The 113,598-nt window shown below is 70.5% G+C and carries 106 protein-coding genes and 6 tRNA genes (2 of these 112 cut by a window edge); 77 read left to right on the forward strand and 35 right to left on the reverse strand.

What is annotated here, in order from left to right; genetic code table 11:
* Positions 1–1,917 carry the 5' portion of an aminopeptidase N gene (gene pepN / locus OB08_RS07270; RefSeq protein WP_461473619.1) on the reverse strand. Its footprint begins 630 nt before the window's first position, so 1,917 of the gene's 2,547 nt are visible here — the first part of the coding sequence; it begins with the start codon at positions 1,915–1,917; the stop codon falls past the left edge of the window.
* 153 nt (positions 1,918–2,070) lie between these two features.
* On the opposite strand from pepN, the gene OB08_RS07275 reads away from it, so the two are divergent.
* From OB08_RS07275 to OB08_RS07310, 8 genes are all read left to right on the forward strand, one after another.
* Positions 2,071–3,297, forward strand: a complete 1,227-nt coding sequence (locus OB08_RS07275; RefSeq protein ID WP_461473621.1) for a ferrochelatase — start codon at positions 2,071–2,073, stop codon at positions 3,295–3,297.
* Between the two features lie 56 nt (positions 3,298–3,353).
* A complete protein-coding gene (locus OB08_RS07280) occupies positions 3,354–3,899 on the forward strand; it encodes a ribose-5-phosphate isomerase (protein ID WP_461473623.1) in 546 nt (181 codons plus the stop codon).
* Between the two features lie 7 nt (positions 3,900–3,906).
* The gene (locus OB08_RS07285) at positions 3,907–4,911 is read left to right on the forward strand and encodes an Fpg/Nei family DNA glycosylase (protein ID WP_461473625.1); all 1,005 of its coding nucleotides are present in this window, start codon (positions 3,907–3,909) and stop codon (positions 4,909–4,911) included.
* 38 nt (positions 4,912–4,949) lie between these two features.
* Positions 4,950–5,591, forward strand: coding sequence for an FMN-binding negative transcriptional regulator (locus OB08_RS07290; RefSeq protein WP_461473627.1), 642 nt, complete (start codon positions 4,950–4,952; stop codon positions 5,589–5,591).
* The gene (locus OB08_RS07295) at positions 5,588–7,093 is read left to right on the forward strand and encodes an amidohydrolase (RefSeq protein ID WP_461473629.1); all 1,506 of its coding nucleotides are present in this window, start codon (positions 5,588–5,590) and stop codon (positions 7,091–7,093) included. The genes OB08_RS07290 and OB08_RS07295 overlap by 4 nt, the downstream gene beginning before the upstream one ends.
* Before the next feature lie 178 nt (positions 7,094–7,271).
* Entirely contained in the window at positions 7,272–8,762 is a 1,491-nt protein-coding gene (locus OB08_RS07300; protein WP_461473631.1) for a multicopper oxidase family protein, read from the forward strand.
* A complete protein-coding gene (locus OB08_RS07305) occupies positions 8,743–10,122 on the forward strand; it encodes a sensor histidine kinase (RefSeq protein WP_461473633.1) in 1,380 nt (459 codons plus the stop codon). The genes OB08_RS07300 and OB08_RS07305 overlap by 20 nt, the downstream gene beginning before the upstream one ends.
* Before the next feature lie 20 nt (positions 10,123–10,142).
* Positions 10,143–10,811, forward strand: coding sequence for a response regulator transcription factor (locus OB08_RS07310; protein ID WP_461473635.1), 669 nt, complete (start codon positions 10,143–10,145; stop codon positions 10,809–10,811).
* A gap of 53 nt (positions 10,812–10,864) precedes the next feature.
* On the opposite strand, the gene OB08_RS07315 is transcribed toward OB08_RS07310, so the two are convergent.
* Entirely contained in the window at positions 10,865–11,347 is a 483-nt protein-coding gene (locus OB08_RS07315) for a Dps family protein (protein WP_461473637.1), read from the reverse strand.
* A 174-nt stretch (positions 11,348–11,521) separates the two neighbouring features.
* On the opposite strand from OB08_RS07315, the gene OB08_RS07320 reads away from it, so the two are divergent.
* From OB08_RS07320 to OB08_RS07330, 3 genes are read left to right on the forward strand one after another with little or no spacing between them, the layout of a single operon-like run.
* Positions 11,522–13,666 carry an acyltransferase family protein gene (locus OB08_RS07320; RefSeq protein WP_461473639.1) on the forward strand — a complete coding sequence of 715 codons (2,145 nt, stop codon included), beginning with the start codon at positions 11,522–11,524 and terminating at the stop codon, positions 13,664–13,666.
* A gap of 39 nt (positions 13,667–13,705) precedes the next feature.
* Positions 13,706–14,251 carry a gamma carbonic anhydrase family protein gene (locus tag OB08_RS07325; RefSeq protein ID WP_461473641.1) on the forward strand — a complete coding sequence of 182 codons (546 nt, stop codon included), beginning with the start codon at positions 13,706–13,708 and terminating at the stop codon, positions 14,249–14,251.
* Positions 14,248–14,622 (forward strand): A1S_2505 family phage non-structural protein, encoded by a 375-nt coding sequence (locus OB08_RS07330; RefSeq protein ID WP_461473643.1) that lies wholly within the window; start codon positions 14,248–14,250, stop codon positions 14,620–14,622. The genes OB08_RS07325 and OB08_RS07330 overlap by 4 nt, the downstream gene beginning before the upstream one ends.
* Before the next feature lie 39 nt (positions 14,623–14,661).
* Here OB08_RS07330 and OB08_RS07335 read toward each other — a convergent pair whose 3' ends face one another.
* The 3 genes from OB08_RS07335 to OB08_RS07345 form a co-directional block, all read right to left on the reverse strand.
* A complete protein-coding gene (locus OB08_RS07335; RefSeq protein WP_461473645.1) occupies positions 14,662–15,567 on the reverse strand; it encodes an alpha/beta fold hydrolase in 906 nt (301 codons plus the stop codon).
* A 161-nt stretch (positions 15,568–15,728) separates the two neighbouring features.
* Positions 15,729–15,947 (reverse strand): hypothetical protein, encoded by a 219-nt coding sequence (locus OB08_RS07340; protein WP_461473647.1) that lies wholly within the window; start codon positions 15,945–15,947, stop codon positions 15,729–15,731.
* Positions 15,948–16,061: 114 nt separating this feature from the next.
* Positions 16,062–16,132, reverse strand: a tRNA-Gly gene (locus OB08_RS07345).
* A 98-nt stretch (positions 16,133–16,230) separates the two neighbouring features.
* Here OB08_RS07345 and OB08_RS07350 point away from each other — a divergent pair.
* The 10 genes from OB08_RS07350 to OB08_RS07395 all read left to right on the forward strand — a co-directional run bounded on the left by OB08_RS07350 (position 16,231) and on the right by OB08_RS07395 (position 25,149).
* A complete protein-coding gene (locus OB08_RS07350; protein WP_461473649.1) occupies positions 16,231–16,476 on the forward strand; it encodes a nuclear transport factor 2 family protein in 246 nt (81 codons plus the stop codon).
* 216 nt (positions 16,477–16,692) lie between these two features.
* A tRNA-Pro gene (locus tag OB08_RS07355) sits at positions 16,693–16,766 on the forward strand.
* Positions 16,767–16,847: 81 nt separating this feature from the next.
* Entirely contained in the window at positions 16,848–18,269 is a 1,422-nt protein-coding gene (tig, locus tag OB08_RS07360; protein WP_461473651.1) for a trigger factor, read from the forward strand.
* A gap of 147 nt (positions 18,270–18,416) precedes the next feature.
* Entirely contained in the window at positions 18,417–19,001 is a 585-nt protein-coding gene (locus OB08_RS07365; RefSeq protein ID WP_191766880.1) for an ATP-dependent Clp protease proteolytic subunit, read from the forward strand.
* Between the two features lie 32 nt (positions 19,002–19,033).
* Complete coding sequence (locus OB08_RS07370; protein WP_461473654.1) at positions 19,034–19,708, forward strand: ATP-dependent Clp protease proteolytic subunit; 675 nt, start codon at positions 19,034–19,036, stop codon at positions 19,706–19,708.
* A gap of 201 nt (positions 19,709–19,909) precedes the next feature.
* Complete coding sequence (clpX, locus tag OB08_RS07375; protein WP_461473656.1) at positions 19,910–21,178, forward strand: ATP-dependent Clp protease ATP-binding subunit ClpX; 1,269 nt, start codon at positions 19,910–19,912, stop codon at positions 21,176–21,178.
* A gap of 40 nt (positions 21,179–21,218) precedes the next feature.
* Positions 21,219–22,334 carry an epoxide hydrolase family protein gene (locus OB08_RS07380; RefSeq protein ID WP_461473658.1) on the forward strand — a complete coding sequence of 372 codons (1,116 nt, stop codon included), beginning with the start codon at positions 21,219–21,221 and terminating at the stop codon, positions 22,332–22,334.
* 69 nt (positions 22,335–22,403) lie between these two features.
* A complete protein-coding gene (locus OB08_RS07385) occupies positions 22,404–23,138 on the forward strand; it encodes an alpha/beta fold hydrolase (RefSeq protein ID WP_461473660.1) in 735 nt (244 codons plus the stop codon).
* A gap of 86 nt (positions 23,139–23,224) precedes the next feature.
* A complete protein-coding gene (locus OB08_RS07390; RefSeq protein WP_461473662.1) occupies positions 23,225–24,070 on the forward strand; it encodes a hypothetical protein in 846 nt (281 codons plus the stop codon).
* A gap of 20 nt (positions 24,071–24,090) precedes the next feature.
* Positions 24,091–25,149: an alpha/beta fold hydrolase gene (locus tag OB08_RS07395; protein WP_461473664.1), complete on the forward strand. Its 1,059-nt coding sequence runs from the start codon at positions 24,091–24,093 to the stop codon at positions 25,147–25,149.
* A gap of 60 nt (positions 25,150–25,209) precedes the next feature.
* Here OB08_RS07395 and OB08_RS07400 read toward each other — a convergent pair whose 3' ends face one another.
* On the reverse strand, positions 25,210–27,261 hold the full coding sequence (locus OB08_RS07400; protein WP_461473666.1) for a M3 family metallopeptidase: 2,052 nt from the start codon (positions 27,259–27,261) through the stop codon (positions 25,210–25,212).
* Positions 27,262–27,403: 142 nt separating this feature from the next.
* Here OB08_RS07400 and OB08_RS07405 point away from each other — a divergent pair, with 142 nt between their 5' ends.
* The 3 genes from OB08_RS07405 to OB08_RS07415 are packed head-to-tail and all read left to right on the forward strand — an operon-like array spanning position 27,404 to position 29,579.
* Entirely contained in the window at positions 27,404–28,006 is a 603-nt protein-coding gene (locus OB08_RS07405; RefSeq protein WP_461473848.1) for an ArsR/SmtB family transcription factor, read from the forward strand.
* On the forward strand, positions 28,003–28,212 hold the full coding sequence (locus OB08_RS07410; RefSeq protein WP_461473668.1) for a hypothetical protein: 210 nt from the start codon (positions 28,003–28,005) through the stop codon (positions 28,210–28,212). Before OB08_RS07405 ends, OB08_RS07410 begins: the two co-directional genes overlap by 4 nt.
* Entirely contained in the window at positions 28,209–29,579 is a 1,371-nt protein-coding gene (locus OB08_RS07415; RefSeq protein WP_461473670.1) for an MFS transporter, read from the forward strand. The genes OB08_RS07410 and OB08_RS07415 overlap by 4 nt, the downstream gene beginning before the upstream one ends.
* 6 nt (positions 29,580–29,585) lie before the next feature.
* On the opposite strand, the gene OB08_RS07420 is transcribed toward OB08_RS07415, so the two are convergent.
* From OB08_RS07420 to OB08_RS07440, 5 genes are all read right to left on the reverse strand, one after another.
* Positions 29,586–29,834 carry a hypothetical protein gene (locus tag OB08_RS07420; RefSeq protein ID WP_461473672.1) on the reverse strand — a complete coding sequence of 83 codons (249 nt, stop codon included), beginning with the start codon at positions 29,832–29,834 and terminating at the stop codon, positions 29,586–29,588.
* Position 29,835: 1 nt separating this feature from the next.
* Positions 29,836–32,415 carry a valine--tRNA ligase gene (gene valS, locus OB08_RS07425; RefSeq protein WP_461473674.1) on the reverse strand — a complete coding sequence of 860 codons (2,580 nt, stop codon included), beginning with the start codon at positions 32,413–32,415 and terminating at the stop codon, positions 29,836–29,838.
* A gap of 97 nt (positions 32,416–32,512) precedes the next feature.
* Positions 32,513–33,835, reverse strand: coding sequence for a nuclease-related domain-containing protein (locus OB08_RS07430; protein ID WP_461473676.1), 1,323 nt, complete (start codon positions 33,833–33,835; stop codon positions 32,513–32,515).
* A gap of 40 nt (positions 33,836–33,875) precedes the next feature.
* Positions 33,876–34,535 (reverse strand): pentapeptide repeat-containing protein, encoded by a 660-nt coding sequence (locus OB08_RS07435; RefSeq protein WP_461473678.1) that lies wholly within the window; start codon positions 34,533–34,535, stop codon positions 33,876–33,878.
* Positions 34,536–34,575: 40 nt separating this feature from the next.
* Positions 34,576–35,919 carry an MFS transporter gene (locus tag OB08_RS07440; protein WP_461473680.1) on the reverse strand — a complete coding sequence of 448 codons (1,344 nt, stop codon included), beginning with the start codon at positions 35,917–35,919 and terminating at the stop codon, positions 34,576–34,578.
* Positions 35,920–36,189: 270 nt separating this feature from the next.
* Here OB08_RS07440 and ileS point away from each other — a divergent pair, with 270 nt between their 5' ends.
* From ileS to ndk, 4 genes are read left to right on the forward strand one after another with little or no spacing between them, the layout of a single operon-like run.
* Positions 36,190–39,561 carry an isoleucine--tRNA ligase gene (ileS, locus tag OB08_RS07445; RefSeq protein WP_461473682.1) on the forward strand — a complete coding sequence of 1,124 codons (3,372 nt, stop codon included), beginning with the start codon at positions 36,190–36,192 and terminating at the stop codon, positions 39,559–39,561.
* Positions 39,558–40,916 (forward strand): bifunctional folylpolyglutamate synthase/dihydrofolate synthase, encoded by a 1,359-nt coding sequence (locus OB08_RS07450; RefSeq protein WP_461473684.1) that lies wholly within the window; start codon positions 39,558–39,560, stop codon positions 40,914–40,916. Before ileS ends, OB08_RS07450 begins: the two co-directional genes overlap by 4 nt.
* Entirely contained in the window at positions 40,913–41,395 is a 483-nt protein-coding gene (locus OB08_RS07455) for a DUF4233 domain-containing protein (RefSeq protein ID WP_461473686.1), read from the forward strand. The genes OB08_RS07450 and OB08_RS07455 overlap by 4 nt, the downstream gene beginning before the upstream one ends.
* A complete protein-coding gene (ndk, locus tag OB08_RS07460) occupies positions 41,338–41,754 on the forward strand; it encodes a nucleoside-diphosphate kinase (protein WP_461473688.1) in 417 nt (138 codons plus the stop codon). Before OB08_RS07455 ends, ndk begins: the two co-directional genes overlap by 58 nt.
* A 108-nt stretch (positions 41,755–41,862) precedes the next feature.
* Here ndk and OB08_RS07465 read toward each other — a convergent pair whose 3' ends face one another.
* The gene (locus OB08_RS07465; RefSeq protein WP_461473690.1) at positions 41,863–42,471 is read right to left on the reverse strand and encodes a vitamin K epoxide reductase family protein; all 609 of its coding nucleotides are present in this window, start codon (positions 42,469–42,471) and stop codon (positions 41,863–41,865) included.
* 306 nt (positions 42,472–42,777) lie between these two features.
* On the opposite strand from OB08_RS07465, the gene OB08_RS07470 reads away from it, so the two are divergent.
* Complete coding sequence (locus OB08_RS07470; RefSeq protein ID WP_461473692.1) at positions 42,778–45,123, forward strand: Rne/Rng family ribonuclease; 2,346 nt, start codon at positions 42,778–42,780, stop codon at positions 45,121–45,123.
* A gap of 41 nt (positions 45,124–45,164) precedes the next feature.
* Here OB08_RS07470 and OB08_RS07475 read toward each other — a convergent pair whose 3' ends face one another.
* A complete protein-coding gene (locus OB08_RS07475; protein WP_461473694.1) occupies positions 45,165–45,440 on the reverse strand; it encodes a DUF4031 domain-containing protein in 276 nt (91 codons plus the stop codon).
* 240 nt (positions 45,441–45,680) lie between these two features.
* On the opposite strand from OB08_RS07475, the gene rplU reads away from it, so the two are divergent.
* The 15 genes from rplU to OB08_RS07550 all read left to right on the forward strand — a co-directional run bounded on the left by rplU (position 45,681) and on the right by OB08_RS07550 (position 58,350).
* Positions 45,681–45,989: a 50S ribosomal protein L21 gene (gene rplU / locus OB08_RS07480; RefSeq protein ID WP_461473696.1), complete on the forward strand. Its 309-nt coding sequence runs from the start codon at positions 45,681–45,683 to the stop codon at positions 45,987–45,989.
* Between the two features lie 20 nt (positions 45,990–46,009).
* Positions 46,010–46,267 carry a 50S ribosomal protein L27 gene (gene rpmA / locus OB08_RS07485; RefSeq protein ID WP_168914038.1) on the forward strand — a complete coding sequence of 86 codons (258 nt, stop codon included), beginning with the start codon at positions 46,010–46,012 and terminating at the stop codon, positions 46,265–46,267.
* A gap of 97 nt (positions 46,268–46,364) precedes the next feature.
* On the forward strand, positions 46,365–47,873 hold the full coding sequence (gene obgE, locus OB08_RS07490; RefSeq protein WP_461473698.1) for a GTPase ObgE: 1,509 nt from the start codon (positions 46,365–46,367) through the stop codon (positions 47,871–47,873).
* A complete protein-coding gene (gene proB, locus OB08_RS07495; protein WP_461473700.1) occupies positions 47,870–48,706 on the forward strand; it encodes a glutamate 5-kinase in 837 nt (278 codons plus the stop codon). Before obgE ends, proB begins: the two co-directional genes overlap by 4 nt.
* Positions 48,706–49,965, forward strand: coding sequence for a glutamate-5-semialdehyde dehydrogenase (locus OB08_RS07500; protein ID WP_461473702.1), 1,260 nt, complete (start codon positions 48,706–48,708; stop codon positions 49,963–49,965). The genes proB and OB08_RS07500 overlap by 1 nt, the downstream gene beginning before the upstream one ends.
* Positions 49,966–50,018: 53 nt before the next feature.
* Positions 50,019–50,243, forward strand: coding sequence for a hypothetical protein (locus tag OB08_RS07505; RefSeq protein ID WP_461473704.1), 225 nt, complete (start codon positions 50,019–50,021; stop codon positions 50,241–50,243).
* A 9-nt stretch (positions 50,244–50,252) separates the two neighbouring features.
* Positions 50,253–50,849, forward strand: coding sequence for a nicotinate-nucleotide adenylyltransferase (gene nadD / locus OB08_RS07510; RefSeq protein ID WP_461473706.1), 597 nt, complete (start codon positions 50,253–50,255; stop codon positions 50,847–50,849).
* Complete coding sequence (locus OB08_RS07515; RefSeq protein ID WP_461473708.1) at positions 50,846–52,033, forward strand: hypothetical protein; 1,188 nt, start codon at positions 50,846–50,848, stop codon at positions 52,031–52,033. The genes nadD and OB08_RS07515 overlap by 4 nt, the downstream gene beginning before the upstream one ends.
* On the forward strand, positions 52,033–52,410 hold the full coding sequence (gene rsfS / locus OB08_RS07520) for a ribosome silencing factor (RefSeq protein ID WP_461473710.1): 378 nt from the start codon (positions 52,033–52,035) through the stop codon (positions 52,408–52,410). Before OB08_RS07515 ends, rsfS begins: the two co-directional genes overlap by 1 nt.
* Before the next feature lie 71 nt (positions 52,411–52,481).
* Positions 52,482–52,557: transfer RNA gene (locus OB08_RS07525), tRNA-Ala, on the forward strand.
* Positions 52,558–52,665: 108 nt separating this feature from the next.
* Complete coding sequence (locus tag OB08_RS07530; protein WP_461473712.1) at positions 52,666–53,142, forward strand: VOC family protein; 477 nt, start codon at positions 52,666–52,668, stop codon at positions 53,140–53,142.
* On the forward strand, positions 53,139–54,290 hold the full coding sequence (locus tag OB08_RS07535; RefSeq protein WP_461473714.1) for a PQQ-dependent sugar dehydrogenase: 1,152 nt from the start codon (positions 53,139–53,141) through the stop codon (positions 54,288–54,290). The genes OB08_RS07530 and OB08_RS07535 overlap by 4 nt, the downstream gene beginning before the upstream one ends.
* Before the next feature lie 48 nt (positions 54,291–54,338).
* Positions 54,339–55,424, forward strand: coding sequence for a zinc-binding metallopeptidase family protein (locus OB08_RS07540; RefSeq protein ID WP_461473716.1), 1,086 nt, complete (start codon positions 54,339–54,341; stop codon positions 55,422–55,424).
* On the forward strand, positions 55,421–57,100 hold the full coding sequence (locus OB08_RS07545) for an acyl-CoA dehydrogenase family protein (RefSeq protein WP_461473718.1): 1,680 nt from the start codon (positions 55,421–55,423) through the stop codon (positions 57,098–57,100). Before OB08_RS07540 ends, OB08_RS07545 begins: the two co-directional genes overlap by 4 nt.
* 44 nt (positions 57,101–57,144) lie before the next feature.
* Entirely contained in the window at positions 57,145–58,350 is a 1,206-nt protein-coding gene (locus tag OB08_RS07550) for a glycoside hydrolase family 3 N-terminal domain-containing protein (RefSeq protein WP_461473720.1), read from the forward strand.
* Position 58,351: 1 nt separating this feature from the next.
* On the opposite strand, the gene OB08_RS07555 is transcribed toward OB08_RS07550, so the two are convergent.
* Genes OB08_RS07555 through OB08_RS07570 form a run of 4 tightly spaced genes read right to left on the reverse strand, consistent with a single transcriptional unit; the run spans position 58,352 to position 61,743 of the window.
* On the reverse strand, positions 58,352–59,227 hold the full coding sequence (locus OB08_RS07555) for a 3-methyladenine DNA glycosylase (RefSeq protein ID WP_461473722.1): 876 nt from the start codon (positions 59,225–59,227) through the stop codon (positions 58,352–58,354).
* 42 nt (positions 59,228–59,269) lie between these two features.
* A complete protein-coding gene (locus OB08_RS07560) occupies positions 59,270–59,983 on the reverse strand; it encodes an SOS response-associated peptidase (RefSeq protein WP_461473724.1) in 714 nt (237 codons plus the stop codon).
* 28 nt (positions 59,984–60,011) lie between these two features.
* The gene (locus OB08_RS07565) at positions 60,012–61,046 is read right to left on the reverse strand and encodes an App1 family protein (RefSeq protein WP_461473726.1); all 1,035 of its coding nucleotides are present in this window, start codon (positions 61,044–61,046) and stop codon (positions 60,012–60,014) included.
* Positions 61,047–61,050: 4 nt separating this feature from the next.
* Entirely contained in the window at positions 61,051–61,743 is a 693-nt protein-coding gene (locus tag OB08_RS07570) for a DedA family protein (protein WP_461473728.1), read from the reverse strand.
* 42 nt (positions 61,744–61,785) lie between these two features.
* Between OB08_RS07570 and pabB the strand changes: the two genes are divergently transcribed.
* From pabB to holA, 5 genes are all read left to right on the forward strand, one after another.
* Positions 61,786–63,090: an aminodeoxychorismate synthase component I gene (pabB, locus tag OB08_RS07575; RefSeq protein ID WP_461473730.1), complete on the forward strand. Its 1,305-nt coding sequence runs from the start codon at positions 61,786–61,788 to the stop codon at positions 63,088–63,090.
* A 70-nt stretch (positions 63,091–63,160) separates the two neighbouring features.
* The gene (leuS, locus tag OB08_RS07580) at positions 63,161–65,752 is read left to right on the forward strand and encodes a leucine--tRNA ligase (RefSeq protein WP_461473732.1); all 2,592 of its coding nucleotides are present in this window, start codon (positions 63,161–63,163) and stop codon (positions 65,750–65,752) included.
* A gap of 94 nt (positions 65,753–65,846) precedes the next feature.
* A complete protein-coding gene (locus tag OB08_RS07585) occupies positions 65,847–66,449 on the forward strand; it encodes a ComEA family DNA-binding protein (RefSeq protein ID WP_461473734.1) in 603 nt (200 codons plus the stop codon).
* 4 nt (positions 66,450–66,453) lie between these two features.
* Positions 66,454–68,790 (forward strand): ComEC/Rec2 family competence protein, encoded by a 2,337-nt coding sequence (locus OB08_RS07590; protein ID WP_461473736.1) that lies wholly within the window; start codon positions 66,454–66,456, stop codon positions 68,788–68,790.
* 27 nt (positions 68,791–68,817) lie between these two features.
* A complete protein-coding gene (gene holA / locus OB08_RS07595) occupies positions 68,818–69,855 on the forward strand; it encodes a DNA polymerase III subunit delta (RefSeq protein WP_461473738.1) in 1,038 nt (345 codons plus the stop codon).
* Positions 69,856–69,944: 89 nt separating this feature from the next.
* On the opposite strand, the gene rpsT is transcribed toward holA, so the two are convergent.
* Both rpsT and OB08_RS07605 read right to left on the reverse strand, forming a co-directional pair.
* Complete coding sequence (rpsT, locus tag OB08_RS07600; protein WP_461473740.1) at positions 69,945–70,205, reverse strand: 30S ribosomal protein S20; 261 nt, start codon at positions 70,203–70,205, stop codon at positions 69,945–69,947.
* 112 nt (positions 70,206–70,317) lie between these two features.
* Entirely contained in the window at positions 70,318–71,037 is a 720-nt protein-coding gene (locus tag OB08_RS07605; protein ID WP_461473742.1) for an alpha/beta fold hydrolase, read from the reverse strand.
* A gap of 111 nt (positions 71,038–71,148) precedes the next feature.
* Between OB08_RS07605 and lepA the strand changes: the two genes are divergently transcribed.
* The 11 genes from lepA to era all read left to right on the forward strand — a co-directional run bounded on the left by lepA (position 71,149) and on the right by era (position 82,163).
* Complete coding sequence (lepA, locus tag OB08_RS07610; RefSeq protein ID WP_461473744.1) at positions 71,149–72,999, forward strand: translation elongation factor 4; 1,851 nt, start codon at positions 71,149–71,151, stop codon at positions 72,997–72,999.
* Between the two features lie 10 nt (positions 73,000–73,009).
* On the forward strand, positions 73,010–73,660 hold the full coding sequence (locus tag OB08_RS07615) for a DUF1990 family protein (protein ID WP_461473746.1): 651 nt from the start codon (positions 73,010–73,012) through the stop codon (positions 73,658–73,660).
* Positions 73,661–73,667: 7 nt separating this feature from the next.
* The gene (hemW, locus tag OB08_RS07620; RefSeq protein ID WP_461473748.1) at positions 73,668–74,885 is read left to right on the forward strand and encodes a radical SAM family heme chaperone HemW; all 1,218 of its coding nucleotides are present in this window, start codon (positions 73,668–73,670) and stop codon (positions 74,883–74,885) included.
* A gap of 108 nt (positions 74,886–74,993) precedes the next feature.
* Positions 74,994–76,034 (forward strand): heat-inducible transcriptional repressor HrcA, encoded by a 1,041-nt coding sequence (hrcA, locus tag OB08_RS07625; RefSeq protein ID WP_461473750.1) that lies wholly within the window; start codon positions 74,994–74,996, stop codon positions 76,032–76,034.
* A 54-nt stretch (positions 76,035–76,088) separates the two neighbouring features.
* A complete protein-coding gene (dnaJ, locus tag OB08_RS07630; RefSeq protein ID WP_461473752.1) occupies positions 76,089–77,204 on the forward strand; it encodes a molecular chaperone DnaJ in 1,116 nt (371 codons plus the stop codon).
* Between the two features lie 3 nt (positions 77,205–77,207).
* Positions 77,208–77,942, forward strand: a complete 735-nt coding sequence (locus OB08_RS07635) for a 16S rRNA (uracil(1498)-N(3))-methyltransferase (protein ID WP_461473754.1) — start codon at positions 77,208–77,210, stop codon at positions 77,940–77,942.
* 71 nt (positions 77,943–78,013) lie between these two features.
* Positions 78,014–78,361 (forward strand): HIT domain-containing protein, encoded by a 348-nt coding sequence (locus tag OB08_RS07640; RefSeq protein ID WP_461473756.1) that lies wholly within the window; start codon positions 78,014–78,016, stop codon positions 78,359–78,361.
* A gap of 52 nt (positions 78,362–78,413) precedes the next feature.
* On the forward strand, positions 78,414–79,442 hold the full coding sequence (locus OB08_RS07645) for a PhoH family protein (protein WP_461473850.1): 1,029 nt from the start codon (positions 78,414–78,416) through the stop codon (positions 79,440–79,442).
* Entirely contained in the window at positions 79,439–79,909 is a 471-nt protein-coding gene (ybeY, locus tag OB08_RS07650; RefSeq protein ID WP_461473758.1) for an rRNA maturation RNase YbeY, read from the forward strand. Before OB08_RS07645 ends, ybeY begins: the two co-directional genes overlap by 4 nt.
* Positions 79,906–81,270 carry a hemolysin family protein gene (locus OB08_RS07655; RefSeq protein WP_461473760.1) on the forward strand — a complete coding sequence of 455 codons (1,365 nt, stop codon included), beginning with the start codon at positions 79,906–79,908 and terminating at the stop codon, positions 81,268–81,270. Before ybeY ends, OB08_RS07655 begins: the two co-directional genes overlap by 4 nt.
* Positions 81,267–82,163 carry a GTPase Era gene (era, locus tag OB08_RS07660; RefSeq protein WP_461473762.1) on the forward strand — a complete coding sequence of 299 codons (897 nt, stop codon included), beginning with the start codon at positions 81,267–81,269 and terminating at the stop codon, positions 82,161–82,163. The genes OB08_RS07655 and era overlap by 4 nt, the downstream gene beginning before the upstream one ends.
* A gap of 30 nt (positions 82,164–82,193) precedes the next feature.
* On the opposite strand, the gene OB08_RS07665 is transcribed toward era, so the two are convergent.
* A complete protein-coding gene (locus OB08_RS07665; RefSeq protein WP_461473764.1) occupies positions 82,194–82,841 on the reverse strand; it encodes a hypothetical protein in 648 nt (215 codons plus the stop codon).
* A gap of 205 nt (positions 82,842–83,046) precedes the next feature.
* Here OB08_RS07665 and leuA point away from each other — a divergent pair, with 205 nt between their 5' ends.
* Positions 83,047–84,807 (forward strand): 2-isopropylmalate synthase, encoded by a 1,761-nt coding sequence (gene leuA, locus OB08_RS07670; RefSeq protein ID WP_461473766.1) that lies wholly within the window; start codon positions 83,047–83,049, stop codon positions 84,805–84,807.
* A gap of 99 nt (positions 84,808–84,906) precedes the next feature.
* Here the strand turns inward: leuA and OB08_RS07675 are convergent, their stop codons facing one another.
* Genes OB08_RS07675 through OB08_RS07685 form a run of 3 tightly spaced genes read right to left on the reverse strand, consistent with a single transcriptional unit; the run spans position 84,907 to position 86,728 of the window.
* Positions 84,907–85,593, reverse strand: coding sequence for a trimeric intracellular cation channel family protein (locus OB08_RS07675; RefSeq protein WP_461473768.1), 687 nt, complete (start codon positions 85,591–85,593; stop codon positions 84,907–84,909).
* Positions 85,594–85,613: 20 nt separating this feature from the next.
* Positions 85,614–86,264 (reverse strand): hypothetical protein, encoded by a 651-nt coding sequence (locus tag OB08_RS07680; protein WP_461473770.1) that lies wholly within the window; start codon positions 86,262–86,264, stop codon positions 85,614–85,616.
* Positions 86,261–86,728 (reverse strand): MarR family winged helix-turn-helix transcriptional regulator, encoded by a 468-nt coding sequence (locus OB08_RS07685; protein WP_461473772.1) that lies wholly within the window; start codon positions 86,726–86,728, stop codon positions 86,261–86,263. The genes OB08_RS07680 and OB08_RS07685 overlap by 4 nt, the downstream gene beginning before the upstream one ends.
* 95 nt (positions 86,729–86,823) lie before the next feature.
* On the opposite strand from OB08_RS07685, the gene OB08_RS07690 reads away from it, so the two are divergent.
* The 6 genes from OB08_RS07690 (at position 86,824) to OB08_RS07715 (ending at position 92,091) form a co-directional block, all read left to right on the forward strand.
* A complete protein-coding gene (locus OB08_RS07690) occupies positions 86,824–88,011 on the forward strand; it encodes an aminotransferase class I/II-fold pyridoxal phosphate-dependent enzyme (RefSeq protein WP_461473774.1) in 1,188 nt (395 codons plus the stop codon).
* Positions 88,012–88,083: 72 nt separating this feature from the next.
* Positions 88,084–88,824, forward strand: a complete 741-nt coding sequence (recO, locus tag OB08_RS07695; protein WP_461473776.1) for a DNA repair protein RecO — start codon at positions 88,084–88,086, stop codon at positions 88,822–88,824.
* Positions 88,821–89,630: an isoprenyl transferase gene (locus OB08_RS07700; RefSeq protein ID WP_461473778.1), complete on the forward strand. Its 810-nt coding sequence runs from the start codon at positions 88,821–88,823 to the stop codon at positions 89,628–89,630. The genes recO and OB08_RS07700 overlap by 4 nt, the downstream gene beginning before the upstream one ends.
* A gap of 109 nt (positions 89,631–89,739) precedes the next feature.
* Complete coding sequence (locus OB08_RS07705) at positions 89,740–90,360, forward strand: hypothetical protein (RefSeq protein WP_461473780.1); 621 nt, start codon at positions 89,740–89,742, stop codon at positions 90,358–90,360.
* Positions 90,360–91,364: a hypothetical protein gene (locus OB08_RS07710; protein WP_461473782.1), complete on the forward strand. Its 1,005-nt coding sequence runs from the start codon at positions 90,360–90,362 to the stop codon at positions 91,362–91,364. The genes OB08_RS07705 and OB08_RS07710 overlap by 1 nt, the downstream gene beginning before the upstream one ends.
* A 46-nt stretch (positions 91,365–91,410) precedes the next feature.
* Positions 91,411–92,091, forward strand: coding sequence for a DsbA family oxidoreductase (locus OB08_RS07715; RefSeq protein WP_461473784.1), 681 nt, complete (start codon positions 91,411–91,413; stop codon positions 92,089–92,091).
* Positions 92,092–92,124: 33 nt separating this feature from the next.
* Here OB08_RS07715 and OB08_RS07720 read toward each other — a convergent pair whose 3' ends face one another.
* Positions 92,125–92,628: a glutathione peroxidase gene (locus tag OB08_RS07720; protein WP_461473786.1), complete on the reverse strand. Its 504-nt coding sequence runs from the start codon at positions 92,626–92,628 to the stop codon at positions 92,125–92,127.
* A gap of 52 nt (positions 92,629–92,680) precedes the next feature.
* Here OB08_RS07720 and dusB point away from each other — a divergent pair, with 52 nt between their 5' ends.
* The 5 genes from dusB to OB08_RS07745 all read left to right on the forward strand — a co-directional run bounded on the left by dusB (position 92,681) and on the right by OB08_RS07745 (position 98,011).
* A complete protein-coding gene (dusB, locus tag OB08_RS07725) occupies positions 92,681–93,856 on the forward strand; it encodes a tRNA dihydrouridine synthase DusB (protein WP_461473788.1) in 1,176 nt (391 codons plus the stop codon).
* Positions 93,846–95,186 (forward strand): deoxyguanosinetriphosphate triphosphohydrolase, encoded by a 1,341-nt coding sequence (locus OB08_RS07730; RefSeq protein WP_461473790.1) that lies wholly within the window; start codon positions 93,846–93,848, stop codon positions 95,184–95,186. Before dusB ends, OB08_RS07730 begins: the two co-directional genes overlap by 11 nt.
* The gene (gene dnaG / locus OB08_RS07735) at positions 95,186–97,039 is read left to right on the forward strand and encodes a DNA primase (RefSeq protein WP_461473792.1); all 1,854 of its coding nucleotides are present in this window, start codon (positions 95,186–95,188) and stop codon (positions 97,037–97,039) included. Before OB08_RS07730 ends, dnaG begins: the two co-directional genes overlap by 1 nt.
* A 47-nt stretch (positions 97,040–97,086) precedes the next feature.
* Complete coding sequence (locus tag OB08_RS07740) at positions 97,087–97,875, forward strand: ATP-binding cassette domain-containing protein (protein WP_461473794.1); 789 nt, start codon at positions 97,087–97,089, stop codon at positions 97,873–97,875.
* A gap of 63 nt (positions 97,876–97,938) precedes the next feature.
* Positions 97,939–98,011: transfer RNA gene (locus tag OB08_RS07745), tRNA-Asn, on the forward strand.
* A 66-nt stretch (positions 98,012–98,077) separates the two neighbouring features.
* Here the strand turns inward: OB08_RS07745 and def are convergent.
* Positions 98,078–98,644 carry a peptide deformylase gene (gene def / locus OB08_RS07750; RefSeq protein WP_461473796.1) on the reverse strand — a complete coding sequence of 189 codons (567 nt, stop codon included), beginning with the start codon at positions 98,642–98,644 and terminating at the stop codon, positions 98,078–98,080.
* Between the two features lie 51 nt (positions 98,645–98,695).
* On the opposite strand from def, the gene OB08_RS07755 reads away from it, so the two are divergent.
* Positions 98,696–99,766 (forward strand): DMT family transporter, encoded by a 1,071-nt coding sequence (locus OB08_RS07755; protein ID WP_461473852.1) that lies wholly within the window; start codon positions 98,696–98,698, stop codon positions 99,764–99,766.
* On the opposite strand, the gene OB08_RS07760 is transcribed toward OB08_RS07755, so the two are convergent.
* The 3 genes from OB08_RS07760 to OB08_RS07770 all read right to left on the reverse strand — a co-directional run bounded on the left by OB08_RS07760 (position 99,767) and on the right by OB08_RS07770 (position 102,222).
* Positions 99,767–100,060 (reverse strand): hypothetical protein, encoded by a 294-nt coding sequence (locus OB08_RS07760; protein ID WP_461473798.1) that lies wholly within the window; start codon positions 100,058–100,060, stop codon positions 99,767–99,769.
* 58 nt (positions 100,061–100,118) lie between these two features.
* Positions 100,119–100,192: transfer RNA gene (locus tag OB08_RS07765), tRNA-Ile, on the reverse strand.
* Between the two features lie 14 nt (positions 100,193–100,206).
* The gene (locus OB08_RS07770) at positions 100,207–102,222 is read right to left on the reverse strand and encodes a DUF262 domain-containing protein (protein ID WP_461473800.1); all 2,016 of its coding nucleotides are present in this window, start codon (positions 102,220–102,222) and stop codon (positions 100,207–100,209) included.
* A gap of 141 nt (positions 102,223–102,363) precedes the next feature.
* Here OB08_RS07770 and OB08_RS07775 point away from each other — a divergent pair, with 141 nt between their 5' ends.
* Together OB08_RS07775 and OB08_RS07780 are read left to right on the forward strand one after the other, a co-directional pair.
* The gene (locus OB08_RS07775; RefSeq protein ID WP_461473802.1) at positions 102,364–103,137 is read left to right on the forward strand and encodes a hypothetical protein; all 774 of its coding nucleotides are present in this window, start codon (positions 102,364–102,366) and stop codon (positions 103,135–103,137) included.
* Between the two features lie 190 nt (positions 103,138–103,327).
* Positions 103,328–103,831 (forward strand): DUF3145 domain-containing protein, encoded by a 504-nt coding sequence (locus tag OB08_RS07780; protein ID WP_461473804.1) that lies wholly within the window; start codon positions 103,328–103,330, stop codon positions 103,829–103,831.
* A gap of 165 nt (positions 103,832–103,996) precedes the next feature.
* On the opposite strand, the gene OB08_RS07785 is transcribed toward OB08_RS07780, so the two are convergent.
* The 6 genes from OB08_RS07785 to aceE all read right to left on the reverse strand — a co-directional run bounded on the left by OB08_RS07785 (position 103,997) and on the right by aceE (position 111,634).
* Entirely contained in the window at positions 103,997–105,235 is a 1,239-nt protein-coding gene (locus OB08_RS07785) for a beta-ketoacyl-[acyl-carrier-protein] synthase family protein (RefSeq protein WP_461473806.1), read from the reverse strand.
* A 102-nt stretch (positions 105,236–105,337) separates the two neighbouring features.
* A complete protein-coding gene (locus OB08_RS07790; RefSeq protein WP_214466933.1) occupies positions 105,338–105,586 on the reverse strand; it encodes an acyl carrier protein in 249 nt (82 codons plus the stop codon).
* A 74-nt stretch (positions 105,587–105,660) separates the two neighbouring features.
* A complete protein-coding gene (locus tag OB08_RS07795) occupies positions 105,661–106,662 on the reverse strand; it encodes a beta-ketoacyl-ACP synthase III (protein WP_461473808.1) in 1,002 nt (333 codons plus the stop codon).
* A 14-nt stretch (positions 106,663–106,676) separates the two neighbouring features.
* On the reverse strand, positions 106,677–107,594 hold the full coding sequence (locus tag OB08_RS07800; protein ID WP_461473810.1) for an ACP S-malonyltransferase: 918 nt from the start codon (positions 107,592–107,594) through the stop codon (positions 106,677–106,679).
* Positions 107,595–107,678: 84 nt separating this feature from the next.
* Complete coding sequence (locus tag OB08_RS07805; RefSeq protein ID WP_461473854.1) at positions 107,679–108,878, reverse strand: PucR family transcriptional regulator; 1,200 nt, start codon at positions 108,876–108,878, stop codon at positions 107,679–107,681.
* A 26-nt stretch (positions 108,879–108,904) separates the two neighbouring features.
* Positions 108,905–111,634, reverse strand: a complete 2,730-nt coding sequence (aceE, locus tag OB08_RS07810; protein WP_461473812.1) for a pyruvate dehydrogenase (acetyl-transferring), homodimeric type — start codon at positions 111,632–111,634, stop codon at positions 108,905–108,907.
* Between the two features lie 186 nt (positions 111,635–111,820).
* On the opposite strand from aceE, the gene OB08_RS07815 reads away from it, so the two are divergent.
* A tRNA-Val gene (locus OB08_RS07815) sits at positions 111,821–111,893 on the forward strand.
* An 8-nt stretch (positions 111,894–111,901) separates the two neighbouring features.
* Here OB08_RS07815 and OB08_RS07820 read toward each other — a convergent pair.
* The gene (locus OB08_RS07820) at positions 111,902–113,425 is read right to left on the reverse strand and encodes an amino acid permease (RefSeq protein ID WP_461473814.1); all 1,524 of its coding nucleotides are present in this window, start codon (positions 113,423–113,425) and stop codon (positions 111,902–111,904) included.
* A gap of 87 nt (positions 113,426–113,512) precedes the next feature.
* Here OB08_RS07820 and OB08_RS07825 point away from each other — a divergent pair, with 87 nt between their 5' ends.
* A protein-coding gene (locus tag OB08_RS07825; RefSeq protein ID WP_461473816.1) for a zinc ribbon domain-containing protein crosses the window boundary here: on the forward strand, positions 113,513–113,598 show its 5' end (the start). 646 nt of this gene lie beyond the right edge of the window; only the first 86 of its 732 coding nucleotides appear in the window; its start codon is at positions 113,513–113,515; its stop codon lies off the right edge, out of view.

The following is a 113,598-nucleotide window of genomic DNA, read 5'->3' on the forward strand; positions in this document are numbered from 1 at the left end:
TGCGCCCTGGGCGAGCTCCCACAGCGCGTCGGCGACCTTCTCGCGCGTGACGTCGCGCTTCTCGGGCGAGACGTACGCGTTGGCCGCGAGCTGCAGCTGGGCGAGCGTCGTGCGCACGGTCGTCGACTCGGTCTCCGAGCCGATGTTGCGCAGCACGAGGTCGACGTAATCCGAAGCGGATGCCTCGGCGTCGCGCGTCTGGTCCCACGCGGCACCCCACACCAGCGACCGGGCGAGCGGGTCGCTGATCTTGCCGAGGTGGTCGATGGCCGTCTGCAGCGAGCGCTCGTCGAGACGGATCTTCGCGTACGCCAGGTCTTCGTCGTTGAGCAGCACGAGGTCGGGGCGCTGGTGTCCCTTGAGCTCGGGCACCTCGGTGAGGTCGCCGTCGACGTCGAGCTCGATGTGGTGCACGCGCACGAGCGCGTCGCCCTCGACGTTGTAGAAGCCGACGCCGAGGCGGTGCGGGCGGATGGTCGGGTAGTCGGCGGGCGCCGTCTGCACGATCGCGAAGCGCGTGATCGTGCCGTCGACGTCGGCGACGATCTCGGGCGACAGCGTGTTCACGCCGGCGGTCTCGAGCCACTTCTTCGACCAGGTCGACAGCTCGCGGCCGCTCGTGGCCTCGAGCTCGGACAGCAGGTCGGAGAGCTCGGTGTTCGACCACTCGTGCTTCTTGAAGTACGCCGCGACACCGGCGAAGAACTGCTCGATGCCCACCCACGCGGCGAGCTGCTTGAGGACGGAGCCGCCCTTGGCGTAGGTGATGCCGTCGAAGTTGACCTGGACGTCCTCGAGGTCGTTGATCTGCGCGACCACCGGGTGGGTCGAGGGGAGCTGGTCCTGGCGGTACGCCCAGGTCTTCTCCATGGCGTTGAAAGTGGTCCACGCCTCGGTCCACTCGGTGGCCTCGGCCGTCGCGATCGTCGACGCCCACTCGGCGAAGGACTCGTTGAGCCAGAGGTCGTTCCACCACTTCATCGTGACGAGGTCGCCGAACCACATGTGGGCGAGCTCGTGGAGGATCGTGACGACGCGGCGCTCCTTGACGGCGTCGGTGACCTTCGAGCGGAACACATAGGACTCGGTGAAGGTGACCGCGCCCGCGTTCTCCATCGCGCCGGCGTTGAACTCCGGGACGAAGAGCTGGTCGTACTTGGCGAACGGGTACGCGTAGTCGAACTTGTCCTCGAAGTAGGTGAAGCCCTGGCGGGTCTTGTCGAAGATGTAGTCGGCGTCGAGGTGCTGCCACAGGCTCTTGCGGCCGTAGACGCCGAGCGGGATGACGCGGCCCGAAGCACTCGTGAGCTCGGAGAACGTCGCCTCGTAGGGTCCGGCGATGAGCGCGGTGATGTACGACGAGATGCGCGGGGTGGCCTCGAAGGTCCACGTCGCGGTGCCGTCGCCGTGCTGCTTCGGCTCGGGAGTGGGGGAGTTCGAGACGACCTTCCACGGCTCGGGGGCCGTGACCGTGAACTGGAAGGCGGCCTTGAGATCGGGCTGCTCGAACACGGCGAACATGCGACGCGAGTCGGGCACCTCGAACTGCGAGTAGAGGTACACCTCGCCGTCGACGGGGTCGACGAAGCGGTGCAGGCCCTCGCCGGTGTTCGTGTAGAGGCAGTCGGCGTCGATGACGAGCTCGTTCTCGGCTGCGAGGCCCGACAGGGCGATGCGCGAGTCCGCGAAGGCCGCCGACGCGTCGATCGTGCGGCCGTTGAGCGTGATCTCGCGTACGTCGCGCGCGATGAGGTCGATGAAGGTGTCGGCGCCCGCGGTGGCCGAGAAGCGCACGACGGTGCGCGAGGCGAACACCTCGTCGCCCTTCGTGAGGTCGAGCGCGACCTCGTACGAGTGGGTGTCGACGATCGCGCGGCGCTCCTGCGCCTCGATGCGGGTGAGGTTCTCTCCAGGCACTGCAATGCTCCCGTGGGTGAGGGTGGGGTACCGCGATCTGGCGCTGATGACACCGGCGGCAACCGTCCCAGCCTATTCCAGGCACCGCGTCCGGGACGTGCCTGTGGATGACGAGAGGTCCGCGGGGCTGCGCGGCGGTGAAAGGATGGAGGCGTGACCTCGGAAGCGCAGAACCCGTCCGACACCCCCGCCCCGCACGCCGCGGTGCCCTACGCATCGCCGGCCGCGGCATCCGGATCCCCGCACATCGAGGTGCCGGTCGCGTACGACGCGATCCTCCTCGCCGGCTTCGGCGGCCCGGAGGGGCAGGACGACGTCATCCCGTTCCTGCGCAACGTGACCCGCGGACGCGGCATCCCAGACGAGCGGCTCGAAGAGGTCGCGCACCACTATCGTCACTTCGACGGGATCAGCCCCATCAACGCCCAGAACCGGGCGCTCAAGGCCGCGCTCGAAGCGGAGCTCGCGACCCGCGGCATCGAGCTGCCGGTGTTCTGGGGCAATCGCAACTGGGCCCCGTATCTGGAGGAGGCGGTGCAGGAGGCCGCGGCATCCGGTCACTCGAATCTGATCGCCCTCGCGACCAGCGCCTATTCGTCGTTCTCAAGCTGCCGCCAGTACCGCGAGGACTTCGCACGGGTCCTCGACGCGACCGGCCTCGCCGACACCGTGTCGATCGACAAGGTGCGGCAGTTCTTCGACCACCCGGGGTTCGTCCAGCCGTTCATCGACGGCGTGCGCGACGCCGTGCGCGCGTTCCTGGGCGACGGCATCCCACCGGAGTCCGTACGCGTGCTCTTCTCCACCCACAGCATCCCGACGGCCGACGCCGAGCGGTCCGGACCGCGCGAGGGCGATCCGTCGCACCGCGACTTCGGTCCGGGGGGCGCCTATGCCGCGCAGCACCTGGCGGTCGCGGAGGTCGTCATGGACGCGGTCGCCGCAGAGATCCCGTCGGCGGCGCACGTTGGCTGGGAGCTGGTGTACCAGTCGCGGTCCGGCCCGCCCAGCCAGCCCTGGCTCGAGCCCGACGTGAACGACGTGATCGCCGATCTTCCCGGTGGGGGGATCCAGGCGGTGGCCATCGTGCCGCTGGGCTTCATGAGCGATCACATGGAGGTCCTGTGGGACCTCGACACGGAGGCGATGGATGCCGCGGCCGAGGCGGGCATCCGCGCGGTGCGCACGCCCACCCCGGGTGTGGATCCGGTGTTCGTGTCCGGGCTCGTCGACCTCGTCGCGGAGCGGCTGCGCGGCACCCCCGCGGTCGACCGCCCGCACGCCACCGATCTGGGCCCGTGGTTCGATGTGTGCCGCCCCGCGTGCTGCGAGAACGTGCGGGCCGGCTTCAAGCCCGCCGCAGCGGGCATCGCGCCCTGACCGACGAGACGACATCTGCCCGAGGCGCCCTGTCGCCGCTCCCTAGGATTGACCCCATGCGCATCCACATCGCGACCGACCACGCCGGCCTCGAGTTCTCCACCCAGCTCCAGCACCACCTCGCGGCCGCGGGGCACGACGTCGTCGACCACGGCCCGGTCGAGTACGACCCCCTCGACGACTACCCGGCGTTCTGCATCCGTGCGGCGCAGGCGGTCGTGCGCGATCAGGCCGCGGGCGTCGAGGCGCTCGGCGTCGTCTTCGGCGGATCGGGCAACGGCGAGCAGATCGCGGCGAACAAGGTCGTGGGCGTGCGCGCGGCCCTCGCCTGGAGCATCGCGACGGCCGAGCTCGCCCGCGAGCACAACGACGCGAACGTGATCGCCATCGGCGCTCGGCAGCACACGTTCGACGAGGCCGTGTCGTTCATCGACCGCTTCATCGCGACGCCGTTCTCGGGCGAGGAGCGTCACGCCCGGCGCATCGGGCAGCTTGCGGAGTTCGAGGAGGACGGTGCGCTCGAGCCCGACCCGCGCGCGACGCCCGGCCGTCCGGATGTGCTCGACGCCGACGACAGCTCGTTCGACCCCGAAGCGGGCTGACCGGCTGATGCCCGAGGGCCATTCCGTCCACCGCATCGCGCGCCAGTTCGACCGCAACGTCGTCGGGCGCCGCGTCTCCGCGTCGAGCCCGCAGGGACGGTTCGTCGAGGGTGCGGCGATCATCGACGGCCGCACCGCGGCGTCGGTGCGGGCCGTCGGCAAGCAGATGTTCCTCGAGTTCGAGGACGACCTGTGGCTCCGCGTCCACCTGGGCATGTACGGCGCGTGGGACTTCGCCGGCGAGATCCTCGTCGACCCGACGATCGCCTCCGCCAACGGACGCATGGGCCAGACCAATCAGCGCGGCACCGACCTCGATCCGGATGAGCCGATCCTCGACGACGCGGGCGAGAACTCGCTGAGCTCGATCGGGGCGCCGCGCCGGGCGCGCGTGCATGTGCGCATGTCCGAGCAGACCACCGGCCTGAGCGGCGACGAGGATTCCTGGCCGCCGCCCGTGGTCGGACAGGTCCGGCTTCGACTGCTGACGGACATCACGGCCGCGGACCTGCGCGGGCCGACCGCGTGCGAGCTGCAGACGCCCGACGAAGTCGACGCGACGATCGCCAAGCTCGGCCCCGATCCGCTCGTCGACGATGTGGCGGAGGGGGAGGAGCGGTTCACGGCCGTCGTGCGACGCAAGCCGACATCGATCGGGCTCCTCTTGATGGACCAGTCCGTCGTGAGCGGCATCGGCAACGTCTATCGGGCCGAGCTCCTCTTCCGAGCCCAGCAGAACCCGCACACGCCCGGCCGCGACGTGCCGGAGGAACTCGTCCGCGAGATCTGGCGCGACTGGGTGCGACTGCTGGCGATCGGCGTCGAGACCGGTCAGATGATGACGATGGACGACGTCGACCCCGAGGCGTACCGCCGGGCGATGGGGAGCCGCGACGACCGCCACTGGGTGTACCACCGGGCCGGTCTGCCCTGCCGCATCTGCGACACCGCGATCGTCGTCGAAGAGGTCGCGACCCGCAAGCTCTACTGGTGCCCGCACTGCCAGGCGTAAGCGCTTCCGGCGTCGCGCGGCGACCTTAGGCTGTCACCATGCGTCAGAACCCGAGCTTCGCCATGACGGACGTCGGCGAGCTGCGTCGCCTCGTCGAGCTCAACCCCTGGGTCACCCTCGTGAGCGACACCGACGAGGGTCTCGTCGCCTCCCACTACGCGGTGCTGCTCGACGAGGGTCGCGACGACCTCACCATCGTCGGGCATGTCGGCCGGCCCGATGACATGATCCACGGCCTCGGCGCGCGCGAGCTCCTCGTCGTGGTGCAGGGTCCGCACGGGTACATCTCGCCCGGCTGGTACCCGGAGGCGCCGAACGTGCCCACCTGGAACTTCGTCTCGGCGCACCTCACCGGGGTCCCCGAGATCCTCACGCCCGGCGAGAACCTCGAGGTGCTCGACCGCCTCGTGACGCGTTTCGAGAGCGGGATGCCGCAGCCCCGCCTGCTGTGGGAGCGGCCGAACGACCCCGACTACGTCACCAAGCTGGAGCGCGGCACGGTGGGCTTCCGCCTCACCCCCACGCGCGTCGTGGCCAAGCGCAAGCTGAGCCAGAACCGCCCCGACGACGTGGTCGAGACGATCATCGCCGAGCTCGACGCCGGCGCCGGGCCGTACGCCGATCCGCGCCTCGCCGACGAGATGCGGCGCGCGCTCGAGACCCGGCAGGCGGCTCGATGAGCCTCGCGCGCGGCGACCGCCCCGACGTCATCGCCGGCGCGCGCCTCTCCGGCACGGAACGCACCGACCCATTCCTGGACGAACCGGTCGATGTCCACCTGGCGGATGGATTCATCGTCGACATCGCGCCCGCAGGCGCCCTTCCGCGCCGCGGGCGCGTGCTCGACGGTGCCGGCGGATGGCTCATACCGGGGCTGTGGGACCACCACGTCCACGTCGTGCAGTGGGCGCTCGCGGCCCAGCGGGAGCCGCTCGGCGGCGCGACCTCGGCGGCTCATGCCGCTGCGATCATGGCGGGGTCCGCGCCGCTGGCCGACGGTCGCAGGGTCGGCACGGGCTTCCGCGACGCCCTGTGGCGCGACATCCCGTCGCTCGAGACGCTCGACGCGGCGACGGGCGAGGTCCCCACCTACCTGATCAACGCGGACGTCCACAGCGTGTGGCTCAACACCGCCGCGCTGCGGCGCGAGGGATTCGAGCCGGACGGCGTAGGGATCCTGCGGGAGGAACCCGCGTTCGAGATCTCACGACGGCTGAACGCCGTGGCTCCCGCGGTGGCCGATCCGCTCGTCGAGCGGATGGCACAGGATGCTGCCGCGCGGGGTGTCGTGGGTCTCGTCGACCTCGACATGGCGTGGAACGAGGAGGCCTGGGCGCGCCGCCTCACCGCCGGCTTCGACGCGCTCCGGGTCGACTTCGGCATCTACCCCGAGTTCCTCGACCGGGCGATCTCCGAAGGGCTCCAGACCGGCGACCCCGCGCGGGGCGGGGCATCCGACCTCGCGCGCGTCGGGCCGCTCAAGGTCATCACCGACGGCTCCCTCGGCACGCGCACCGCGGCGACATCTCACGCCTATCCGGGCGACCCGCACAATCACGGACTCCTCACCGTCGACGTCGCGACCCTCGTCGACCTCATGACGCGGGCGACCGCCGCGGGCATCGCCTCGGCCATCCACGCGATCGGCGATGTCGCGAACTCCCATGCGCTCGACGCCTTCGCCGCCACCGGAGCCTGGGGCACCATCGAGCACGCGCAACTGGTCGCCCACGCCGACATCCCGCGATTCGCGCGACTCGGTGTCGGCGCGAGCGTCCAGCCCGAGCACGCGATCGACGATCGCGACATGACCGACGCCATCTGGGCGGAGCAGACCGCCCAGCCGTACCCGCTCCGCTCGCTGGCCGACACGGGCGCGAACCTGCTCTTCGGCTCCGACGCCCCGGTGTCGGCGCTCGATCCGTGGGCGGCGATGGCGGCCGCCGTCTTCCGCACGCGCGACGGTCGCGGTCCGTGGCAGTCGCACCAGAGCGTCTCGGCCGCCACGGCGCTCGGCGCCTCGACGTCGCGCGGGTCGGCCGACCCCGACCGCATCGAGCCCGGAGCGCGGGCCGACCTGGCCGTGTGCGCGCACGACCCGCTGACCGCGAGCCATGAGCAGCTGCGTGGCATGGCGGTGGCGGCGACGCTCCTGCAGGGCCGCCTGACGCATCTGGCGTAGGGCGCCCGCCGTCCGATCCGGGGGGGAGAGCCCCCGTGTCGGTTCGGTAGGGGGTCGGATGCCGCGTCCCGGGCATCCTGGCGAGGCTGGAGTCATGGTCTCAGCCCTGCCCTCGCCGCCCCCGCCGCCCTCGCCGCCTTCGGCTCCGGTCGCTCCCCGTCGCCGGCGGCGTCGCCTGGTGGCGACGCTCGTCGCGGTGCCGCTCGTGCTGGTGCTCGTGCTCATCGCCGCCGGAGCGATCTGGTTCGCGTCGAACAGCGTCCGGGCGACGCCGCCCGCCGCGGGGACGCTGTCGTTCTCGCAGCCGCTGCGCATCCCGGAGCTCGCCCCGTCGCGCGTCGAGGACGGCGTGCGGATCTTCGAGCTGGAGCCCCGGGAGGGCAGCACGCCGTTCCGGCCCGGCACGCAGACGCCGACGCTCGGCTACAACGGCTCGTACCTCGGGCCGACGCTGGTCGCCCGGAGCGGCGAGCGCGTGCGCGTGGACGTGGCGAACGGACTGCCGGAGAGCACGACCGTGCACTGGCACGGCATGCACCTCCCCGCCGCGATGGACGGCGGTCCGCATTCGCCCATCACGCCGGGTGAGACGTGGCATCCCGAGTGGACGATCGACCAGCCGGCGGCTTCGCTCTGGTACCACCCGCACCTGCACGGCCGTACGCGGGAGCAGGTCGACGCCGGGCTCGCGGGCATGTTCCTCGTGCAGGACGACGAGGAGTCCGCTCTGTCGCTGCCGCGCGAGTACGGCGTCGACGATGTCCCGCTGATCGTGCAGGACCGCTCGTTCGGCCCCGATGGCGCGTTCGCCGGCGGCCTGGGCATGCAGTTCGACGGTGTGCTGGGCGACACCATCCTCGTCAACGGCACCGTCGCCCCGCACCTGGACGTGACGACGGAGCTGATCCGGCTGCGACTGCTGAACGGCTCGAGCGCACGCATGTACGACTTCACGTTCGCCGACGGCCGCGAGTTCGCGCTCATCGCCACCGACGGCGGTCTGCTCGGCGAACCCGTCGCGGCGACCTCCGTGCCGCTCTCGCCCGGCGAGCGTGCCGAGATCGTCGTCGCGCTCGACCCGGGGGAGCGCGTGGCACTGCGCTCGCAGGCCCCCGATCCGGCGCTTCACGCCGGAAGCGCAGCCTTCGACGTGCTGGAGCTGCGGGCCGCGGCATCCCTCACCCCTTCGGCCGCTCTGCCGGCGACGCTCGCCGACCTGCCCGAGGCGGACGACTCGGATGCCGCGGCCCAGCGCTCGTTCGTCATGTCGGGGCACAGCATCAACGACCGGCAGATGGACCTCGGCCGCGCGGACTTCGTGGCGACGGTCGACACCGACGAGGTCTGGACCGTCCGCAACGAGAATCCGCTGCCGCACTCGTTCCACGTGCACGACACGCAGTTCCGGGTGCTCAGCGTCGACGGGAGTGCGCCGCCGGCGCGGCTGTCGGGCTGGAAGGACACCATCGCGCTCGAGCAGGACCGCGAGTACCGGCTGCTCGTGAGCTTCGAGGACTACGCCGATGCGCAGACGCCGTACATGTACCACTGCCACCTGCTGTGGCACGAGGACCAGGGCATGATGGGACAGTTCCTGGTCGTCGAACCCGGGCAAGAGCCCGACCTGAAGCGTCCCGAGGGAGACAGCGATGACCACCTTGACCACTGACGCCGCCGTGCCGGCGACCCGCGAGGGCTTCTGGGCGGACTACGCCCGCGCGTGGACACGCACGCCCGGCAGCGCCGTCTACCTGCTCGCCGTCTTCGTGCTGGCGATGATCTCTCTGAGCGTGCTGGCATCGCTGTTCTGGACGGGCGTGGGACTGCTCGTGCTCATCGTCGGGCTCCCGATCGTCGTTGGGACGCTGTTCGCCGCGCGCGGCTTCGGGATCGCCGACCGCGGTCTGCTGTGGCTCACAGGCCTCCCGCAGATCGAGGAGCCCGAGTGGAACCGCGACAGGCCCGGCACGGGCGGGTTCTGGATGGTGCTGACGCGGCCGATCCGCAACGCGCACTACTGGATCTACCTGGTGCACGGAATGATCGTGAGCCCCATCATCAGCACCATCTCGTTCGTGCTGACGACGGTGTGGCTCAGCGTCGGGCTCGGCGGGCTCACCTACTGGATCTGGGGCGCGTTCCTCCCGCGCGGTGACGCGGGCGATTGGGGTCGCTACGTGGCCGACGCCCTGCCGTGGATGTTCGGCGGCTGGGCGTCGTGGCCGGTGGAGGTCACGCTGTACCTCGTCGCCGGGATCGTCTTCACCTTCACGATGCCGTGGGTCCTGGGCGGGCTCGCCCGCGGCCACCACGCCGTCGCCAAGGGCATGCTCGGCCGGTGGCAGTCCGACGACCTGGCCGCCGAGGTGCGCGCCGAGGCCGCAGCCCGGGGCGCGGCCGTGCACGCCGAGGACGTCGCGCTGCGCCGTCTCGAGCGCGACATCCACGACGGCCCGCAGCAGCGTCTCGTGCGGCTGCAGCTGGATCTCGCGGCGCTCGAGCGGCGCGCCGAATCCGGTGATGCGGATGCCGCGGCCGATCTGGCCCGCGAGGCGCGGGGGCACGCGAAGGCGGCGCTCGACGAGCTGCGGGCGCTGTCGAGCGGCGTCGCGCCGCCGCTGCTGCAGGACCGTGGACTCGCCGCCGCGCTGTCGGCGGTCGCCGCGGGCACCCCGCTCGTCGTTCACACCGATATCGACCCGGCGATCGATGCCGTGACGAGCCCCGAAGTGGCGCGGACGGTGTACTTCGTCGTCGCGGAGCTGTTCACCAACGTCGTCAAGCACGCCGGCGCGACAGCCGTCACGCTCAAAGCGGCGCTGCGGCCGTCCGTGACCGGAGCGCCGTCGATGCTCGACGTCTGGGTGGTCGACAACGGTCGCGGCGGCGCGGCCTACGCGACGGGTCACGGTCTGGAGGGCCTCCGCGAGCGCGTGGCGGGCCTGCGGGGCATGCTGGTCGTCGACAGCCCCGTGGGCGGGCCCACGTCGATCGGTGCGCACGTCCCGCTGGGGCCGGTCGCGCCGTGACCGATCCCTATGCTGAGGGCATGACGGCCGACAGCGGGTCGCGCCCCGTGCGCGTGGTGCTCATCGAGGACTCCGTGCTTCTGCGGGAGGGCCTCGTGAGGCTGTTCGACGAGGCGGGGTACGTGACGGCCGGCGCGTGGGGCGACGCCGACGACATCGTCGCACGGGTGCGGGAGGCTCGAGCCGACGTCGCGATCCTCGATGTGCGGCTGCCACCGGGGTTCCGCGACGAGGGCATCCGCGCGGCGCTGACGCTTCGCGCGGCATTGCCCGACGTGGGGATCCTCGTGCTGAGCCAGTACGTCGAGGGCGTGTACGCGCGGGAGCTCCTTGCGGGCGGCGACGGGGGAGTGGGCTACCTGCTCAAGGACCGCGTCACGTCGCTCGAGGAGTTCACGGATGCGGTGCGCAGGGTGCGCGAGCGGGGGACGGTGCTCGACCCCCTCGTCGTGCAGGGGCTCCTCGCCGCACGCCCCGACCCGCTGTCGAACCTCACGCCGAGGGAGCGCGACGTGCTCTCGCTGATGGCGGAGGGCCGGAGCAATGCGAGCATCGCGGAGCGCCTGTTCATCGGGGTCGGCGCCGTCGAGAAGAACATCAGCGCCATCTTCGCCAAGCTGGGGCTCGAGGAGTCCGGCACCGAGCACCGCCGAGTGCTCGCAGTGCTCGCGTTCCTCCAGCGGCCCTGACATGACGAAGCCCCCGGTGGATCACCGGGGGCTTCGTCGTGAACCGAATCGAGTCACTCGGCGAGGTGCGCGAACAGGAACCAGCGGTCCTTCTCGAGCTGCTCCTTGATGCCGATGGCGACGTCCTGGCTGGTGAGGTCGAATTCATCGAGGCCGTCGATCGCGGCCTGGGTGTCGGAGATGACGACATCCATGTCGGCGATCACGTTGCGGATGAGCGCCTCCCACTGTGTGAAGCCGGCGGGGACCGTCGTCGACGTCTTCTCGGCGATCGTGCCGACGCGGGCGTCGACGGGCAGCCCGAGGGCGACGATGCGCTCGGCCGCCTGATCGGCGCCGGCCTGCGCGTTGGCCACGAGTGTGTCGAGGAGCTCGTGGATGGCGATGAAGTTCGAGCCGCGCACGTTCCAGTGCGCCTGCTTGCCGTTGACGGCGAGAGCCTGGAGTCCGAGCACCACGGGGGTCAGGAACTGGGCGCTCGCGGCCGCCACGGTCGGGTCGGCAGCGGTTGCGGGGGTGGTGTTCGTCTTGCTCATGTCTCTCGCCTCCATCTTCGGGAGGGACGCTCCGATCGGCGTTCGTCCTCCGGTGGGTGCAACGCTACTCAGCGGTCGGCATTCCGCAAGCAAGACAAGGCTCCGCTAACCCTCATCGGGTCACCCCCGCCCTGTCGCGCCGGATTGTCAGGCGACACCGGCTAACGTCGATAGGTGCCTTCCGCAGATCACGACCTCGAGCCGCAGCATCTGCGCGACCCCGCCCGCACCGTCACGCGCGAGCCGCGTGACCGTTCGCCCGAGCACGCCGAGCCCTCGCGATTCATCCCCCACGTGCAGGGCCTGCGCGCGATCGCCGTGCTCGCCGTGGTGCTCTACCACTTCTGGCCCGGGCGCGTCACCGGCGGCTACGTCGGCGTCGACATCTTCTTCGTCATCTCCGGCTTCCTGATCACCGCGCACCTGATGCGGGAGCTCACCGCCACGGGCGGGGTGCGGCTCGGCCAGTTCTGGGCGCGCCGCGCGCGGCGCCTGCTGCCGGCATCCCTCCTGGTCCTGCTGTTCTGCGCGCTCGTCGCGATGTCGCCGTACCTCACACCGACCTCTGCGCTTCCCAACGAGATCCGCGAGATCCTGGCGTCGACGTTCTACGTCGAGAACTGGTACCTGGCGATCAACTCCGCCGACTACCTCAACCACTCGGGCGACCCGACGACCGTGCAGCACTACTGGTCGCTGTCGCTCGAGGAGCAGTTCTACGTCATGTGGCCGCTGCTCATGCTGCTGGCGGCATGGATCGGCGTGAAGTTCTTCCGCGGCGCCCGGCGCCGTGCGGTCATCACGACGCTCGCGATCGTCTCGGCCGTGTCGTTCGTGTTCTGCGTCGTCTTCACGATCACCGACCCGGCGCCGGCGTACTTCGTGACCTTCGGCCGCATGTGGCAGTTCGGGGTGGGCGCGCTCATCGCCCTGGTCCCCATGCTGCGCGTGCGCCATGCGGTCGGGAGCTTCGTGCTCGGCTGGGCGGGCATCCTGCTGCTCATCTCCGTCATCTTCACGTTCGACGGCCAGACGCCGTTCCCGGGGTACATGGCGCTGCTCCCGACCCTCGGAGCCGCGGCGGTGCTCGCCGCGTCGAACACGGAACGCTGGTGGTACCCGACACGGATCCTCGCCGTGCGCCCCGCGCAGTTCGTCGGCGACATCTCGTACTCGCTGTATCTGTGGCACTGGCCGCTCATCATCATCGCCCCCTCGGTGCCGTTCTGGGGCCTGACGATCTACCATCGCGTCGCCCTGCTCGTGCTGTGCTTCGTGCTGGCGTGGCTCACCAAGCGCTTCGTCGAGGATCCCGCGCGGGGATGGAAGGTGCTGACGTCGCGCCCGGCACGCGCGACCCTGTGGAGCTCCCTCGCGGCGATGCTGATCGTCGCGAGCGTCGCGGCGGCCGCGTGGTTCGTCAACGCCCCGGCCTACAGCGCCGGTGTGCGCGACATCCAGCAGCTCCAGGAGAACCCGCCGGAGTGCTTCGGTGCCGCATCCGTCCTCGACCCGTCGTGCGCGGACGCCGACTTCGGCGACACGGTCCTGCCTGCGCCGGGCTTCGCCGGGATCGACCGCCCCGCAGACGAGCAGTGCTTCGTGCAGCTCACCGACTCGCGGCCCGTCTCCTGCACGTTCGGCTCGGACGATCCGGACGCGACGCGCGTCGCCCTGGTCGGCGACAGCCATGCGTATCAGCTCCTGTCGACGTTCGAGCGGATCGCCGATGAGCAGGGCTGGCAGCTCATCACGTGGTTCAAGGGCGCATGCCCGTGGAACACCACGCCGCTGTCGACGCCGGGGGCGTTCGGCGCGGCGTGCGCGGAGTGGCGCGAGGGCGTGACGGCGGCGATGGCCGATGCCGACCTCGACGCCGTGTTCACGGCGGCGATCGCGACCACGCCGTACTCGTCCGCGGGCTACGACTCGTCCTACGACGCGGCGGTCGCGGGCTACGTCGACGCGTGGGACGCCATGCTCGACCAGGGCGTCCCCGTCATCACGGTCGTCGACAACCCCGTGTGGGAGACCGACCCGAACAAGTGCCTCCGCACCCGCGACACGGCCGAGTGCGACGGCCTGCGTGCCGAGGTCCTGGTGGCGGACGACCCGCTCCGGGCGGCCGCCGACCAGCGCGATGGCGTCACGCTCCTCGACTTCACCGAGGTGTTCTGCGGCGCTGAGACGTGCGCGCCGGTCGTGGGCGGCGCGAACGTCTACCGCGATCAGGACCACCTCACCGTCACCTTCGCCGACACGCTGGCGCCGTGGTACACGGAGGCCATCCAGGAGAGCCTCGCGCGAGCCGGACGCTGACCGCACCGGGTCCTCGCGCACCGGGCGTAGGGTCGTCGCATGACGATCTCCGAAGACGCCGCCGTCCTCTCCGTCGCCGGGCGGTCGCCCTCGATCGATGCGTCGGCCTTCGTGGCGGCCGGCGCGCGCGTGATCGGAGCGGTCACCCTGGGCGAGGGCGCGAGCGTCTGGTACAACGCGGTGCTCCGCGGCGACAGCGACTCGATCTCCGTCGGGGCGGGCAGCAACCTCCAGGACAACGTCTCGGTCCATGTGGACGCCGCGCATCCGGTCGTCATCGGGCGCGACGTGTCGGTGGGCCACAACGCCGTGGTGCACGGCTGCACGATCGGCGACGGATCGCTCATCGGGATGGGGAGTGTCGTGCTGTCGGGTGCCGAGATCGGCGACGGATGCCTCGTGGCCGCGGGTGCGGTCGTCCTCGAGGGCACCGTGGTGCCACCCGGTTCGCTCGTCGCGGGCGTCCCGGCGAAGGTGCGCCGAGAACTCACGGCGGATGAGCGCGAGAGCATCCTGCGCAATGCGCAGACCTACCGCGCGCACCTCTCCGCTCACGAATCCGCCGCACCGGCACGAGGCGCGTGAGCGGCCCGATGCGCATCGAAGGGCTCGAGCCGCACGAGGTGTTCGTCTTCGGGTCGAACGGGTCCGGTGCGCACGGCGGCGGAGCGGCGAAGTTCGCCCTCGACTGCTTCGGCGCGGTGTGGGGGCGATCCGATGGTCTGCAGGGCCAGTCGTACGGCATCGACACGATGTCGGGGCTCGAGGTGTTCGAAGAGCAGGCCCGCCGGTTCGTGGCGTTCGCCCGTGAGCACCCCGAGCTGAGGTTCCTCGTCACCGAGGTGGGCTGCGGCATCGCCGGCTACAGGCCTTCGCAGGTGGCGCGCTTCTTCGCGGGGGCGCCCGACAACGTCGTGCTGCCGGACTCGTTCACCGCCGAGCTCGGCGCCCCGTAGCGATTCCGGCGACGGGATGCCGCGCCCCGCTGGTCCGGCTCAGTCGGCCTTCGGCTCGGGGTGGTGCTTGCCGCGGTGCACCTCGTAGAGGCGCACGTGGCCGGGCCAGGTGGGGTCGTTCTCGATCGGCTTGTCGTTCATGAACAGCGTGATCACGTGGGCGAGCTGACCGGGGTGACTGAAGTTGATCGCGTGTGCGGCGCCCTCCAGCAGTACGACGAGCACATGGCTGTCGGTCTGGCTGGCGATCTCGTCGACCCGGTGGGCGTGGGGGAGCAGGGGGTCCCGTTCACCCAGCACCACGAGCGTGGGGATCTTCATCTCGAGGAGACGCTTCAGCGACGGGTACTGGGTCAGCGCCTTGAACATGCGCATCGTGCTCGGCACCCCGAATCGCACGTAGTCGGGCACGGCGACGCGTGCCATGCGCGTCGGCTCGCGCGGGGCGTCCTTCGACAGCTGTGAGATCGCGCGGCGCAGCGGCTGGTTGTAGAGGCCGCCGGCGGGCGAGACGAGCACGGCCCGATCGATGCGCTCCGGGTAGTGGTGTGCGAACTCGATGATGACGGGGCAGCCCATCGAGTTGCCGACCAGGGTGGCCTTCCCGACGCCGCGGTCGTCGAGGAAGTCGGCCGTCGCGTGCGCCAGATCGGGGATGTCGAGCATGTCACGGCGCTTGCCGCTGCGGCCGAACCCGGGAAGGTCGGGCACGAACGTGTGGAACTCGTCGGCGAGCCGCTCGGCCGTCGGCAGCAGGTACCTTCCCGACAGTCCGAAGCCGTGCACGTGCACCATGACACGGGCATCCGCGGGCGGGTGCGGCGACTCCCGGTAGAAGACATCGACGCCGTCGATGTTCGTCCACTTCTCGGACAGGCGAGAGGCGGGCCTGCGCGGCAGCTTGCGTGGCTTCGACGCCCCGGACGGCGTGGACGGCGCGCTCATCGATCTTCCCCCTCTGCCTTCGGACCTACAGCGGAATTCTGCCGCGCAGGCCGGACGAGGGGTAGCCGCCGACCGCGAAATCACCCGGAGGAGACGAGGGGCGGGCCCGCTGCGACAGCAGGCCCGCCCCCCTCTCGGTGCGGTTCGTGGTGCAGGACGGCTCAGTCGCCGCAGATGCCGCGCGCCGTGTCGTTCTTGGCCTGTCCGCCGATGGCCTTGACCACGTCGCCGACATTCGTGAACCCGAGGGCGCCCTCGGTGTTGATGGTCTTGTGCACCTGGCCGAAGCAGGCGGCATCGGACGGCGCCGCATGCGCTGTTCCGGCGGATCCGAAGACGGCCAGGGCCACGATGGCTCCGGTGGTGAGAATGCGCTTCATTGGACTTTCCCCTCCTCATGGCGGGTGGGAGTTCACCCGACAGGAGAGGGTTCCGCCGCCGGCGCGCGTTTGGATGCACTTCGCGTCGAAGTCGCGCGGCAGGAACCGATTCGGAGGGGATGACGGGAATCGAACCCGCACCATCAGTTTGGAAGACTGAGGCTCTACCATTGAGCTACATCCCCGTGCGCCCGCTGACGGGCACCGACCAATCGTAGTACATGGTGGCCGTCCTCCCGCTCCCCACTCAGCCCGACGCGCGGAACAGCGAAGGGAGCGGGTCATGGCACGTTCGGGCAGGGAAGTGGTTGAGGCGCTCATCGCCACGCTGAACGCCGGGGACGTTCCCGGCATGGACGACGTCTTCCACGAGGACGCCGAGATGGTGTGGCCGCAATCGGGCGAGCGCATCGTCGGCGGCGACAACCGCCGCGCGGTGTACAGCAGGTTCCCGCAGCTGCCGAAGATCGACCTGCGACGGCTCACGGGCGACGGCGACCTGTGGGTCGCCGAGGCCGACCTCGACTAAGGCGACGGCGATCCGTACCGGTCGATCTTCATCTTCGAGCTGCGCGACGGGCGGATCGCCCGCGAGACCGCGTACTGGACCAAGCCGTTCCCCGCGCCAGACTGGCGCGCCGAGTGGGTCGAGCGCGTCTGACTGCATGCACCGCGCAGGCGACGCCCGGGCGGGTCGGCTAGACTTCTCGGGGCCGAAAGGCGCACGCGTGCGTGCGAACCCGCCCGGGGCGTAGCTCAGCTTGGTAGAGCGCCCGCTTTGGGAGCGGGAGGCCGCAGGTTCAAATCCTGTCGCCCCGACATCACGGCCCCTCACAGAATTCCGACCCAGACCTTCAGCCGCGCATGCGCGCGCGGTCCGATAGAGGAGAACGAACAAGCATGGTGAACAGCACCGTCGAGAAGCTCAGCCCGACCCGGGTGAAGCTCCACATCACGGTCACGCCCGACGAGCTCAAGCCGTCGATCGCGCACGCGTACGAGCACATCGCGCAGGACGTGCAGATCCCCGGCTTCCGCAAGGGCAAGGTCCCCGCGCCGATCATCGACCAGCGCATCGGGCGCCTCGCCGTGCTGGAGCACGCCGTCAGCGAGGGCCTCGACACGTTCTACCGCCAGGCTGTCGAGGCCAACGAGCTGCGCGTGCTCGGCCGTCCGTCGGCCGAGGTCACCGAGTGGCCGGCCGAGAAGGACTTCTCCGGCGACCTGAAGGTCGAGGTCGAGGTCGACGTGCGTCCCGAGTTCGACCTCCCCGCCTTCGAGGGCACCACCGTCGAGGTCGACGCGATCGAGGTCGACGAGGCCGCCATCGACGCCGAGCTCGACCGCCTGCGCAGCCGCTTCGGCACGCTCGTCACCGTCGACCGCCCCGCCGCGAGCGGCGACTTCGTCGAGCTCGACCTGGTCGCGACCATCGACGGCGCCGAGATCGACCGCGCCGAAGGCGTGTCGTACGAGGTCGGCTCGGGCGAGCTGCTCGAGGGCATCGACGAGGCCATCGACTCGCTCACCGCGGGCGAGGACACCACGTTCCGCTCGAAGCTCGTCGGCGGCGACCACGCCGGCGAGGAGGCCGAGGTCTCGGTCGTGGTCAAGGCCGTCAAGGAGCGCGAGCTGCCCGAGGCCGACGACGACTTCGCCCAGATCGCGAGCGAGTTCGACACCATCGCCGAGCTGCGCGACAGCCTCGCGGCCCGCGTCGGCGAGCAGTCGGTGTTCACGCAGGGCTCTGCTGCGCGCGACAAGCTCATCGAGCAGCTGCTCGAGCAGGTCGAGATCCCGGTGCCGCCGCAGCTCATCGAGGACGAGGTGCACAACCACCTCGAGGGCGAAGGCCGTCTCGAGGACGACGTGCACCGCGCGGAGGTCGCCGAGGCGAGCGAGAAGCAGTTCAAGACGCAGATGCTCCTCGACAAGATCGCCGAGCAGGTCAACGTGCAGGTCTCGCAGGAGGAGCTCACGCAGTACCTCGTGCAGTCGGCCGCGCAGTACGGCATGGCCCCGCAGGACTTCGTCAACGCGCTGCAGGAGGGCAACCAGCTGCCCGCGATGGTCGGTGAGGTCGCCCGCAACAAGGCTCTGGCCGTCGTGCTCGGCAAGGTCACGGTCGTCGACACCAACGGCAAGCCCGTCGACCTCACCGGCTTCGTGGCCGTTGACGACGAGGACGAGGTCGTCGACGAGGCGCAGGAGATCGCGGATGCCGCGGCCGACGCCGACGCCGTGATCGAGGCCGAAGAGGCCGAGAAGAAGCCCGCCAAGAAGGCACCGGCCAAGAAGAAGTCCGCCGCCGACAAGGAGTGAGTCCGCGGCGCTCGCAGTGAAGGGGACGGATGCTGCGGCATCCGTCCCCTTCTTCTCTCCTGCCCGATCTGCCCAGGGCGAACACGGCCGGGTCGCTCGCGCCGCGCCGGTAGATTCGATGGCACGACCACGGAATCAGGAGTACACATGGCCGAACCACTTGTCGCGACGAGCGTCTTCGACAGGCTGCTGAAGGACCGAATCATCTGGCTCGGGTCGGAGGTGCGGGACGAGAACGCCAACGAGATCTGCGCGAAGATCCTCCTCCTCGCCGCCGAGGACTCCGAGAAGGACATCTACCTCTACATCAACTCCCCGGGCGGCTCGATCACCGCCGGCATGGCGATCTACGACACGATGCAGTTCGTGCCGAACGACATCGTCACCGTCGGCATCGGCATGGCCGCCTCGATGGGCCAGCTGCTCCTCACGGCCGGCACCAAGGGCAAGCGCTACATCACGCCGAACGCGCGCGTGCTGCTGCACCAGCCCCACGGCGGCTTCGGCGGCACGGCCAGCGACATCCAGACGCAGGCCCAGCTGATCCTCGACATGAAGAAGCGCCTGGCCGAGATCACCGCGGCACAGACGGGCAAGTCCGTCGAGCAGATCAACGCCGACGGCGACCGCGACCGCTGGTTCAGCGCCGACGAGGCCCTCGAGTACGGCTTCGTCGACCACATCCGCGAGTCCGCGACCGACGTCATCGGCGGCGGCGGAACCGCCAACTGAGCGCACCGAAGGCGAAAGAGAGAGAACCCGCAATGCAGACCCCCACCTTCGGACCCAACGGAGTCCCCAGCGCGCTCCAGATGCCCGGCAGCCGCTACGTGCTGCCGCAGTTCGAGGAGCGCACGGCCTACGGCTACAAGCGCCAGGACCCGTACAACAAGCTCTTCGAGGACCGCGTCATCTTCCTGGGCGTCCAGGTCGACGACGCCTCGGCCGACGATGTCATGGCGCAGCTCCTCGTGCTCGAGAGCCAGGATCCCGACCGCGACATCATCATGTACATCAACTCGCCCGGCGGCTCGTTCACGGCCATGACGGCGATCTACGACACGATGCAGTACGTCTCGCCGCAGATCCAGACGGTCGTGCTCGGCCAGGCGGCCTCCGCGGCCGCGGTGCTGCTGGCGGCCGGTGCGCCGGGCAAGCGTCTCGCCCTGCCGAACGCCCGCATCCTCATCCACCAGCCCGCGATGGGCGAGGCGGGTCACGGTCAGGCGTCCGACATCGAGATCCAGGCGCAGGAGATCATGCGCATGCGCACGTGGCTCGAGCAGACCCTCTCGAAGCACTCGAACAAGAGCCCCGAAGAGGTCAACAAGGACATCGACCGCGACAAGATCCTCGGCGCCGAAGAGGCTGTCGCGTACGGTCTCGTCGACCAGGTCCTCACGACCCGCAAGCGCACCCCCGCCGCACTGACGAAGTAGAGCGGATGCTGAAGCCCCGCCATCTCCGGACGGCGGGGCTTCGTCGTGCACGGGGCTCGCGTCCCACGCGCCCCGCTTCGCTCTGGGCGGACATCCCATCGTCCACAACGCGGGTCGCAATCCCGCCGCATGTCGTCCTGAGCGATTAGGCTCGGGAGAACAGCCGGGGGGCTGCCCCCGGACGCGACGAGGAGGAGCCTCATGGCACGCATCGGTGAGAGCGCCGACCTGTTCAAGTGCTCCTTCTGCGGCAAGAGCCAGAAGCAGGTCCAGCAGCTGATCGCCGGTCCCGGCGTCTACATCTGCGACGAGTGCGTCGAGCTGTGCAACGAGATCATCGAAGAGCGCATGGCCGAGTCGTCCTCGGGCGTCGTGACCGATTTCGATCTCCCCAAGCCGCGCGAGATCTTCGGCTTCCTCGAGGAGTACGTCGTCGGTCAGCACGCCGCCAAGCGGGCGCTGTCCGTGGCGGTCTACAACCACTACAAGCGTGTGCGTGCGCACGGCACGATCCAGTCCGCCGAGCAGCGCGCCGACGAGATCGAGATCGCCAAGAGCAACATCCTGCTCCTCGGTCCCACAGGCTGCGGCAAGACGTACCTCGCGCAGACCCTCGCCAAGCGCCTCAACGTACCGTTCGCCGTCGCCGATGCGACGGCGCTCACCGAGGCCGGCTACGTCGGCGAAGACGTCGAGAACATCCTCCTCAAGCTGCTGCAGGCCGCCGATTTCGACACCAAGCGGGCCGAGACCGGCATCATCTACATCGACGAGGTCGACAAGATCGCCCGCAAGGCCGAGAACCCCTCGATCACGCGCGACGTCTCCGGCGAGGGCGTCCAGCAGGCGCTCCTCAAGATCCTTGAGGGCACGGTGGCATCGGTTCCGCCGCAAGGCGGCCGCAAGCACCCCCATCAGGAGTTCATCCAGATCGACACGACGAACGTGCTGTTCATCGTGGCGGGCGCATTCGCCGGCCTCGAAGACATCATCTCGTCGCGCGTGGGCAAGCACGGCATCGGTTTCGGCGCTCCGCTGCACAACAAAGGCGATGATCTCAGCCTCTTCAGCGAGGTTCGTCCCGAAGACCTGCACAAGTTCGGGCTCATCCCCGAGTTCATCGGCCGTCTTCCGGTCGTCGCCTCCGTCTCGCCGCTCGATCGCGAGGCGCTGATGGAGATCCTCACCGTTCCGAAGAACGCGCTTGTGAAGCAGTACCACCGCATGTTCGAGCTCGACGGCGTCACCCTCGAGTTCGACACCGAGGCGCTCGAGGCGATCGCCGACCTGGCCGTCGAGCGCAAGACGGGTGCCCGCGGGCTCCGCGCGATCCTCGAAGACGTGCTCGGGCCGATCATGTTCGAGATCCCGTCGACCGACGACGTCGACAAGGTCATCGTCACGCGTGCAGCCGTCGACGAGGGCGCCCCGCCCACGCTCGTCCTGCGGGAGAAGCGCAAGAGCGCCTGACCTCGCGGGCGGTGTCGGTCCCCGCCCGTACTGTCGGCGCATGGACGTCGTTCCCTTCGAGATCCGGATCCCCGACGAGGTGCTCGCCGACCTGAAGGCGCGCCTCGAGCGCGCCCGGCTGCTGCCCGACTCGCCCCATCGCCCGCCGTCCGGAATGTCCGCCGCCTATCTCGCGGCTCTCGTCCGGTCGTGGGCGGAGTGGGACTGGGGCGACCGCGAGCGGTGGATCAACGCCCACCCGCAGTTCACGGCGCGCATCGATTCCGCAGACGTGCATTTCGTCCACCTGCGGTCGGCGCGGAGCGACGCGCCGGCGATCGTCGTCATGCACGGGTGGCCGCATACCTTCGCACTGCAGCTCGACTTCGCCGATCTCCTTCCCGACTTCCATGTCGTCGTCCCGAGCTTCCCGGGTTTCGCCTTCTCGACCCCTTACGCCGACGGCCTGATCACCGAGCGGCGTCTCGCCGGCACCGTGCACGCCCTGATGACCGACGTCCTCGGCTACGAGCGCTACCTCACGTACGGCGAAGACGTGTCCGCGAACGTGAACGACCTCCTGGCGGCGCAGTACGGTGACAGCGTCGCGGGCATCGTCGTGACCCACGCCCACTTCCCGACGCGAGCCGAGCGTCGCGCGCTCACCGCACCGGACGAGGTCGCGTTCTTCGATCGGATCGCCGCCGACCACGAGACAGACGGCGCCTACGGCCATGTGCAGGCCACACGACCTGACACGCTGGCTGCCGCCCTCAACGATTCGCCGGCGGGGCTGGTGGCGTGGCTGGCCGAGAAGCTCGTCGAATGGAGCGACACACCCGGCGACGATCCTGCAGACGTCGAACGCCTGATCTCTCGCGAGCGCATCCTGACCGAGGCGACGATCTACTGGGCGACTCAGACGATCGGCTCGTCATTCCGGCCGTACTACGAGGGTGCCGACCAGCCGGGACCGATCCCATCCGTCGACGTCCCGGCGGCGGTGTACGTGCAGCGGCACGAGACCGACTATCCGGAGTCGCTCGCGCGCTCCTACTACCGCGACCTCCGTGTCTTCGAAAGACTCGACGAAGGCGGGCACTTCACCGTTGCCGAGGTGCCGGCGGTGATGGCAGGACGCGTGCGCGCGTTCGCCCGCGCGCTCGGCGCGGCCTGAGTCGCGGACGCGGAACGCCGGTTGACGGCATCCGCTGCGGGTGTCCGACCCCCGGAGCAGACTCGGATCATGCCAACGACAACGACATTCGTCCTGGTTCCCGGCTACTGGCTCGGGGGGTGGGCGTGGGACGCGGTGGCCGAACGGCTGCGCGACGACGGGTTCGTCGCCGACGCGATCACCCTTCCCGGCCTCGATGACCACAGTCCGTCAGAGACCACGGAGATCACGCTCGACGATCACGTCGCAGCGGTCGTCGCTGCGGTTCACCGTGCGGACGGTCGCGTGGTCCTCGTCGGGCACAGCGGCGCAGGCGCCGTGGTCTCCGGCGCCGTAGATCAAGCCCATGAAGTGATCGACGATCTGGTGTTCGTCGACAGCGGTCCCGTCGCCGACGGCGTCGCGCAAGCGCCCGATCTCCCCTCGTCGGTGCGGGCGATCACCCTCCCTCCTTGGCCGGAACTCGAAGAGCAGGGCTCGAGCCTCGACGGACTCGACGCCGATGCCCTCGGGCGCTTCCGCGAGAGGGCGGTGCCGCATCCGGCCGCGGTGGCGCGGCAGCCGCTGGCGCTGTCAGACACCGCGCGGCGCGCGGTCCCCGTCACCGTGGTCTGCGCCAGCTACTCGGCGCAGCAGATCCGCGAGATGTCCGAGGCCGGCCATCCCTGGTTCGAGGAGCTCGCGCAGTACGAATCGGTGCGCCTGGTCGACCTGCCGACAGGTCATTGGCCGATGTGGTCACGACCGCAGGAGCTCGCCGACGAACTGCGCGAAGTCGTGGCTCGCCACCCGGCGGGCGACTGACGCGGGTTCTCCTGGCCGATTCGGGCCAGCGCGGATGACCCATTCGTGCGACGCGTCCGCGCAGGCATCCGCGGTGCAATCGAGGCATGACAGGACTCGTCTTCTCCACGCACACCACAGCGGGCCTCCTCGGGCGCCCCGGCCACGCGGAGCTCCCGCAGCCGGACGCCGCGCACCGCGCGACCGAGTCGCTCGGCGGCCTCGCGATCGAGCGACGTCTCAACGGACCGAGGCGATCGGCCAACGGCGGCATCGCGGCCGGCCTGTTCTCGCGCTTCGTCGATGCCGACACGGTCACCGTCGTCCTGCGCCGGCCCGTGCCGCTGGCACGCCGGCTCGACGTCGCAGCCGACGGCAGCGGTGGAGTCCGGGTCCACCGCGGGCGCCGGACCGTCGCCGAGACGCGCCCGGGGCGCATCGCCGACGAGGCACGTCCACTCGCCCCTGAATTCGAGGTCGCCGAGGCGGCGCGGGCGGCTCACCCGCTCGCCGGTGAGACCCACCCGCTCTCGGACTGCGTCGTCTGCGGTCCGCGGCGCTCCGACGGGATGCGCGTGACCCCTGGCTTCGTGGCCGACCGACCCTGGCTGCTCGCCGCGCCGTGGGTCGTGCAGAGCCGCGATTCCGTGGGCGGCGCGGCCCCGCTGGAGGCGGTGTGGGCGGCGATGGACTGCACGAGCTATCCCGCTGCCGCGCTGCAGCGTCGTCTGCTCTGCCTTCTCGGCACCATCACAGCGCGCGTTGAGCGCCGGCCGCGCGTGGGGGAGAGGCTCGTCGTCTACAGCTGGACCCGCGCCGAGCGTGGCCGCCGCCATGAGACGTCGGCGGCGATCGTCGACGCCGACGGTGCGGTGGTCGCACGCGCCGACGCGACGTGGATCGCGCTCAGACATCAGAGGCTGCACGCCCTCCGGTTCCGCGGTCGGGTCTGACGGTGTTCCATACTGATGTCGTGGCGAGCTCGGCATTCGCAATCCAGCACGCGTGGTCGGGTTCCGACGACGTGGCCTGGGCCGAGGCGGGCGGCGGAGCGCCGCTGCTTCTCGGCGGGTGGTGGATGAGCCATCTGATCCACGACATGGAGTACGTGCCGATCCGCCGGTTCGTCGGCGAACTCGTGCGCCATCGCCGCGTGATCCGCATGGATGCCCCCGGCAGCGGGCTGACGCGCTCCGACACCGCCCCCGCCGACATGACGCGGCACCTCGACGCTCTCCGGGCGGTCCTCGACGCGGCGGGCACCGAGCGCGTGACGCTGCTCGCCGGGTCGTCGGGCTGCCCGGTCGCCATCGAGTTCTCGGCGCGGCATCCCGACCGAGTGGACCGGCTCATCCTCTCCGGCGCCTACCTGCGCGGCGCGGACATCGCAGCGGAGGATGATCGCGCCGCCCTGGTCGAGCTCGTGCGGCGGAGCTGGGGCGTCGGCGGGCGGATCATGTCCGACGTCTTCTACCCAGAGGCGACACCTGAGCAGCACGCGGCGTTCCTGCACCATCAGCGGATGAGCGGGCCGGGCGAGGCGGCCGCCGCCGCCCTCGCCGGGGTCTACGGGCTCGACGCGCGCGGGGCCGCCTCCGGTGTCGCCGCCCCGACCGTGGTGCTTCACCGGCGCGGCGACCGGGCGATCCCGCTAGCCCTCGGCATGGCCACCGCGCGCGCCGTGCCCGGCGCCCGGCTCGAGGTCCTCGACGGCACAGCCCATCACCCGTGGCACGGAGACAGCGCCGCCGTCCTGCGTCACGCTCTCGCTTTCGCGGGGGTGGATCCCTCGCGGATGGGAAACCTCGCGCAGCACGACGGTGCGGATGTCGACCCCGACTCGCCCATCACCGCGCGAGAGCGCATCGTGCTCCAGCTCGTGGCGCAGGGGTTCACCGACGGGCAGATCGCTGCCGAGCTCTTCCTCAGCGTGCACACCGTCCATCGTCATGTCGCCAATGCCCGGCGAAAGCTGGGCGTCCCGTCGCGCGCGGCCGCCGCGGCCTGGGTGACCGCGCACCCCTCCGGATGAGGCGCGCGGTGTCGGCATCGCCGCCGGGCTGAGCGAGACGATCGCGCAGCCCGGCGAGGATCAGGCGACGAGGCCGCGACGCTCCAGGAGCGGACGGATGTCGGCATCCCGTCCGCGGAAGTCGCGGTAGGCCTCGAGCGGATCCTTCGAGCCGCCCACGCCGAGCAGGCGCTGCCGGAATCGATCGCCGTTGTCGCGGGTGAGTCCGCCGTTCTCGCGGAACCACTCGACGGTGTCGGCGTCGAGCACCTCGCTCCAGATGTACGAGTAGTAGCCCGCGCTGTAGCCGCCCGAGAAGACGTGCGCGAAGTACGTCGACGAATAGCGGGTCGGAACCGCGGGGTTGTCGAGGCCGATGGCCGAGAGAGCGGTTGCCTCGAACGACGCCACGTCGATGTCGGCCGCGGCCTGCTCCTCGGTGAGCGAATGCCAGGCCTGGTCGAGCCACGAGGCGGCGAGGTACTCACTCGTGGCGAAGCCCTGGTTGAAGGCTTCGGAGGCGTGGAGCTTCTCTACGACCTCGGCGGGGAGCGGCTCGCCGGTGTCGACGTGACGCGCGTACGCCGCCAGGATCTCGGGCCAGTAGATCCACATCTCGTTGACCTGGCTGGGGAACTCGACGAAGTCGCGGAACACGTTCGTCCCGGCGAAGTGCGGGTACGTGACGGTCGCGAACAGTCCGTGGAGCGCGTGGCCGAACTCGTGGAACAAGGTCGTCACCTCGTCGAGGGTGAGCAGGGTCGGTCGTCCCGGCGCCGGCTTGGGGACGTTGAGGTTGTTCACCACGATCGGCCGCGTGCCGCGCAGCGCGGACTGCGAGACGATCGAATTCATCCACGCTCCGCCGCGCTTGGTGTCGCGGGTATAGAGGTCGAGGACGAACAGGCCGAGTTCGCTGCCGTCCGCATTGTGCAGCTCGAACACGCGGGCGTCGGCGTGATACGCGGGGATGTCGGTCCGCTCGGTGAACGTGACCCCGTAGAGGTCGGTGGCGGCGCGGAAGACGCCGTCCTGGAGCACCCGCTCCGCTTCGAACCACGGACGCAGGGCGCTCCGGTCGAGGTCGTACTCGGCGGAGCGCACCTTCTCGGTGTAGAAGGCCCAGTCGTGGGCCTCGAGCGCGAACGGCCGCGGCTCCGCGTCGACGATCGCCTGCAGCGCCGCCTGCTCCTTCTTCGCGTTCGCTGCGGCCGGTACGGCGAGACGCCGCAGCAGGTCGTGGACGGCCTCCGGCGAGCCGGCCGTCTCGTCGGACGTGATGTACGCCGCGTGCGTGTCGTAGCCCAGGAGGGCTGCGCGCTCGGCGCGCAGGCGCACGATCTCGAGCAGCACCGCGCGGTTGTCGTTGTCGTTCCCGCGCGAGCCGCGCGCGCGGGACGCGTCGAGGATGCGCTTGCGGCTCGCGCGGTCCGTCAGCGTCGCGAGGTACGGATGGCCGGTGAAGAGGGTCAGGGTCACGACCCACTTGCCCTCCAGCCCGCGGTCGCGGGCGGCCTGCGCGGCAGCCGACAGCTCGCCCTCGGTGAGGCCGTCGAGCTCGTCCGCGCTGTCGAAGACCACGGCGAGATCGTTGGTGTCGTTGAGGAGGTTCTTCTCGAACGACGTGGTGAGCGTCGAGAGCCGCTGGTTGAGCCCGGTCAGGCGCTCCTTCGCAGCGTCGTCCAGGCCCGCCCCGGCGTGGGTCATCTCGCGGTGGTGCCGCTCGACGAGGTAGCGCTGCTCGGGGTCCAGCCCGAGCTCATCGAGCTGATCGTGGATCGTCTTGATGCGCCAGTACAGCTGCGCGTCGAGCTGGATCGAGTCCTGGTGCGCCGACATCAGAGGTGCGAGCTCCTCCTCGATCGCCTGGATCTCGGGCGTCGCGTCCGCTGAGGAGACGGTGTAGAACGTCCGCGAGACGTCGCCGAGAAGCTTTCCGCTCTCCTCGAGCGGGACGAGGGTGTTCTCGAAGGTCGGCATGGAGCGGACGCGTGTGATGCGGGAGACCTCGCTCGCGTGCTCCTCGAAAGCGGCCCGGAACGCCGGCAGGTAATGCTCCGGGCGGATGGCCCGGTAATCGGGCAGGCCGTAGGGGAGAGGCGCAGGGGAGAGCAGCGGGTTGTCGTTCGGCATGGCGACCAGCCTAGTCGCGGATGGCGGCCATGCCGCCGAACCTTTGCAAAAACATCCTTGCAAAGAAACACTTGCAAAGAATTCTTTGCATTGCTAATGTGAGGGCATGGCAGAGAACCAGGGCAGCGAGCAGGCCGAAGCGATGGCCCGTTCCGAACAGCGCCACAACGAGGACCGCGTCCTCGATTCAGGCGCGCTCCGCGCGCTGGCGCACCCGCTCCGGGTGAAGATCTACGACATCCTCAGCCAGTACGGGCCGCAGACCGCGAGCTCGCTCGCCGAGCGGCTCGGAGAGTCGAGCGGGTCGACCAGCTACCACCTGCGCGCGCTCGCCAAGCACGACCTCATCCGCGAGGCCGAGGACCGCGGCACGGGCCGTGAGCGGTGGTGGGAGCGTCCAGTCGGCGGTGTGTCGTTCGCCAACCCCGACGCCATGACCACGCCGGCGGGGCGCGCTGCGACACAGGTCGTCATGAACGAATTCCTGCGCAACCGCAACGATCAGCTTCTGGACTTCGTCAATCGCGGGATCGGCGGTGAAGACGAGATGTGGCAGGAGGGCACGCTCGTCTCCACGGCCACCGCGCGACTCACGCCCGAGCAGAGCAAGGAGCTCGCTCTCAAGATCATGGCCCTGATCGACGAGGCCGTCGACAACCATCGCAATCAGACCGGCGAGAACGTACGGCCCGTCACCATCCGGGCCGACCTCTTCCCGCTTCCCGAACTCGGAGGACAGTCATGACCGCTCTCACCGCACCGACCGCCGTCGTCCGCACCACGGGCTTCGAGCGGATGCTCCTCACCACCGCGACCGGCCTCGATCGCTTCGTCGCGTCGCGTCTCGAACGTCGTGCGGCCTCCCGCCGGCCCGTCGACGCACAGACCGCCGCCGGCGAGACGCGATCCGACGCGCTGGCGATGGGATCGATCGGGATGCTGCCGCGATGACCGACACCGTGGACGCGGTGGACGAGACCGAGGGGGCCGGGCGCAAGGGCCGACCCCCTCTGTCCGCCGACTTCGGCAAGCTGTGGACCGCCGCGGCGTTCAGCAACCTCGCCGACGGCATCGGCCGCATCGCGGTGCCGCTCATCGCCACGACGCTGACGCGCGATCCGCTCGCGATCGCCGCGCTGGGCGCGCTCGCGTTCCTCCCGTGGCTCGTCTTCGGACTTCCCGCGGGCATGATCGTCGACCGGTACGACCGGCGATACATCATGGCCCTCGCCAACACGCTCCGCGGACTGGCGGCGGTCGGGCTCGCCGTGCTGACCGTGACGGGCATGCTCGACATCTGGTGGCTCTTCGCCGCCACGCTCGTGTTCGGCCTGGGCGAGACGCTGTTCGACAACGCCACGAACGCCATCGTCCCCTCCGTGGTCGAGCGTCGCTCGCTCGATCGCGCCAACGGATTCCTGCAGGCCGCGCAGATCACCATCGACAACTTCATCGCGACCCCGATCGGCGGAGTCCTGTTCGCGGTCTCGCTCGCGCTGCCGCTGTGGGTCGGTGCCGCCGGATACCTCATTCCCATCGCTCTCGCGGTGATGCTTCCCCTCTCGGCTGCGCGCCCGCTGCGGGACGAGCCCGCGCAACGGCAGGGCGCTCCCCAGCCCCCCGCCGCGGCGGTGGGGGCAGAGCCGCTCGCGGCGGCTGTGACGCCGGCCGAACCGGCAGCCGAGCCCGCGGCGTCCACTCCCTCGCCCGGATCGACGTCGGCCCGCGAGGCCATCGCCTACCTGTGGAACCACCGCTTCCTGCGCTCGATGGTCGTCTTCACGTCGATCGTCGGGTCGGCCTTCTCGTTCGCTCAGGCGCCGACGATCCTCTACTTCCTCGACGAGCTGTCGGTGGCTCCGGCGGCCGTCGGCGTCGTCACCGCGGGCATCGGCCTGGGTGCGCTGGCCGGGTCGCTCATCGCCTCGTCGCTCGTCGAGCGGTTCGGCCGCGGGCGCGTGATGCTCGGGGCGAACCTGGTGGCCGCGGCATCCCTCGTCGCGGTGTGGGCGGCGCCCGAACTCATCACCGGGATCATCGCCTACGCGCTGATGGCGTGCGCCGTCTCGGTGTGGAACGTGCCGTGGGGCGCGCTTCGGCAGGCGATCGTCCCGGGCAGGATCTTCGGGCGCGTGCTCGGGATCATCCGCACCTTCACGTGGGGGCTGTTCCCGTTCGCCACGCTGCTCGGCGGACTGGTCGCGCGCAGCGACCTGCGGCTGCCGTTCCTCATCGCGGGCGCGATCACGCTCGTGACGGCACTGGTCGGGGCGCGGCTGCTCCTCGACGCGTCGAACCACAACGCGCCGGAGGAGTGAGACGGATCAGCCGAAGCCGTCCTCCGGATCGTTCCGGGCGACGGCTTCGCCGTTCTCGTCGAGCGACACGATGATCCCGGTGTCGAGCTCGGCGATGGGCCGGCCCTCGAGCCAGGTGAGTGTCCATCGCGGGCGCGGCTGGCCGAGCTGGTCGGCGGGGATCGTCTCGTCGACGGAGCAGATGCCGCGCCGCAGCGCCTCGGGGACCGCTCGGGGCGGTTCGTCGCCCGAGGTCCAGCGGGTGCCGAGCTGCATGTCAGTCCTCCTGGGGTGCGAGCTCGACGCCCGACACCTCGAGGGTGTCGGCGTCGGCGTAGGCGATCTCGGCGATGCGTCCGACGGCCTTGAGGTCGCCCTCCGCGAGGCGGACGACGTCGAGGGATGCTGCGGGCCCGGCGATCGTGAGACGGGTGACCGGTGTCTTCTGCGAGGCCTTGGCCTCGGTCTTGGCGCGACGGATGCCGATGAGCGCTTCACCGACGACCGACAGGACCGCGGTGTCGCCGTCGATGCCGAGCGGCTCCGGCCACGGTGCGGTGTGCACCGAGCCCTCGTTGAACCACGACCAGGACTCCTCCGCCGCGAACGAGATGACCGGCGCGAACAGGCGCAGGAGGGTCGACAGCGCGGTGCGGAGCGCGAGTGCCGCGGACGCCTGTCCGACGTCGGTCTGGTTGTAGGCCCGCTCCTTGACGAGTTCGAGGTAGTCGTCGCAGAAGGTCCAGAAGAACGACTCGGTCAGCTCGAGAGCGCGGGCGTGATCGAAGGACTCGAGGGCCTTGGTGGCGTCGCGCACCACGCCGTCGAGCGCTGCGAGCATCGAGGCGTCGAGCGCGTGGGTGATCTGCGCACCCTCCGGGACGGGGAACGACAGCACGAACTTGGCGGCGTTGAGCACCTTGATCGCGAGGCGCCGGCCGATCTTGATCTGCGTCGGGTTCTGCGGGTCGAACGCGGCGTCCGTGCCGAGCCGGCTGGATGCCGCCCAGTACCGGACGGCGTCCGAGCCGTGCTGGGCCAGGATGTCGGCGGGGGTGACGACGTTGCCCTTGGACTTCGACATCTTCTTGCGGTCGGGGTCCACGATGAAGCCCGAGATCGCGGCATCCGTCCACGGCGCGCGGCCGTCTTCGAGCGCGCTGCGGAGCATCGTCGAGAACAGCCACGTGCGGATGATGTCCTGACCCTGCGGACGCACGTCGAACGGCGCCACGAGGTTCCACAGCTCGGGGTCGCGCTCCCAGCCGCCGGCGAGCTGCGGCGTGAGCGACGAGGTGGCCCACGTGTCGAAGATGTCCTGCTCGCCGTCGAACCCGCCCGGCACCCCGCGCTGATCCGGGGTGTAGCCCGCGGGCGCATCGGTGGTGGGGTCGACCGGAAGCGAGGCCGTGTCGGGGGTGAGGACCCGCGAGTAGTCCCGCTCGCCGCTCTCGTCGAGCGCGTACCAGACCGGGATCGGCACGCCGAAGAAGCGCTGCCGCGACACGAGCCAGTCGCCGGTCAGTCCGTTCGTCCAGTTCTCGTAGCGGACGCGCATGAAGTCGGGGTGCCACGACACGTCGCGGCCGAGGGCGATGAGCCTGTCGCGCAGCGACTCGTCGCGGGCGCCGTTGCGGATGTACCACTGCCGCGTGGACACGATCTCGAGAGGGCGGTCGCCCTTTTCGTAGAACTTCACGACGTGCGTGAAGGGCTTGGGGTCGCCCTCCATCTCGCCGGACTCCTGCAGCAGTTCGACGATGCGCTTCTTGGCGCTGAACACGGTCTTGCCGGCGAGTTCCGCGTAGGCCGCCTTCGCAGCATCCGTCTCGATCACATCGGGCGCCTCTAGGATGACGCGACCGTCCTGGCCGAGGATCGTGCGGTTGGGCAGGTCGAGCTCGCGCCACCAGATGATGTCGGTGACGTCGCCGAAGGTGCAGATCATCGCGATGCCGGACCCCTTGTCCTGCTGCGCGAGGGGGTGCGCGAGCACCGGGACCTCGACGTCGAAGAGCGGCGTGCGCACCGTCGAGCCGAACAGCGGCTGATAGCGCTCGTCGTCGGGGTGCGCCACGAGCGCGACGCAGGCGGGGAGCAGCTCGGGACGGGTCGTCTCGATGTGCACGTCGCCCGTGCCGTCGGCCTTGTGGAACGCGACGCGGTGGTAGGCGGCGGGCTGGTCGCGGTCCTCGAGTTCGGCCTGGGCGATCGCCGACCGGAAGTCGATGTCCCACAGCGTGGGTGCCATGGACTGGTACGCCTCACCGCGCTCGAGGTTGCGCAGGAACGCGAGCTGACTCGTGCGCATCGTCTCGTCGGAGATCGTGCGGTAGGTCTGCGTCCAGTCGACGCTGAGGCCCAGCGCACGCCACAGCGCCTCGAAATGCTTCTCGTCCTCGACCGTGAGCTTCTCGCACAGCTCGATGAAGTTGCGGCGGCTCACCGGCACCTGGTCGGCGGCGCGGCTCGACTTGTTGTCGCCGCCCTCGTACGGGGGCGTGAAGTCGGCGTCGTACGGCAGCGACGGGTCGCAGCGGACGCCGTAGTAGTTCTGCACACGGCGCTCGGTCGGAAGGCCGTTGTCGTCCCAGCCCATCGGGTAGAAGACCGTCTTGCCGCGCATGCGCTCGAAGCGCACCTTCACGTCGGTGTGCGTGTAGCTGAAGACGTGGCCGATGTGGAGACTGCCGGACGCGGTCGGCGGGGGAGTGTCGACCGAGAAGATGCCGGCGCGGCCCACCTCGGCGGCGCGGATGCGGTCGAACAGGTAGGTGCCCTGCGCGGTCCAGGCGGTGTCCCACTTGCTCTCGAGACCCTCGAGTGCGGGCTTGTCGGGAATCTGCGCGTCGGCCATGGGGGTCTCCTCGATCGATATGTGCGGCACTGTGTGAGCGTGCCTGAGTGTGGGTTGTCGGACGATTCTACCCGCTGGGGCGCGGGCGCCCGGCGGCTCAGTCCTGCACGTCGACGCCGGAAGCGGCGGGGGACTGCTGCTGGCCGCCGGGTGTCGGAGCGGGGGCGAGGATGACGCCCGTCTCGGGCGAGACGGTCACCACGGTGCCGAACTGGGCGCCGGTCAGCGTGAGCGTGTAGGTGCGCAGGTCGTCACTGGGCGCGTAGGAGGCGGCCGTCCCGTCGGGGAGATCCACCAGTGTCGCGCCTCCGGGCGTCTGCAGAACCGACGTGCCGGGCGTGAGGGCGAGTCGGTCCGGGCGAGTTCCACCGGGACTGTGCTCGTCGATGAGCATCGCTGTCGTCCCGGCGAACTCGATGAGCGCCGCCTGTTCCTCCGCGGCCGACGAGAAGCCCGGATCCACCGGCGGCGTGGTGAGCTGACCGGGGCCGTACTGAAACAGCCACCAGGCGGCCGCGAGAGCGGCCAACCCCGCCAGAAGGCTCGTCCAGGCTGGACCTCGGCGGCTGGCGCGCACCGGTGATCCTTTTGGGCCGGGTCTCCCTGCCGAGCGCTGCCGCGTGCTCGGGGCGGTGCGCGGGCTCGCCCCGATCGGTCGGCCACCCGCTTCGAGGCGCACGCGCAGCGCCTCGAACCGGAGTCGGAGAAGGGGTCCGTCCTCCGTGGCCGGCGCAGGTGTGCGCGTCCAGGTTTCGGGACGCACCGCCGCCTCGACGATCCTGGCGACCTGATCATCGCTGAACACGCGGCGCCGCGCGCTGAGGAAGGAGAGGAGCGCGTCGGCATCCATCACATGCGCCTCGTGGTGAAGGATGGCCGTCGGCGCAGTCACGGTGACCGACGCAGCATCCACCACGGCGACGATGCCGACCGCGTCCACGGAGAGACCCGAGGCGCGCCTCAGGGCGTCCTCCGTCCGACTGATCTCGAGTTCGAGATTGCGCAGGTACGGCACCTGGTGATTCTCGATTCGCAGACCATGCCCGGCGGCCCAGACGCGCTTTCCGAAGTGTCGTTTGGTGTTGATGACGAATACTCCGGCGGGACCGATCACGAGATGGTCCAGATCGCTGCCGCGATCGCCGACGGGAACCGAATGCAGCACGGTCCACCACTCAGGGTCGAGGATGGCGAGCATCAGCCCGACGCGGATCTCCCCGATCGCGCCGGAGTACCAGCTCTCGGACTCGGGGTCGAGCGTCGCGGTGAGGTGATCGTCACCAGGGCGCCGAGTCCGTGTGCGGTGCTGTGCGGCGAGCAGCTGCTCGATCACGCCGTGCCCGGCGATGCGGGCGCGGAGGTCGCCACGCGGCCGCCCGGCTGGGTCTGCTGCGCGCGGCGGCTGATCGGCCTCGGTCACATTCCTCACGGTACCGGCATCCGTGCGGGCGCCCGGCACCTCAGTCCTGCACGTCGACGCCGAGCGCCCCGGCGAAGGCCGGGGCGAGCTGCTCGACCTGCCAGGTGCTCAGCGTCGCGCCGCGCAGCGAGCCGACATCGAGGTACGCCGCCGCGTCGAGCCCCCGCAGATCGAGACTGTCGGCGCGCATGCCCCGGGTGTCGACCTCGTCGGCCCGGGAGTCGTCGAAGCGCACGCGCGACAGCGTCGCCTGCGGGAGGTCGAGCGTCGCGATGGTGCAGCCGGCCACCAGCAGGTCGGCGACCTTGGCGCCGCCCAGGGTGAGGTAGTCGATCCGGACGCCGCGCAGCTCGACCTCGTCGACGCCGGCGGCCGTCAGATCGAGGGTGCCGATGCGTCCGCCCGAGAGGCGCACGCGGCGCAGCCGGGCTTCGCGTCCGTGCACGGCGGTCGCGCGCAGCTCGTCGATCCGGACATCGACGAGCGTCGCGCCGGTCACGTCCAGGCGGTCGACGGATGCCGCGACCACGACGCACTCGGTGATGTCGGAGTGCGAGGCATCCGATTCGCCCCCCAGGCCGGTGATGCGGGCACGGAAGTGCTCTTCGCGAGGTGTGAAGCCGACGATCTCGCCGAGGTCCGGCGGCAGGTCGGGCGGGAGGACTCGCGGCGGAAGCGGACGTGCCGGAGGTCGGGCCATGCGACGACGCTATCGTCGGGGCCCGACTCCGGGCGCGCGGTCAGGCGGCGGGTGCGGGTTCGCTCTCGCGCTCGTGGGCTCCGCTGAACTCGGGCTCGACGGGGAGACGAGACGCGGCCCACGCGGACACGAGGGTGACCGCCGACAGGATGGCCAGCACGACGCCGGGGTGCCACCACGCGAAGTCGGTCGCGACGCCGAGCTCGAGGGTGAGGTACGGCACGAAGCCGCTGATCGTGGCGGCCAGGGCGTAGGCGAACGACAGCGCCGAGTAGCGGAACCGGTCGGGGAACAGGTCGTTCATGAGGCCGCCGAGCGCAGCCCAGGCCATCGTGGGCAGGATCCCGCCGACGATCATGGTGGCGACGAGGACCGGGAATGTCGAGAACTGCAGCAGCCAGTACATCGGGAACGCGATCAGCAGCGTGCCGAGTGCACCCCACATGACGACGCGGGCCGATCCGATGCGGCTGGCCCAGGCTCCGAACAGCGGGATCGTGACGAGCTGCAGCAGACCGCCGATCGTGGTGGCGATGAGCAGGTCCTGGAAGCTGAAGCCCAGTCGCTCCACGCCGTAGTTGATCGTGTACGTGTTCATGAGCGAGTACGAGCCGATGCCGAGCAGCGCCGCGCCGATCGCGATCGCCATCGCGGCCGGACGCTGGGTGAACATCGAGACGAAGGGCACGCGATCGCGGCGGCCCTCGGACACGACCTCTTCGAACACGGGGGTCTCGGTGATCGACCAGCGGAGGTACAGGGAGACGAGCAGCAGCGGGATCGCGATGAGGAACGGGATGCGCCAGCCCCACGCGACGAGCTCCTCGGCGGGCAGCGCCACCGTCATGATGATGAAGAGCGTCGCCGACAGGATGGAGCCCACGGGCGAGCCGAGCTGCGGGATCGCGGCGTAGAACGCACGCTTCACCTTGCCGGAGTGCTCCGTCGCGATGAGGATCGACCCTCCCCACTCGCCGCCGAGCGAGAGGCCTTGCGCGATGCGGAGCAGCACGAGCAGCACCGCGCCGATCCAGCCGGCCTGTGCGTACGTGGGGAGCAGGCCGATCGCTCCCGTGGCGACGCCCATGATGCCGATCGTCCACAGCAGCGTGGCGCGGCGCCCCAGCCGGTCGCCCATGTAGCCGAACAGGATGGCGCCGATGGGGCGCACCACGAAGGCGAGTGCGATGGTGAGGAAGGCTGCCGCCGTCGAGCCGATCTCGCCGAGCGGCTCGAAGAAGAGCGGTCCGACGAAGAAGGCCGAGAAGTAGGCGAAGACGTAGAAGTCGAACGATTCGAGCGAGGTGCCGACCATCGATGCCCACGCCACGCGGCGGGTGGGGGTCGAGGTGGCGTCGGGTGCTGCGGAAGAGGTCACGGGCATCAATCTTGGCACGAGTCCAGAAACAGCGGCATCCGTCCCGGCATTCCCCTTGCGCGGCACCGGTAGACTCGAGGCATCAGCACCGATCCGGCCATCACCGGGGAGCTCTCGGAAGAACAGGACTCCGGTCCTCACTAGAACCGAGCGGGCCAGGCCCGTCACAGCCGCAGTGAGAGAGGGTCCGCCGCCGCACGGCGTGGGCCACGCGGGGTGGTACCGCGGCTCGCAAGGGTCGTCCTCGCAGGAAGCACCGCAACCTGCTGGAGTGACATGACCTACCCCAAGTCCTCGTTCGGACCCGCCGCCGACTCCGTCGTGCCGAGCCCGCGCTTCCCCGAGATCGAGCGCGACACGCTCGCCTTCTGGCAGGCCGACGACACGTTCCGGGCGTCGATCGCGAACCGCGACGGCGCCGACGAGTGGGTCTTCTACGACGGCCCGCCGTTCGCCAACGGTTTGCCCCACTACGGCCACCTCCTGACGGGGTACGCGAAGGACCTGTTCCCGCGCTTCCAGACGATGCGCGGCAAGAAGGTCGACCGCGTGTTCGGGTGGGACACCCACGGGCTTCCCGCCGAGCTCGAGGCGATGAAGCAGCTCGGCATCACCGAGAAGACCCAGATCGAAGAGATGGGCGTCGCGGCGTTCAACGCGAAGGCCCGCGAGTCCGTGCTCGCCTACACGCGCGAGTGGGAGGACTACGTCACCCGCCAAGCCCGCTGGGTCGACTTCGAGCGCGGCTACAAGACGCTCGACACGTCGTACATGGAGTCCGTCCTATGGGCGTTCAAGACGCTCCACGACAAGGGCCTCGCGTACGAGGGGTACCGCGTGCTCCCTTACTGCTGGCGCGATGAGACACCGCTGTCCAGCCACGAGCTGCGCATGGACGACGACGTCTACAAGATGCGCCAGGATCCTTCCGTCACCGTCACCTTCCCGCTCGTCGGGCTCAAGGCCGAGGCGCTCGGACTCACCGGGGTGCGCGCACTCGCCTGGACCACGACGCCCTGGACGCTGCCGACGAACCTCGCCCTCGCCGTCGGTCCCGACATCCGCTACGTCGTGCTGCCCGCCGGTCCGGCGGGCGCCGCCGATGTCCACCACGCTCCGGACGGTCACCCCGACGAAGCCGCCGAGGCCTACGCGCACCGCTATCTCCTCGCCGAGGAGCTCCTCTCCGGCTACGCGAAGGACCTCGGCTATGAGTCGGCCGACGAAGCGCGCGCCGCGATCGTCCAGACGGTCATGGGATCCGAACTCGCCGACGTGGCGTACGACCGCCTGTTCGACTACTACGCGGATGCCGCGACCTGGGGCACCGAGAACGCGTGGCGCATCCTCGTCGACGACTACGTCACGACCGGCGACGGCACGGGCATCGTCCACCAGGCGCCGGCCTACGGCGAGGACGACCAGCGCGTGACCGAGGCGGCCGGCATCCCGCTCATCATGAGCCTCGACGACGGCGGGCGCTTCCTGCCGCAGGTCACCGATGTCGCCGGCGAGCTCTGGATGGACGCCAACACGCCGCTCGTGCGGCTGCTCCGCCAGCAGGGGCGCCTGCTGCGCCTCGCGAGCTACGAGCACTCGTACCCGCACTGCTGGCGGTGCCGCAACCCGCTCATCTACCGCGCCGTCTCGAGCTGGTTCGTTCGCGTCACCGACATCAAGGACCGGATGCTCGAGAACAACGAGCAGATCACGTGGGTTCCGGAGAACATCAAGCACGGGCAGTTCGGCAAGTGGGTCGAGGGTGCGCGCGACTGGTCGATCAGTCGCAACCGCTACTGGGGGTCGCCCATCCCTGTGTGGCGGAGCGACGACCCCGAGTACCCGCGCATCGACGTGTACGGCTCACTCGAAGAGCTGGAGCGCGACTTCGGCCGCCTGCCGCGCAATCCCGAGGGCGAGGTCGACCTGCACCGGCCGTTCATCGACGACCTCACGCGCCCGAATCCCGACGACCCGACGGGCAGCAGCACGATGCGGCGCATTGAGGACGTCTTCGACGTGTGGTTCGACTCGGGGTCGATGCCGTACGCGCAGGTGCACTACCCGTTCGAGAACCACGACTGGTTCGACGCGCACTCACCCGCCGACTTCATCGTCGAGTACATCCCGCAGACCCGCGGCTGGTTCTACGTCATGCACGTGCTCTCGACGGCGCTGTTCGACCGCCCCGCGTTCGTCGGCGTCTCCTGCCACGGCACGGTGCTCGGCGACGACGGCCAGAAGATGTCGAAGTCGCTGCGCAACTACCCCGACGTCAGCGAGGTGTTCGACCGCGACGGCTCCGACGCGATGCGCTGGTTCCTGATGGCGAGCTCGGTGCTCCGCGGCGGCGACCTCAAGGTGACCGAGGAGGGGATCCGCGCCGGTGTGCGCGAGTTCCTCCTTCCGCTGTGGAACGCGTGGTACTTCTTCGCGACGTACGCCAACGCGGCCGGCGGCCCCGAGGGGGGCGGCTACGAGGCCTCGTGGCGCACCGACTCGACGGACGTGCTCGACCGCTACATCCTCGCCCTCACCGGCGACCTCGTCCGCGACGTCGCCGCCGACCTCGAGGGACTCGACTCGACGCTCGCAGCCGCCAAGCTCCGCGACTTCGCCGAGGCGCTCACGAACTGGTACATCCGCCGCTCGCGCGACCGCTTCTGGGTGGGTGTCTCCGACAACCCGGAGAGCCGCGATGCGTTCGACACCCTGTACACCGTGCTCGAGACGCTGACCCGCGTGGCCGCGCCCCTCATCCCGCTCGTGTCGGAGCGGGTCTGGCAGGGGCTCACCGGCGGTCGCAGCGTGCACCTCGAGGACTGGCCCGACGCCGACGCGTATCCGGCGGCCGACGACATCCGCTCTGCGATGGACGCCGTGCGGCAGGTCTCCAGTGTCGCGAACGCTCTGCGCAAGAAGGAGGGGCGTCGCGTGCGGCTCCCGCTGGCGAAGCTGACGGTCGTGGTTCCGGATGCCTCGTCCCTCGCGCAGTTCGAGGGCATCCTCCGCGACGAGCTGAACGTCAAGGCGGTCGAGCTCGTCGAGCTCGGTGCCGACGTCGCCGAGCAGTACGGCATCAGCAAGCGGCTCTCGGTGAACGCGCGCGCGGCAGGCCCGCGTCTCGGCAAGCAGGTGCAGCACGTGATCGCCGGCGCCAAGGCCGGCGTGTGGGAGGAGGTCGACGGCGGCGTCGTCGTCGACGGCGTCGCCCTGCAGGAGAACGAGTACGACCTCACCCTCGAGGCCGGCGGCGTCGACGAGGGCACGGCGATCGCGCTGCTGTCGGACGGCGGCTTCGTGCTGCTCGACACCACCACGACGCCGGAGCTCGAGGCCGAGGGTCTCGCTCGTGACGTGATCCGCGCCGTGCAGGACACGCGCAAGGCCGCCGGCTTCGACGTGAGCGACCGGATCCGGCTGCATCTCGCGTTCGATGACGTCGATGACCGCGTCGCGGTCGAGACGGCGTTCGACGTCGCCGATGTAGCGGGGGAGACGCTCGCCGTCGAGCACGCGCTGTACGGACCGCGCGGCAGCCTGCCCGCCGAGCCCGCGCCGGACCACGTCGGCCAGTTCGCCGCGGGCACCTACGCCAACCGCGGGGCGTTCGCCGTCGCGGTGACGAAGGTGGAGGCGTCCGCATGACCGATCGCGACACAGCCCGCGCCGACGCCGTCTACGCGTCGCTGCTCGAGCGACAGGGCGAGCGCTGGGTGCAGCCGCGCGTCGAGCGCACCCGCCGGGTGCTCGAGCTGCTCGACGACCCGCAGAAGACGTATCGCGTCGTTCACGTGACGGGCACGAACGGGAAGACGTCGACGAGCCGGATCATCGAGAGCATCGTCCGCGCCCACGGACTTCGCACCGGGCTCTTCACGAGTCCGCATCTCGAGCGCTTCACCGAGCGAATCATGGTCGACGGCGAACCGATCGCCGACGCGGCGGTGGCGGACGCCTGGGACGAGATCGAGCCGTTCGTCGCGCTCGTCGACGCCGAGCTGGCCGCGGCCGGCGACGCCCCGCTGACGTTCTTCGAGCTCCTGACGGTGCTGGCCTTCGTCGCCTTCGCCGACGCTCCGATCGACGTGCTCGTGCTCGAGGTCGGCATGGGCGGCGCGTGGGATTCGACGAACACCGCCGACGGCGACGTCGCCGTGTTCGCCCCGATCGACATCGACCATGCCGACCGGCTGGGTGACACCATCGCCGAGATCGCGGCCGTGAAGGCCGGCATCATCAAGGACGGTGCCGCGGTCGTGTCGGCGAGACAGGATGCCGCAGCCGAGGCCGTGCTGCGCGCGGCGGCCGCCGCGCGCGGTGCGACCGTCGCGTTCGAGGGGCAGGACTTCGGCCTGGCCGAGCAGCGTCTGGCCGTCGGCGGCCAGCAGCTCACGGTCCGGGGCCTCGCGGGCACCTACGACGACGAGTACCTCCCTCTCTACGGCGGCCACCAGGGCTTCAACGCGGCCCTCGCCATCGCCGCCGTGGAGGCCCTCATCGGCGGCGGCTCGCAGCCGATCGCGGGCGACGTGCTCACCGAGGGGCTCGCGCAGGCCACCGCCCCCGGTCGACTTCAGCTCGTCGGCATCGCGCCGACCGTCCTGGTGGACGCCGCGCACAACCCCCACGGCGCGCGGGCGCTGGTCACTGCGCTGCGCGAGTCGTTCGACTTCGACGAATGGGGGGTCGTGCTGGGCGTCTTCGCCGACAAGGACGCCGCGGGGATCGTCGCGGAGCTCGCACCGGTCGCCGCGCACGTCTTCGCGACGGCGCCGGCCTCGGATCGCGCCGAGGACGCCGACCGCATCGCCGACCTCGCCGAAGCCCAGGGGCTGACCGTGACCGTTCACGACGACCTCGCCCAGGCTGCCGAGGCGGCACGGGCGTGGGGTGCGGCATCCGATCGCCGTGCCGTCGTCATCGCGGGTTCGGTCGTGCTCGCCGGTCAGGCGCTCGCCCTCGCGGGCGCCGAGGACTGGAAGAGCGGGTGGGACGCGTGACCGCTCCGGCCGACGCGCCGCGCCCCCGCCGAGCGCGCGGCGCCGCCGAGTCGCTCGCGTCGATCGTGCTGGCGTTCGAGTCGGTGATCGCGTTCCTCGGCGGGCTCGTGATCTACGGCCTCAAGGCGCTGCCCGAGCCCATCGAGCCGTGGTGGGGCATCGTCGCCGGATCCGTCGTGGCGGTGCTGATGATCCTCGCCGGCCGCTTCGTGCGCTACCCGTGGGGGATCGCCTTCGGCTGGGTGCTCCAGCTCGTCGTCGCGCTGGGTGCGATCCTGGTTCCCGCTCTCGGCCTCGTCGCCCTCATTTTCGGCGGCATGTACGCGTATGCGACGATCAAGGGAGCCCAGCTCGATCGGCGCAACGCCCAGCTGGCCGCGAAACCCCCCTCAACAAGCCGGAACGGCGAACGGAGACTGACATGGCCACCGAAGAGACCCTCATCCTCGTCAAGCCCGACGGCGTCGCACGCGGCCTGACCGGCGCGATCCTCGCCCGCGTCGAGGCCAAGGGCTACTCGCTCGTCGACATCCGCCTGGTCGAGCCCGACCGCGGCACGCTCGAGCGCCACTACGCCGAGCACGAGGGCAAGCCGTTCTACGAGCCGCTCCTCGAGTTCATGATGTCGGGGCCGTCCGTCGCGATCCGGCTCGCGGGCAACCGCGTCATCGAGGGCTTCCGCTCGCTCGCGGGGACCACCGACCCGACCACGGCCGCCCCCGGCACGATCCGCGGCGACTTCGGCCGCGACTGGGGCCTCAAGGTGCAGCAGAACCTCGTGCACGGCTCCGACAGCCCCGAGTCCGCCGCTCGCGAGCTCGGCATCTGGTTCCCCTGACCCTCCCGCCCCTGCCGCCGGCGCCGACAGGTCGCGAATCACCGGTTCCAGCAGATCCGAGCGGTGATCTGCGACCCCTCGGCACTCATGGCCTCGGAAGGGGAGTGGTCAGCCGGGGAAGATGCGCTGCAGCGCGTCGAGCTGCACCTGGGCGATGATCGCGATCACCGCATAGCTGGCGACCGCCAGCAGCGGCAGCCAGCCCATCAGACGGTCGGCGGCCTTGGCCACTCCGCCCGGCACGGGCACGATGCCCGACCGCAGGATGTGCAGCGTCACGGCGTAGAACGTCGGGATCGTCACGACCCACGTGACCATGCACCAGGGGCAGAGCGTCCCGAGCTCGAAGATGCTCTGGCTGATGAGCCAGATCACGAAGCCGAAGGCGCAGAGCATGCCGGCTTCGAACAGCCACCAGAACCAGCGGGCGAAGCGCGCGCCCGCGAGGATGGCCACGCCCACGACGATCGGCGCGACCCACGCGGCGATGCCGAGCAGGGGGTTCGGGAAGCCGAACACGGCGCCCTGCCACGAGTCGAGGTTCTTCGTGCACTGCACGAGCGGGCTCAGGTCGCACGAGGCGATCGCGTCGGGATCGGCGAGCAGGTGCAGGCGCTCCATGGTCAGCGCGAAGGCGGCCACCCACCCGATCGCGCCGGCGATGATCAGCCACACGGCGAGACCGATGGGACGGGTGTGCGTCTGCGGGTGCGGCATGCCTCGGATTATGGCATCGGCCCCCTTGCGGATGCCTGGCAGCGGGCCGTGGGAAATCGTCGGCGTGGCGCCGACGAGCAATCGCCGGGCGAAAGTGCGATAATGGTCGTCGATGCGCCGCGGCCGCGCTGCGACCCGCATCACCAGAAGACTTCAGGGCGACGAATGCCCTTGGCAGCGAGAGCTCCCGCCGCATGAGCCGGGATCCCGTTGCAGACCGAGTGAGTTCGCGGCACCGCAGGTGCGGCACCGCAAGAGATTTCGCCGGGCGGCGCGCGGTGCCGACCCGCAGGGAGTAAGCCAGTGATGGCCGATGGAACAGATTCAGAATTCGACCCCCGCGACGAATCGGCACCGCCGCTAGCGGCTGACGCCGAGGGCTCGCCCGCCGACATCGCGGAGGCCGAGACCGAGGCCGTCATCGAGGCGGTGGAGGTGTACGAGGAGGGCGCTCCGGCCCCCGCCTCCGGCGATGAGGTGACGGATGCCGCGCCCGCGGCGCCCGTCGACACCGAGGCGCCCGTCGAGACCGAGGCTCCGGCCGAGGCCGAGACGCCCGTCGAGACCGAGACGCCCGCGGTCGAGACGCCCGCGGAGCAGGAGCCCGAGAAGCCCGTCACGGCGGTCGCGCTCGGGCTGCTCCCCGAGGTCTTCGTCTCGGCGGTGTCGACCCAGCTGCACTTCTACGCCCCCGAGATCACCGTCCTCCCGGCGCCGCCGGAGGAGGAGCGCGAGCAGGAGCAGTCGTCGGGCTCGTCCCGCCGTCGCAGCCGCCGCCGCGGGGAGGGCAGGGACGAGGCATCCGCCCCCTCGGAGCCCGCGCAGCCTCGCCAGCGCGCCGTCGAGCTCATCACCGAGCCGCAGCGCATCAAGGGCTCCACGCGTCTCGAGGCCAAGAAGCAGCGCCGTCGCGACGGTCGCGAGGCCGGTCGTCGCCGCGCCGTCGTCACCGAGGCCGAGTTCCTCGCGCGTCGCGAGGCGGTCGACCGCGTCATGATCGTGCGCTCCAAGAACGGGCGCATCCAGATCGCCGTGCTCGAGGACAACGTGCTCGTCGAGCATTACGTCGCGCGCAATCAGGACGCGTCGCTCATCGGCAACGTCTACCTCGGGCGCGTGCAGAACGTGCTGCCGAGCATGGAGGCGGCCTTCGTCGACATCGGGCGCGGCCGCAACGCGGTGCTCTACTCGGGCGAGGTCGACTGGGACGCGGTCGAGACCGGCAACCAGCCGCGCCGCATCGAGCTCGCGCTCAAGTCCGGCGACAAGGTTCTCGTCCAGGTCACGAAGGACCCGGTCGGCCACAAGGGCGCGCGCCTCACGAGCCAGATCTCGCTTCCCGGCCGCTACCTCGTGTACGTGCCCGGCGGTGCCATGAACGGCATCTCGCGCAAGCTGCCCGACACCGAGCGCGCGCGCCTCAAGAAGATCCTCAAGGAGGTGCTCCCCGAGTCGTCGGGCGTGATCGTGCGCACCGCGGCCGAGGGTGCGACCGAGGAGCAGCTGACCCGCGACGTGCAGCGCCTCACCACGCAGTGGGAGCACGTCAGCAAGCAGGTGCAGACCATCCAGGCGCCGGCGCTGCTGCACTCCGAGCCCGACCTGCTGGTCAAGATCGTGCGCGACGTCTTCAACGAGGACTTCACGCGCATGCTCATCCAGGGCGAGGACGCGCACCACACCATCACGAACTACGTCGAGAGCGTCGCGCCCGATCTGCTCGACCGGGTCGTCGCGTACGAGGGCGACGCCGATCCGTTCGACGAGTTCCGGGTCACCGAGCAGATCGAGAAGGCGCTCGACCGCAAGGTGTGGCTCCCCTCGGGTGGCTCGCTCGTCATCGACCGCACCGAGGCGATGACGGTCGTCGACGTCAACACCGGCAAGTTCGTCGGCTCCGGCGGCAACCTCGAGGAGACCGTCACCAAGAACAACCTCGAGGCCGCGGAAGAGATCGTGCGCCAGCTGCGCCTGCGCGACATCGGCGGCATCATCGTCGTCGACTTCATCGACATGGTGCTCGAGTCCAACCGCGACCTCGTCCTGCGGCGTCTGGTCGAGTGCCTCAGCCGTGACCGCACGAAGCACCAGGTCGCCGAGGTCACCTCGCTCGGCCTCGTGCAGATGACCCGCAAGAAGCTCGGCCTCGGCCTGCTCGAGACGTTCAGTGAGCCGTGCGAGGTGTGTGCGGGCCGGGGCGTGATCGTGCATCATGACCCCGTCGTCAAGCACCGCGGCGCCCAGCCGTCCGGCGGCTCGACGTCCGGCCGGCGGACCCGCGGCGGTGGCGGTGGCGCCCCCCAGCAGGGTAACGGCGGCTCGAACGGCACGCACACGATCACCGAGGGCGTGAAGTCCGCTCTCGCGCAGATCGCCGCGTCGACGATCCACCACCACGACGAGGTGCCGGCCGAAGAGGCGGCCCCCGCCGCCGCGGAGGCGCCCGCCGAGCGCCCGAAGAAGCCCCGCAAGAAGCGCGGGGAGTCGCCGGGCAAGGCGAAGTCGCCCAAGACCGAGAAGGACATGCTGCTCGACTCGGTGCTCTCGGCGCTGCCCGAGCCCAAGGCGCCCGGTCAGGGCCGCTCGCGCCGCCGAGTGACCACGGCTGCCCTGACCGGCACGCCGGTGTCGCACGCCCCCGCGGAGGACTGACGCAGAACGCCGTCGCCGGCCCTCGTCCCGTGTCAGGGGCGTCAGCGGCCGGTGCGGCGGTCGCGCCCCTTGACCCGCAGTCCGGACGCGATCAGCCGCCGCACGAGCTCGTGGCCGCTGACATGCTCGGCGCCTGCCGCGACCAGTCGCTCGTGCGCCTCGTCGGGGACGTCGTAGTGATCCAGGTCGAAGCCGCGCCGCGGGATGCCGTTGGCCGCCGCGAAGGCGTGCAGCTCATCGAGGTCGCTGTCACTGACCAGGTGCGCCCAGCGCCGGCCGTGCGCCGGCCAGAGCGCGTCGTCGATGAGGATCGCCATGTCGCGATCATATTGAACGCCCGGGACGACACGGCCCGCCGCGCTTTTGCCGTTGGTCGCGGCATCCGGTAAAGTAGTCCTTTGGTGCGTCCCGTTTCGCAGGATGATGGCGATGCTCGACAGGCTCAGCAGCCGGCTGGAGCCGTCGCTCCCGCACCAGGACTTCCTCTTCTCGCAAGAGCAGAGTCTCGCAAAGACAACCGGAGCCGTGCGCTCCATCCCAGTAGAAACAGGTGTGAAGTGGTTTACGCAGTTGTGCGCGCCGGTGGCCGGCAGGAGAAGGTCGAGGTCGGCACGATCGTCGTTCTCGACCGCCAGGCCGCGAAGATCGGCGACAAGATCCAGCTCCCCGCGGTGCTCTTCGTCGACGGTGACAAGGTCACCACCGACGCCGACAAGCTCGCCAAGGTGACCGTGACGGCCGAGGTCCTCGGCGAGGAGCGCGGCCCCAAGATCGTGATCCAGAAGTTCAAGAACAAGACCGGTTACAAGAAGCGCCAGGGGCACCGTCAGGACCTCACGCGCGTCAAGGTCACCGGCATCAAGTAAGTCCAGGAAGAGACGCAGAGATGGCACACAAAAAGGGCGCAAGCTCCACCCGCAACGGTCGTGACTCCAACGCTCAGCGACTGGGCGTGAAGCGCTTCGGCGGCCAGCAGGTCCTCGCCGGCGAGATCATCGTCCGTCAGCGCGGCACCCACTTCCACCCCGGCGCCAACGTCGGCCGCGGTGGCGACGACACGCTGTTCGCTCTCGCAGCGGGCGCTGTCGAGTTCGGTCAGAAGGGCGGCCGCAAGGTCGTCAACATCGTGGCCGCCGCGGAGTAATCCCCGGGCTGCACACACTCGAGGAAGGGGCGGGCTTCGGCTCGCCCCTTTCCCTTTACTCTGGGCTTGACCCAGACCTTTTCGTGAGGGGGATCGCATGGTCACGTTCGTCGATCGTGTGACGCTGCATCTGCGCGCCGGCAAGGGCGGCAACGGCTGCGTGTCCGTGCGCCGTGAGAAGTTCAAGCCGCTGGCCGGCCCTGACGGCGGCAACGGCGGGCACGGCGGCGACGTCGTGCTCGTGGCCGACCCGCAGGTCACGACGCTGCTCTCGTACCACCACTCGCCGCACCGCTCCGGCGGCAACGGCGGGTTCGGCATGGGCGACCACCGGTCGGGTGCGGCGGGCGAGTCGCTCGAGCTTCCCGTTCCGGTCGGAACGGTGGTGAAGGATGCCTCGGGCGAGCCGCTCGTCGACATGATCGACCCCGGTATGCGCTTCGTCGTCGCCCCGGGAGGTCTCGGCGGGCTCGGCAACGCCGCCCTCGCGAACCCCAAGCGCAAGGCCCCCGGATTCGCCCTGCTCGGGACCCCCGGCTGGGAGGGCGATGTCCAGCTCGAGCTGAAGACCGTCGCCGATGTCGCACTGGTCGGCTTCCCATCGGCCGGCAAGTCGAGCCTCATCGCGGCCGTCTCCGCCGCGCGACCGAAGATCGCCGACTACCCGTTCACGACGCTGCACCCCAACCTCGGCGTCGTGCAGGCCGGTGACGTGCGCTTCACAGTCGCCGACGTCCCCGGACTCATCGAGGGTGCGAGCGAGGGCAAGGGGCTCGGTCTCGAGTTCCTGCGGCACGTCGAGCGCTGCACGGCGCTCGTCCACGTGCTCGACTGCGCCACGCTCGACCCGGGCCGCGACCCGCTGAGCGACCTCGACGTGATCCTCGCCGAGCTCGGCGCCTACCCGGTGCCGGACGGACAGGTACCCCTGCTCGAGCGGCCGCAGCTCGTCGCCCTGAACAAGGTGGACGTCCCGGAGGCGAAGGACCTCGCCGATCTCGTGCGCCCCGAGCTCGAGGCCCGCGGGTTCCGCGTGTTCGAGATCTCGACGGTGAGCCACGCGGGCCTCCGCCAGCTCACCTTCGCCCTCGGCGACATCGTCGCCGCCCACCGCGTCGAGCAGGCGAAGGCGCCGGCACCCGAGCGCATCGTCATCCGCCCGAAGGGTTCCGAGAAGGACTTCTGGGTGCGGGTCGAGGGCGGCACCTACGGCAACATCTACCGGATCCTCGGTGAGAAGCCGGTCCGGTGGGTGCAGCAGACCGACTTCCAGAACGAGGAGGCTGTGGGCTATCTCGCCGACCGCCTCGAGAAGCTGGGCGTCGAGGACGAGCTGTTCCGCAGCGGCGCGACGCCGGGCGCGACGGTCGTGATCGGCGAGGGCGACGGCATCGTCTTCGACTGGGAGCCCTCGCTCAAATCGGTCGCCGAGCTGGCGACCGCTCCGCGAGGCACCGACCCCCGTCTCGTCCAGAGCAGCCGTCGCACGACGTCCGAGCGGCGCGAGCGCTACCACGACATGATGGACGCGAAGGCCGAGGCGCGCGCCGAGCTCGAGGCCGAGCGCATCGCAGCCAAGGACTGGAGCGCGGAGGGCGAGGAGTGACGCTCGAGCGTCACGACCTGCCCCGGGCCCGGCGGGTCGTGGTGAAGGTCGGCTCCTCGTCGATCAGCGGCGACAACGCCGAGAAGATCGGCCCGATCGTCGATGCCCTCGCCGCGGCACACGGGCGCGGCACCGAAGTCGTGCTCGTCTCCTCCGGCGCGATCGCGACCGGCATGCCGTACCTGCTCCTCGACGAGCGGCCCAGCGATCTCGCGACGCAGCAGGCCGCCGCCGCCGTCGGGCAGAACGTGCTGATCTACCGCTATCAGGCCGCGCTGCGACCGTTCCGCATCGTCGCCGGGCAGGTGCTGCTCACCGCCGGCGACCTGGAGAACGCCACCCACCGCTCGAATGCGCGTCGTGCGATGGAGCGTCTGCTCGGGCTGCGCATCCTGCCGATCGTCAACGAGAACGACACCGTGGCGACGCACGAGATCCGCTTCGGCGACAACGACCGCCTCGCAGCCCTCGTGGCCCAGCTGATCGGCGCCGACGCCCTCGTCCTGCTGAGCGACATCGAGTGCCTCTACACGCGTCCGCCGGACGAGCCGGGCGCCGAGCCGATCCCGCGCGTCGCGTACGGCGACGACCTGCACGGCTTCGAGTTCGGCTCCGTCGTCGTCAACAGCGTCGGCACCGGCGGCGCGGCGACGAAGGTGTCGGCGGCGCGGCTGGCCGCGGCATCCGGGATCGGCGTGCTCGTCACGAGTGCCGACCTGGTCGACCGTGCGCTCGACGGCGCCGACATCGGCACGTGGTTCCAGCCGAACCCCGAGCCGACGGCGCCCGCCGCCACCGGTCCGGTGCGGACCGCCGTCGATAAACTGGGCTGATGACCACGACGGCCACCACCGCACGAGAGCGGATGCTGCTCGCCAAGGAGGCCTCGCGCAGCGTGGGCCTGCTCACCGATGCGCGCAAGCGCGACGCGCTCGAGGCGATCGCCGCGGCGATCGAGGCGGCAGCCGACGACATCGTCGCCGCCAACGCCGAGGATCTCGAGCGCGGTCGTGCGACCGGGCTCTCGGTCGCACTGCAGGACCGTCTGCGATTGGATGCCGCGCGTGTGGCTTCCCTCGCGTCGGCGGTCCGCGAGGTCGCCGAGCTTCCCGACCCGGTCGGGCGTGTGCTCGACGAACGCACGCTCGCCAACGGCGTCTCGCTCACGAAGGTCGCCGTTCCGTTCGGCGTGGTCGGGTCGATCTACGAGGCCCGCCCCAATGTCACGGTCGACATCGCCGCCCTTGCACTCCGCTCGGGCAACGCCGTCGTGCTCCGCGGCGGGTCGGCCGCGGAGCGCTCGAACGCGGCGCTCGTGCGTGCGATGCGCGGTGCCCTGGCCGACAGCGGGATCGACCCCGAGGCGATCCAGACGGTCGACGACTTCGGCCGCGAGGGCGCCCGGGAGCTCATGCACGCGCGCGGCATCGTCGACGTGCTCGTGCCGCGCGGGAGCGCCCAGCTCATCGAGACCGTCGTGACCGAATCGTCGGTGCCGGTGATCGAGACCGGGGCGGGCGTGGTGCACATCGTGCTCGACGAGTCCGCGCCGCTCGAGTGGGCGCGCGACATCGTCGTCAACGCCAAGACGCAGCGGCCGAGCGTGTGCAACGCCGTAGAGACAGTGCTGGTGCTGAAGGCGGCCGCACCGCGTCTCGTCCCTCCCGTGGTCGACGCGCTCCGCGCGTCCGGCGTCACGGTCCACGGCGATGAGTCGGTGGCGGCGCTGGCCGGGGGAGTGGAGCCCGCAACCGAGTCGGACTGGGAGACCGAGTACCTGAGCCTCGACGTCGCCATGCGGGTCGTGGACGACCTCGATGAGGCGCTCGCCCACATCCGCCGCTACTCGACCCACCACACCGAGTCGATCATCACGGAGGACGAGGCGAACGCCGAGCGCTTCCTCGCGGAGGTCGACTCCGCTGTGGTGATGGCCAACGCGTCCACGCGGTTCACCGACGGCGGTGAGTTCGGCTTCGGCGCCGAGGTCGGGATCTCGACGCAGAAGCTGCACGCGCGCGGCCCGATGGGCCTGTCCGAGCTGACGAGCACGAAGTGGCTTGCGCGGGGCGTCGGACAAGTACGCGACTGACCGCCTAAACTGAAAGACAGCCTGTGCCCGCAGGCGAATCGAACGGAGCCCGAATGACCATCGCCACGATCGTCGCCCTCGCCGCGGAAGAGTCCGAGCACCACGGCAACGTCGCACTCGAGACCGTCGGCTACGGCATCGTCGCGATCTGCGTCTTCGCCGCGCTGGCGATCGTCACGCTCTCCTACCGCAACGTCGCCAACCGCCACGCGCACAAGGCCGAGGCGTACGCGAAGGCTCACGCGAACGACGTCCAGCATGTGGGGCACGGCCACTAGGCCGACTGCATGTCGGTGACGGCCGCCCCGAGGATCGGGGTCATGGGTGGGACGTTCGATCCCATCCATCACGGTCACCTCGTCGCCGCGAGCGAAGTCGCTCAGTGGTTCGACCTCGACGAGGTCGTCTTCGTGCCGACGGGCGAGCCGTGGCAGAAGGACGGCGTCTCACCGAGCGAGCACCGCTACCTGATGACCGTGATCGCCACGGCATCCAACCCCCGCTTCACTGTGAGCCGCGTCGACATCGACCGCTCCGGACCGACGTACACGATCGACACGCTGCGTGATCTCAAGGCCCAGCGACCCGATGCCGAGCTGTACTTCATCACCGGCGCGGACGCCATAGCGCAAATTCTCAGTTGGAGGGACCATGATGAGTTGTGGGACCTCGCGCATTTCGTCGCGGTCTCCCGACCCGGACACGTACTCAGCACGGACGGACTGCCCAGCGACGACGTGAGTCAGCTCGAGATCCCCGCTCTCGCCATCTCGTCGACGGACTGCCGTGACCGCGTAGAACAGGGACACCCCGTGTGGTACCTCGTTCCTGACGGGGTCGTCCAATACATTGCGAAGCACCATCTCTACCGGAGCAAGGAATGAGTGAACCCGAGCAGCCGGCGAACCCACCGCTGACGCGCAAGCAGATGCGCGAGATCCGCAACACCGGATCGACCCCCGTCATCACCGCCGAGGAAGCCGCCGAAGCCGCGGCACCCGCCCCCGCGGATCCCGCGACGCCGTTGGAGACCCCGCCCCGCAACGCGGGCGCACCGGTCGCCTCGTGGGCGCCCGCCGCCGCCTCGCAGCCGACGCCGTCCCCCGTGGCCGTCGCCCCGCTTCCGCGCCCTGTCGCCCCCGTGGTCGTCGCGCCGGCGCCCGTCGCCGACTCGTCCGTCGACCTCGGCGCATCGCCGCTCACGCGCCGTCAGGCCCGTCAGCAGGAGCGCATCCGCACGGCATCCGTCCCCGTCATCACGCCCGAGGTCGCCGCCGCTCACGCCGCGTCGGTCTCGGCGCCCACGCTCGTCACCGAAGCACCGCCGATCACCCGCAACGAGCCGGCGAGCCTGAACAGCGGCATGCACGACCTCTTCGGGCTGGCGACCGCGCCCGCCCCGGTGGTCGCCGCCGAACCCGAGCCCGCCGCAGCGGTCCCGGCATCGACGGATGAGGCCGCGCCCGAGTCGCCGTTCGGCTCGTGGGCCGACATCGTCCACGACGATAACGGTGCCGAGACGCGCTCCGACGTCGCCGACGACGATGCCGAGGACGACGCCGACGAGCAGAAGGACCGTGTGGTCAGCCCGCTGTTCGGCGCCGGGCTGCTGTCGGGCCAGCCCGAGCAGGCCGAGCTCCCGCCGTCGTTCGACCAGCTGCTCGCACGCAGCACCGGCGCGGTCTCGATGCCCAACGCCCTCATCCTGTCGCAGGCTCCTGAGGTGGCTCCGATCGTCGCCCCCCTCAGCGCGACGGGCGAGGTCCTCATCACGGGAACGCTCAACCTTCCCGAGGGCCTGGGGTCGACCGGTCACGCCCTCGGCACGGCCGACGGCAAGGAGGTCGACGCCACGCTCATCGACGGCGAGCTGCCGGCGCATTCCTCGCCGACGCCCATCGCCGCGAGCTCGGCGATCAGCACGGTCAAGACCGCCGGCGAGGTCATCCGGCCCCCGGTGCCCGAGAAGGGCAGCAAGCTCATGCTCACCCTGGCCATCACGGCCGGCGCACTCGCGCTCGCCCTGGTCGGCGTGCTCATCCTCGCCTTCGCGACAGGAGTCCTCTGATGACCGCGACCCCCCAGTCGCACGACATGCTGCAGATCGCGGCCGTCGCGGCCGACGCGAAGGGCGGCGAGGATCTCGTCGCCCTCGACGTTTCCGAGCCGCTCCCGCTGGTCGACATCTTCCTCCTCGTCACGGGTCGCAGCGAGCGCAACGTCGCCGCGATCGCGGACGAGATCGAGGACCGCCTGCTCGAGGCCGGGCACAAGCGCCTGCGCCGCGAGGGCCGCCAGGAGGCACGCTGGGTGCTGCTCGACTTCGGCGACCTCGTCGTGCACGTGTTCCACGAGCAGGAGCGCGTCTACTACGGCCTCGAGCGTCTGTGGAAGGACTGCCCGGTGGTGCCCGTCGAGGTGCCCGCCCGGGCACCCGCCGAGTAGGCCGCGCTGGTTCGGAGCACGCCTCGACGTGTTGTAAGCTTGTGGAGTTGCCTCGCGGGGCAGCGAAACAAGGGCCTGTGGCGCAGCTGGTAGCGCACCTGCATGGCATGCAGGGGGTCAGGGGTTCGAGTCCCCTCAGGTCCACCACGACAAACCCCCGGGAAACCGGGGGTTTTCGCATTTCCGGGGGTGTCAAGCCGTTGACCGCCGTCGCGCGAGCGACGAGTCTGGAGTCGCATCCCGAGGAGGCGCACGATGACGGACGTGACCCCGTTCCTGTGGTTCGACAACGACGCCGAGGCGGCGATCGCGTTCTACACGGAGCTCTTCCCGGACTCGGTCATCGTGTCGCTGGGCCGGTATCCCGACGAGGTTCCGGGCATGGGCGGCAAGGTCATGCACGCCCACTTCCGCCTCGTCGGGCGGGACTACTACGCGATGGATGCCGGACCCCAGTTCCCGTTCACCGAGGCGATCTCCCTCTACGTGTCGTGCGAGGACCAGGAGGAGGTCGACCGCTACTGGAACGCGCTCGTCGCGGACGGCGGGCAGGAGCAGCCGTGCGGCTGGCTCAAGGACCGGTGGGGCCTGTCGTGGCAGATCATCCCCGATCGCCTGATCGAGCTGATCCGGCACCCGGATCCCGAGACGGCGCACCGGGCGGTGCAGGCGATGCTCACCATGCGCCGGATCGACATCGCGGCGATCGAGGCGGCGGCCGCGTCGACGTGACATCCGCACTGCGCTTCATCGCCTCCGGATGCCTCGTGCTCGCCGTGACGGCCGTGGCCGCGTGCGCGCCCGGCGCGAGCCCGAGGCCTGTGCCGCCGAGTGCCCCGCCCGTCGCCACGCCGCCACCTGCGACGGCGTCGGAGGCGGCTTCCGGATGGTGGCGCATCGACGGCGCTCCGCAGACGCTGGCGAGCGGGCTTTCGGCCCCCTGGTCGGTCGTGCCGACGGACGACGGAGGAGCGCTCATCTCGCAGCGCGACGACGGCGCGGTGCTCGAACTCGATGCGGGCGGCGAGGTCCGCGCGGTCGGAACGCTGCCCGGGGTCCTGTCGGGCGGCGAGTCCGGCCTGCACGGCCTCGCGCTGCGGGCGGACGGCGGGACGGAGTGGCTGTACGCCTACCACGGGTCCACCGACGACAACCGCGTGGTGCGGATGCCCCTCCTCGGCGGCCCCGGCGCGCGCACCCTCGGCGAGGCCGAGGTCGTGTTCGACGGCATCCCGCGAGAGAGCACGCACAACGGCGGCCGCCTCGCCTTCGGACCGGACGGGTTCCTGTACGTGACGACGGGCGATGCGCAACGGCGCGAGGCGGCGCAGGATCCCGACGCGCTGGGCGGCAAGATCCTGCGTCTCACACCGGAGGGGGACCCGGCACCGGGCAACCCGTGGGGCACCGCCGTGTGGTCGCTCGGTCATCGCAACGTGCAGGGCGTGGCGTGGACGAGCGACGGCGTGATGTGGGCCAGCGAGTTCGGCCAGAACGCGTGGGACGAGCTGAACCGCATCGAGCCCGGCGGCAACTACGGCTGGCCCGTCGTGGAGGGCGATGCGGGTCGTGCCGGGATGATCGACCCGGTCGCCGTCTGGGCGACGAGCGAATCCAGTCCGAGCGGGATCGCCGCGCACGGCGACACGATCTTCGTCGCCGCCCTCCGCGGCGAGCGCATGTGGGTCGTCGACACCGCCGGGGGCGAACTGCGCGGCGAGCCCCTCGCCGCGCTCACGGGCGAGCAGGGGCGCCTGCGGGACGTCGTCGCCGTGACGGGCGACGCCCTGTGGGTGCTGACGAACAACACCGACGGACGGGGCGATGCGCGACCCGAAGACGACCTCCTTCTGCGGCTGACCATGACACCGGCGCCGTGAGCGGCGGCGCTCCGCCCGGGGTGGAAGCGCGGGCGCTACGGTGAGACCGTGAGCTCCCAGCCCCGGTGTCCGCACTGCCGTCACTTCGTGTACCTCGACACGCTCACGTGCCCGAATTGCGAGGCCGAGCTCGCGTACCACATCGTCACGCGTCAGTTCTTCGGCGTTCGCCACGGCCGCGTGGTCATCGAGGACAGGACCTGGTACACGTGCTCCAATCGCGAATGGGACTGCAACTGGCTCGTGCGCGAGGACGCGCCGGCAGGGCGCTGCTTCTCGTGCCGACTGACGCGGCGCCGACCCGCCGCCGACGACACCGTGGCCCTGGAGAAGCTGGCGAAGACGGAGGAGGCCAAGCGCCGCCTCCTGCTGCAGCTCGGCGACCTCGGGCTGCCGATCGTGCCGTGGGACGTCCAGCCGGGCGGGCTGGGCTTCGACCTCATCTCCAGCCTGACCGACGGCAAGCCCGTCATGATCGGGCACGCGAACGGGATCATCACGATCGACCTCGCGGAGAGCCTCGACGATCGGCGCGAGGCGCTGCGCGTGCGACTGGGGGAGCCCTACCGGACGATCCTCGGTCACCTGCGCCACGAGGTGGGGCACTACTACCAGAACGTCCTTCTGATCGACGAGGAGCTGTGGGCGAAATGCCGGGCGCTCTTCGGTGACGAGCGCGCGAGCTACAAGGAGGCGCTCTCGCGCCATTACAAGCTGGGCGCACCGCCCAACTGGCACGACAGCTTCATCTCTGAGTACGCCACGATGCATCCCTGGGAGGACTTCGCCGAGACTTTCGCCCATTACCTCCACATCACCGGCACGCTCCAGACGGCGGCGGTGCTCGGCATCCATCTCGACTCGTCGGTGACGAACCTGCGCGACACCGATGTCGTGCCGCTCGAGTCCTACCGCGAGGAGCCGATCCAGCGCCTGCTCACCGACTGGGAGTGGATGTCGCAGGGGTTCAACCGGATCAACCGGGCGATGGGCTTCGGCGATCTCTACCCGTTCACGATCGTCGGTCCGGTAAGGCACAAGCTCGAGTTCGTCCACGACATCATCACACGCGCCCCGCTGACGTTCGAGGAGCAGTTCGCCCTGGCCTTCGCGCGCGACACGGAGCAGACGTGACGTCGTCTTCGCGCGGCCAGCGCGTCATCGGCGCCGCCACTCACTACGTGGAGAATCAGCCGCCGTGGCGCGTCGACGTCGACGAGTACGGGTCCAACGCCCCGCTCGTCGCGGCGGTCGAGACCTTCGGTGCGGGCTGGGCCGACAAGGGTCTGCGCGACGCCGGATCGCTCGTCGGATCACTCGACTTCCAGCGCGACGCCGAACTGGCCGACCTGCACACCCCGACGCTGCACACCCACGACAGGTGGGGCTTCCGTCTCGACGAGGTGGAGTACGACCCGTCGTACCACCGGGTGCTCGGCGCAGCCGTCGCGCGCGGCGCGCACACCTCGGCGTTCGCCGATCCGCGGCCCGGCGCACACGTGGCGCGGGCGGCCACCTTCATGCTCTTCGCGCAGGCCGAGCCCGGCCACGCGTGTCCTGTATCGATGACGCACGCGGCCGTCGCCTCGATCGAAGGTTCCCCCTGGGTCGCGGAGACCTGGCTGCCACGGCTGTACCAGCGCGCGTACGATCCGCGACTGCTGCCGGCCGAGGAGAAGCCGGGCGCGCTCATCGGCATGGCGATGACCGAGAAGCAGGGCGGTTCGGACGTGCGCGCGGGCACCACCGTCGGCGAGTACATGGGCGGGCACGCGTACCAGCTGACCGGCCACAAGTGGTTCTGCTCGGCACCGATGTCCGACGCCTTCCTGGTGCTCGCGCACACGCGCCGAGGGGGTGCCGAAGAGGGATTGTCCTGTCTGTTCGTTCCGCGGCTCCTGCCGCACGGGATGCGCAACGTCTTCCGGCTGCAGCGGCTCAAGGACAAGCTCGGCAACCGATCGAACGCCTCCGCCGAGGTCGAGTTCGACGGCACGGTGGGCTTCGTGCTCGGCGAGCCGGGACGCGGCGTCCGCACGATCATCGAGATGGTCCAGCGCACACGGCTCGACTGCGTGCTCGGGACCGCGGCAGGCATGCGCCAGTCCGTCGCCGAAGCCGTATGGCACGCACGCGGGCGCGCGGCCTTCGGTGCTCCTCTCGTCGACCAGCCGGCGATGACCGCTGTCCTGGCCGACCTGGCGCTCGAGTACGAGGCGGCGATGCTCAGCGGGCTCCGGCTCGCCCAGCTCTTCGAGGCCGAGGCATCCGATCGCGATGTCGCGCTCCGCCGCCTCGCCACGCCCGTGACGAAGTACTGGGTGTGCAAGCGCGGGCCGCAGCACGCGTACGAGGCCCTCGAGTGCCTCGGCGGCAACGGGTACACCGAGGCGTTCCCGCTTGCGCGCCGCTACCGCGAGCAGCCGGTCATGGCGATCTGGGAGGGGTCGGGCAACGTCATCGCCCTCGACGTGCTCCGTGCCCTGACACGCGATCCCGACTCGGCGACGGCGTTCGCCGACGAGCTGTCGGGCACCCGCGGCGCGTCCGCCCTCCTCGACGGCCATGTCGACCGCACCCTCGGTCTCCTGCGGCGCCTCGAGGGCGAGGAGCCGGCGGCCGCGCAGGCGCAGGCCCGGCGCCTGGCCGAGTCCCTCGCCCTCGCGTTCCAGGCCTCGCTCATGCTGCGGCACGCCCCGTCTCTCGACGCGGAGACGTTCATCGCCTCCCGCCTCGGTGACGACCGCGCGGCGATGTACGGCGCGCTGCCTGCGGGGACGGATGCCGCGGCCATCGTCGCGCGGCACTGAGCGGCACCCGGCCGGGATCGGGAGATCGCACCTACGCTGGTGGGATGAGCGGATCGCGGCGCGTGGGTACGGCGGGCGTCGCGATCGCGGCCGTGATCGCTGTCGGGGCCGCGGCCGGCGGATCGCCGGCCGGCGCGGCACCCTCACCCGAGTCCGGGGTGAGCGTGCGCGTGGAGCCCGCAACGAACGATGACGTCGACGCGGAGGCATCCGCTCGGGTCGACGACATGTCGACGCAGGAGATGGCGGCGTCCGTGGTGATGGGGCACATCCCGACGACGGATGCCGCGGCCCTCCGCTCCTACATGGAGGCGACGGGCATCGGCGGGTTCATCCTCATGGGCGCGAACATCCCGCCCGGCGAGAGCGCGCTGCGGGCGGTGACGGCGGCGCTGACGGTGGATCCGGCGCTGCCGCCGGTGATCGCCGTCGACCAGGAGGGCGGCGACGTCTCGCGCCTGCCGTGGGACGATCTCGCCTCCGGGCTCGAGCTGAAGGTTGCACCGCCCGCGGCCGCGCAGGAGGCGTTCGCCGCGCGCGCGGCGCTCGTGCAGCGCGCCGGCATCGGAGTGAACTTCGGCATCGTCGCGGATGAAACGGCCGACCCGGCATCGTTCATCTACCGGCGAGCGCTCGGGACGAGCCCGTCCGGCGCCGCCGACCGGGTGGCAGCCGCGGTGGCCGGAGAGGACGGCTCCGCGCTGTCGACGCTCAAGCACTTCCCCGGCCACGGTGCCGCCCCGGGCGACTCTCACGCGGGCATCCCGTCGACGAGCATGACCAAGGCCCAGTGGGAGGCCGCAGACGGTCTTCCGTTCCGGGCGGGAGTCGAGGCCGGGGCTCCGCTGCTCATGTTCGGCCACCTCGCCTACACGGCCGTCGACGCGAAGCCTGCGAGCCTCTCGGCCGAATGGCACCGCATCGCGCGCGAGGAGCTCGGGTTCGAGGGCGTGACCGTGACGGACGATCTGGGCATGCTGCAGGCATCCGGCATCGCCGCCTACGCCGACCCCGTCGCGAACGCCGTCGCCGCGCTCGCGGCCGGCAACGATCTCGTGCTCGCCGTGATGTTCTCGACCCCGGAGAGCGCTCCGCGCATCGTCGAGGGGATCGTGGCGGCCGTCGAGGACGGAACGCTGCCCGCGGAGCGGCTGCGCCAAGCGGCGACTCGCGTGACCGCGCTGCGTCTCGGCCTCGCCGCCGACGGCCGCGGCCTGCTCCCGTGCCCTGACTGCGAGCCCGCCGGCTGACTCAGCCGCCGTCGATGACGGCGAGGAGACGCTCGCGCAGCGCCTGACCACGCGCCGAGAATCCTCGCTGCGCGCTGACGTACTGCGCCTTGCCCTCCGGCGTCTCGATTCGCACCGGGTCGTATCCCCAGTCCGCGAGGTCGTACGGCGACGCCTTCATGTCGAGCGTTCGGATGTCGCGGGCGAGCTCGAAAGCGTCGAGCAGGAGACCGCCGGGGACGAGAGGGCCGAGCTTGGCCGCCCACTTGTAGAGATCCATGCCGGCGTGGAGGCAGCCGGGCTGCTCCAGTTCGGGCTGACGGTCGCGCGACGGCGCGTCACGATTGCGGGGGACGGCGGCGGGAGTGAAGAACCGGAAGGCGTCGAAGTGCGTGCACCGCAGCTCGTGCGCCTCGACGACCGCGTCGGTGCCGTCCTGGCCGAGCCGCAACGGGACATCGTGCCGGTGACCCGGCTCGCGGTAGACCATCGCCCATTCGTGGAGGCCCAAGCAGCCGAAGCTCCCGGCCCGCCCCGCCGTCGCGCGGATGACCTTGCCGACGTTGGCGATGAGGTCGCCCCGCTCAGCGCGGAGCGCGGTCCCGTCGACGACGAGCGAGCCGGACTCCGTGCCCGGTGCATACCAGCGCCACGCGGCGCGCTCGGTGCCCGCAGCATCCTGCAGCTCGACCCCGGCGCCGGGGTGCCAGCGGCGGAGCACCGACGGCTTGTACGAGTAGTAGGTGAAGAGGAAGTCCTCGACGGGATGCTTCTCGCCGCGTGACGCGCGAAGGCGATGACCGGCCGTCAGCGCATCGGCGCGTTCGGCATGCGCGTCCTCGAGCCCGTGCCATTCGGCCGCGGTCAGCGCACAGAGCGAGGGCGGGGCGATCGTCACCGTTTGAGGATACGCGTGGCGATCTGGACGACAGCGGGAAGCTCAGGCTTCGACCGGTTCGATCAGCTCGGGGGAGTTGTTGCGCACGTTGCCGACCGCCTTGGAGACGACGTGGTCGTCGAGCGTGTCGGCGAGGGCAGGTGCCGCGTCGATGGCGGCGTCGAGGACGTCGCGCACGTTGTCGGTGGTGGGGTCGAGCCACGCGTCGGCGTGGTCGGCGTCGAGGAAGAGCGGCATGCGGTCGTGGATCGAGCCCAGCCGGCCGATCGAGTCGCGCGTGAGGATCGTGAAGCTCAGGAGCCAGCGGTCGGGATCGTCGTCGGCCTTGGACTTGTCGCGCCACCATTCGTACAGGCCCGCCATGAGCAGCGGTGAGCCGTCGGCGGGATGGATGTAGTGGGGTGTCTTGACGCCGTCGGCGGTCTTCCACTCGTAGTAGCCCGAGCTCGGCACGACGGCGCGGCGCTTCTCGAGCGCGGTACGGAACATCGGCTTGTCTTCGAGCTCTTCGGAGCGGGCGTTGAAGGCGCGCGCGCCGATCTTCGGATCCTTCGCCCAGCCGGGCACGAGACCCCAGCGTGCGCTCTCGAGCCGCCGCGTCGGCAGCTCCTCCTTCAGCGAGTCGAGCACGATCGCCACTTGGGCGGTCGGCGCGACGTTGTACGAGGGCTCGGGGAGATCATCGCCCTCGACGTCGACGCGGAGAACGCCGACGAGCTCGGATCCGGCACTGGCGACTACGAATCGTCCGCACATGCGGCCAGCCTACGCGCGGCCCCCGACGTCAGCGCGGGATGACGCCGACGTCCTGCAGGCGGTCGAGCAGCCCGGCGCCGTCCGACTCCGACACCCAGGGGACGGATGCCGCGGAGTGGTCGTTGACGGCCGTGCGACCACCGGCGAGCACGGCCTCGGCGGGCGAGAGGCGCCGGATGGCGACGCCGACGACATTGCCGGGATGCTCCGACGTGAAGGTCGTGTAGAGCTCGTCGTCGTGCTGCCCGTCGTCGCCGATCAGCAGCCACCGCACGTGCGGGAACTCCTCGGCGAGCCGGCGCAGGTTGGAGAGCTTGTGCGCCTTGCCGCTGCGGAACCAGCGGTCGTGCGTGGGCCCCCAGTCCGTGAGCAGCAGCGCGCCGGGCGGGAACAGGTGCCGCCGCAGGAAGCGCATGAGCGTGGGCGCGATGTTCCACGCGCCGGTGGACAGGTAGACGACGGGCGAGCCGGGGTTGTCGCGTACGACCCGCTCCATCAGCACCGCCATTCCCGGAACCGGCTGACGGGCGTGCTCGTCGACGACGAAGGAGTTCCAGGCCGCGAGCAGCGGACGCGGGAGAGCCGTCACCATGACGGTGTCGTCCACATCCGACACCACGCCGAACGTGACGTCGGGTGCGACGACGAAGACCCTCGTCTCGACCGGCTCGCCGTCCTCCACCGTCATCGTGAACGTCTGCCAGCCGGGCTCCAGCGCGGCCGGCAGCCGCACGTCGATCACTCCGCCGCGATCGGCCACGACGTCGTGCCCGACGCCCGCGATCGTGACGGTGACCTGCGCGTATCCGATGGGCACGGCGACGAAGCTGCGCCATCCGCGCACACGCGCGTACTCGCCCGACTCCGTCGGCTTGACGGGCGGCACGATCATGACGCGCCCGAGGACGCGCACCCAGCCGGGCCCGGCGTAGCCCGGGAACGGCGTGACGGTGGGCGTGTGCCCGCGACGGCGGGCCCGCCGCTCCCGCCAGGAGTGGAATCGGTACTCGAGCCGGGCGAACCACAGCACCTTGGTGCGAGGGGTCGTCTCTTTCTCGGGCATCCTCTCAGTCTTCCACGTCCTCCTCGACGAGACCTGCACGAGTGCCATCGTGCTCATGTCCGTGGTCGAGGTGCTTGCGCTCCGCACGCTCGATGATCTTCTTGCTGACGAAGACGAGCACGAGGAACACCACGATGATGCCGACGAAGATGTAGCCCGCGTAGTGGAGCTGGTCCGCCAGCTGACGGTAGGTGCCCGCGGCGACGGCCGCGACCGAGATGTAGAGGGTCGCCCAGATCACGCATGCCGGGATCGTCCAGGCGAGGAACCGGCGGTACGGGTAGCCGCTCATGCCCACGGTGAGCGGCACCAGCGAGTGGAGCACGGGCAGGAACCGCGACAGGAAGATCGCCGGTCCACCGCGTCGGAGCAGGTAGCGCTCGGAGCGGGCCCAGTTCTCCTCGCCGATCCGGCGCCCGAGCCACGAGTGCTGGATCTTCGGGCCGAGGAATCGGCCGAGCCAGAACCCGATGCTCTCGCCGATGAGCGCCCCGATGACCACGGCGAGGCCGAGCAGGATGCCCTCCAGCGGCGAGGCCACCGCGGTGGCCGCCACGATGACGACGGTGTCGCCGGGCACGACGAGTCCGATCAGCACGCTGGTCTCGAGCATGATCGCGACCCCGGCGAGCAGCGTCCTGACGATCGGGTCGACGCTCTGCACGGCGTCGAGCAGCCACGTCAGGAACTCGTTCACGCCACGAGCCTAGAACGACGGCCGTGGCTCTAGCCTGGGAACATGTCGGACCCCCTCGTCGCCGTCGAACTGGCGGCATGGGCGGATCCGGCATCCGTCTTCCTCGCTCTGCACGCGGACGACCCCCATGCCTTCTGGCTGGATGCCGGACCCGACGCCGAGCTCGGCTGGAGCTGGGTCGGCTCGGGAACGCCCGAAGCCGATGCCGGCGCGCCGCGCGCCGTCACCTGCGCACGCGCCGGGGGCGAGGCCTGGGAGGCCGGCCGGTTCCGCGGCGGATGGGTGGGGTGGCTCGGCTACGACGAGGCCGCGGAGCGCGCCGGAGCTCCGGCCCGGTACGACGAGCGGATGCCGCGCGCGAAGTGGCTGCGGGTCGACGAGTTCGTCGCCTTCGACCACGGGGGGCGGCGCGCGTGGGCCGTCGCGACGGCGGGCCGCGCCGACGAGCTCGCCGCAGAGGCCGCGCGCTTCGCCGCGTTCGCCGCGACGCCCGCGGCGTCCGCGGAGCCGACGGCGGCGGCATCCCGTCACACCGCCGAGGAGTACGCGGGCCTCATCGGACGGTGCCGCGACGCGATCCGCGAGGGAGATGCGTACCAGCTGTGCCTGACGACGCGGTTCGAGGTCGCGGCATCCGTCGACGCACTCGCCGCATATCGGCGACTGCGCGCCGTCACGCCCGCGCACCACGGCGGATTCGTGCGCTCCGGCCCGGTGTCGCTGGCCAGCGCGAGCCCGGAGCGCTTCCTCGAGGTCGAGGAGGGGGTCGTGCGCACGCGGCCGATCAAGGGCACCCGGCCGCGCGGGGCGGACGCCGCCGCCGACGCCGCGCTGGCCGAGGAGCTCCTCACGGATGCGAAGGAGCGCGCCGAGAACGTCATGATCGTCGACCTCATGCGCAACGACCTGTCGCGCGTGTGCGAGCCCGGCTCGGTCGGCGTGGACGGACTGCTCGAGGTGGAGTCGTACCCGGCGGTGCATCAGCTCGTGAGCACCGTGTCGGGCACGCTCGCACACGGCGTCACCGTCGGGGACCTCCTCGATGCGACCTTCCCGGCGGGGAGCATGACCGGGGCTCCGAAGCTCTCGGCGATGACCATCCTGCACGACCTCGAGCGGGCACCGCGGGGCGTCTTCGCCGGCTGCTTCGGCTGGGTCGGCGACGACGGCGCGCTCGACCTCGCCATGGTGATCCGCTCGATCGTCGTGCACCCGGGCGGTGCGTACGTCGGGGCGGGCGGAGGCATCACATGGCGATCGGATGCCGCGGCCGAGGTCGCCGAGGTCGGCGTCAAGGCGCGCGGACCCCTCGCCGCGCTGGGAGCGGCGCTGCCACCCGGCTGGTGAGGCCGGCGGTCCGGTAACCTGGACTTTCGCGCTGCGCGCGCCCCCCGGCATCCCTCCGATTGGTTCCCTCGTGTCACAGACCACTCCGCCCGACACCACCGCGCCCGCCGAGAGCGGGGGGTACGACGCCTACGCCGTCCAGCGCAAGTGGCAGGCCCGCTGGGACGAGGCCGATCCCTTCCGCGCCGGCGGCGACGACGACACGCGTCCGCGCAAGTACGTGCTCGGGATGTTCCCGTACCCCTCGGGCGACCTGCACATGGGCCACGCCGAGAACTACGCCTACGTCGACGTGGTGGCGCGGTTCTGGCGCCACCGCGGGTACAACGTGCTCAACCCCATCGGCTGGGACTCGTTCGGCCTCCCCGCCGAGAACGCGGCGATCCAGCGCGGGGCCGACCCGCGCGAGTGGACCTACGCCAACATCGAGCAGCACAAGAAGAGCTTCCGCGAGTACGGCTCGTCCTACGACTGGTCGCGCATCCTCCACACGAGCGACCCCGAGTACTACCGCTGGAATCAGTGGCTGTTCCAGCGTCTCTACGAGCGCGGGCTGGCGTACCGCAAGGACAGCCCGGTCAACTGGTGCCCCCGCGATCAGACGGTGCTCGCGAACGAGCAGGTCGTCGACGGGCACTGCGAGCGCTGCGGCGCCGAGGTCGTGAAGAAGAAGCTCACGCAGTGGTACTTCAAGATCACCGAGTACGCCGACCGGCTGCTCGACGACCTGAACCAGCTCGAGGGATTCTGGCCGCAGAAGGTCATCCGCATGCAGCGGAACTGGATCGGCCGCTCGGTGGGCGCCGACATCGAGTTCGAGATCGAGGGCCGCGACGAGCGGGTCACCGTGTTCTCCACGCGTCCTGACACGCTGCACGGCGCGACGTTCTTCGTCGTGGCGCCCGACAGCGACCTGGCCGCCGAGCTGGCCGCCGGTTCGTCGGTCGAGGTGCGCGCCCGTTTCCAGGATTACCTCGAGCGTGTGCAGCGCGAGACCGACATCGAGCGTCAGAGCACCGACCGCCCGAAGACCGGCGTGTTCCTCGACCGCTGGGCGATCAACCCCGTCAACGGGGAGCGGCTGCCGATCTGGGCCGCCGACTACGTGCTGGCCGACTACGGTCACGGCGCGGTCATGGCCGTCCCGGCCCACGACCAGCGCGACCTCGACTTCGCACGCGCGTTCGACCTGCCGGTGAAGGTCGTCGTCGACACGACGGCGCCCATCACGGGCGCGATCCCGGTGATCGAGCTCGACGACGACGGCGTGCCGATCGACCCGGGCGCCGAGGGGGAGTCGCTCGCCGATCTCGACCCCGCGAGGACCGGTGTCGCGCTGGTCGGCGAGGGCCGGATGATCAACTCCGGCGCGCTGGACGGACTGTCCAAGCGCAACGCGATCGCGCGCGTCATCGAGCAGCTCGAGGCCGCAGGCGTGGGCCGCGCCGCGAAGTCCTACCGCCTGCGCGACTGGCTGATCTCGCGTCAGCGCTTCTGGGGCACGCCGATCCCCATGATCCACACCGCGGACGGCCGCATCGTGCCCGTGCCCGACGAGCAGCTGCCGCTGCGCCTGCCGGACGCACAGGGACTCGACCTCGCTCCGAAGGGCACGTCGCCGCTGGGCGGCGCGGCGGAGTGGATGGCGACCGTCGACCCCGAGACGGGCGAGCCGGCACGGCGCGACCCCGACACGATGGACACGTTCGTCGACAGCTCGTGGTACTTCCTGCGCTTCCTCGCCTCGAACGACCCGACGCAGGCGTTCCCCACGCGGGAGGCCGACAAGTGGGCGCCCGTCGACTCGTACATCGGCGGCGTCGAGCACGCGATCCTGCACCTGCTGTACGCGCGCTTCATCACCAAGGTCCTCTTCGACATGGGCCTCATCGAGTTCACCGAGCCCTTCACCAGCCTGATCAACCAGGGCATGGTGCTGCTCGGCGGCTCGAAGATGTCCAAGAGCAAGGGCAACCTCGTCGAGTTCGCGTCGAGCATGATCGACCCGGGCGCCGACGCGGTGCGCACCGCCATCGCGTTCGCAGGCCCGGTCGAGGACGACATCAACTGGGAGGACGTGTCGACCACGGGTGCCCAGAAGTTCCTCGCCCGCGCGTGGCGCGTCGCGAAGGACGTCACGAGCGAGCCGGATGTGATCTGGGCCGAAGGCGACGCGTCGCTGCGGCGCGTCACGCATCGTCTGCTGGCCGACGCTCCGGGACTCGTCGAGCAGAACAAGTTCAACGTGGTCGTCGCGCGCCTCATGGAGCTGGTCAACGCCACCCGCAAGGCGATCGACACGGGTGCCGGACCTGCCGATCCCGCCGTCCGCGAGTCGGCCGAGGTGACGGCGATGATCCTCGATCTCTTCGCGCCGCACACCGCGGAGGAGATGTGGGAGATCCTCGGCTACGAGGGGTTCGTCGGCCTCGTGACCTGGCGCACGGCCGACCCGACCCTGCTCGTCGAGGAGTCCGTGACCTCGGTCGTGCAGATCGACGGCAAGGTGCGTGCCACCCTCCAGGTGCCCGCGCGCATCGACGCGGCCGAGCTCGAGCGGCTCGCGCGCTCCGACGAGCGCGTGCTGCGCTCTCTCGCGGGCCGCGAGATCACGCGGGCTGTCGTGCGGCCGCCGAAGGTCGTGAGCTTCAGCACGCACTGACGCCGCTTCCTCCACGACGCCGGGATCCCTCGCCGCGTCCACAGGACGAACCGCTTCCGGCGGCGGTGATCGAGCGCGCTCCTAGCGTGAGTGGGTGACCGACGCCCCGACCGCCGCGCCGCCCTCGGCCGGCAGACGACTGGGGCTCGGCGCCGCGATCGTCGTGGTGATCGTCGCCCTCGCGGTGACGGTCGGCATCGGCATCGTGCGCGGCGCCTCCGCGCCGGTCGAGCACGTGGTGGTCGACGAACGGCAGGCGACGGATGCCGCGACCCCGGCCGCGGTGTTCGTGCACGTCTCGGGCGCCGTGAACGCGCCGGGGCTGTACGTGCTCGACACCGGGGCGAGGGTGGTGGACGCGGTGGCTGCCGCGGGCGGCTTCGCCGACACGGCCGACCCCGCGGCGGTCAACCTCGCACGTCCGGTCTCCGACGGCGAGCAGCTCCACGTCCCGGCGCAGGACGAGGCCGCGGCCGGGGACGCGGGGCCCGCGCCCGAGACCGACGGCCGGATCAACCTCAATACCGCCGACCTCGCCGCCCTCGACACGCTGCCGCGCATCGGACCGGCCATGGCGCAACGGATCCTCGACTGGCGCGACGCGAACGGACGCTTCACCTCGGTCGAGGATCTCCTCGCGGTGCCGGGGATCGGCGACAAGATGCTCGACTCGCTGCGCGAGCTCGTCACGGTGTGACCCCGTGCCGCTGCGCCTGATCCTCCGGCTCGTGCCGGTCGCGGTCGCCGCGTGGACGGCGGCGATGGTCTCCGTCCTCCAGCCCGAGGTCGCACCGCTCCTCGCCGCGGGGTGCGGAGCGGCTGCGATGGGCACCGTGGCGTGGGCGCTCCGCCGGCCTCCCACTGCGGCCCCGCGGCTGAGGCTGCCGATGGTGGTCGTGGTCTTCGCCCTCTGCGCGGCGGGAGTCGCGGCATCCCACGTCGCGCTGTCCGCCCCGGCGCGCGCGGGTCTGCACGATCTGTCGCTCACCGGCGGACGCGCCGTGACCGTCGAGGCGACGGTCACCGGCAAGGTGGAGCGACGGGCGGGCGGAGGGCTCGCGTTCGACGCCGTCGCGAGCCGCATCAACGTCGGAGCGCAGTCGCATGCGGTGCACGTCGAGGTGGTCGTGCATGTCGCGCCGGAAGACGTCGACCAGCGGGCACTGCTCGATGTCGGGGCGCTCGTCGTGGTCAGCGGGACGGCGGCCGAGGGGCGGGCGGGGGAGCGCGCGGCTCTCGAGGTGCGCGGCTCGCGCGGGCTCGAGGTCATCCGCGGCCCGGCCGGCGCGGCGGCCGTGACGGCGGCGCTGCGGCAAGGGCTGGTGACCGCCGTCGCCGATCTGCCCGGCGAAGGCGCGGGCCTGGTGCCGGGGCTCGCCGTGGGCGACACCTCCGCGGTGTCGGCCGAACTCGACGAGGCCATGAAGGAGTCCTCGCTGTCGCACCTCACGGCCGTGTCGGGGGCGAACTGCGCGCTGGTGGTCGGACTGGCATTCGTCGCGGCCGCCGGCGCCGGAGCGCCGCGCAGTGCGCGCGTGGCGATCGGGGCGGCCGCGCTCTCGGGGTTCGTGATGCTCGTGACCCCCGAGCCGAGCGTCGTCCGCGCCGGGGTGATGGCGGCCGTCGCGATGGTCGCCGTGCTCCTCGGGCGGCCCGGCGCAGGCATGTCGATCCTTTCGCTGGCGGTGACCGCGCTGCTCATCGCCGACCCGTGGCTCTCCGGGTCGCTGGGGTTCGCCCTGTCCGTCGTGGCGACGGCGTCGCTGCTCCTGTTCGCCCGGCCTCTGGCGCGGGGACTGGAGCGGTGGCTGCCCCGGCCGCTCGCGCTGGCGCTGGCGGTGCCGCTCGCGGCGCAGCTCGCCTGCGGGCCGCTCCTCATCCTCATCGACCCGCAGGTGCCCGTATACGGCGTCATCGCCAATCTCCTCGCCGCGCCGGCGGCGCCGGCGGCCACCGTCGTGGGTTTGTCCGCGTGCCTCGCCGCACCGGTGCCGTGGCTGCAGGAGGGTCTCGCCGCCGTCGCCTGGGTGCCCGCGTCATGGATCGCCGCGACCGCCGGCACCGTGAGCGGCCTGCCGGGTGACCTGACGCCGTGGATCGCGGGGTGGCCGGGGGCGGCGGCACTCGGTGTCGTGGGCGCCGCCGTCGGGATGCTCGTGGCGCTCCGGCGATCGACGCGCGCGGCGCGGCTGGCAGTGGTGACCTCAGGGGTCGTGGTAGCGGTCGTGGTCGGGGTGGGCGCGGGCGGTGCGCTCCTCGGCTCGACGGTCGGGCGGTGGACGATGCCGACGCAGTGGAGCGTCCTCGCCTGCGACGTCGGTCAGGGCGACGCGGTGCTGTTGCGCTCGGCAGGAGCGGTGGCGCTCGTCGACACCGGACCGGAGCCCGAGGCGCTGCGTCGGTGTCTCGACAGGGTCGGGGTCGATCGGATCGATATGCTCGTCCTCACCCATTTCGACCTCGACCATGTCGGAGGGGTCGAGGTCGTGATCGGCCGCGTCGGCGTCGTGCTGCACGGGCCGCCGGACGCGGACGGCGCCTACACGCTCGACGCCCTCGAACGCGCGGGGGCCGAGATCATGGCGGCCTCCGCGGGGCTCGGCGGCGATCTCGGAGAAGCCCGGTGGCGCGTCGTGTGGCCGCAGGCGGACTCCGCGGCCTTCCCTCCCGGAAACGACGCCAGCGTGTCGCTCGACGTGCGCGGGGGCGGAATCCCGCCCACGCTCATGCTCGGGGACCTCTCCGCATCGCCGCAGGCCGCGCTGCTCGCCTCCGGCGCGCTCGCCCCGCCCTACGCGCTCGTCAAGGTCGCGCATCACGGCAGCGCCGATCAAGACCACGAGCTGTACCGGGCGGCGCGACCCGCGGTGGCCCTGGTGACGGTCGGCGCCGACAACGACTACGGGCATCCCCGCGCCGAGATCCTCGATGTGCTGACCGGAGCGGGCGCGCGGGTCGCCCGCACCGACGCCGAGGGCGTGATCGCGCTGTGGACGGGCCCGGACGGTGTGCGCGTCTGGCGCGAGCGGGGCGGGTGAGTCGGGGGTGCTCGGTAGGCTGGTGGCATGGCACCGACCGCGCGACGCGCCCCCGCGAAGGCCGCGCGCAGCGCGATTCCCCAGCTGTCGTGGCGCTCCCCGCAGCCGGCGCCCATCGTGCTCGTCTCGGGTCCCGAAGACGTGTGCGCCGAGCGAGCGATCGCCGGAGTGCGCGACTATCTGCGCGCCGAAGACCCGAGCCTCGAGGTGTCCGACCTGCGGGCAGACGATTACGCCGCCGGCACACTCCTCGCGGTCACCTCGCCGTCCCTGTTCGGCGAGCCCCGTCTCGTGCGCGTCACCGGCGTGGAGAAGTGCTCCGACGCCTTCCTGTCCGAGGCCGTCTCGTACCTGGCGGCCCCGCAGGAGGGCGCGACCGTCATCCTCCGGCACACGGGCGCGAGCGTGCGCGGCAAGAAGCTCCTCGACGCGATCCGCGCCGGTGAGGGCAAGGGCGTCGAGATCCCGTGCCCCGCGATCAAGCGCGACTCCGACCGCTACGACTTCGCCGCGGGCGAGTTCAGCACCGCCAGGAAGCGCATCGCCGCGCCGGCCCTGCGCGCGCTCGTGTCGGCGTTCGCCGACGACGTCACCGAGCTCGCCGCCGCGTGCCAGCAGCTGATCGCCGACGTGCCCGGCGACATCTCCGAGCAGGTCGTCGAGCGCTACTACGGCGGCCGTGTCGAGACCTCGGCGTTCACCGTCGCCGACACGGCGATCGCCGGACGCTACGGCGATGCGCTGATCGCGCTCCGCCACGCGCTGGCGTCCGGAGCCGACCCCGTTCCCCTCGTGGCGGCGATCGCCCTCAAGCTGCGCACGATGGCGCGCGTCGCGGGCAGCCGCGAGCCCGCTGCGGCGCTGGCCGGGCGTATCGGCCTCAAGGACTGGCAGGTCGACCGGGCGCGGCGCGACCTCACGGGGTGGAACGAGGCATCGCTCGGCGCCGCCATCCAGGCGGCGGCGCGGGCGGATGCCGAGGTGAAGGGCGGATCGCGCGACTCGGTCTTCGCGCTCGAGCGCCTCATCACCGTGATCGCGACACGAGCCCCGTACGGCGCCTGACCGGCCTCATGGCCCGCAGGAAGAACGGGGGAGGAACGCCGAAGGCCCGCCCCCGGAGGGACGGGCCTTCGATCGAATCCGGGTGAGGATCAGAGCGCGGCGACCTGCTTGGCGATGGACGACTTGCGGTTCGCGGCCTGGTTCTCGTGGATGACGCCCTTGCTGACGGCCTTGTCGAGCTTCTTCGACGCCTTCTGCAGCGCCTTCTCGGCGGCGGCCTTGTCGCCGGCGGCGATGGCCTCGCGGGTGCGGCGCACCTCGGTCTTCAGCTCGCTCTTGACGGCCTTGTTGCGCTCGCGCGCCTTCTCGTTGGTCTTGTTGCGCTTGATCTGCGACTTGATGTTCGCCACGTGAGGTGTCTTTCGTGTCTGATGGATGGGAGTTGCCGCGTTACGGGTAGAGGGGCCGCTCGCGGCGTCGTGCGGAGGTGGGACCCCGCACGCAAACCAATCACCGAGTCTATCAGGTCTGCTCGAGCGTCGTGATCGCCAGGTGCAGGAGCGCGTTGAAGACCTCGGGGCGCATCACCGTCACGTGATGGGTCGTGCGCGGCACCACGACGAGCTCCGCGTGCGGGGCGAGTCGCGTGAACAGCCGCTCGTTGACGCGCAGCTGGTCGTACTGCCCGTTGACGAACCAGAGCGGCACGTCGATCCGGCCCACCGCCGCCAGCAGGTCCAGCACCGAGAGGCTGCGGAGTGCGACGTCCTGCGCATCCAGGGCGTAGCCGCCGGCCCCGAAGTCGGCCCGTGTCTCGTGCGGCAGGATGCGGTCGAGCATGCGGTCGGTCAGCCACATTCCTCGGTCGGGCAGCGAGTCGAATCCCCGCGCGAGCATGCGGTACGCGGCGAGGCCGACGCCGCGGGGGATCGCCGTGCACGAGGCGGCGACGAGACCGGCCACAGGCGGCCGGTCCTCGGCTCCGACGTACTCGACGCAGAGGAGACCCCCCATCGAGTGACCCACGAGCAGCACGAGGCCGCGGGTCGCGGCATCCGTCACCGCCTCGTCGATCGTCGCGAACGCGGCGTCGATCGTGAACTCCTCGTCCATGCGCGATCCGTGGCCCGGCAGGTCGACCGCGACGACCGGATTGCCCCGCTCGCGCAGGTACTCGACCTGCGACCGCCACATGGTCGCGGACGTCCGGATGCCGTGCACGAGCACGACCTGGACGACCATCGCCCCAGGCTAACGGGCGTCCCGCGGTCGCGGGCGCCGCATCGCGCGCACGCCCGAGATGCAGGACTCGCGCAGGGTGGAGGCATCCCTCACCCGTAGAATCGACGGGATATGTCACCGCGCGCCCTGAAGCCACTCGAGCCGTCCGCGACCCCGCCCGAGCTGATCCGCAACTTCTGCATCATCGCCCACATCGACCACGGCAAGTCGACGCTGGCCGATCGGATGCTGCAGATCACCGGCGTCGTCTCCGACCGCGACATGCGCGCGCAGTACCTCGACCGCATGGACATCGAGCGCGAGCGCGGCATCACCATCAAGTCGCAGGCCGTGCGCATGCCGTGGCAGACCGCCGACGGCACGTTCGCCCTGAACATGATCGACACGCCCGGCCACGTCGACTTCACCTACGAGGTCAGCCGCTCGCTCGCCGCCTGCGAAGGCGCGATCCTGCTCGTCGACGCCGCGCAGGGCATCGAGGCCCAGACGCTCGCGAACCTGTACCTCGCCCTCGACAACGACCTGCACATCATCCCGGTCCTCAACAAGATCGACCTGCCCGCGGCCGACCCCGACCGCTTCGCGAAGGAGCTCGCCAACCTCATCGGCGGCTCGCCCGACGACGTGCTGCGCGTGAGCGGCAAGACGGGTCAGGGCGTCGAGGAGCTGCTCGACCGGCTCGTCGCCGAGATCCCGGCGCCGAAGGGCGACGCCGACGCCCCGGCCCGCGCGATGATCTTCGACTCGGTCTACGACTCGTACCGCGGCGTCGTCACGTACGTGCGCATGGTCGACGGCAAGCTCGCTCCGCGTGAGCGCATCCAGATGATGTCGACGACCGCCACGCACGACCTCCTCGAGATCGGCGTGTCCAGCCCGGAGCCGGTCCCGACCATGGGGCTGGGCGTCGGCGAGGTCGGCTATCTCATCACCGGCGTGAAGGATGTGCGGCAGTCCAAGGTCGGCGACACGATCACGACCCACCGCAAGCCCGCGACCGATGCCCTCCCGGGGTACACCGACCCGAAGCCCATGGTCTTCTCGGGCATCTACCCGATCGACGGCAGCGATTACGGCGACCTGCGCGAGGCGCTCGACAAGCTCAAGCTGTCGGATGCCTCGCTGCAGTACGAGCCCGAGACCTCGGTGGCCCTCGGGTTCGGCTTCCGCTGCGGCTTCCTCGGCCTGCTGCACCTCGAGATCATCACCGAACGTCTCTCGCGCGAGTTCGACCTCGACCTCATCACGACCGCGCCGAGCGTCGTGTACGAAGTCCTCACCGATACCGGCGAGACGGTCGTCGTCACCAACCCCAGCGAGTACCCCGACGGACGGGTCGCCTCGGTGTCGGAGCCCATGGTGAAGGCCGCGATCCTTCTGCCCAAGGATTTCGTCGGCACGGTGATGGAGCTCTGCCAGGGTCGTCGCGGCCAGCTCCTCGGCATGGAGTACTTCTCCGAGGAGCGCGTCGAGCTGCGCTACAACATGCCCCTCGGCGAGATCGTGTTCGACTTCTTCGACCAGCTCAAGAGCCGGACACAGGGCTACGCCAGCCTCGACTACGAGCCGGCCGGCAGCCAGGAGGCCGACCTCGTGAAGGTCGACATCCTGCTCCAGGGCGACAAAGTCGACGCGTTCAGCTCGATCGTGCACCGCGAGAAGGCCTACGCGTACGGCACGATGATGACCGAGCGCCTGCGCAAGCTCATCCCGCGCCAGCAGTTCGAGGTGCCCATCCAGGCCGCGATCGGCGCGCGCATCATCGCCCGCGAGAACATCCGGGCCATGCGCAAGGACGTCCTCGCGAAGTGCTATGGCGGCGACATCACCCGTAAGCGCAAGCTGCTCGAGAAGCAGAAGGAGGGCAAGAAGCGCATGAAGATGGTCGGCCGCGTCGAGGTCCCTCAGGAGGCGTTCATCGCCGCGCTCTCGGGAGACGTCGAGGGAAAGTCCGCGAAGTAGGCTGGCAGTCATGCGTCGAGGGAACTTCCGGGACGACACGGTCGACTACGCCGCGGTCGGGGCCACGCAGGCCGCCGACCTCATGCACTTCCCGCCGGAGCGGAGCATCCCCGCCGAGGAGTCCTGGCGGATCGGCAGCGGCGAGGCGCGCTTCCAGGGCGCGAGCGAGGCGCTGCTGTCGTGGACGGCCCAGCGAGGCGCCGGTCTGACCGTCAAGGACGTGCGGCCCGCCGCCGGGCCGATGTACTCGGGTGTCAGCTTCGACGCCGAAGGCCACCCGATCGCCCCGAGCCGGTCCGAGTCCGATCTGCGCTACGACGCCGACGGCACGCCGTACGTGGGCGCGGGCACCACGATCCGCGTCGACGGCCGGGTGAAGGGCCTGCGGGCGGACGCCGAGCTGCGCGTGATCTTCGCGATCGAGGAGCCCCGGCGCGTGGGCTTCGCGCTCGGAACGGTGAGCGACTCCGTCGTCAGCGGCGAGGAGTCCTTCATGCTCGACTGGTACGACAACGACGAGGTGTGGTTCACGGTGCGGGCGTTCGACGCCCCGTCGTCGTTCTTCTACCGCCTGCTGCCCGGGCTGATCAAGCGCCGGCGGCGCGAGCTCTTCACGCGCTATCTGCGGGCGATCTCGCCCCTCTACACGACCCCCGCGTGAGGCGCTGATGGGCTCCGCGCTTCCCCTGGGCGAGCCGGTCCCTGCCGACGGCGCGTTCCCGGCCGGCACGGCGATCGATGCCGCGACCGCCTTCGGCGTCTACCTGCACGTGCCGTTCTGCCGCGTGCGGTGCGGCTACTGCGACTTCAACACCTACACGTCCGACGAGCTGCGCGGCGCGCGCCAGGACCAGTACGCCGATACGCTGCTGCGCGAAGTGGCGCTGGCTCGCGGAGTCCTCGAGCGGACCGGGCCGCTGCGACCCGCGTCGACGGTCTTCTTCGGCGGTGGCACGCCGACCCTCCTGCCCCCGGGCGACCTCGCGCGGATGCTCGACGGCGTGCGCGACGCGTTCGGCATCGAACCGGGTGCCGAGGTCACCGTCGAGGCCAACCCCGACACCGTCAGCGACGCGGTGGCGGCCGAGCTCTCGGCATCCGGCGTCACGCGTCTGTCGATCGGCATGCAGTCGGCGGTGCCGCACGTCCTCGCCGCACTCGACCGCACCCACGACCCGGCGAACGTCCGCACCGCCGTGGCCGCGGCGCGCGCAGCCGGACTCGACGTCAGCGTCGACCTCATCTACGGCGCGCCGGGGGAGTCCCTCGCCGACTGGCGGGCTTCGCTCGAAACCGCCGTCGAGCTCGCGCCCGACCACGTCTCGGCCTACGCGCTCATCATCGAGGACGGCACGAAGCTGGCCCGGCAGATCCGTCGTGGCGAGGTTCCGGCCCCCGATGACGATCTCCAGGCAGACATGTACGAGCTGGCGGACGACCTGCTGTCGGCGGCCGGGTTCGAATGGTATGAGGTGTCGAACTGGGCGCGCAGCGACGACCAGCGCTCGCGTCACAACCTCGCGTACTGGCAGGGCACCGACTGGTGGGGCTTCGGCCCCGGCGCACACAGCCACGTGGGCGGCGTGCGGTTCTGGAACGTCAAGCACCCCGCCGCGTACGCGCAGCGCCTCGCGGCGGGGGAGTCGCCCGCGGCGGCACGCGAGGTGCCCGATCTCGAGGCGCGCTCGCTCGAGAACGTGCTCCTGCGCACGCGGATCCGCGAGGGGCTCCCGGTGTCGGAGCTGCTCGGCGAAGGCCGCCGCGCCGTGGCCGCGCTCATCGCCGACGGCCTGGTCGACGGGCCGTCCGCGCTGCACGGGACGATCGTGCTCACGCGGCGCGGACGGCTCCTCGCCGACGCCGTGGTGCGGGCGCTCACCGAGTAGGCGCGGTGCCGCGGATCGGCCGCCCCGCGCTCCCGGCCGAGGCGCGAGGCATCCGATAGAATTGGCACTCCAGTCATGCGAGTGCCAAAGGCGCCGTGAGGAGGCGGGATGGTCAGCGAGCGAGGGCTCCAGGTGCTGCGCGCGATCGTCGAGGACTACGTCGACACGCGCGAGCCCGTCGGCAGCAAGGCGATCGTGGAGCGTCACGCCTTCGGGGTGTCCGCGGCGACCATCCGCAACGACATGGCCCTGCTCGAGGACGAGGAGCTCATCGCTGCCCCGCACACCTCGTCCGGCCGTGTGCCGACCGACAAGGGCTACCGCGTCTTCGTCGATCACCTCGCGGACGTGCGCCCGCTCAGCACGGCCCAGCGCACCGCGATCTCGTCGTTCCTCGAAGGACCCGGTGACCTCGACGACGTGCTGGCACGCACCGTCCGCGCTCTCACCCAGCTCACCGGCCAGGTCGCCATCGTGCAGTATCCCTCGTTCGCCCGCGCGAACGTCACGCACGTCGAGCTCGTCCAGCTCGGCGGGGGCCGGATGCTGGTGATCGTGGTCACCGACACCGGGCGGGTGTCGCAGCGCATGGCGTTCGTGCGCGACGACTTCGACGAGGCCGATCTCGCCCGCATCCGCGCCGAGCTCGGCACGCTGCTCGTCGGCCGCTCCGTCCGCGACGGCCTCACGCGCATCGCCGACCGCCTCGACAGCGCCGCGGTCATGACGGCCCCGCACCAGGCGGCGACCGCCGAGATCGTGCGGGTGGTCGCCGAAGAGCTCGACGAGTTCCGGCAGGACCGCCTCGTGATGGCCGGAAGTGCCACCCTCGCACGGCGCGAGGCCGACTTCCGCGGCAGCATCTACCCCCTCCTCGAGGCGATCGAGGAGCAGGTCACGATCCTGCGCCTCATGGGCGAGATGGTCGCCGACGAGAAGGGCCTCGCCGCCAGCATCGGCCGCGAGAACGAGCCGTTCGGCCTCGCCGAGGCCTCCATCGTCGCGAGCGACTACGACGCGACCGGCTCCCGCGCGCGCGTCGGAGTCATGGGCCCGACCCGCATGGACTACCCCACGAACCTCGCGGCGGTGAGAGCCGTCGCCCGCTATCTGACGCGGATGCTCGAAGAAGACGAGAGCAGCCGCTGACGCGGCCGCGCACACACGAACGATCCCGCGCATCCCGCGGGCAGGAAGGCGAATGTGGCTGACCACTACGAGGTCCTCGGTGTCTCCCGGGACGCATCCCTCGACGAGATCAAGAAGGCGTACCGGCGTCTCGCGCGGGAGCTCCACCCCGACGTGAACCCCGGCGAAGAGGCCTCCGAGCGCTTCAAGCTCGTGACGCACGCGTACGACGTGCTGAGCGATCCCGATCAGCGCGCCCGCTACGACATGGGCGGTGGCGACGGCGCGTTCGGCGGCGCCTCGGGCTTCGGCGGCTTCAATGACATCTTCGAGACCTTCTTCGGCGCCGCCGGAGGCGGAGGCGCGCGTGGGGGCCGCCCACGGTCCCGCCGCGAGCGCGGCCAGGACGCGCTGGTACGCGTCTCGCTCGAGCTCGGCGACGTCGTGTTCGGCGTCCACCGCGACATCGAGGTCGACACCGCCGTGCTGTGCGACACCTGCCAGGGCTCGTGCTGCCAGCCCGGCACGTCGCCGGTCACGTGCGACATCTGCCACGGCACGGGTCACATCCAGCGCCAGGTGCGGAGCCTCCTGGGCAACGTGCTCACGAACCAGCCCTGCAACGTGTGCCAGGGCTACGGCACGACCATCCCCTACCCCTGCGGCACGTGCCAGGGGCAGGGTCGCGTGCGTGCACGCCGGACCGTCTCCCTCGACATCCCCGCGGGCGTCGAGACCGGACTGCGGCTGCAGCTGCCCGGCTCGGGCGAGGTCGGCCAGGCGGGCGGCCCCAACGGCGACCTCTACATCGAGGTGACCGTCGCCCCGCACGAGGTCTTCAGCCGTGACGGCGACGACCTGCTCGCTACGCTCGAGGTCTCGATGCCCGACGCGATCCTCGGCACGAACACGACCATCCAGTCGCTCGACGGTCCCGTCGAGCTCGAGATCCGCCCGGGCGTGCAGGGCGGCGACGTGCTCACGATCAAGGGCCGCGGCATCACGCCGCTGCGCGGGACTCAGCGCGGCGACCTCCGGGTCGGAGTGCACGTGGTCACGCCCACGCGCCTCGACGGCAAGGAGCGGGCGCTCATCGAGGACTTCGCCAAGCGCACGAAGGCGCCGGCGCCGCGTCTGGCCGAGTTCCACCAGGGTCTCTTCGCGAAGCTCCGCGACCGGTTCCGGGGCTGACCGGTGGCGCTGCACTTCGTGCTCGACGAGGCGACCACCGCCGCCGCCGGTGACGTCGTCGTGCTCACGGGTGCCGAAGCGCATCACGCCGCGTCGGTGCGCCGCGTCCGCGTGGACGAGGAGGTCACCGTGGGCGACGGCCGCGGGGCGTGGCTGACGGGCCGCTGCGAGTCGGTCGCTCCGCGCGAAGTGGTCGTGCGCGTCGAGTCGAGGACGGATGCCGCAGCCCCGCGCCCGCGCGTCGTCCTTGTGCAGGCGCTGGCGAAGGGCGACCGCGACGAGCTGGCCGTGCAGGCGGCGACAGAGCTCGGGATCGACGAGATCGTGCCGTGGCAGGCCGCGCGCAGCGTGTCGCGGTGGGACGCGGCGAAGGCGGAGAAGGGCCGCGCCCGATGGGCGACGATCGTCCGCGAGGCGGCGAAGCAGGCTCACCGTGCCTGGATCCCCGACGTCAGGCCGCTCGCCTCGACCCGGCAGCTCGTGCAACGGGCCGCGGCATCCCGCACCCTCGTGCTCGAGCCCCGCGGGGCCGCGCGGCTGACGGGCGTCGTCCTCGACGGCGAAGAGCGTGATGTCCTGCTGGTCGTCGGACCGGAGGGCGGCATCGCCGATGACGAGCTGTCCGCGCTGGAGGGGGCCGGGGCGACCCTCGTGCGGCTCGGAGACAGCGTGCTGCGCACCTCGACGGCCGGGCCCGCCGCTCTCGCGGTCGTGAGCGCCGCCCTCGGCCGGTGGTGAGCCGTTCTCCTCTCTCGCCCGGCTCGCAGTGCGACCCGCCCCGCCGCGACACCCGTCGGTAGACTTGCGGGATGAGCGATCCGTCGATCTTCACGCGCATCCGCAACGGAGAGATCCCGTCCGAGATCATCGCCGAGACCGAGAACGCCTTCGCCATCCGCGACATCGCGCCCAAGGCGCCCGTGCACCTGCTGGTCATCCCCAAGTCGGAGGAGTACCGCAACGTCGTCGAGCTCGCCGCAGGCGACCCCGACCTGCTCGCCGAGCTGGTGGGACTCGCGAACAGCCTCGCCGCCGAGCACGCCGACGGCGATTTCCGTCTGATCTTCAACACCGGCCCGAACGCGGGCCAGACCGTCTTCCACGTGCACGCCCATGTGCTCGCCGGAGGACTCGAGGAAGCGAGCATTGGTGCCTGACCCATCCGATTCCGAACCCACGATCGACCGCGTCTACGCCGACGGCGTCGCGATGGTGCAGCTGCTCGGCCCGCAGGACCGGCTGCTGCGCGTCGTCGAGAAGGAGCACCCGGGCGTCGACGTGCACGTGCGGGGCAACGAGATCACACTCACCGGAGAAGCGGACGCCGTCGCCGCCGCCCGCTCGCTCGTCGACGAGCTGCTCGCCATGACCAAGGCCGGGCAGGGGCTCGACCCCTCCGACGTGTCGTCGTCGAGCCGCATCCTTCGCACCGAGGGCGGCCCGCGGCCGTCGGAGGTGCTCGGAGAAGCGATCCTGTCGTCGCGCGGCAAGGTGATCCGGCCCAAGACCCTCGGCCAGAAGGCGTACGTCGACGCGATCGAGGAGAGCACGATCGTGTTCGGCATCGGGCCCGCCGGCACCGGCAAGACCTACCTCGCGATGGCCAAGGCGGTGCAGGCGCTGCAGCGCAAGGAGGTCAGCCGCATCATCCTGACGCGCCCCGCGGTCGAGGCGGGGGAGCGGCTGGGGTTCCTGCCCGGCACGCTCACCGACAAGATCGACCCGTACCTCCGCCCGCTGTACGACGCGCTCAACGAGATGATGGATCCGGAGCTCGTGCCGAAGCTCATGGCGACGGGCACCATCGAGGTCGCCCCGCTCGCGTATATGCGCGGACGCACGCTCAACGACTCGTTCGTCGTGCTCGATGAGGCGCAGAACACCACGCCCGAGCAGATGAAGATGTTCCTCACGCGGCTGGGCTTCGGCACGCGCATGGTCGTCACGGGCGACATCACGCAGATCGATCTGCCGCAGGGCGCGTCCGGACTGCGGCTCGTGACGCGGGTGCTCGGCGACATCGACGACATCCACTTCTCCTACCTGACGAGTGACGACGTCGTGCGGCACACGCTCGTCGGGCGCATCGTCGACGCCTACAGCGAGTACGACGAACGGCGGATGGCCGCGCGCCGCGAGCGCGACGAGGCGTCCGAGTTCGCGAACCGGGCGGAGCGGCGCGCCGGCATGCGGCCCCAGAACCCCCGCGACCATCTTCCGAAGCGAGGACGCTCATGACGATCGAGATCAGCAACGAGTCAGGCATCGCGGTCGACGAGACGGTGCTGCTGCGTCTCATGGAGAACAACCTCGCCGAGCTCCACGTGAGCCCCGACGCCGACGTCGCGATCCTCCTGGTCGACGAGGGCGCGATGGAGGCTCTTCATGTGCAGTGGATGGACGAACCCGGCCCCACCGACGTGCTGAGCTTCCCCATGGACGAGCTGCGCCCCGGCACCGAGGACATGCCGGCGCCCGCGGGACTCCTCGGCGACATCGTGCTGTGCCCGCAGGTGGCCGAGACTCAGGCCGTCGCCGCGAAGCACTCGACGATGGACGAGCTCGTCATGCTGACGACGCACGGCCTGCTGCACCTCCTCGGCTTCGACCACGCCGAGCCCGAGGAGGAGCGCGAGATGTTCGGGCTCCAGCGCGAGCTCATCACGGCCTTCCAGGCTGTGGAACGCCGTCGAAATCGCGCATGACCCCTGCGCTGCTCCTCATCGCCGCGGCGCTGCTGCTGGCGTTCGGCGCCCTCATGGTCGCCATCGACGCCGCGCTGAGCGTGACCTCGCGCGCCGACCTCGCCGAGCTCGGGGCTGGCGACCGCAACGCGTCCGCGCTGCGCAAGATCGCCGACGACCCCGAGGCGCACGCGAACGCGGTCGTGTTCATCCGCGTGCTCTCCGAGACGACCGCCGCCGTGCTGGTCACCGTCGCGTTCACGCTGCTGTTCGACAGCATCTGGTGGGCGATGGTCGCCGCGGCGGTGCTCATGACGGGCGTGTCATACGTCGTCGTGGGAGCGAGCCCGCGCAATGTCGGGCGCCAGCATGCCAAGGGGCTCCTGCGCGGCGCGGCCCCGGTGGTGCGGGGCGTGCGGATCATCCTCGGCCCTCTCGCGCACGGCCTCGTGGCTCTCGGCACGCGGATCACTCCCGGCGCCTCGCGCGGGGCGTCGTTCGCCTCCGAGGAGCAGCTCCTCAGCATCATCGACGAGGCCGCCGAGAACGAGCTCATCGAGCAGGACGACCGCGAGCTCATCCATTCCGTGTTCGACTTCACCGACACCTTCGTCCGCGCCGTGATGGTGCCGCGCACCGACATGGTGACGGTGGATGCCGCGGCCTCGACGCGCGAGGCGATGGCGATCTTCCTCGACAAGGGCATCTCCCGCGTCCCGATCGTCGACGACGAGGCCGATGACGTCGTGGGCGTGCTGTACCTCAAGGACCTCGTGCAGTTCGGCTTCCGCGACGAGTCGGGGTGGCGCGACGCGCCGATCACGCGTATCGCGCGTCCGGCGGTGTTCGTGCCCGAGTCGATGAAGGCCGAGACGCTGCTGCAGCAGATGAAGCGCGACGCCGTGCACGTGTGCCTCGTCATCGACGAGTACGGCGGAGTGTCGGGCCTGGTCACCCTGGAGGACCTCATCGAGGAGCTCGTGGGTGAGATCTCCGACGAGTACGACCCCCGGGCCGACGAGGTGACCGAGCTCGAGCCCGGTCACTACCGCGTCAGCGCGCGCCTCGGGCTCGACGAGGTCGGCGACCTGTTCGGAATCGATCTCGAAGACGAGGACGTCGACTCGATCGGCGGACTGCTGGGCAAGGCGCTCGGTCGCGTCCCTCAACCCGGCGCGACGGCAGAGTACGAGGGCCTCGTCATGACCGGCGGTGCCTCGCGCGGGCGCGGCCGAGGCATCTCGACGGTGTTCGTCGAGCGCGGCGAAGCACTCGACGCGGCGGAGGCCGCCTTCGGGCGCGCGCCGCGCACGGGTGAGATCCGCATCGTCCCCTCGCGCACCGGCGAGGTGCGCGCAACGAAGAAAGGGGAGCGCTCGTGACCGACGCGTCCCGCTCCGGCTTCGTCACCTTCGTCGGCCGGCCCAACGTGGGCAAGTCGACGCTCACCAACGCACTCGTCGGTGAGAAGGTGGCCATCACGAGCGACAAGCCGCAGACCACGCGTCGCGCGATCCGCGGCATCGTGAACCGCCCGGCAGGTCAGCTCGTGATCGTCGACACCCCGGGAATCCACAAGCCGCGCACGCTCCTGGGCGAGCGCCTCAACAGCCTCGTCGAGCAGGTGCTGGGCGACGTCGACGTCATCGGGTTCTGCGTGCCGGCGACCGAGAGGGTCGGCCCCGGCGATCGGCGCATCGCGGAGTCGCTCGACGGCTATTCACGTGCCAAGAAGGTCGCGATCGTCACCAAGACCGACGCCGCCTCCCGCGACCAGATCACCGAGCGCCTGATGGAGGTCGACTCCCTGCGCGAGGATTGGGCCGCGGTGATCCCGCTCTCGGCGCTGACCCGCGAGCAGCTCGACGTGCTGACCGACGAGCTGCTGACGCTCATGCCCGAGGGGCCGGCCCTGTACGAGGCCGACGTCGTGACAGACGAGTCGATCGAGGACCGCGTCGCGGAGATCATCCGCGAGGCCGCTCTGGAAGGCGTGCGCGACGAGCTGCCGCACTCGATCGCGGTGACCATCGAGGACATGGCTCCGCGGGAGGAGTCCGATCTCACCGACATCTACGCGAACATCGTCGTCGAGCGCGACAGTCAGAAGGCCATCATCATCGGCCGCAAGGGCTCCCGCCTCGCCGACGTGGGCAAGCGCGCCCGCGCGGGCATCGAGCCGCTCGTCGGCACGCGCGTGTTCCTGTCGCTGCATGTCCGGGTCGCAAAGGAATGGCAGCGCGACCCGAAGCAGCTCGGCCGACTCGGGTTCTGAGTCTCCCGGCCGGCCGCTCCGCGGTGCGTATCAGCCGTCGACGGGCCGCATCGCCGACCGGATGATCACCGTGTCGTCGCCGTAGTCGTCGTCCGCGGCATCCTGCCACGTGCCGTCGTCCCACACGACGTCGACCCACAGCCATCCGTTCTCGGGGTAGGAGCTCAGGTAGGCCTCGTGCAGGATGTCGGGCAGCTCTTCCTGGATCTCGAGCAGGGTCGCCTCGTCGCCCGCACCCGGCTCGCCGCCGGTCGGGTCGTCGGGCATCATCGGGTCGTAGAGGGCCAGCATGATCGGCGGCTGCGTGACGGTGAACTCCTCGCCGTCGTAGGTGCCCTGGACCGCGTACGATCCCCACGTCGTCTCACCCGACGTCTCGGCGCCCTCGATCCCGTCCCACACCCAGTTCGTGATCGGGATGCCTCCGCACTGCGGTGGATAGGACTCCGCCACCGCACCGAGGCACAGCTGGACATCGCCGTCGACGTCCATCACCGTGCCCTGAGCGACGACGTCGCCCTCGGGCGGCGCGGGCCACAGCGACCCGAGCGAGGCGCCGGGAGGGGCGTCGGCGGGCGTGGACGGCGCCGCGGAACCGGCAGGCGTGGCGCAGCCGGCGAGGGCGAGGACGGATGCCGCGCCGAGCGCGATCAGCAGGTGTCGACGATGACGTGTCATATCCGTCGAGTGTCACCGGCGCTGTGATCGTCTCACCGGAATGCGACGCGAGGTTCGCCCGACCCTCGGGCACGGGTGTAACCTGGCACCATGCGTGCAGGCTCGCTCCTCCTTAGCTGCCGCGACGAGGCCTCGATCTAGGGCCCTCCTCGTCGCGGAGCTTGTCGTCGGCCCGCCACTCGACGAGAGAACGAAAGCGACGATCATGCAGAACCACCAGAAGCCCTCCTCCATGCCGGTGCACAAGTACCGGCCGTACCACGAGCAGATCGCCGTCGACCTGCCCGACCGCACGTGGCCCGCGAAGCGCATCACCGAGGCGCCGCGCTGGTGCGCGGTCGACCTGCGCGACGGCAACCAGGCCCTGATCGACCCGATGAGCCCCGAGCGCAAGCGCATCATGTTCGACCTGCTCGTCAGCATGGGCTACAAGGAGATCGAGGTCGGGTTCCCCTCGGCCAGCCAGACCGACTTCGACTTCGTGCGCCAGCTGATCGAAGAGGACCTGATCCCCGACGACGTCACGATCCAGGTGCTGACGCAGGCGCGCGCCCACCTCATCGAGCGCACCTACGAGTCGATCGCCGGCGCCAAGCAGGCCATCGTGCACCTCTACAACTCGACCAGCGTGCTGCAGCGCGATGTGGTCTTCCGCACCGACAAGCAGGGCATCATCGACATCGCGCTCGAGGGCGCGCGCCTGTGCCGCGAGTTCGAGAAGCGCGTCCCTGAGACGAAGGTCTTCTACGAGTATTCGCCCGAGAGCTACACCGGCACCGAGCTCGAGTTCGCCGTCGACGTGTGCAACCAGGTCATCGAAGTGTTCGAGCCGACGCCCGAGCGCAAGGTCATCATCAACCTGCCGGCGACGGTGGAGATGGCGACGCCCAACGTCTACGCCGACTCGATCGAATGGATGAGCCGGCACCTCGCGCACCGCGAGAACGTCATCCTGTCGCTGCACCCGCACAACGACCGCGGAACGGCGATCGCGGCGGCGGAGCTCGGCTACATGGCCGGCGCCGACCGCATCGAAGGATGCCTGTTCGGCAACGGAGAGCGCACCGGCAACGTGGACCTGGTCGCACTGGGGATCAACCTGCTGACGCAGGGCATCGACCCGCAGATCGACTTCAGCGACGTCGACCAGGTCAAGCGCACCGTCGAGTACTGCAACCAGCTGCCCGTGCACGAGCGCAGCCCGTGGGCGGGCGACCTCGTCTTCACCGCGTTCAGCGGCTCTCATCAGGACGCCATCAAGAAGGGCTTCGAGGCGATGGAGGCGCGCGCGGCGGACGCCGGGGTGACGGTCGACGAGATCGACTGGGCCGTCCCGTACCTGCCGATCGACCCGAAGGACCTGGGGCGCTCGTATGAGGCGGTGATCCGCGTGAACTCGCAGTCGGGCAAGGGCGGCGTCGCGTACCTCCTGAAGACCGACCACGCAATCGACCTGCCGCGGAGGCTCCAGATCGAGTTCTCGGGGGTCGTCCAGGCCAAGACCGACGCCGAGGGCGGCGAAGTGACGAGCGACCAGATCTGGGCGATCTTCACCGACGAGTACCTGCCCTCCCAGGTGGCCGATGACCGCTGGGGCCGCTTCGAGCTGCTGGCCACGAGCACGCGCAGCGACATGTCGGGAGACGTCTCTCTCGATGTCACGCTGCGGGACGGCGACGACCGGTACGAGGCATCCGGTCACGGCAACGGGCCGGTGGCGGCGTTCCTCGAGGTGGTGCGCGCGCAGGGGTTCGACGTGACCCTCTACGACTACGTCGAGCACGCGCTCAGTGCGGGCGGCGACGCGCAGGCCGCTGCCTACGTGGAGCTGCAGGTCGACGGTGAGCGGCTGTGGGGCGTCGGCATCGACGGCGACATCTCGACCGCGAGCCTGAAGGCGATCGTGTCGGGCGTGAACCGCGCGATCCGCACGCGCGAGCGCTCGGGCGCCCTGGCCGGGGTCTGATCGCGGCCTTCTGTCGAGACAGGGGGTCTCGCCGAGACGATGGGCACCGCCCCTGTCTCAGCGAAGGCCCCCTGTCTCGCGCGCGTGTTCGCTGGCGCGTCAGGGCTTGACGATCGGGATCGTCGACGTCTCGACCGCGACCTTCCGCCGGTAGAGCGCGCGCTGCTCGGGCAGCGAGATGTCGAACATCACGGCGAGCAGGCGGATCACGGCCGTCACCGCGATGCCGATGATCGCGGCGATGACGAGGTCGAGGCCGAGCGCGTTCGCGCCGGCGAGGACGAGGCATCCTGCCCCTGCGGCAACCGCGTACAGCGAGCCGACGTGCATGATCGCGACCGGCAGCCCCATGATCATGTCGCGGAGGATGCCGCCGCCCACCGCCGCGCAGACGCCGACGAACACGGCGGGCACCAGAGGAAGACCCAGGTACAGCGCCTTGCTGGTGCCGAACGCGCCGAAGAGTCCGATCACCAGGGCGTCGAGCCCGACGATGACGGCGTTGAGGCGCTGGAAGAGGCCGGCGAGCAGCATTCCGAGCAGCGCCGCACCGATCGCGGTGAGCAGGTACCAGTTGCTCTGCAGGGTGACGGGCGTGACGTTGAGCAGCAGGTCGCGGATGAGACCGCCTCCCATGCCGACGACGATGCCGATGATGGCGACCCCGAGCAGGTCGAGTCGCCGCTGACCCCGGAAGCCGGAGGCGAAGAGCGCGCCCTGGATGCCGCCCAGGCCGACGGCGATGAGGTCGGCCCACAGGGGGATCACGAAGATCGGCTCGTCCACCCCTCCATTGTCGGGGCGCGTCAGGGGATGTGCGTGCGCACCGCCGACATGAAGCCGTCGAGGTCGTCGACCCACAGCCGGACCGCGTCGACCTCGACCGTGTCGTCCCCGAGGCGCGTGGTCACCGGCTTCTCGAGCGTGACGAGCACGTTGGTCTCGTTCTGCATGCGCAGAGCCAGTGTGCGTCCGTGGGTCTCGTCGCGGATCTTCGGCGCCTTCTCGAGCACGTCGCGGGACTTCTCGACGGTCGCGACGGCGTCCCACGTCAGGTTCACGTCGACGTCGGCCCCGAGCCGTGCGCGGATGCCGTCGGGGCCGACCGCATGCGGACGCGTGAGGTAGCTCAGCAGCAGCCCGATCATCCAGGTCACGCCCCAGATGCCCAGTGCCAGGAGAGGAATGCGCACCCACGGCCAGTCGTGGACGATCAGGTCGACGATCGGAATCTCCACCGCGGAGAGCACGATGAAGATGACGAGGATCGTCAGGACGGGGGAGTGGTAGGTGAATCCCGAGGCGCCGCGCGGGACGCGCGGGCGGCGGAGGATCCAGCGATAGAGGCTCTGCCAGATGCCGACTTCAGCGCGCCAGGCGGCGCGCACCAGCCAGCCGATGCGCTGAAGCACCGTGCGGCGCGGCGCAGCGCCGGTGGACGCGGCGAGCTCGGTCATGCGAGCGCCTCCCGCTCGTGCTGCGCGCGTTCGTGGGCGGCGATGAGCTCTTCGAGCCGGCCGCGCACGTGGTCGAGTCCGCGGACCAGTGTCTCGATCGTCGCCTCGTCGAGCCCGGTGACCAGGTCGGCGCCGAGTTGCGTGTGCTCAGCGTCCATCGCCTCCATGAGCGAGCGACCGCGCTCGGTGAGGTGGACGAGCACGGCACGGCGGTCGGTGGGGTGCGGTTCGCGATGTGCCAGGCCCGTCGTGTCGAGCGCGTCGACCAGCGTCGTGATGTGGCGAGGGGTGACTTCGAGCGCAGCGGCGAGGTGCGCCTGCGTTGCGGGACCGCCGTGGAACAGCACCCACATCAGATGCGTGCGCGGGCCGGTGAGCCCGCGTCGGTCGAGTTCGCGCTCCTCGTCGGCCTGCAGCACCCGGGTGAGCGCGAGCAGCGCATCGAGGACGTGAGTTCCAGACATAGTGAATAGTGTACACGATATGGTCATTGACCCGAGGCCGCGGGTGTTGGGATCCTGTGCAGGGGAATCACGCGACGCTGGGGAAGGTGGATGCGATGACGATGTCGGAGCGCGCGACGAGGGCGAAGGCGGCGGTCGACATCGTGACCGCGTTCTTCGGACGCATGCAGGCGGTGGTCGATGACCCGGATGCGCTGGACTTCACGTTCGGCAATCCGCACGAACTCGCCCTTCGCGGGCTCACCGACGCGATGCGTGCCCAGCTCGAGCCGCGCTCGGTGGACTGGTTCGCCTACAAGACGAGCGAGCGCGTCGCGCAGGAGACGATCGCCGCAGGTCTGCGCACCGAGCTGGCCGTCGATTTCGAACCCGACGACATCGCGATGACGCAAGGCGCGTTCGGCGCGCTGTCGCTCGCATTCGCGCTCCTCGCCGACGCGGGGGACGAGGTCGTCATCCCGGTACCGGGCTGGTTCTGCTACGAGCCGATGCTCCATGCGGCGAACCTCGCGCCGGTGCGCGCACTGCTCGCGCCCGACACGTTCGACCTCGACATCGACGCGATCGCGCAGGCGATCACGCCGCGCACCCGCCTCGTGGTCGTGAACTCGCCGGCCAATCCGACGGGCAGGGTCTACTCCGCCGACACCTGGCGCGCGCTGGCGGACGTGCTCGAGCAGGCGTCGCGCACGCACGGTCGCCGGATCTGGCTGGTGTCGGACGAGCCCTACCGCCGCATCCGCTTCGACGGCATCGGGTTCGCGAGCCCCGTTGCGCACTACCCGTGGACCGTCATCGACTACAGCTACGGCAAGGTGCTCCTCGCGCCCGGGCAGCGCCTGGGCTATCTCGCGCTCTCGCCCCTCATCCCCGCCGCCGAGCGCGACGAGCTCCGCGCGGCGCTCATGCCCCTCGGCTTGGCCATCGGCTGGGGATTCCCCGACGCGGTGATGCAGTACTCCGTCCCGGCGCTGGAGTCGGTGACCCTCGACATGGCCGAGCTCGCCCGCAAGCGCGACCGGCTGTTCGGGGCGCTCGTCGATGCGGGCGTGGACGTGACGCGGCCGGAGGGGACCTTCTACCTGTGGGGCCGGGCGCCGGGCGGCGACGCCGCCGCGTTCTGCGATGCGCTCGACGCGCGCGGCGTCCACGTCATGCCGGGCACCCTGTTCGACCAGCCGCACCACTTCCGCATGTCGCTGACCGCAACGATGGAGACCATCGAGCGGGCGATCCCCCTGCTGACGGCGATCGCCGCGGAGTTCTCCTCGACAGAGCGCTGACCCGCTCGACGCGCCGCGTCGCGACCGGGGTGCCACCGCGACCGCGGGGGAGGCGGCGTCCATAATTGACGGGTGCCCACCTACCGCGATGAAGTCGTGGTCCTGCGCACCCACAAGCTGGGGGAGGCCGACAGGATCGTGACGATGCTCAGCCGTCGTCACGGCAAGCTTCGCGCGGTGGCCAAGGGCGTGCGCCGCACGTCGTCGCGCTTCGGTGCGCGACTTGAACCGTTCATGGTCGCCGACGTGCAGCTCTACCAGGGCCGCTCGCTCGACATCGTCCAGCAGGCGGAATCGCTCGGCTCGTACGGGGCCGACATCGCCGCGCACTACGACCGCTACACGTCCGCCCACGCCATGGTCGAGGCGGCCGATCGCCTCAACGAGGCCGAGGCCACGCCGCAGCAGTATCTGCTGCTCGTCGGCGGCCTCCGCGCCCTCGCGCGCGGCGAGCACGCGTCCCGCAGCGTGCTCGACTCGTACCTGCTGCGCGCGATGGCCCTCTCCGGGTGGGCGCCGGGTCTGACCGAGTGCGCGCGCTGCGGCCGGCCCGGTCCTCACGACACGTTCGTCGCCCAGCTCGGCGGCATGGTGTGTCGCGACTGCGCGCCCACCGGGGCGGCGCGGGTGCACCCCGAGACCGCGGGCCTCCTGCAGTCCCTGATGGCCGGCGAATGGCAGCACGTGGAAGCCGCATCCGCGGGCTCGTGCGCCGCGGCATCCGGTCTCATCGCCGCATACGCGCAGTGGCACCTCGAGCGCGGCATCCGCTCGCTGTCGCACGTCGCGAGCGCACCCGGAGGAGCCCCATGACGCCGAAGCCGTTCACCCACCGCGACGCGGTCGCCTACCGCCCCGTCGACTGGACCGGGCTGTATCCGCCGGCGTTCCCGGCGGGCGCGGTGCCCGAGCACGTCGCGATCGTGATGGACGGGAACGGCCGCTGGGCCAACCGCCGGGGCCTGACCCGGGTCGAGGGTCACAAGGCGGGGGAGGCCGCGCTGCTCGACGTCGTCGCCGGCGCCATCCAGGCCGGCGTGAAGCACCTGTCGGTGTACGCGTTCTCGACCGAGAACTGGTCGCGCTCGCCCGACGAGGTGCGGTTCCTGATGGGGTTCAACCGCGATGTGCTCCATCGGCGGCGCGACCAGCTCAATGAGTGGGGCGTGCGTGTGCGCTGGGCGGGCCGCAAGCCCCGGCTCTGGTCGAGCGTCATCAAGGAGCTGCAGTTCGCGGAGCGCCTGACGGCGGGCAACGACACGCTCACCCTCACGATGTGCGTCAATTACGGCGGTCGAGTCGAGCTCGTCGACGCGATGCGGTCGATCGGCGACGACATCGCCGCGGGGCGACTGCGCCCGTCCGCGGTCACCGAGAAGCTCATCCAGAAGCGCCTCTATCTGCCGGACATGCCCGACGTCGACCTGTTCATCCGGTCGAGCGGCGAGCAGCGTACGTCGAACTTCCTCCTGTGGGAGTCGGCCTACGCCGAATTCGTCTTCCTCGACACGCTGTGGCCCGATTTCTCACGCACCGACCTGTGGCGCGCGATCGGGCTGTACCTCGACCGCGACCGGCGATTCGGCGGCGCGGTGGATTCGCCCGACGCGCCGCGCTGACCTGGGCGCAGAGCCCCTCCCGCACGAGCCTGCCGGGGCGTATCCTGCGAGCGTCTGGGCGCTCTTGTCTGATGAGCGCCGCAGCGCGCGGCCGGTCGGGAGGTCTGCCATGTCCAGCACGATGCGTCCGGGCGCCGTCCTCGCCGCGGTGGTGACGGCACTCGCGCTCCTGCTCACCGGCTGCGCCCCGGCGACCACCGAGGGATCCGGAGCCGACGGCGGCCGGGAGACGCAGACCGCCGTCCCCTCACCGACCGAGACCGGCTCCACCGACGGTGAGGAGGACCCGGAGCAGGATCGCGTGCGCACGGGTCCCGTCGCCCAGTACGGCGGCCCGGCATACGGCGACCAGGGTGAGGCCGAGGTCGTCGAGACGGGAGTGTGGTGCAAGACGATCGCGGTGTTCTGGGGCGGTGACGAGCCGATCCCGGACGGCGTGCGCTTCACCTTCGACGCGGCGGTCCCGGACCAGCCCGGCCTCGAGACCGAGAGCGGCGTGTGCGGCACGCGCGGGGCGGACAGGTCCTGCCTGGGCATGGCCGTCGAGGCGAACGAGTCCGGGATCTTCTGCAGCGTGGTCGTGCGCCCGGGCGCGGACTTCGTCGAGGGGACGACGATCAGCTTCGAAGGAACGCTCGAGTGCCCCACGGCCGAGATCTGCGACGCCGTGGCGGCGCGTCAGGTCGAGCCGGGGCCGCCGCTCGTCGTCAACACACCGGAGGGCGCGTGATGGCGCGGCTCGGGGGTCGCCGACGGCAGGAGACGGTGACGGATGCCGCAGCCGCAGCGGCCGCGACGGCCACGCCGACGTCGCCCCCGGCTGAACCTGCGCCCGCCCCCGAGCCGGGACTCGGCTTCGAGCGGTGGATGGGCTTCCTGTCGTCCTTCGTCGCGCCGCTGTCCCTCGTCACCGCGCTGCTGTTCTACTTCGGCTACGTCTCCACCCGCGAGTTCTTCCGCTACTTCGGCATCGACGTCGACCTCATCGGGCTCAGCTCCCAGGAGTTCGTGATGCGCAGCCCGGGTGCGCTCTTCGTTCCGGTCGTGATCCTGCTGCTCCTCGCCGCGGGGCTGCTGGTGGGGCACCGGCTCCTGCGGCGGTGGCTCCAGGCGAAGCCGGCGGCGACCAGGCGGCGCGTCATCGCGGCGTTCGCGTGGACAGGGATCGCCCTCCTCCTCGCGGGCCTCGTGCTCGCGTTCCTGATCCCCGTCATCGGCTGGCCGGTCGCCCAGCTCCTCGCGCCGCTGCTGCTCGCGGTGGGCGCAGGGCTCTCCGCGTACGCCTCGTCGACGGTGCGGGCGCTGGGCGGCACGACGGTGGGGCGCAGCGTCGTGGTGATCCTCGTGCTCGTGATGGTCGCCGGCACCTTCTGGTCGACCGCGACCGTCGCCCAGTGGTGGGGGCTCGGTCAGGCGCGCGCGCTCGCCTCGGACCTCACCACGCTGCCCGCGGTGGTCCTCGACACCAAGGACCGCCTGCATCCAGGGAACGCCGACATCGTGTTGCGGGAACTGGGCGAGTCGGCATCCGATCCCGCCGACGGCGAGGCGCCGCCTGCTCCGGCCTTCGGATACCGCTACTTCGGGCTGCGCCTGCTCGCGCAGGGCGGTGGGCGGCTGTACCTCGTTCCGGATCGGTGGTCGCCGGACGCCTCGACCATCGTGGTGCCGTACGACGAGGTGCGCGTGCGGTTCCGGTTCGTGCCCGACGCGGCCGATCCGACCGACGGATGACGCATCCGCCGGAATAGATCTCCGCACGAGCGGGGTTGTGGTCAGCATGACGGACGCCATCAAGATCGACGTGTGGAGCGACATCGCCTGCCCCTGGTGCTACATCGGAAAGCGGAATCTCGAGAAGGGGCTCGCCGCGGCATCCGCCGACGAGGACGCGCCCGCGGTCGAGGTCGTCTACCACTCGTTCGAGCTCTCGCCCGATACGCCCGTCGACTTCGAGGGCGGCGAGGCCGACTACCTCGCCCAGCACAAGGGCATCTCGTCCGCGCAGGCGCAGCAGATGCTCGAGCGCGTGACCGGGGTCGCGTCCGACGCAGGGCTCGAGTACCGCTTCGACCTTCTCAAGCACACCAACACCGTCAAGGCGCACGAGCTTCTGCACTTCGCCAAGGAGCAGGGACGCCAGCACGAGCTCGCCGAGCGCCTCATGTCCGGCTACTTCACCGAGGGCCGCCACCTCGGTCAGGAGGACGAGCTGGTCGCCCTCGCCGCCGACGCCGGGCTCGACGCCGACGCCGCCCGCGAGGCCTTGCAGAGCGGCCGCTATCTGCCGGCCGTGCGCGCCGACCAGGCGCAGGCGAGCGCCTACGGGATCAACGGCGTGCCGTTCTTCGTGATCGACGGCAAGTACGGCGTCTCGGGCGCGCAGCCCGCGGAGGCGTTCGCCGACATCGTGCGGCAGGTGTGGGCGGAGCACCGCGAGGGCGCGGCCGTCGGCGCCTGACCGGCGCGGGTCGCCGCCGTCGGGCGGGCGGGGTCAGCGGGGCAGGTTCGCCTCGATGACCTCGACCACCGCGGGGTCGTCCGGCTTCGTGTTCGGGCGGAAGCGGTGCACCTCGCCGCCGGGCGTGAGCACGAACTTCTCGAAGTTCCACTGGATGCGCCCGCCGTTGCCCTGGGCGTCGTCGGCGCTCTTGAGCGCCTTGTAGAGGGGGGCAGCCTTGCCGCCGTTGACCTTGACCTTGTCGAAGACGGGGAACGAGACGCCCCACGTCGTCGAGCAGTATTCGAGGATCTCGTCCATCGAACCCGGCTCCTGGCCCATGAACTGGTTGCACGGGAAGCCGAGCACCGTGAAGCCGCGGTCCGCGTACGCCCGCTGCAGCTGCTCGAGCTGCTCGTACTGCGGCGTGAGGCCGCAGCGGGAGGCGACGTTCACGACCAGGAGCACCTGGTCGCCGTAGTCCGCCAGCGTCGCGGTGCCGCCGTCGGCGGTCTGGAACGGGATGCTGCGGAGATCGGTCGCGGTAGCCTCGGTCATGCTCCCAGGCTAAGCCCTCGGATTCAGCGAAGGATCGGATTCCTCTGGGAGAATGGACGACGTGACGACTGCCTACGCTCCCGCGCGCACGCTGCGCATCGGGCCCATCGAACTCGATGCGCCCGTCGTGCTGGCGCCGATGGCGGGCATCACCAACACCGCGTTCCGGCGGCTGTGCCGCGAATACGGCGCCGGTCTCTACGTGAGCGAGATGATCACGACCCGTGCGCTCGTCGAGCGCAACGCCACCACGATGCGCCTCATCACGCACCACGAGTCCGAGAAGCCGCGCTCGATCCAGCTGTACGGCGTCGACCCCGCCACGACCGAGGCGGCGGTGCGCCTGCTCGTCGAAGAGGACCGCGCCGATCACATCGACCTCAACTTCGGCTGCCCGGTTCCCAAGGTGACCCGCAAGGGCGGCGGCGCCGCGCTGCCGTGGAAGCTCGGCCTCTTCCGCGACATCGTCACGCGCGCCGCGCGTGCCGCCGGCGACGTTCCGCTCACCGTGAAGATGCGCAAGGGCATCGACTCCGACCACCTCACCTACCTCGATGCCGGCCGCATCGCCGAGGACGCGGGCGTCGCCGCTGTTGCTCTGCACGCGCGAACCGCGGCCGAGTTCTACTCGGGCAACGCCGATTGGTCGGCCATCGCGCGGCTGAAAGAGGTCGTCACGACCGTGCCGGTGCTCGGCAACGGCGACATCTGGTCCGCCGACGACGCCGTGCGCATGATGGACGAGACCGGCTGCGCCGGCGTCGTCGTGGGGCGCGGATGCCTCGGCCGTCCGTGGCTGTTCGGCGACCTCGCCCGCGCTCTGGGTGGCCCGGACGCGGCATCCGGCGCTCCCGTCGACGCGACCCTCGGCTTCGTGGCCCAGGCGTTCCGACGCCACGCGGAGCTGCTCGTGGACTTCTTCGAGGACGAGGGCCGCGGCTGCCGCGACATCCGCAAGCACGTGGCGTGGTACTTCAAGGGCTACCCGGTCGGCGGCGACCTCCGCGCGCGGCTGGCGACGGTGTCCACCCTCGACGAGATCGACGAGCTGCTCGCGACCCTGGAGCTCGACGCCCCCTATCCGGGCGCGGCGGCCGAGGGCCAGCGCGGCCGCGCCGGCACGCCGAAGCGGCCGGCGCTGCCTGAGCACTGGCTCGACTCCCGTGATCTGAGCGCCGAGGCATCCTGCGCCATCGCCGAAGCGGAGCTCGACCACAGTGGCGGCTGACGGCGCCGGGGCGCTCGGGGTCGCCAGCGAGCGGCCCTCGGGCTACGACGACGCGGACGCCGCGCGCTTCCACTCCGAGCGCCACCGCTCCCTCCGCGACGACTTCGCACGCGACCGGGCGCGCGTGCTCCATTCGGCCGCGCTGCGGCGACTCGCCGCCAAGACGCAGGTCCTGAGCCCCGCGAGCCCCGCCGACTTCGCACGCAACCGGCTGACGCACTCGCTCGAGGACGCGCAGGTCGGCCGCGAGCTCGCCACGGCGCTGCGCCTCGCCGCCGACGTGGTCGACACCGCGTGCCTCAGCCACGACCTCGGCCACCCGCCCTTCGGCCACAACGGAGAGCGGGCGATGAACGAGTGGGCCGAGGACATCGGCGGCTTCGAGGGCAACGCGCAGACCCTGCGCATCATCAGCCGCCTCGAGCCGAAGGTCGTCGACGACGACGGGCGCACGTTCGGGCTCAACCTCACGCGGGCGAGCCTCGACGCGACATGCAAGTACCCGTGGACGGCCGACCACCCGCTTCCCGACCCCGGCGGACGCCTGAAGTTCGGCGTGTACCCGGACGACGAACCGGTGTTCCGCTGGATGCGGGAGGGCGCGCCCGGCCGGGTGCGCTGCATCGAGGCGGAGGTCATGGACCTCTCCGACGACATCGCGTACTCGGTGCACGACTTCGAGGACGCCGTGACCAACGGCTACCTCGACCCGGCACGTCTGGCCGATGCGTCGGAGCACGCGGCGCTGCTGAGCGCGATCCAGTCGTGGGTCGGCTTCGACTTCGCGCGAGACGAGCTCGAAGACGCCCTGTACCGCCTCATGCGGATGCCGGAGTGGATCACGTCCTTCGACGGCACGCGCGCTTCGCTCGCCGGTCTGAAGAACCTCACGTCGGATCTGATCGGCCGGTTCGCCCGCGCCGCGACGACGGCGACGCGCGACGCCTACGGGATGTCGGCGCTCACCCGGTATCGTGCGCACGTGGTCGTTCCCCGCGTCGTCGAAGCCGAGATGGCGGTGCTCAAGGGCATCATCGGCGCCGTCGTCGTCTCGATCGAGGGTCGCAAGGACCTCTACAAAGAGCAGCGGCGGGTGCTGAAGCGACTCGCGACGGCACTGTGGGAGCGACCGGAGGAGCTCGATCCGCTGCATGCCGAGGACTTCGCCGCGGCCGAGTCGGATGCCGCGCGCCGCCGCGTCGTCGTCGATCAGGTCGCGAGCCTCACCGACCAGCTCGCCATCGCGTGGCACGGCAGGCTCGTCGGCGAACTCGACGCCGCATCCCTCGGCGTGTGGTCGCCCGCCGCACGCGCGACCGGGACCCGCTGATGGCGGGGCGGATCCGGCAGAGCGACGTCGAAGAGGTCAAAGCGCGCACCAACATCGCCGACATCATCGGTGAGCGCGTCGCCCTCAAGAACGCCGGCGTCGGCGCGATGAAGGGCCTGTGCCCCTTCCATGACGAGCGCAGTCCGAGCTTCAACGTGCGGCCGCAGGCCGGTTTCTACCACTGCTTCGGCTGCGGCGAATCAGGCGACGTGTACTCCTTCCTGACGAAGATGGACCACGTCTCGTTCACCGAGGCGGTCGAGCGCCTCGCAGGTCGCATCGGCTACGCCCTGCACTACGAGGACGGGGGAGCGGCGCCCGAGCACACCGGTCGTGCCCGCCTCTATGCCGCCAACGCCGCTGCGGCGGAGTTCTTCCGCGCGCAGCTCCTGACGCCCGAGGCCGACACGGCCCGGCGCTTCCTCGGCGAGCGGGGCTTCGACGCCGGCGCGGCCGCCCACTTCGGCGTCGGCTATGCGCCGAAGGGCTGGGAGGGCATGCGCGACGCGCTGCGCACCAAGGGCTTCACCGACGAGGAGCTCACCAACGCCGGGCTCGTGTCGCAGGGCCAGCGCGGCGTCTACGACCGGTTCCGCGGCCGGGTCGTGTGGCCGATCCGCGATGTCACGGGACAGGTGATCGGGTTCGGCGCGCGCCGGCTCTACGACGACGACAAGGGCCCGAAGTACCTCAACACGCCCGAGACCACGATCTACAAGAAGACGCAGGTCCTCTACGGCCTCGATCTCGCCAAGCGCGACATCTCGCGCGAGCACCGGGTCGTCGTGGTCGAGGGGTACACCGACGTGATGGCGTGCCATCTCGCCGGCATCACCACGGCGATCGCGACGTGCGGCACGGCGTTCGCCGCCGACCACATCACGGTGCTCCGTCGCGTGATGGGCGACGACTCGACGGCGGGCGAGGTCGTGTTCACGTTCGATCCGGATGCCGCGGGGCAGAAGGCGGCGCTGCGCGCCTTCGCCGACGCGAAGCGGTTCAACGCGCAGACGTACGTCGCGACGGGCCCCGAAGGGCTCGACCCGTGCGACCTGCGCCTCAAGCGCGGCGACGCCGCAGTGCGCGCTCTCATGGAGACCAAGGCCCCGATGGTCGAGTTCGTCCTCGACCAGCGCATCGCCGGTTTCGATCTGGCCACCGTCGAAGGACGTGTCGGCGCGCTCCGTGCGTCGGCCCCCGTCGTCGCCGAGCTGCGCGACGCCCTCCTGCAGCCCGAGTACATCCGGGTGCTCGCACGCCGGCTCGGCATGGACACCGAAGACGTCCGCCGCGAGGTCGAGCGTGCGGCGCGCAGCGGCTCGCGGCGCGACAGCACCCCGGTGCCGGCTCCCGCCGAGCAGGCGCCCGCCGAGCCGCTCGTCCGCGTCACGGTGGCGTCGCTTCCCCGCACCGCCGAGGTGACCCTCGAACGCGATGCGCTCATGGGTGTCCTGCAGTTCGGGCATCGGATGGATGCCGCTCTCGTCGCCCGTGCCGTCGACCTGCCGTTCCGGCACCCTGCCCTCGACGCCGTCCGCCAGGCCGTGCAGGAGGCGCCCGACATGCAGCGGCCCGGCTGGGCCGTCGAGGCCATCGGCACCGTGCGGGAGCCCTACCGCTCGCTCGGCGCCGAGCTCCTCGCCTCCGACTTCCCGGCCCTCGGCGATGCGGCAGCGGTGTCGTCGGCTGACGACCTCGCGCGCCGGCTCGTGATCCGCGCACTCGTCACGCAGAAGAACGAGCTGCTCGGCGCGATCCAGCGCGTGCCCGCCGACTCTGAGGAGGGGCGCTCCGTCCGCGTGCGTCTGCGCGAGCTCGACGCCGAGAGGCAGCGGCTCGAAAACGACGCGTGAAGCGGCCGTCGCTGGCGCGCGTGCCCGGCGCAGGGCAGGATGAGGTCATGCCTCGACGACGAGCCGCGGATGTGGCCATCCGCTGTACGGATCTCTCCATCGCGCGTGCCGGTCGAGGCGGCCCCGCGCAGCGCGTCGTCGACGGCGTCTCGTTCGCTCTTCCGCACGCGGCGTCACTCGCGATCATGGGGCCCACCGGCTCCGGCAAGTCGAGCCTCGCGGCGATCCTCGCCGGTTCTGACGAGCCCGGGCTCGCGGTCGTCGGCGGCGAGGCGTTCGTCGAGGGCATCGGCGTGCGGCATCCGGGCCGGTCGCACCGCGTCCACACCTACCTCACCGGCTATGTGCCCCAGTCGGCCGGCGCCGACCTGCCCGCGCGGTCGACCGTGGCGGACGTGATCACCGAGCCGATCACCAGTCGTGACCGCCGGGTGAATCAGCGGGCGCTCCAGGTGCGCGTCGCAACGCTCCTCGACGAGATGATGCTCCCCCTCGGCACCGCGGCCAAGTACCCCTACGAGCTCAGTGCCGGCATGCGTCAGCGCGTGGCGTTCGCACGCGCGCTGGTCCTGCAGCCCATGGTGCTCGTCGCCGACGAGCCGTTCTCGAACATGGACGTCGAGGTGCGCAAGGCCGCGCGCGAAGCCATCCTGCGTCGCCGCCGCGAGTACGGCATGTCGGCCCTGGTGGTCACCAACCAGGCGGAGGTCGTCCGAGAGCTGGACGCCGACGTGCTCGTCCTGCGTGGCGGGCACTGCATCGCCTACGGGCACGGCACGAAGGATCTGCTGTGGACGCCGAGCGGCGAGGCGGATCACCGGCTCGTGGCGTCCTGACGTCACGAGCACGCCTTCGCGTTTGCTAATATGGTGTGGTTGCCTGCGCGAGCGGGACAGCATTCCTCCATAGCTCAATTGGCAGAGCAATCGGCTGTTAACCGATAGGTTCTTGGTTCGAGTCCAAGTGGGGGAGCGAAAGCCTCGGGGCTCCACCCCCGGGGCTTTCTTCATGTACCGGATGCCGCGTCCGCGGCGTCGCTCAGGCGTCGATGTCGTCGACGCCCGGGGTCCAGGAGTGACCCGGCCGGCCCCAGCCGCGCTTGCGCGCGATCTTCTGCGCGGTCTTCCAGTCGCCGTCGCCGAGCCGGTCGACGTAGATGATGCCGTCGAGGTGGTCGAATTCGTGCTGCATGATGCGGGCCCGCCACCCGTCCACCTGGATGCGGACGGGCTGGCCGTCGAGATCGACGCCGGTCACGAGCACCTCCTCGGACCGACGCAGCGGGAATCGCTCGCCGGGGAAGGAGAGGCAGCCCTCGGACTCCTCGTCCTCATCGGGCTCGCCGGGCTCGAGCGGGCGCATCCACAGTTCGGGGTTGATGATGACGCCCCGCCACGGTGCACCGTCGTCGTCGACGTACGAGTACGTGTAGATCCGGAGCGGAACGCCGACCTGAGGTCCGGCGAGACCGACGCCGGGTGCGGCATCCATCGTCTCGAACATGTCCGCGACCAGCGTGCGGATCTCGTCCGTGATGTCGTCGACGGGCCCCGCGGGGGCGTGGAGCACGGGGTCACCCATGATGCGAATCGGCAGAACGGCCACGCCTTGAGCCTACCGAGAGGCGACGGCGGCTAGTGTCGATGTGTGCTGCGGATGGTGGATGAGCTTCAGGACGTGGGCGACCAGCTGGTCGGCGCGTTCCAGAACCCCGCCCTTCTGTACGGCATCCCGCTCGCCCTGCTCGGGGCGGTCTTCATGTCGTTCGGCGCGCAGTACCAGCACCGCGGGGTCACGAAGGTCGAGAAGCTCACCGGTTCCACCGGCACAGGCGGGTTGAACCTCCAGCACCTGCTGAGGCTGCTCTCGCGGCCGTCGTGGGTGCTCGGCACGCTCATGCTCGGCCTCGCGATCGTGTGCCAGCTGTCGGCACTGGCGGTGGCCCCGCTCATCGTGGTCCAGCCGCTGGGTGCGATCGCCCTCGTCATCACGACGCTGCTCAACGCGCAGATCAGCGGCCATCGCCCCACCAAGCGCTCGCTGATCGCCATCGGGGCGTGCGTCGGCGGCATCTTCGTGTTCGTCACCATCGCGGCGCTCTTCGCGACCGAGAAGCCGGTCACCGATCGACAGCTCGTCACGATCCTCATCCTGTTCGCCATCGTGACGGTCGTGCTGGGCGCGTTCTGGTTCTGGCGCCGTCAGCGCATGGGCGCGCTGTTCTACATCTCCGCCGCGGGCGTCATGTACGGCTTCGTCGCGACGCTGGCGAAGGTCATCATCGTGCGGATCCAGAACGGCAACTTCGAGTGGCTCACGCTCACGTGCCTCGCGGCGCTCATCCTCGGCGCCATCATCGGCGCCTACTTCGTGCAGACGGCGTACTCGTCCGGCCCGCCCGACCTTGTGATCGCGGGGCTCACGGTGATCGACCCGATCGTCGCGATCCTCATCGGCCTGACGATCCTCGGCGAGGCGAGCGGCGCGCCGCTCTGGGTCTATGTGGCGTTCACGATCGTCGGCGGCGTCGCCGTGTGGGGCGTCTGGCAGCTCGCGCGCTACCACCCGCAGATCGTGAGCGACAGCCAGGAGCTGCCGATCACGCGCGGCAGCGAGCCGGGCGCCGACCGCACCCCGCCGATGACCGGGTCGATCCGCGTGACCGAGGCGGTGGCGAAGGTCTGGCCCGACCCGCCGATCAAGGACAAGGACGAGTCGCCGCGCTGATCATGCCGGGTCGTCGACCTGGATGATCAGGCGGCCCTCCTCGATGCGCCCCTTGTCGCCCGGCGCGGGGGCGGGTGCCGGCATCTCGACCTGGGCCTCCCAGTCCGCGTGCGCGTCCTCCGCGGACGGCCGCCAGACCGCGTCGAAGCCGGAGCCGACGCCCGCGAGCGATCCGCCGGCGGCGCCCTCGAGCTGTCTGCGCAGGTGATCCCGCTTCAGCCGCGGCGCGAGGGCGACGAGGGCGACGGACGCCGCGATGACCGCCGCCACCACCACCCAGCCGATCGCGTCCATGAGGGCGATTGTCGCACGGACGCGGAAGGGGCCGCCTGCCGGCGACCCCTTCCTCACGTAGGGCGGGTGGGACTTGAACCCACGATCGTCGGGTTATGAGCCCGCTGCCTTGACCAGCTTGGCCACCGCCCCCTGCGCACCCGAGCCTAACGCCCGGACACCCGGTTCATCGCGACGCCGATGTACGAGTACTTCACGAACACCTCGGCGGCGATGCCGGCCTCTTCGAGCAGCCCCTGCACGGCGCTCAGCATGTAGCTCGAGTCCCAGCCCATGTAGAGCCACGTCTCATCGTCGAGGCGATCCCATTGACCGTTCCACGCCCGGGCGCGGTAGACGGGCCCACCGCGCCGCTCGCTGTACGCGATCACCGCGCGGCGGTCGTCGGCCCAGAGACGCTTGAAGATGCGGTTGAAGAGGTACTTCACGTCGGGCACCTCCCAGTGCTCGCCGCGGTACTCGACGTAGTCCCACTCCCGCTCCCAGCCCATCGGCCAGCCGCGCCGGTGGACGGCGTCGAGGATGGGGGTGAGGCCGTCGTCGTCGATGAGCGACGTGCCGGGGCGTGCCCAGATCTCGACCAGCCGCTGCCCGAGGGCGGCGGACCGCTGCGAGACGGCGGCCGTGCTCCAGGCGTCGGCGTCGGCCAGGACGGCGTTCAGCGCGACCTCGCTGCGCGCGTACAGACCGCGTTTCACGGGGAAGGCGGCGTCGAACGCGCGGAGTGCCAGGCCGTCCTCGAGAAGCGTGAGGTTTCCGAGTGTCGACGCGAGGGCTCGTGCGCTGTTCTGCTCGTCCTCGCTGTACTCAGACCACGGCCGCGCCCCGTCGCCGGACCATGTGTCGGACGGAGCGAGGGGGAACACGTGCTCCACGTCGAGTCCCGTCGTGCCATCGAGGCCGGCGAGGCGTCCGAGCACGTATGCGGGATGGGGGAGCTCGGAGTACTTCACCGCAGCCCGGATCCGCTCGTCCGACGGCGTGATGCGCGAGATCGCCGCCACCAGGGCGTCCCAGCCGTCCTCACGCGCCCGGCACAGGCGGGCGACGATCCGCTCGGTGCCGATGCCGACGATCGTGCGGCGCAGGAGCAGGGCCTGCACGTGCTCCAGGGTGACAACCAGTTCGTCGCCGTCGACGGCGCCGTGCTTCCAGTCGCGGTACGTCCGCAGGACGAGGGGATGCATCGCCGGGCCGAAGGTCGTGAGCCATCGCAGCTGCCGCGAGATCGCGGCATCCGGCTCCCGCTCCGGTTCGCGGAGCACGCGGTGGATCTCGGAGTACTCGCGCCACTCGGCCGCGTGACGCCGCAGGTCGTCGATGCCGAGGCGCGGGAAGACCTGGCGGAACGTGTCGTACACACCCCGCCCGCGCGCGACGGCGACCTCGCGCCCCGTGACCATGACGAGGTACTGGCGCCAGAACTCGGCGATGGACTCGCCCGTGTTCTGCTCGATCGGAACCCAGTAGTCGGCCTCGATCTCGCGCTGCTCGGCATGCGAGAGGCCCATGAGCACGTAGTTGTGGATGAGCTCGTGATCGCGCAGCGGCTCTCCGGTCGAGTTGAGGCTCTCGAAGATCTGCTGGGCGTTCGCGCCCGTGCCGAGGGTGATCGCGACGTGCTCGAGCTTCTGCAGACCCCGCCAGATGTGCGGCGCCTCGTCGGCGCTCACCTGGCTGCGGAAGAAGGCGTAGTTGTCGTCGAAGCGGGAGTCGCGCGTGCCGTCGCCGCCCGCTCGGCGGTCGAGCACGACGCTCTCGAAGACCTCGGCCCACGCCGCGTGGGGGCGCAGCTTCGTCGTTCGCGCGTCCCCGCCGCGCACGAGCACGCGGTCGAGCTCGGCGGCCATCGCCGGGTCGGTGTCGCGTACGGTGTGCTGCAGAGCCGCGACGAGGAGCATCAGGGTGGTCACCCGCTGCTGGCCGTCGATCAGGACCAGCTCGTCGTCCGCGCCGGCGGACGACAGGATCGAGCCGATGAAGTGCATGTGCCGGTCGTCGATGTCGGCGACCGCGCGCACGTCCGACAGCAGCTGCTCGCACGCGCCGATGTCCCAGCGGTACTGACGCTGATAGACGGGGACGACGATGGTCCAGTCGCCTGCCGACAGCCAGCCGATCGTGTTGACCGCGGTCGCGTCGACGTTCGTAGCAGTGACCATCGCCGTCAAGTCTATTCGGCCGGGGCGCGGCATCCGGTTATTCACGGTCCGGTCCCGGGGCGGTCCGAGACCTCCAAGGTAGGCTTGCCTTAGTTGGGCCTGTTAAAACGTGCTGGCCCGCTGACCGAAAGGCAATCCGTCATGGGTTACATCAAGTCCGCTGCGCTCGAGGAGACCGGCTACGTCGTCCTCGACCGCTACAACCAGGAGCTCGATCCCAAGGAGTGGCTCGACATCGAGTACAACGACTGGAAGTCGTCGGGCGACACGCGCTTCGCCCCGCTCGCGAGCGCATTCGGCGACATCGAGTGCAACGGCTTCTGGAACCACAAGCCGCCGCGCACCGACAAGGACGGCGTCTGGATCGACTCGCAGGTCGAGAAGGCCCCCAACCTCACCCGCCGCGCCCAGGAGCCCGGTGCGAACGTCGGCCGCTGCCGCGTCATCGAGCTGCAGCCGACGCCCTACGGCGAGACGCTCTACAACCTCCACCAGGACGACAACAACCGTCTCAACCCCGACGGCACCGGCTGGGTGGTCCGCGGCTTCTTCAACCTCACCGACGACAAGGACAGCTTCTTCGTCCTTCGTGAGAACCGCACCGACCCCGAGGGCGAGGTGCGCATCGCCCTGCCCGCGGGCGCGCAGCTCATCATCGACACGCAGCGCCTGTGGCACGCCGCCACCCACATCGGCACCGAGCCCCGCTACTGCCTCATCACGTCGTGGACGTCGGGCCCCGAGCTCGACGCCTACATCGAGAAGTACAACGGCGTGAACCACGTCGAGAGCGTCCACGTTCCGCAGGACGTGCTCGAGGCCGGCTACGCCGAGCAGGCGCGAAAGGATGCCGCGCGCGCGGCGTACTACGCCGCCAAGGGCCAGGCCGCGGTCAACGTCATGAGCGAGGCGTGATCCGCTGATCCGTCGCGAGGCCCCGGTCTTCGGACCGGGGCCTTCGTCGTGAGCGGATGCCGCGACACGGCGAATCACACGCTTGTCATTCCGCGCTCGCGTGGGCGATAATGGGCCCAGAACCGAATACTCAGCCGGATCGCCGTGCACAGGTCGTTGGGGAAGACGCACCTGATGAAACGGAGAGATCATGGCGACACCACAGGCGCGTGGAGTGATCTATATTCACTCCGCGCCACGAGCATTGTGCCCGCACCTCGAGTGGGCCATCGGCCGTGCGCTCGGCCGGGCGGTGAGCCTCGAATGGGCCGACCAGCCGGTGCTGCACGGCTCTCGGCGCTCCGAGTTCTACTGGGAGGGCTCCGCCGGCACCGGCGCCGCCCTGGCCACGGCGATCCGCGGGTGGGAGCACCTGCGCTTCGAGGTGACCGAAGACCCCACGCCGCGCAGCGATGGAGGTCGGTGGCTCCACACGCCGGGGCTCGGCATCCACTACGCGCAGACCGACTCCGCCGGCAACGTCGTGATCGGCGAGGACCGCATCCGGTACGCGATGGAGGTCTCGGGCGGGAACGCGATCGAGCTGCACCGCGAGCTGCAGGTCGCCCTCGGCGCGGCGTGGGACGACGAGCTCGAGCCCTTCCGCCACGCGAGTGACGACGCCCCCGTCGTCTGGCTGCACAAGGTCGGGTGAGCGGATGCCGCGACCCGCGGCATCCGACAACTCCACAGACTCAGGCGGTTCGAGGCGTCGCTACCGAAGCTCGGTGAGCAGATCCCGGGCCGCGGGAAGACGTATCGCCGCCTGACACGACAGACGCCCCCGGAGGCTTCCCGGGGGCGTCTTCGCGTCTGTGCGTCAGACCGAGCGGAACGCGACGACGGCGTTGTGCCCGCCGAAGCCGAACGAGTTGCTGATCGCGAGCTGCGGGCCGTCGCCCAGCGGCTGGGCGTCGCCCGATACCTTGAGCGGGATTTCGGGGTCCTGCGTCGAGATGTTGATCGTCGGGGGAGCGACGCGGTCGCGCAGGGCGAGGATCGTGAAGATCGCCTCGAGTGCGCCCGTGCCGCCCAGCAGGTGGCCCGTCGACGCCTTGGTGGCCGAGACCGGGATGTCGTGGATGCGGTCGCCGAAGACGCTCAGAAGTGCCTTGTACTCGGCGATGTCGCCCGTCGGGGTCGACGTGGCGTGCGCGTTGATGTGCGTGACCTCGTCGGGGGTCGCGCCCGCGGCCTCGAGGGCGAGACGCACGGCGCGGGAGGCCCCGAGGCCCTCGGGCTCGGGAGCGGTGATGTGGTACGAGTCGGCCGTGACGCCGCCGCCGACGACCTCGGCGTAGATCTTGGCGCCGCGGGCCTTCGCGTGCTCCTCGGTCTCGAGCACGAGGCAGGCGGCACCCTCGCCCATGACGAAGCCGTCGCGATCGACGCTGTAGGGGCGGGAGGCGGTCTCGGGGGAGTCGTTGCGCTTGGACAGCGCCTGCATGGCGGCGAAGGCTGCGAGCGTGAGGCCGTGGATGACGGCCTCGGAACCGCCCGCGATGATCACGTCGGCCTGGCCCGCCTTGAGCGCGTCGACGGCGTTCACGAGCGATTCGGTGCTCGAGGCGCAGGCCGAGGCGACCGTGCGCGCATACGCGCGCGCGCCGAGGTGCATCGAGACGGCCGCGGCGGGTGCGTTGGGCATGAGCATCGGGACGCTCATCGGCATGACGCGCCGGGGGCCTTTCGTCTTGAGGACGTCCCACGCGGCCAGCGTCGTCTGCAGCCCGCCGATGCCGGTGGCGAAGTCGACGCCGAAGCGCTCCGGTTCGACCTCGGGCTTGCCGGCATCCGCCCACGCCTCGAGGGCAGCCACGAGCGCGAACTGCGCCGACGGGTCGAGCCGGTTGGCTACTGGCCGGTCGAGGATCGTATCTGGGCGGACCTTGGCCTCGGCGGCGAAGGTGACCGGGATCTGGTACTCGCTGATCCAGTCGTACTCGAGCGTGTGGGCGCCGGATGCTCCGCCCAGGAGGGCGTCCCAGCTCTCGGGGGCGGTGCCGCCGAGAGGAGTGGACGCGCCGATGCCGGTGACGACGATGCGGGGAGTGCTCATGAGTTGGGTAGTCCTCGTGGATGGCCGGTGGGGGCCGAAGCCCCCACCGGGGCCTGGATCAGCAAGCCGGGGGTGCGGGAGAGGTCCCGCAGGGGATGGTGCTTACGCCTGGTTCGACGTGATGTAGCTGACGGCGTCGCCGACGGTCTTGAGGTTCTTGACCTCGTCGTCGGGGATCGTGACGCCGAACTTCTCCTCGGCGTTCACCACGATCGTCATCATCGAGATCGAGTCGATGTCGAGGTCGTCGGTGAACGACTTCTCGAGGGCGACCTCGTCGGCCGAGATGCCCGTCTCGTCGGTGATGAGCTCGGCGAGTCCTGCGAGGACCTCGTCGCTGCTGAATGCCATGGGTTTCTCCTGTTTCTCGGGGGTTCCCGGACCGGGTGGTCCGGGGTCAAGTCTAGGGTCGGGGTGCGCGGTGCTCAGGGGAGCACGACGACCTGCGCGCCGAACACGAGTCCGGCGCCGAACCCGATCTGGAGGGCGAGGCCGCCGCTCAGCTCGGGGTGCTCCGCGAGCAGGCGGTGCGTGGCGAGCGGGATCGAGGCGGCCGAGGTGTTGCCGGTCGTCTCGATGTCGCGGCCGATCACCACGGATTCGGGCAGCCCGAGCTGCTTGGCGAACTCGTCGATGATGCGCATGTTCGCCTGGTGGGGAACAAAGGCGGCGAGGTCGGACGCCTCGACCCCGGCGGCCTCGAGCGCCTGCCGGGCGACCTTCACCATCTCCCACACCGCCCAGCGGAAGACCGTCGGGCCCTCCTGACGCAGCGTCGGCCACGGTGCGACACCGTCACGGAAGTCGGTGAGCGTGTGGTTCATGCCCACTGCATCGGCCTTCGACCCGTCGGATCCCCACACGGTGGGGCCGATGCCGGGCGTGTCGCTCGGCCCGATCACGACCGCGCCCGCGCCGTCTCCCAGCAGGAAAGAGATGCTCCGGTCGGCGGGGTCGACGACGTCGCTCAGCTTCTCGGTGCCGATCACGAGCGCGTAGTTCGAGACGCCCGCGCGGATCAGCGCGTCGGCCTGCGCGACGCCGTAGGCGAAGCCCGCGCACGCGGCGTTGACGTCATAGGCCGCGGCGGGGTTGGAGCCCACGCGGTCGGCGACGATGGCCGACACCGAGGGGGTCTGCTTCGGGTTCGAGATCGTCGCGACGATGACGGCGTCGATCTTCGCGGCATCCACTCCCGACTTCTCGATCGCTTCGCGCGCCGCCTCGGTCGCGAGATCGATCGCGTCGGTCCCGGCGACGGCGCGTGTCCGCGTGACGATGCCTGTGCGCTGGCGGATCCACTCGTCGCTGGAGTCGATCGGGCCGATGAGGTCGTCGTTGGGGACCGCGATCTCGCCGCGTGCCGCGCCGTACGAGTAGATGCGCGTGTGGGCCGCCCCGGTGGGCTGGACGAGCGTGGGGGTCATGGGGGATTCTCCGGTCATGCGTCGGTGTCGCCGCTCAGCAGTGCGTCGGCCGCCTCGAGATCGTCGGGAGTCTTGACGGCGACGGCGGGGGTGCCGCGCAGTGCCCGCTTCGCGAGCCCCGTGAGCGTACCCGCGGGCGACAGCTCCACGATGCCCGACACACCCGCTGCGGCGAAAGACGTCATGCAGAGATCCCAGCGCACCGGCGAGGCGACCTGGTCGACGAGGAGCTCGACGAACCTCGCGCCCGAGCCGACGGCCGCGCCGTCGCGGTTGCTCCAGACGGTGACCCGCGGATCGGATGCCGCCACCTCGGCCGTGGCGCTGCGGAGCGTCTCGACGGCCGGGGCCATGTAGCGGGTGTGGAACGCGCCGGCGACCTGGAGAGGGATCACACGCGTGCCCGAGGGCGGCTCGGCGGTGAGAGCCGCCAATGCGTCGAGCGCACCGGCGGCGACGAGCTGGCCGCCGCCGTTGTAGTTGGCGGGGGTGAGTCCGAGCTCTTCGAGTCGGGCGACGACGGATGCCTCGTCCCCGCCGATCACGGCGCTCATGCCGGTCTTCTCGGCCGCGGCAGCCTCGGCCATCGCGCGACCGCGGATGCCGACGAGGCGCAGTGCGTCCTCCTCGGTGAGGATGCCTGCGGCAGCGGCGGCGGCGAACTCGCCGACGGAGTGCCCCGCGACGCCGGCGACGGCCTCATGGTCCGGCAGGGCGTTCCACGAAAGGAGGCTGGCCGCGACGATCAGGGGCTGCGCCACCTGGGTGTCGCGGATGCGGTCGGCGTCCCATTCGGTGCCGGCGGCGATCAGGTCGACGCCCGACCACTCGGAGTATTCGGCGAGTCGATCGGCGAGGCCGTCGATGGCGAGCCACGGGGAGAGGAATCCGGGGGACTGCGAGCCCTGCCCGGGGAAGACGGCGATTCTCACCTGTCCATCCTGCCAAGGATCAGCGGACGGCTTCTGGCGATCGCGACAAAAGAATGCCGGATGCCTTTGTGAGACCCGTACAGATCAGTGCGGCCCCCGGCGCGCCGCCGGAGCGCGACGCCTCGTCGCGTCCGTGCCGATCGAACCGAGGATCAGGGCGGTCTGCAGGATGAGCGCCTCGCGGGGCCCGGTGGCGTCCCATCCGATCACCTCGGACACGCGCTTGAGCCGGTAGCGCACGGTGTTCGGGTGCACGAACAGCTCGCGCGCGGTCGCCTCGAGCGAGCGCCCGTTGTCGAGGTAGCTCCACAGTGTCGCGACCAGGTCGGCGCTGTGCGCCTGCAGCGGGCGGAAGATCCGCTCGACGAGGGTCTGCTTCGCAAGGGGGTCGCCGGCGAGGGCGCGCTCCGGCAGCAGGTCGTCGGCCTCGACCGGACGCGGTGCGTTGCGCCAGGCGCGCGCGACGGCGAACCCAGCGAGGGCCGCGCGCGCGCTCTGCCCTGCGTCGACAAGCGCCGGCACGGTCGGCCCGAGCACGAGGAACCCCGGCCCGAACCCCGGCTCGAGCCGCTTCGCGATGTCGGTGAACGGCAGATCGGCGGGCACGTCGTCGGGGCGCGACGGCGGCTCGGCGCGACCGAGTACGAGCACGAGGCGGGATCCCTGCACCCCGATCAGCACGTCGACGCCGAGCTTGCGGGCGGTGCGCCGGAGCTGATCGATGTCGAACTGGGGCGGGGTGGTGCCCACGAGCACCGCGACCTCACCGTGGCCGTGCCAGCCGAGCGCCGCGATGCGGCTCGGCAGCTCCTCGTCGGCCTCGCCGGTGAGGATCGAGTCGACGACCAGCGCCTCGAGGCGGGCATCCCACAGCCCGCGGGCCTCGGCGGCGCGCGCGTACACGTCGGCGGCCGCGAAGGCCACGTCGCGCGAGTACAGCAGGATCGCCTCGCGCAAGTGCTCGCCCTTGCCCGCGACGCGCTCCTCGGTGATCTCCACCGTGACCCTGATGAGCTGCAGCGTCTGCTGGAGGCTCACGCTGCGCAGCAGCTCGCGAGGAGCGGCGGCGAAGATGTCGGCGGCGATCCACGGGGTCGACGTCGGGTCCTCGTACCAGGAGATGAACGAGGTGATGCCCGCCTGCGCGACGAGTCCGACGGCGGACCGTCGCGCCGGCGGCATGTCGGCGTACCAGGGGAGCGTGTCCTCCAGTCGCTTGATGGTCGCCGTCGCGAGGTCGCCCGAGATGCGCCTGAGCCAGGCGAGCGTCTCGGTCTTGTCCATCGAGGCGGGGGCGGGCATCGCGCCGGTCAGCTCTCGCCGCCGGCGTTTCCGCTCGTTCCTGCAGTGACGTCGTGCAGACGGTACTTCTCGATCGCCTGCGCAGCCAGACCGCGGTCCACGGTGCCGTCGGCGGCCAGCGCCTGCAGCGTGCGGACGACGATCGACGGGCCGTCGATCTTGAAGTGGCGACGTGCGGCCGCGCGCGTGTCGGAGAAGCCGAATCCGTCGGCGCCGAGCGTCACGAAGCGGTGCTCGACCCACGGACGGATCTGGTCCTGCACGGCATGCATGAAGTCGCTCACCGCGACCACGGGGCCGGGGGTGTCGCGCAGCTTCTCGGTGATGTACGCGGTGCGCGGCTCGGCCTCCGGGTGGAGGAAGTTGTGCTCGTCGGCGGCGAGGCCGTCGCGGCGCAGCTCGTTCCACGAGGTGACCGACCACACGTCGGCCTGCACGCCCCAGTCGTCGCGCAGCAGCTGCTGCGCCTCGAGCGCCCACGGCACGCCGACGCCGGACGCGAGGATCTGCGCGCGGGGTCCGTCGCCCTCGGGCTTCGAGATGCGGTGGATGCCGCGCACGATGCCGTCGACGTCCACGCCCTCGGGCTCGGCCGGCTGCACGAGCGGCTCGTTGTACACCGTGAGGTAGTACATGACGTTCGGGTCGGGGTGGTTGCCCCCGTACATCCGCTCGATGCCCGAGCGGACGATGTGCGCGATCTCGTAGCCGTACGCCGGGTCGTACGAGAGCGTGGCCGGGTTGGTCGAAGCGAGCAGCTGCGAGTGGCCGTCGGCGTGCTGCAGGCCTTCGCCGGTGAGCGTCGTGCGACCGGCCGTGGCGCCGATGATGAAGCCGCGGGCCATCTGGTCGCCGGCCGCCCACTGCGCGTCACCCGTGCGCTGGAAGCCGAACATCGAGTAGAAGACGTAGACCGGGATCAGCGGCTCGCCGTGGGTCGAGTACGACGTGCCCGCGGCGGTGAACGCCGCGAGAGCGCCGGCTTCGTTGATGCCGACGTGCACGATCTGGCCCTGCGGGCTCTCCTTGTAGGCGAGGAGGAGCTCGCGGTCGACCGAGGTGTAGTTCTGGCCGTGCGGGTTGTAGATCTTCGCCGTCGGGAAGTACGCGTCCATGCCGAACGTGCGCGCCTCGTCGGGGATGATCGGCACGATGCGGTGACCGAAGTCCTTCGCCCGCAGCAGGTCCTTCAGCAGCCGGACGAACGCCATGGTCGTGGCGATCTCCTGCGTGCCGGAGCCCTTCTTGGGAAGCGCGTACGCCTCGTCGCCGGGCAGTTGGATGCCGACATGGTGGGTGCGGCGCTCGGGCAGGAAGCCGCCGAGCTCGCGACGACGCTCCAGCATGTACTGGATCGTCTCGTCTTGCGCACCGGGGTTGTAGTACGGCGGCAGGTACGGGTTCTCGTCGAGCTGCTCGTCGGTGATCGGGATGCGCATCGAGTCGCGGAAGTACTTCAGGTCCTGCAGCGTCATCTTCTTCATCTGGTGGGTCGCGTTGCGGCCCTCGAAGTGGTGACCGAGGCCGTAGCCCTTGATCGTCTTGGCGAGGATCACCGTCGGCTGGCCCTTGTGCTCGGTGGCCGCCTTGTATGCGGCATACACCTTGCGGTAATCGAGCCCGCCGCGGCGGAGCTTGCCCCAGATGTCCTCATCGGACCAGTCCTTCACGAGAGCTGCCGTGCGCTCGTCACGCCCGAAGAAGTGCTCGCGGATGAACGCGCCGTCCTCGGCGCGGTACGTCTGGAAGTCGCCGTCCGGGGTGGTGTTCATGAGATGCACGAGCGCCCCGTCGGTGTCCTGCGACAGCAGCTCGTCCCAGCCGCTTCCCCAGACCACCTTGATGACGTTCCAGCCGGCGCCGCGGAAGAAGCTCTCGAGCTCCTGGATGATCTTGCCGTTGCCGCGCACGGGGCCGTCGAGGCGCTGCAGGTTGCAGTTGACGACGAAGGTCAGGTTGTCGAGGCCCTCGTTCGCCGCGACCTGCAGCTGGCCCCGGCTCTCGACCTCGTCCATCTCGCCGTCGCCGAGGAACGCCCATACGCGCGAGTTCGACAGGTCCTTGATGCCGCGATTCGTGAGGTACTTGTTCGACATCGCCTGGTAGATAGCGTTGATCGGGCCGAGCCCCATCGACACGGTCGGGAACTGCCAGTACTCGGGCATGAGGCGGGGGTGCGGGTACGACGGGATGCCGTCGGGCGCCTTCGACTTCTCCTGGCGGAAGCCGTCGAGCTGCGCCTCGGTCAGACGACCCTCGAGGAACGAGCGCGCGTAGATGCCGGGGGAGGCGTGACCCTGGATGAAGATCTGGTCGCCGCCGGTCGGGTCGTCGAGGCCGCGGAAGAAGTGGTTGAAGCCGACTTCGTAGAGCGAGGCCGACGACGCGTACGTCGAGATGTGCCCGCCGACGCCGATCCCCGGGCGCTGCGCGCGGTGGACCGTGATCGCGGCGTTCCAGCGCAGCCAGCGACGGTAGCGGCGCTCGAGCTCCTCGTCGCCGGGGAAGTCGGGCTCGTTGTCGGGCGCGATGGTGTTGATGTAGTCCGTGGTGGGGACCTGCGGAACGTTCAGCTGCAGCTCGTGGGAGGTCTGCAGGAGGCTGAGCATGATCTCTCGGCCACGACCGTGGCCCTTCGCCCGCACGAGCTGCTGGAGGGATTCCTGCCACTCGGAGGTCTCATCGGGATCGCTGTCGAGGGGGTCCTGCGAGTACGGATCCTGATCGTTGACAGTCACAGATGACCTTTCGTCGTCTGGCAGATCGTGCCAGGTAATCGCTACCGGAGCGGGACAGGCTTTGTCGGCCCTGCACAACGCACCGCCCTCCAGCCTAGCGAGTCGGGAGCGCTTCGGATGCCGCATCAAGCGATCGGTCCGGTCCTCCACGGACGAGGCCCGTGCCGACCCTAGACTGGTCGGCACGGGCCTTTAGCTCAGCTGGTAGAGCGCCACGTTTACACCGTGGATGTCGTCGGTTCGATCCCGGCAGGGCCCACCGTTCCTCTACGACCGCGGATCGTCGTCGCTGTCGTCCCGCTTGTGCGAGACGACGTGCGGCAGCGCGAAGTCCTCGTACCCGGGCTGTCCGATGCGGGAGTGACGCCGAGAGTAGGCGAAGTAGATCACGAAGCCCACCGCCAGCCAGACGAGGAATCGCAGCCACGTCTCGACGGTGAGGTTGAGCATCAGGTAGATGCAGATCGCCGCGGACAGACCCGGCAGCCATGGGCTGAACGGGACGCGGAACGAGCGCTTGAGGTCCGGGCGCTTGCGCCGGAGCACGATGACGCCGACCGCGACGAGGACGAACGCCGAGAGCGTGCCGATGTTGACCATCTCCTCGAGCAGCCCGATCGGGGTGAAGCCCGCCACGACCGCCACGATGACCGTCACGAGGATCGAGATCACCCACGGGGTGCGGAATCGCGGGTGCACCTTCGCAAGGCCGACCGGGAGGAGGGCATCGCGCGACATGGCGAAGATGATGCGGGTCGCGCCGATGAGCAGAGTGAGCACGACGGTCGTGAGACCCGCGACGGCACCGGCGGAGATGAGGACGGCCATCCAGTCCGCTCCGTGGAACACGAAGGCGTTCGCGAGCGCCGCCGCCGGGTCGAGGTCCTGGTAGGGCACCATTCCGGTCACGACGAAGGCCACCGCGCAGTAGAGAAGCGTGCAGATGAGCAGCGAGGCGATGATCCCGATCGGCATGTCGCGCTGAGGGTTCTTGGTCTCCTCCGCCGTCGTCGCCACGACGTCGAACCCGATATAGGCGAAGAACACGAGGGCCGCGCCGGCGAAGATGCCGCCGACACCGAACGCCGTCGGCTCGATCCCGGACAGGAACTGGAGCAGCGGCTGTGTGAGGCCGGATGCGGACTCGCGCGGAGCGGCGTCAGGGACGAAGGGCGACCAGTTCGCGGGATTGATGAACATGATGCCTGCAACGATGACGAACAGCACGATGAAGAGCTTGACGGCGACGAGCACCATGTTGACGCGGAGCGACTCCTTGATGCCGAACGTCATGAGACCGCCGAGGACCAATACGAGCAGGATCGCCATGAGGTCGACGACGCCGCCGTAGCCGATGGCTTCGGGGATCGGAGCACCCAGCTGGGCCATGAGCGTGCCGAGGTACGCGCTCCACCCCTGGGCGACGACGCTCGCGCCGAGGAACATCTCGAGGATGAGATCCCACCCGATGATCCACGCGAACAGTTCGCCGAGCGAGGAGTAGGAGAAGGTGTAGGCCGAGCCTGAGACGGGCACGGTCGAGGCGAACTCGGCGTAGCAGAGCGCCGCGAGGGTGCACGCGATCGCCGCGACGACGAAGCTGATCACGATCGCGGGACCCGCGACCTCGTGCGCCGCACGGCCGGTGAGTGTGAAGATGCCGGCGCCGATCACGACACCGATGCCGAACACGGTGAGGTCGAGGGCGCTCAGGGATTTCTTGAGCCGGAACTCCGGCTCGTCCGTGTCGGCGATCGACTGCTCGACGGACTTGGTGCGCAGAACGCTCATTGTTCTCGCCTTCCTGGGTGGGGATCGGTCGTTGAATGCTAGCCGGGGGCCCGCGGGTGCGTCGATGCCCACGGTAGGTTGGAGGGCGTGAACGCCAGCCCCGCCGACCAGCGCCGCCTCGTCGAGGTCGCCGAGCTCGATGCCCGCATCCGCCACGCCGACCACGCGCGCAA

The organism is Microbacterium sp. HJ5, assembly GCF_054824025.1.

What these genes read in the sequence shown, in the direction of transcription:
- OB08_RS07280 (WP_461473623.1), top strand. Translation starts at nt 3,354, where the DNA reads ATGCGCATCCACATCGCGACCGACCACGCCGGCCTCGAGTTCTCCACC.
- OB08_RS07285 (WP_461473625.1), top strand. Translation starts at nt 3,907, where the DNA reads ATGCCCGAGGGCCATTCCGTCCACCGCATCGCGCGCCAGTTCGACCGC.
- OB08_RS07290 (WP_461473627.1), top strand. Translation starts at nt 4,950, where the DNA reads ATGCGTCAGAACCCGAGCTTCGCCATGACGGACGTCGGCGAGCTGCGT.
- OB08_RS07295 (WP_461473629.1), top strand. Translation starts at nt 5,588, where the DNA reads ATGAGCCTCGCGCGCGGCGACCGCCCCGACGTCATCGCCGGCGCGCGC.
- OB08_RS07305 (WP_461473633.1), top strand. Translation starts at nt 8,743, where the DNA reads ATGACCACCTTGACCACTGACGCCGCCGTGCCGGCGACCCGCGAGGGC.
- OB08_RS07310 (WP_461473635.1), top strand. Translation starts at nt 10,143, where the DNA reads ATGACGGCCGACAGCGGGTCGCGCCCCGTGCGCGTGGTGCTCATCGAG.
- OB08_RS07315 (WP_461473637.1), bottom strand. Translation starts at nt 11,347, where the DNA reads ATGAGCAAGACGAACACCACCCCCGCAACCGCTGCCGACCCGACCGTG.
- OB08_RS07325 (WP_461473641.1), top strand. Translation starts at nt 13,706, where the DNA reads ATGACGATCTCCGAAGACGCCGCCGTCCTCTCCGTCGCCGGGCGGTCG.
- OB08_RS07335 (WP_461473645.1), bottom strand. Translation starts at nt 15,567, where the DNA reads ATGAGCGCGCCGTCCACGCCGTCCGGGGCGTCGAAGCCACGCAAGCTG.
- OB08_RS07340 (WP_461473647.1), bottom strand. Translation starts at nt 15,947, where the DNA reads ATGAAGCGCATTCTCACCACCGGAGCCATCGTGGCCCTGGCCGTCTTC.
- OB08_RS07350 (WP_461473649.1), top strand. Translation starts at nt 16,231, where the DNA reads ATGGCACGTTCGGGCAGGGAAGTGGTTGAGGCGCTCATCGCCACGCTG.
- tig (WP_461473651.1), top strand. Translation starts at nt 16,848, where the DNA reads ATGGTGAACAGCACCGTCGAGAAGCTCAGCCCGACCCGGGTGAAGCTC.
- OB08_RS07365 (WP_191766880.1), top strand. Translation starts at nt 18,417, where the DNA reads ATGGCCGAACCACTTGTCGCGACGAGCGTCTTCGACAGGCTGCTGAAG.
- OB08_RS07370 (WP_461473654.1), top strand. Translation starts at nt 19,034, where the DNA reads ATGCAGACCCCCACCTTCGGACCCAACGGAGTCCCCAGCGCGCTCCAG.
- clpX (WP_461473656.1), top strand. Translation starts at nt 19,910, where the DNA reads ATGGCACGCATCGGTGAGAGCGCCGACCTGTTCAAGTGCTCCTTCTGC.
- OB08_RS07380 (WP_461473658.1), top strand. Translation starts at nt 21,219, where the DNA reads ATGGACGTCGTTCCCTTCGAGATCCGGATCCCCGACGAGGTGCTCGCC.
- OB08_RS07385 (WP_461473660.1), top strand. Translation starts at nt 22,404, where the DNA reads ATGCCAACGACAACGACATTCGTCCTGGTTCCCGGCTACTGGCTCGGG.
- OB08_RS07390 (WP_461473662.1), top strand. Translation starts at nt 23,225, where the DNA reads ATGACAGGACTCGTCTTCTCCACGCACACCACAGCGGGCCTCCTCGGG.
- OB08_RS07400 (WP_461473666.1), bottom strand. Translation starts at nt 27,261, where the DNA reads ATGCCGAACGACAACCCGCTGCTCTCCCCTGCGCCTCTCCCCTACGGC.
- OB08_RS07405 (WP_461473848.1), top strand. Translation starts at nt 27,404, where the DNA reads ATGGCCCGTTCCGAACAGCGCCACAACGAGGACCGCGTCCTCGATTCA.
- OB08_RS07410 (WP_461473668.1), top strand. Translation starts at nt 28,003, where the DNA reads ATGACCGCTCTCACCGCACCGACCGCCGTCGTCCGCACCACGGGCTTC.
- OB08_RS07415 (WP_461473670.1), top strand. Translation starts at nt 28,209, where the DNA reads ATGACCGACACCGTGGACGCGGTGGACGAGACCGAGGGGGCCGGGCGC.
- OB08_RS07420 (WP_461473672.1), bottom strand. Translation starts at nt 29,834, where the DNA reads ATGCAGCTCGGCACCCGCTGGACCTCGGGCGACGAACCGCCCCGAGCG.
- valS (WP_461473674.1), bottom strand. Translation starts at nt 32,415, where the DNA reads ATGGCCGACGCGCAGATTCCCGACAAGCCCGCACTCGAGGGTCTCGAG.
- OB08_RS07435 (WP_461473678.1), bottom strand. Translation starts at nt 34,535, where the DNA reads ATGGCCCGACCTCCGGCACGTCCGCTTCCGCCGCGAGTCCTCCCGCCC.
- OB08_RS07440 (WP_461473680.1), bottom strand. Translation starts at nt 35,919, where the DNA reads ATGCCCGTGACCTCTTCCGCAGCACCCGACGCCACCTCGACCCCCACC.
- ileS (WP_461473682.1), top strand. Translation starts at nt 36,190, where the DNA reads ATGACCTACCCCAAGTCCTCGTTCGGACCCGCCGCCGACTCCGTCGTG.
- OB08_RS07450 (WP_461473684.1), top strand. Translation starts at nt 39,558, where the DNA reads ATGACCGATCGCGACACAGCCCGCGCCGACGCCGTCTACGCGTCGCTG.
- ndk (WP_461473688.1), top strand. Translation starts at nt 41,338, where the DNA reads ATGGCCACCGAAGAGACCCTCATCCTCGTCAAGCCCGACGGCGTCGCA.
- OB08_RS07465 (WP_461473690.1), bottom strand. Translation starts at nt 42,471, where the DNA reads ATGCCGCACCCGCAGACGCACACCCGTCCCATCGGTCTCGCCGTGTGG.
- OB08_RS07470 (WP_461473692.1), top strand. Translation starts at nt 42,778, where the DNA reads ATGGCCGATGGAACAGATTCAGAATTCGACCCCCGCGACGAATCGGCA.
- OB08_RS07475 (WP_461473694.1), bottom strand. Translation starts at nt 45,440, where the DNA reads ATGGCGATCCTCATCGACGACGCGCTCTGGCCGGCGCACGGCCGGCGC.
- rpmA (WP_168914038.1), top strand. Translation starts at nt 46,010, where the DNA reads ATGGCACACAAAAAGGGCGCAAGCTCCACCCGCAACGGTCGTGACTCC.
- obgE (WP_461473698.1), top strand. Translation starts at nt 46,365, where the DNA reads ATGGTCACGTTCGTCGATCGTGTGACGCTGCATCTGCGCGCCGGCAAG.
- OB08_RS07500 (WP_461473702.1), top strand. Translation starts at nt 48,706, where the DNA reads ATGACCACGACGGCCACCACCGCACGAGAGCGGATGCTGCTCGCCAAG.
- OB08_RS07505 (WP_461473704.1), top strand. Translation starts at nt 50,019, where the DNA reads ATGACCATCGCCACGATCGTCGCCCTCGCCGCGGAAGAGTCCGAGCAC.
- nadD (WP_461473706.1), top strand. Translation starts at nt 50,253, where the DNA reads ATGTCGGTGACGGCCGCCCCGAGGATCGGGGTCATGGGTGGGACGTTC.
- OB08_RS07515 (WP_461473708.1), top strand. Translation starts at nt 50,846, where the DNA reads ATGAGTGAACCCGAGCAGCCGGCGAACCCACCGCTGACGCGCAAGCAG.
- rsfS (WP_461473710.1), top strand. Translation starts at nt 52,033, where the DNA reads ATGACCGCGACCCCCCAGTCGCACGACATGCTGCAGATCGCGGCCGTC.
- OB08_RS07530 (WP_461473712.1), top strand. Translation starts at nt 52,666, where the DNA reads ATGACGGACGTGACCCCGTTCCTGTGGTTCGACAACGACGCCGAGGCG.
- OB08_RS07550 (WP_461473720.1), top strand. Translation starts at nt 57,145, where the DNA reads ATGAGCGGATCGCGGCGCGTGGGTACGGCGGGCGTCGCGATCGCGGCC.
- OB08_RS07560 (WP_461473724.1), bottom strand. Translation starts at nt 59,983, where the DNA reads ATGTGCGGACGATTCGTAGTCGCCAGTGCCGGATCCGAGCTCGTCGGC.
- OB08_RS07565 (WP_461473726.1), bottom strand. Translation starts at nt 61,046, where the DNA reads ATGCCCGAGAAAGAGACGACCCCTCGCACCAAGGTGCTGTGGTTCGCC.
- pabB (WP_461473730.1), top strand. Translation starts at nt 61,786, where the DNA reads ATGTCGGACCCCCTCGTCGCCGTCGAACTGGCGGCATGGGCGGATCCG.
- holA (WP_461473738.1), top strand. Translation starts at nt 68,818, where the DNA reads ATGGCACCGACCGCGCGACGCGCCCCCGCGAAGGCCGCGCGCAGCGCG.
- OB08_RS07605 (WP_461473742.1), bottom strand. Translation starts at nt 71,037, where the DNA reads ATGGTCGTCCAGGTCGTGCTCGTGCACGGCATCCGGACGTCCGCGACC.
- lepA (WP_461473744.1), top strand. Translation starts at nt 71,149, where the DNA reads ATGTCACCGCGCGCCCTGAAGCCACTCGAGCCGTCCGCGACCCCGCCC.
- OB08_RS07615 (WP_461473746.1), top strand. Translation starts at nt 73,010, where the DNA reads ATGCGTCGAGGGAACTTCCGGGACGACACGGTCGACTACGCCGCGGTC.
- hemW (WP_461473748.1), top strand. Translation starts at nt 73,668, where the DNA reads ATGGGCTCCGCGCTTCCCCTGGGCGAGCCGGTCCCTGCCGACGGCGCG.
- hrcA (WP_461473750.1), top strand. Translation starts at nt 74,994, where the DNA reads ATGGTCAGCGAGCGAGGGCTCCAGGTGCTGCGCGCGATCGTCGAGGAC.
- OB08_RS07640 (WP_461473756.1), top strand. Translation starts at nt 78,014, where the DNA reads ATGAGCGATCCGTCGATCTTCACGCGCATCCGCAACGGAGAGATCCCG.
- OB08_RS07645 (WP_461473850.1), top strand. Translation starts at nt 78,414, where the DNA reads ATGGTGCAGCTGCTCGGCCCGCAGGACCGGCTGCTGCGCGTCGTCGAG.
- ybeY (WP_461473758.1), top strand. Translation starts at nt 79,439, where the DNA reads ATGACGATCGAGATCAGCAACGAGTCAGGCATCGCGGTCGACGAGACG.
- OB08_RS07655 (WP_461473760.1), top strand. Translation starts at nt 79,906, where the DNA reads ATGACCCCTGCGCTGCTCCTCATCGCCGCGGCGCTGCTGCTGGCGTTC.
- OB08_RS07665 (WP_461473764.1), bottom strand. Translation starts at nt 82,841, where the DNA reads ATGACACGTCATCGTCGACACCTGCTGATCGCGCTCGGCGCGGCATCC.
- leuA (WP_461473766.1), top strand. Translation starts at nt 83,047, where the DNA reads ATGCAGAACCACCAGAAGCCCTCCTCCATGCCGGTGCACAAGTACCGG.
- OB08_RS07680 (WP_461473770.1), bottom strand. Translation starts at nt 86,264, where the DNA reads ATGACCGAGCTCGCCGCGTCCACCGGCGCTGCGCCGCGCCGCACGGTG.
- OB08_RS07685 (WP_461473772.1), bottom strand. Translation starts at nt 86,728, where the DNA reads ATGTCTGGAACTCACGTCCTCGATGCGCTGCTCGCGCTCACCCGGGTG.
- OB08_RS07690 (WP_461473774.1), top strand. Translation starts at nt 86,824, where the DNA reads ATGACGATGTCGGAGCGCGCGACGAGGGCGAAGGCGGCGGTCGACATC.
- OB08_RS07700 (WP_461473778.1), top strand. Translation starts at nt 88,821, where the DNA reads ATGACGCCGAAGCCGTTCACCCACCGCGACGCGGTCGCCTACCGCCCC.
- OB08_RS07705 (WP_461473780.1), top strand. Translation starts at nt 89,740, where the DNA reads ATGTCCAGCACGATGCGTCCGGGCGCCGTCCTCGCCGCGGTGGTGACG.
- OB08_RS07710 (WP_461473782.1), top strand. Translation starts at nt 90,360, where the DNA reads ATGGCGCGGCTCGGGGGTCGCCGACGGCAGGAGACGGTGACGGATGCC.
- OB08_RS07715 (WP_461473784.1), top strand. Translation starts at nt 91,411, where the DNA reads ATGACGGACGCCATCAAGATCGACGTGTGGAGCGACATCGCCTGCCCC.
- OB08_RS07720 (WP_461473786.1), bottom strand. Translation starts at nt 92,628, where the DNA reads ATGACCGAGGCTACCGCGACCGATCTCCGCAGCATCCCGTTCCAGACC.
- dusB (WP_461473788.1), top strand. Translation starts at nt 92,681, where the DNA reads ATGGACGACGTGACGACTGCCTACGCTCCCGCGCGCACGCTGCGCATC.
- dnaG (WP_461473792.1), top strand. Translation starts at nt 95,186, where the DNA reads ATGGCGGGGCGGATCCGGCAGAGCGACGTCGAAGAGGTCAAAGCGCGC.
- OB08_RS07740 (WP_461473794.1), top strand. Translation starts at nt 97,087, where the DNA reads ATGCCTCGACGACGAGCCGCGGATGTGGCCATCCGCTGTACGGATCTC.
- OB08_RS07755 (WP_461473852.1), top strand. Translation starts at nt 98,696, where the DNA reads ATGGTGGATGAGCTTCAGGACGTGGGCGACCAGCTGGTCGGCGCGTTC.
- OB08_RS07760 (WP_461473798.1), bottom strand. Translation starts at nt 100,060, where the DNA reads ATGGACGCGATCGGCTGGGTGGTGGTGGCGGCGGTCATCGCGGCGTCC.
- OB08_RS07770 (WP_461473800.1), bottom strand. Translation starts at nt 102,222, where the DNA reads ATGGTCACTGCTACGAACGTCGACGCGACCGCGGTCAACACGATCGGC.
- OB08_RS07775 (WP_461473802.1), top strand. Translation starts at nt 102,364, where the DNA reads ATGGGTTACATCAAGTCCGCTGCGCTCGAGGAGACCGGCTACGTCGTC.
- OB08_RS07780 (WP_461473804.1), top strand. Translation starts at nt 103,328, where the DNA reads ATGGCGACACCACAGGCGCGTGGAGTGATCTATATTCACTCCGCGCCA.
- OB08_RS07785 (WP_461473806.1), bottom strand. Translation starts at nt 105,235, where the DNA reads ATGAGCACTCCCCGCATCGTCGTCACCGGCATCGGCGCGTCCACTCCT.
- OB08_RS07790 (WP_214466933.1), bottom strand. Translation starts at nt 105,586, where the DNA reads ATGGCATTCAGCAGCGACGAGGTCCTCGCAGGACTCGCCGAGCTCATC.
- OB08_RS07795 (WP_461473808.1), bottom strand. Translation starts at nt 106,662, where the DNA reads ATGACCCCCACGCTCGTCCAGCCCACCGGGGCGGCCCACACGCGCATC.
- OB08_RS07805 (WP_461473854.1), bottom strand. Translation starts at nt 108,878, where the DNA reads ATGGACAAGACCGAGACGCTCGCCTGGCTCAGGCGCATCTCGGGCGAC.
- OB08_RS07820 (WP_461473814.1), bottom strand. Translation starts at nt 113,425, where the DNA reads ATGAGCGTTCTGCGCACCAAGTCCGTCGAGCAGTCGATCGCCGACACG.